The 115343-nt window shown below is 72.5% G+C and carries 100 protein-coding genes (1 of these 100 running past the window's edge); 34 read left to right on the top strand and 66 right to left on the bottom strand.

The window, feature by feature from the left end:
• Both gltB and ACWCWD_RS05670 read right to left on the bottom strand, forming a co-directional pair.
• Positions 1-1776: the 5' portion of a glutamate synthase large subunit gene (gene gltB / locus ACWCWD_RS05675; protein ID WP_450770524.1), read on the bottom strand. The gene continues 2784 nt to the left of window position 1, outside the view; 1776 of the gene's 4560 nt are visible here — the first part of the coding sequence; the start codon lies at positions 1774-1776; the stop codon falls past the left edge of the window.
• A gap of 516 nt (positions 1777-2292) precedes the next feature.
• Positions 2293-3027 (bottom strand): VIT1/CCC1 transporter family protein, encoded by a 735-nt coding sequence (locus tag ACWCWD_RS05670; protein ID WP_450770523.1) that lies wholly within the window; start codon positions 3025-3027, stop codon positions 2293-2295.
• A 452-nt stretch (positions 3028-3479) separates the two neighbouring features.
• Here ACWCWD_RS05670 and ACWCWD_RS05665 point away from each other — a divergent pair, with 452 nt between their 5' ends.
• The 7 genes from ACWCWD_RS05665 to ACWCWD_RS05635 all read left to right on the top strand — a co-directional run bounded on the left by ACWCWD_RS05665 (position 3480) and on the right by ACWCWD_RS05635 (position 11428).
• Entirely contained in the window at positions 3480-4601 is a 1122-nt protein-coding gene (locus ACWCWD_RS05665; protein WP_450770521.1) for an ADP-ribosylglycohydrolase family protein, read from the top strand.
• Entirely contained in the window at positions 4598-5842 is a 1245-nt protein-coding gene (locus ACWCWD_RS05660) for an ADP-ribosylglycohydrolase family protein (protein WP_450770520.1), read from the top strand. Before ACWCWD_RS05665 ends, ACWCWD_RS05660 begins: the two co-directional genes overlap by 4 nt.
• On the top strand, positions 5787-6971 hold the full coding sequence (locus ACWCWD_RS05655) for an ADP-ribosylglycohydrolase family protein (RefSeq protein ID WP_450770518.1): 1185 nt from the start codon (positions 5787-5789) through the stop codon (positions 6969-6971). Before ACWCWD_RS05660 ends, ACWCWD_RS05655 begins: the two co-directional genes overlap by 56 nt.
• Positions 6968-8425: an ADP-ribosylglycohydrolase family protein gene (locus ACWCWD_RS05650; RefSeq protein WP_450770517.1), complete on the top strand. Its 1458-nt coding sequence runs from the start codon at positions 6968-6970 to the stop codon at positions 8423-8425. The genes ACWCWD_RS05655 and ACWCWD_RS05650 overlap by 4 nt, the downstream gene beginning before the upstream one ends.
• Complete coding sequence (rbsK, locus tag ACWCWD_RS05645; protein WP_450770515.1) at positions 8422-9306, top strand: ribokinase; 885 nt, start codon at positions 8422-8424, stop codon at positions 9304-9306. Before ACWCWD_RS05650 ends, rbsK begins: the two co-directional genes overlap by 4 nt.
• Positions 9303-10514 (top strand): CaiB/BaiF CoA transferase family protein, encoded by a 1212-nt coding sequence (locus tag ACWCWD_RS05640; protein WP_450770514.1) that lies wholly within the window; start codon positions 9303-9305, stop codon positions 10512-10514. The genes rbsK and ACWCWD_RS05640 overlap by 4 nt, the downstream gene beginning before the upstream one ends.
• Positions 10515-10597: 83 nt before the next feature.
• Positions 10598-11428 (top strand): HpcH/HpaI aldolase/citrate lyase family protein, encoded by an 831-nt coding sequence (locus ACWCWD_RS05635; RefSeq protein ID WP_450770998.1) that lies wholly within the window; start codon positions 10598-10600, stop codon positions 11426-11428.
• Between the two features lie 98 nt (positions 11429-11526).
• On the opposite strand, the gene lgt is transcribed toward ACWCWD_RS05635, so the two are convergent.
• From lgt to hisI, 11 genes are all read right to left on the bottom strand, one after another.
• Entirely contained in the window at positions 11527-12579 is a 1053-nt protein-coding gene (gene lgt / locus ACWCWD_RS05630) for a prolipoprotein diacylglyceryl transferase (protein ID WP_450770513.1), read from the bottom strand.
• Between the two features lie 100 nt (positions 12580-12679).
• Positions 12680-13498: a DsbA family protein gene (locus ACWCWD_RS05625; protein ID WP_450770512.1), complete on the bottom strand. Its 819-nt coding sequence runs from the start codon at positions 13496-13498 to the stop codon at positions 12680-12682.
• Positions 13499-13573: 75 nt separating this feature from the next.
• Positions 13574-14413 carry a tryptophan synthase subunit alpha gene (gene trpA / locus ACWCWD_RS05620; protein WP_450770510.1) on the bottom strand — a complete coding sequence of 280 codons (840 nt, stop codon included), beginning with the start codon at positions 14411-14413 and terminating at the stop codon, positions 13574-13576.
• Positions 14410-15696 (bottom strand): tryptophan synthase subunit beta, encoded by a 1287-nt coding sequence (gene trpB, locus ACWCWD_RS05615; protein ID WP_450770508.1) that lies wholly within the window; start codon positions 15694-15696, stop codon positions 14410-14412. Before trpB ends, trpA begins: the two co-directional genes overlap by 4 nt.
• 171 nt (positions 15697-15867) lie before the next feature.
• The gene (gene trpM / locus ACWCWD_RS05610) at positions 15868-16152 is read right to left on the bottom strand and encodes a tryptophan biosynthesis modulator TrpM (protein WP_450770506.1); all 285 of its coding nucleotides are present in this window, start codon (positions 16150-16152) and stop codon (positions 15868-15870) included.
• Positions 16153-16161: 9 nt separating this feature from the next.
• Positions 16162-16971, bottom strand: coding sequence for an indole-3-glycerol phosphate synthase TrpC (trpC, locus tag ACWCWD_RS05605; RefSeq protein WP_450770504.1), 810 nt, complete (start codon positions 16969-16971; stop codon positions 16162-16164).
• A gap of 117 nt (positions 16972-17088) precedes the next feature.
• The gene (locus ACWCWD_RS05600; protein WP_450770502.1) at positions 17089-17673 is read right to left on the bottom strand and encodes a DUF2752 domain-containing protein; all 585 of its coding nucleotides are present in this window, start codon (positions 17671-17673) and stop codon (positions 17089-17091) included.
• Positions 17674-17808: 135 nt separating this feature from the next.
• On the bottom strand, positions 17809-18060 hold the full coding sequence (locus ACWCWD_RS05595) for an HGxxPAAW family protein (RefSeq protein WP_450770500.1): 252 nt from the start codon (positions 18058-18060) through the stop codon (positions 17809-17811).
• Positions 18061-18214: 154 nt separating this feature from the next.
• A complete protein-coding gene (locus tag ACWCWD_RS05590) occupies positions 18215-18865 on the bottom strand; it encodes a TIGR02234 family membrane protein (protein ID WP_450770499.1) in 651 nt (216 codons plus the stop codon).
• A gap of 61 nt (positions 18866-18926) precedes the next feature.
• Positions 18927-20435: an anthranilate synthase component I gene (locus ACWCWD_RS05585; RefSeq protein ID WP_450770498.1), complete on the bottom strand. Its 1509-nt coding sequence runs from the start codon at positions 20433-20435 to the stop codon at positions 18927-18929.
• Between the two features lie 11 nt (positions 20436-20446).
• Positions 20447-20842 (bottom strand): phosphoribosyl-AMP cyclohydrolase, encoded by a 396-nt coding sequence (gene hisI / locus ACWCWD_RS05580; RefSeq protein ID WP_450770496.1) that lies wholly within the window; start codon positions 20840-20842, stop codon positions 20447-20449.
• Between the two features lie 85 nt (positions 20843-20927).
• Here hisI and ACWCWD_RS05575 point away from each other — a divergent pair, with 85 nt between their 5' ends.
• Positions 20928-21560, top strand: a complete 633-nt coding sequence (locus ACWCWD_RS05575) for a TIGR03085 family metal-binding protein (protein ID WP_450770494.1) — start codon at positions 20928-20930, stop codon at positions 21558-21560.
• 35 nt (positions 21561-21595) lie between these two features.
• On the opposite strand, the gene ACWCWD_RS05570 is transcribed toward ACWCWD_RS05575, so the two are convergent.
• The 3 genes from ACWCWD_RS05570 to ACWCWD_RS05560 form a co-directional block, all read right to left on the bottom strand.
• Positions 21596-23221, bottom strand: coding sequence for a sodium/solute symporter (locus ACWCWD_RS05570; RefSeq protein WP_450770492.1), 1626 nt, complete (start codon positions 23219-23221; stop codon positions 21596-21598).
• 155 nt (positions 23222-23376) lie between these two features.
• The gene (locus ACWCWD_RS05565; RefSeq protein ID WP_450770491.1) at positions 23377-24723 is read right to left on the bottom strand and encodes a PucR family transcriptional regulator; all 1347 of its coding nucleotides are present in this window, start codon (positions 24721-24723) and stop codon (positions 23377-23379) included.
• Between the two features lie 284 nt (positions 24724-25007).
• Complete coding sequence (locus ACWCWD_RS05560) at positions 25008-26036, bottom strand: alpha/beta hydrolase family protein (protein WP_450770490.1); 1029 nt, start codon at positions 26034-26036, stop codon at positions 25008-25010.
• A gap of 59 nt (positions 26037-26095) precedes the next feature.
• Between ACWCWD_RS05560 and ACWCWD_RS05555 the strand changes: the two genes are divergently transcribed.
• Positions 26096-26650, top strand: coding sequence for a helix-turn-helix domain-containing protein (locus ACWCWD_RS05555; protein WP_450770488.1), 555 nt, complete (start codon positions 26096-26098; stop codon positions 26648-26650).
• A gap of 165 nt (positions 26651-26815) precedes the next feature.
• On the opposite strand, the gene ACWCWD_RS05550 is transcribed toward ACWCWD_RS05555, so the two are convergent.
• On the bottom strand, positions 26816-29587 hold the full coding sequence (locus tag ACWCWD_RS05550) for a LuxR C-terminal-related transcriptional regulator (RefSeq protein ID WP_450770486.1): 2772 nt from the start codon (positions 29585-29587) through the stop codon (positions 26816-26818).
• A 160-nt stretch (positions 29588-29747) separates the two neighbouring features.
• On the opposite strand from ACWCWD_RS05550, the gene ACWCWD_RS05545 reads away from it, so the two are divergent.
• Positions 29748-30563, top strand: coding sequence for an alpha/beta fold hydrolase (locus tag ACWCWD_RS05545; protein WP_450770484.1), 816 nt, complete (start codon positions 29748-29750; stop codon positions 30561-30563).
• A gap of 121 nt (positions 30564-30684) precedes the next feature.
• On the opposite strand, the gene ACWCWD_RS05540 is transcribed toward ACWCWD_RS05545, so the two are convergent.
• The 3 genes from ACWCWD_RS05540 to ACWCWD_RS05530 all read right to left on the bottom strand — a co-directional run bounded on the left by ACWCWD_RS05540 (position 30685) and on the right by ACWCWD_RS05530 (position 32688).
• Complete coding sequence (locus ACWCWD_RS05540) at positions 30685-31215, bottom strand: DUF1203 domain-containing protein (RefSeq protein WP_450770483.1); 531 nt, start codon at positions 31213-31215, stop codon at positions 30685-30687.
• Between the two features lie 211 nt (positions 31216-31426).
• Positions 31427-32128 carry an 8-oxoguanine DNA glycosylase OGG fold protein gene (locus ACWCWD_RS05535; RefSeq protein WP_450770481.1) on the bottom strand — a complete coding sequence of 234 codons (702 nt, stop codon included), beginning with the start codon at positions 32126-32128 and terminating at the stop codon, positions 31427-31429.
• Positions 32125-32688 (bottom strand): GIY-YIG nuclease family protein, encoded by a 564-nt coding sequence (locus ACWCWD_RS05530; RefSeq protein WP_450770479.1) that lies wholly within the window; start codon positions 32686-32688, stop codon positions 32125-32127. Before ACWCWD_RS05530 ends, ACWCWD_RS05535 begins: the two co-directional genes overlap by 4 nt.
• Positions 32689-32982: 294 nt before the next feature.
• On the opposite strand from ACWCWD_RS05530, the gene ACWCWD_RS05525 reads away from it, so the two are divergent.
• Entirely contained in the window at positions 32983-33417 is a 435-nt protein-coding gene (locus ACWCWD_RS05525; RefSeq protein WP_386890695.1) for a hypothetical protein, read from the top strand.
• A 190-nt stretch (positions 33418-33607) separates the two neighbouring features.
• On the opposite strand, the gene ACWCWD_RS05520 is transcribed toward ACWCWD_RS05525, so the two are convergent.
• From ACWCWD_RS05520 to ACWCWD_RS05500, 5 genes are all read right to left on the bottom strand, one after another.
• Positions 33608-33877, bottom strand: a complete 270-nt coding sequence (locus ACWCWD_RS05520) for an integrase (protein WP_450770478.1) — start codon at positions 33875-33877, stop codon at positions 33608-33610.
• Positions 33878-34288: 411 nt separating this feature from the next.
• On the bottom strand, positions 34289-35413 hold the full coding sequence (locus ACWCWD_RS05515; RefSeq protein WP_450770477.1) for a Wadjet anti-phage system protein JetD domain-containing protein: 1125 nt from the start codon (positions 35411-35413) through the stop codon (positions 34289-34291).
• Positions 35388-39875, bottom strand: a complete 4488-nt coding sequence (locus ACWCWD_RS05510) for a hypothetical protein (RefSeq protein ID WP_450770475.1) — start codon at positions 39873-39875, stop codon at positions 35388-35390. The genes ACWCWD_RS05515 and ACWCWD_RS05510 overlap by 26 nt, the downstream gene beginning before the upstream one ends.
• 17 nt (positions 39876-39892) lie before the next feature.
• A complete protein-coding gene (locus ACWCWD_RS05505; protein ID WP_450770473.1) occupies positions 39893-40714 on the bottom strand; it encodes a hypothetical protein in 822 nt (273 codons plus the stop codon).
• Positions 40711-42234: a hypothetical protein gene (locus ACWCWD_RS05500; RefSeq protein WP_450770472.1), complete on the bottom strand. Its 1524-nt coding sequence runs from the start codon at positions 42232-42234 to the stop codon at positions 40711-40713. Before ACWCWD_RS05500 ends, ACWCWD_RS05505 begins: the two co-directional genes overlap by 4 nt.
• Before the next feature lie 588 nt (positions 42235-42822).
• Here ACWCWD_RS05500 and ACWCWD_RS05495 point away from each other — a divergent pair.
• Positions 42823-43107: a transposase gene (locus ACWCWD_RS05495; RefSeq protein ID WP_450770470.1), complete on the top strand. Its 285-nt coding sequence runs from the start codon at positions 42823-42825 to the stop codon at positions 43105-43107.
• A gap of 481 nt (positions 43108-43588) precedes the next feature.
• Here ACWCWD_RS05495 and ACWCWD_RS05490 read toward each other — a convergent pair whose 3' ends face one another.
• From ACWCWD_RS05490 to ACWCWD_RS05480, 3 genes are read right to left on the bottom strand one after another with little or no spacing between them, the layout of a single operon-like run.
• Positions 43589-44383 (bottom strand): WbqC family protein, encoded by a 795-nt coding sequence (locus ACWCWD_RS05490; RefSeq protein ID WP_450770468.1) that lies wholly within the window; start codon positions 44381-44383, stop codon positions 43589-43591.
• A complete protein-coding gene (locus ACWCWD_RS05485) occupies positions 44325-44993 on the bottom strand; it encodes a YdcF family protein (protein WP_450770467.1) in 669 nt (222 codons plus the stop codon). Before ACWCWD_RS05485 ends, ACWCWD_RS05490 begins: the two co-directional genes overlap by 59 nt.
• A gap of 14 nt (positions 44994-45007) precedes the next feature.
• The gene (locus ACWCWD_RS05480; RefSeq protein ID WP_450770465.1) at positions 45008-46108 is read right to left on the bottom strand and encodes a helix-turn-helix domain-containing protein; all 1101 of its coding nucleotides are present in this window, start codon (positions 46106-46108) and stop codon (positions 45008-45010) included.
• 152 nt (positions 46109-46260) lie between these two features.
• Between ACWCWD_RS05480 and ACWCWD_RS05475 the strand changes: the two genes are divergently transcribed.
• Together ACWCWD_RS05475 and ACWCWD_RS05470 are read left to right on the top strand one after the other, a co-directional pair.
• Positions 46261-46689: a hypothetical protein gene (locus ACWCWD_RS05475; protein ID WP_450770464.1), complete on the top strand. Its 429-nt coding sequence runs from the start codon at positions 46261-46263 to the stop codon at positions 46687-46689.
• Between the two features lie 8 nt (positions 46690-46697).
• Positions 46698-47099 (top strand): ATP-binding protein, encoded by a 402-nt coding sequence (locus ACWCWD_RS05470; protein ID WP_450770996.1) that lies wholly within the window; start codon positions 46698-46700, stop codon positions 47097-47099.
• Between the two features lie 263 nt (positions 47100-47362).
• On the opposite strand, the gene hisF is transcribed toward ACWCWD_RS05470, so the two are convergent.
• Genes hisF through hisD form a run of 8 tightly spaced genes read right to left on the bottom strand, consistent with a single transcriptional unit; the run spans position 47363 to position 53181 of the window.
• On the bottom strand, positions 47363-48118 hold the full coding sequence (gene hisF, locus ACWCWD_RS05465; protein ID WP_450770462.1) for an imidazole glycerol phosphate synthase subunit HisF: 756 nt from the start codon (positions 48116-48118) through the stop codon (positions 47363-47365).
• Positions 48115-48543 (bottom strand): RidA family protein, encoded by a 429-nt coding sequence (locus tag ACWCWD_RS05460; RefSeq protein ID WP_450770460.1) that lies wholly within the window; start codon positions 48541-48543, stop codon positions 48115-48117. The genes hisF and ACWCWD_RS05460 overlap by 4 nt, the downstream gene beginning before the upstream one ends.
• Positions 48540-49265, bottom strand: coding sequence for a bifunctional 1-(5-phosphoribosyl)-5-((5-phosphoribosylamino)methylideneamino)imidazole-4-carboxamide isomerase/phosphoribosylanthranilate isomerase PriA (gene priA / locus ACWCWD_RS05455; RefSeq protein WP_386890687.1), 726 nt, complete (start codon positions 49263-49265; stop codon positions 48540-48542). Before priA ends, ACWCWD_RS05460 begins: the two co-directional genes overlap by 4 nt.
• Positions 49265-49906 carry an imidazole glycerol phosphate synthase subunit HisH gene (hisH, locus tag ACWCWD_RS05450; protein WP_390962681.1) on the bottom strand — a complete coding sequence of 214 codons (642 nt, stop codon included), beginning with the start codon at positions 49904-49906 and terminating at the stop codon, positions 49265-49267. The genes priA and hisH overlap by 1 nt, the downstream gene beginning before the upstream one ends.
• A gap of 17 nt (positions 49907-49923) precedes the next feature.
• Positions 49924-50091 (bottom strand): hypothetical protein, encoded by a 168-nt coding sequence (locus ACWCWD_RS05445; RefSeq protein WP_327175220.1) that lies wholly within the window; start codon positions 50089-50091, stop codon positions 49924-49926.
• Positions 50088-50690 (bottom strand): imidazoleglycerol-phosphate dehydratase HisB, encoded by a 603-nt coding sequence (gene hisB, locus ACWCWD_RS05440; RefSeq protein ID WP_386890683.1) that lies wholly within the window; start codon positions 50688-50690, stop codon positions 50088-50090. The genes ACWCWD_RS05445 and hisB overlap by 4 nt, the downstream gene beginning before the upstream one ends.
• Before the next feature lie 14 nt (positions 50691-50704).
• On the bottom strand, positions 50705-51853 hold the full coding sequence (locus ACWCWD_RS05435; protein WP_450770458.1) for a histidinol-phosphate transaminase: 1149 nt from the start codon (positions 51851-51853) through the stop codon (positions 50705-50707).
• Entirely contained in the window at positions 51850-53181 is a 1332-nt protein-coding gene (gene hisD, locus ACWCWD_RS05430; protein WP_450770456.1) for a histidinol dehydrogenase, read from the bottom strand. The genes ACWCWD_RS05435 and hisD overlap by 4 nt, the downstream gene beginning before the upstream one ends.
• Before the next feature lie 145 nt (positions 53182-53326).
• Here hisD and ACWCWD_RS05425 point away from each other — a divergent pair, with 145 nt between their 5' ends.
• The 4 genes from ACWCWD_RS05425 (at position 53327) to ybaK (ending at position 57626) form a co-directional block, all read left to right on the top strand.
• Positions 53327-54940 carry an oxidoreductase gene (locus tag ACWCWD_RS05425; RefSeq protein ID WP_450770454.1) on the top strand — a complete coding sequence of 538 codons (1614 nt, stop codon included), beginning with the start codon at positions 53327-53329 and terminating at the stop codon, positions 54938-54940.
• 283 nt (positions 54941-55223) lie between these two features.
• Positions 55224-56345, top strand: coding sequence for a hypothetical protein (locus ACWCWD_RS05420; RefSeq protein WP_450770453.1), 1122 nt, complete (start codon positions 55224-55226; stop codon positions 56343-56345).
• A gap of 5 nt (positions 56346-56350) precedes the next feature.
• Positions 56351-57097 (top strand): LON peptidase substrate-binding domain-containing protein, encoded by a 747-nt coding sequence (locus ACWCWD_RS05415; RefSeq protein WP_450770452.1) that lies wholly within the window; start codon positions 56351-56353, stop codon positions 57095-57097.
• Positions 57098-57125: 28 nt separating this feature from the next.
• Positions 57126-57626 carry a Cys-tRNA(Pro) deacylase gene (ybaK, locus tag ACWCWD_RS05410; RefSeq protein ID WP_450770451.1) on the top strand — a complete coding sequence of 167 codons (501 nt, stop codon included), beginning with the start codon at positions 57126-57128 and terminating at the stop codon, positions 57624-57626.
• A gap of 138 nt (positions 57627-57764) precedes the next feature.
• On the opposite strand, the gene ACWCWD_RS05405 is transcribed toward ybaK, so the two are convergent.
• The 4 genes from ACWCWD_RS05405 to ACWCWD_RS05390 form a co-directional block, all read right to left on the bottom strand.
• Positions 57765-58625, bottom strand: a complete 861-nt coding sequence (locus tag ACWCWD_RS05405; protein WP_450770450.1) for an ABC transporter permease — start codon at positions 58623-58625, stop codon at positions 57765-57767.
• 141 nt (positions 58626-58766) lie between these two features.
• Positions 58767-59633 carry an ABC transporter permease gene (locus tag ACWCWD_RS05400; protein WP_450770994.1) on the bottom strand — a complete coding sequence of 289 codons (867 nt, stop codon included), beginning with the start codon at positions 59631-59633 and terminating at the stop codon, positions 58767-58769.
• Positions 59634-59724: 91 nt separating this feature from the next.
• The gene (locus tag ACWCWD_RS05395; protein ID WP_450770992.1) at positions 59725-60708 is read right to left on the bottom strand and encodes an ABC transporter ATP-binding protein; all 984 of its coding nucleotides are present in this window, start codon (positions 60706-60708) and stop codon (positions 59725-59727) included.
• 150 nt (positions 60709-60858) lie between these two features.
• Positions 60859-62124 (bottom strand): NYN domain-containing protein, encoded by a 1266-nt coding sequence (locus tag ACWCWD_RS05390; protein WP_450770449.1) that lies wholly within the window; start codon positions 62122-62124, stop codon positions 60859-60861.
• Positions 62125-62360: 236 nt separating this feature from the next.
• Here ACWCWD_RS05390 and ACWCWD_RS05385 point away from each other — a divergent pair, with 236 nt between their 5' ends.
• Entirely contained in the window at positions 62361-62540 is a 180-nt protein-coding gene (locus tag ACWCWD_RS05385; protein ID WP_450770447.1) for a hypothetical protein, read from the top strand.
• A gap of 154 nt (positions 62541-62694) precedes the next feature.
• On the opposite strand, the gene dnaE is transcribed toward ACWCWD_RS05385, so the two are convergent.
• Complete coding sequence (gene dnaE / locus ACWCWD_RS05380; protein ID WP_450770445.1) at positions 62695-66240, bottom strand: DNA polymerase III subunit alpha; 3546 nt, start codon at positions 66238-66240, stop codon at positions 62695-62697.
• A 257-nt stretch (positions 66241-66497) separates the two neighbouring features.
• Here dnaE and ACWCWD_RS05375 point away from each other — a divergent pair, with 257 nt between their 5' ends.
• The 4 genes from ACWCWD_RS05375 (at position 66498) to ACWCWD_RS05360 (ending at position 70898) form a co-directional block, all read left to right on the top strand.
• Positions 66498-67823 (top strand): DUF2252 domain-containing protein, encoded by a 1326-nt coding sequence (locus ACWCWD_RS05375; protein ID WP_450770443.1) that lies wholly within the window; start codon positions 66498-66500, stop codon positions 67821-67823.
• A gap of 142 nt (positions 67824-67965) precedes the next feature.
• Positions 67966-68655, top strand: a complete 690-nt coding sequence (locus ACWCWD_RS05370; protein WP_450770441.1) for a hypothetical protein — start codon at positions 67966-67968, stop codon at positions 68653-68655.
• A gap of 65 nt (positions 68656-68720) precedes the next feature.
• Positions 68721-69533 (top strand): thioredoxin domain-containing protein, encoded by an 813-nt coding sequence (locus ACWCWD_RS05365; protein ID WP_450770439.1) that lies wholly within the window; start codon positions 68721-68723, stop codon positions 69531-69533.
• 387 nt (positions 69534-69920) lie between these two features.
• On the top strand, positions 69921-70898 hold the full coding sequence (locus tag ACWCWD_RS05360) for a zinc metalloprotease (RefSeq protein ID WP_450770437.1): 978 nt from the start codon (positions 69921-69923) through the stop codon (positions 70896-70898).
• Between the two features lie 99 nt (positions 70899-70997).
• Here ACWCWD_RS05360 and ACWCWD_RS05355 read toward each other — a convergent pair whose 3' ends face one another.
• On the bottom strand, positions 70998-71576 hold the full coding sequence (locus ACWCWD_RS05355) for a dienelactone hydrolase family protein (protein ID WP_450770990.1): 579 nt from the start codon (positions 71574-71576) through the stop codon (positions 70998-71000).
• A gap of 37 nt (positions 71577-71613) precedes the next feature.
• On the opposite strand from ACWCWD_RS05355, the gene ACWCWD_RS05350 reads away from it, so the two are divergent.
• Positions 71614-72744, top strand: a complete 1131-nt coding sequence (locus ACWCWD_RS05350; protein ID WP_450770436.1) for a mechanosensitive ion channel family protein — start codon at positions 71614-71616, stop codon at positions 72742-72744.
• 63 nt (positions 72745-72807) lie between these two features.
• On the opposite strand, the gene ACWCWD_RS05345 is transcribed toward ACWCWD_RS05350, so the two are convergent.
• The 5 genes from ACWCWD_RS05345 to ACWCWD_RS05325 form a co-directional block, all read right to left on the bottom strand.
• Entirely contained in the window at positions 72808-74394 is a 1587-nt protein-coding gene (locus tag ACWCWD_RS05345) for a Na+/H+ antiporter (protein ID WP_450770435.1), read from the bottom strand.
• Between the two features lie 157 nt (positions 74395-74551).
• Positions 74552-75046, bottom strand: coding sequence for a GNAT family N-acetyltransferase (locus ACWCWD_RS05340; RefSeq protein WP_450770433.1), 495 nt, complete (start codon positions 75044-75046; stop codon positions 74552-74554).
• Complete coding sequence (locus ACWCWD_RS05335; protein WP_266703356.1) at positions 75043-75984, bottom strand: RluA family pseudouridine synthase; 942 nt, start codon at positions 75982-75984, stop codon at positions 75043-75045. The genes ACWCWD_RS05340 and ACWCWD_RS05335 overlap by 4 nt, the downstream gene beginning before the upstream one ends.
• Before the next feature lie 104 nt (positions 75985-76088).
• Positions 76089-76724 carry a signal peptidase II gene (lspA, locus tag ACWCWD_RS05330; RefSeq protein ID WP_450770431.1) on the bottom strand — a complete coding sequence of 212 codons (636 nt, stop codon included), beginning with the start codon at positions 76722-76724 and terminating at the stop codon, positions 76089-76091.
• Between the two features lie 117 nt (positions 76725-76841).
• Positions 76842-77672 carry a TraR/DksA family transcriptional regulator gene (locus tag ACWCWD_RS05325; RefSeq protein ID WP_450770430.1) on the bottom strand — a complete coding sequence of 277 codons (831 nt, stop codon included), beginning with the start codon at positions 77670-77672 and terminating at the stop codon, positions 76842-76844.
• Positions 77673-78244: 572 nt separating this feature from the next.
• Between ACWCWD_RS05325 and ileS the strand changes: the two genes are divergently transcribed.
• Positions 78245-81388 (top strand): isoleucine--tRNA ligase, encoded by a 3144-nt coding sequence (gene ileS, locus ACWCWD_RS05320; RefSeq protein WP_450770428.1) that lies wholly within the window; start codon positions 78245-78247, stop codon positions 81386-81388.
• 312 nt (positions 81389-81700) lie between these two features.
• Here the strand turns inward: ileS and ACWCWD_RS05315 are convergent, their stop codons facing one another.
• The 16 genes from ACWCWD_RS05315 to rsmH all read right to left on the bottom strand — a co-directional run bounded on the left by ACWCWD_RS05315 (position 81701) and on the right by rsmH (position 100011).
• Positions 81701-82852 (bottom strand): DivIVA domain-containing protein, encoded by a 1152-nt coding sequence (locus tag ACWCWD_RS05315; RefSeq protein WP_450770426.1) that lies wholly within the window; start codon positions 82850-82852, stop codon positions 81701-81703.
• Between the two features lie 49 nt (positions 82853-82901).
• A complete protein-coding gene (locus ACWCWD_RS05310; RefSeq protein WP_327175243.1) occupies positions 82902-83198 on the bottom strand; it encodes a YggT family protein in 297 nt (98 codons plus the stop codon).
• Between the two features lie 70 nt (positions 83199-83268).
• Positions 83269-83886 carry a cell division protein SepF gene (locus tag ACWCWD_RS05305; RefSeq protein WP_327175244.1) on the bottom strand — a complete coding sequence of 206 codons (618 nt, stop codon included), beginning with the start codon at positions 83884-83886 and terminating at the stop codon, positions 83269-83271.
• Between the two features lie 126 nt (positions 83887-84012).
• Positions 84013-84735, bottom strand: coding sequence for a YggS family pyridoxal phosphate-dependent enzyme (locus ACWCWD_RS05300; protein ID WP_450770424.1), 723 nt, complete (start codon positions 84733-84735; stop codon positions 84013-84015).
• The gene (gene pgeF / locus ACWCWD_RS05295; protein ID WP_450770988.1) at positions 84732-85562 is read right to left on the bottom strand and encodes a peptidoglycan editing factor PgeF; all 831 of its coding nucleotides are present in this window, start codon (positions 85560-85562) and stop codon (positions 84732-84734) included. The genes ACWCWD_RS05300 and pgeF overlap by 4 nt, the downstream gene beginning before the upstream one ends.
• Before the next feature lie 14 nt (positions 85563-85576).
• Positions 85577-86788 carry a cell division protein FtsZ gene (gene ftsZ / locus ACWCWD_RS05290; protein ID WP_450770422.1) on the bottom strand — a complete coding sequence of 404 codons (1212 nt, stop codon included), beginning with the start codon at positions 86786-86788 and terminating at the stop codon, positions 85577-85579.
• Positions 86789-87063: 275 nt separating this feature from the next.
• Complete coding sequence (locus tag ACWCWD_RS05285) at positions 87064-87858, bottom strand: cell division protein FtsQ/DivIB (protein WP_450770420.1); 795 nt, start codon at positions 87856-87858, stop codon at positions 87064-87066.
• 49 nt (positions 87859-87907) lie between these two features.
• Positions 87908-89002: an undecaprenyldiphospho-muramoylpentapeptide beta-N-acetylglucosaminyltransferase gene (gene murG, locus ACWCWD_RS05280; RefSeq protein ID WP_328722196.1), complete on the bottom strand. Its 1095-nt coding sequence runs from the start codon at positions 89000-89002 to the stop codon at positions 87908-87910.
• Positions 89003-89008: 6 nt separating this feature from the next.
• A complete protein-coding gene (gene ftsW, locus ACWCWD_RS05275) occupies positions 89009-90484 on the bottom strand; it encodes a putative lipid II flippase FtsW (RefSeq protein WP_450770418.1) in 1476 nt (491 codons plus the stop codon).
• A gap of 123 nt (positions 90485-90607) precedes the next feature.
• Positions 90608-92068, bottom strand: coding sequence for a UDP-N-acetylmuramoyl-L-alanine--D-glutamate ligase (gene murD, locus ACWCWD_RS05270; protein ID WP_450770416.1), 1461 nt, complete (start codon positions 92066-92068; stop codon positions 90608-90610).
• Positions 92050-93120 carry a phospho-N-acetylmuramoyl-pentapeptide-transferase gene (gene mraY / locus ACWCWD_RS05265; protein WP_450770415.1) on the bottom strand — a complete coding sequence of 357 codons (1071 nt, stop codon included), beginning with the start codon at positions 93118-93120 and terminating at the stop codon, positions 92050-92052. Before mraY ends, murD begins: the two co-directional genes overlap by 19 nt.
• Positions 93117-94526, bottom strand: a complete 1410-nt coding sequence (locus ACWCWD_RS05260; protein WP_450770413.1) for a UDP-N-acetylmuramoyl-tripeptide--D-alanyl-D-alanine ligase — start codon at positions 94524-94526, stop codon at positions 93117-93119. The genes mraY and ACWCWD_RS05260 overlap by 4 nt, the downstream gene beginning before the upstream one ends.
• A 4-nt stretch (positions 94527-94530) precedes the next feature.
• Positions 94531-96258 carry a UDP-N-acetylmuramoyl-L-alanyl-D-glutamate--2,6-diaminopimelate ligase gene (locus ACWCWD_RS05255; RefSeq protein ID WP_450770412.1) on the bottom strand — a complete coding sequence of 576 codons (1728 nt, stop codon included), beginning with the start codon at positions 96256-96258 and terminating at the stop codon, positions 94531-94533.
• A gap of 130 nt (positions 96259-96388) precedes the next feature.
• A complete protein-coding gene (locus ACWCWD_RS05250) occupies positions 96389-98362 on the bottom strand; it encodes a penicillin-binding transpeptidase domain-containing protein (RefSeq protein ID WP_450770411.1) in 1974 nt (657 codons plus the stop codon).
• A 4-nt stretch (positions 98363-98366) separates the two neighbouring features.
• On the bottom strand, positions 98367-98990 hold the full coding sequence (locus tag ACWCWD_RS05245) for a septum formation initiator (protein ID WP_450770410.1): 624 nt from the start codon (positions 98988-98990) through the stop codon (positions 98367-98369).
• A 55-nt stretch (positions 98991-99045) separates the two neighbouring features.
• The gene (rsmH, locus tag ACWCWD_RS05240; RefSeq protein ID WP_450770409.1) at positions 99046-100011 is read right to left on the bottom strand and encodes a 16S rRNA (cytosine(1402)-N(4))-methyltransferase RsmH; all 966 of its coding nucleotides are present in this window, start codon (positions 100009-100011) and stop codon (positions 99046-99048) included.
• Between the two features lie 581 nt (positions 100012-100592).
• Between rsmH and ACWCWD_RS05235 the strand changes: the two genes are divergently transcribed.
• The 4 genes from ACWCWD_RS05235 (at position 100593) to ACWCWD_RS05220 (ending at position 106379) form a co-directional block, all read left to right on the top strand.
• Positions 100593-101138 (top strand): beta-class carbonic anhydrase, encoded by a 546-nt coding sequence (locus tag ACWCWD_RS05235; protein WP_450770407.1) that lies wholly within the window; start codon positions 100593-100595, stop codon positions 101136-101138.
• Between the two features lie 329 nt (positions 101139-101467).
• Positions 101468-102514, top strand: coding sequence for an AAA family ATPase (locus ACWCWD_RS05230; protein WP_450770405.1), 1047 nt, complete (start codon positions 101468-101470; stop codon positions 102512-102514).
• The gene (locus ACWCWD_RS05225) at positions 102514-103989 is read left to right on the top strand and encodes a DUF58 domain-containing protein (protein ID WP_450770404.1); all 1476 of its coding nucleotides are present in this window, start codon (positions 102514-102516) and stop codon (positions 103987-103989) included. The genes ACWCWD_RS05230 and ACWCWD_RS05225 overlap by 1 nt, the downstream gene beginning before the upstream one ends.
• Entirely contained in the window at positions 103986-106379 is a 2394-nt protein-coding gene (locus ACWCWD_RS05220) for a transglutaminase TgpA family protein (protein ID WP_450770403.1), read from the top strand. The genes ACWCWD_RS05225 and ACWCWD_RS05220 overlap by 4 nt, the downstream gene beginning before the upstream one ends.
• Positions 106380-106601: 222 nt before the next feature.
• Here the strand turns inward: ACWCWD_RS05220 and ACWCWD_RS05215 are convergent, their stop codons facing one another.
• From ACWCWD_RS05215 to ACWCWD_RS05205, 3 genes are all read right to left on the bottom strand, one after another.
• On the bottom strand, positions 106602-106994 hold the full coding sequence (locus ACWCWD_RS05215; RefSeq protein WP_386890618.1) for a DUF3040 domain-containing protein: 393 nt from the start codon (positions 106992-106994) through the stop codon (positions 106602-106604).
• Between the two features lie 305 nt (positions 106995-107299).
• Positions 107300-108058 carry a class I SAM-dependent methyltransferase gene (locus ACWCWD_RS05210; protein WP_450770401.1) on the bottom strand — a complete coding sequence of 253 codons (759 nt, stop codon included), beginning with the start codon at positions 108056-108058 and terminating at the stop codon, positions 107300-107302.
• A gap of 147 nt (positions 108059-108205) precedes the next feature.
• The gene (locus ACWCWD_RS05205; RefSeq protein WP_450770399.1) at positions 108206-108733 is read right to left on the bottom strand and encodes an SAV_6107 family HEPN domain-containing protein; all 528 of its coding nucleotides are present in this window, start codon (positions 108731-108733) and stop codon (positions 108206-108208) included.
• A 202-nt stretch (positions 108734-108935) separates the two neighbouring features.
• Between ACWCWD_RS05205 and ACWCWD_RS05200 the strand changes: the two genes are divergently transcribed.
• The 5 genes from ACWCWD_RS05200 (at position 108936) to ACWCWD_RS05180 (ending at position 115190) form a co-directional block, all read left to right on the top strand.
• A complete protein-coding gene (locus ACWCWD_RS05200) occupies positions 108936-109793 on the top strand; it encodes an ATP-binding cassette domain-containing protein (protein ID WP_450770398.1) in 858 nt (285 codons plus the stop codon).
• Positions 109765-111891 carry a YhgE/Pip family protein gene (locus ACWCWD_RS05195; protein ID WP_450770397.1) on the top strand — a complete coding sequence of 709 codons (2127 nt, stop codon included), beginning with the start codon at positions 109765-109767 and terminating at the stop codon, positions 111889-111891. The genes ACWCWD_RS05200 and ACWCWD_RS05195 overlap by 29 nt, the downstream gene beginning before the upstream one ends.
• A gap of 55 nt (positions 111892-111946) precedes the next feature.
• Positions 111947-112558 carry a TetR/AcrR family transcriptional regulator gene (locus tag ACWCWD_RS05190; RefSeq protein WP_450770395.1) on the top strand — a complete coding sequence of 204 codons (612 nt, stop codon included), beginning with the start codon at positions 111947-111949 and terminating at the stop codon, positions 112556-112558.
• Positions 112559-112953: 395 nt separating this feature from the next.
• Positions 112954-113571: a DUF4126 domain-containing protein gene (locus ACWCWD_RS05185; RefSeq protein WP_450770394.1), complete on the top strand. Its 618-nt coding sequence runs from the start codon at positions 112954-112956 to the stop codon at positions 113569-113571.
• 107 nt (positions 113572-113678) lie between these two features.
• A complete protein-coding gene (locus ACWCWD_RS05180) occupies positions 113679-115190 on the top strand; it encodes a phytoene desaturase family protein (RefSeq protein WP_450770393.1) in 1512 nt (503 codons plus the stop codon).
• The last annotated feature ends 153 nt before the right edge of the window (positions 115191-115343 follow it).

Here is a 115343-nt window from a genome sequence, read left to right as displayed (position 1 = left end):
GCGGTAGAGGCCGGCCAGGGTGGCGGCCTTCATGCCCGGCATGTCGCCGTCGGCGTTGATGTGTATCAGCTTGGCGAGCTCGTCGTTGTCGATCACCGGGAAGGGCAGCGTGACGCTGCGGCACGTCGCGGCGTTCGGCTCCAGGATGTTGCCCTGGGGGCCGAGCGAGGAGCGCAGCGAGGTGACGAGCTCCTCGCGGATGGCGTCCAGCGGCGGGTTGGTGACCTGGGCGAAGAGCTGGGTGAAGTAGTCGAAGAGCAGCCGGGGCCGGGCGGAGAGCGCGGCGATGGGCGAGTCGGTGCCCATGGAGCCGAGCGGTTCGCCGGCGGTGCGGGCCATCGGGGCGAGGATGACGCGGAGCTCTTCCTCGGTGTAGCCGAAGGTCTGCTGGCGGCGGGTGACCGAGGCGTGGGTGTGCACGATGTGCTCGCGCTCGGGGAGGTCGCCGAGTTCGATCTCGCCGGTCTCCAGCCACTCCTCGTAGGGCTGCTCGCCCGCGAGGCCGGCCTTGATCTCGTCGTCCTCGATGATGCGGTGCTCGGCGGTGTCGACGAGGAACATCTTGCCTGGCTGGAGGCGGCCCTTGCGGACGACCTTGGCGGGGTCGATGTCGAGGACGCCGACCTCGGAGGAGAGGACGACGAGGCCCTCGTCGGTGACCCAGTAGCGGCCGGGGCGCAGTCCGTTGCGGTCGAGGACCGCGCCGACCTGGGTGCCGTCGGTGAAGGTGACGCAGGCGGGTCCGTCCCAGGGCTCCATCATCGTGGAGTGGTACTGGTAGAACGCGCGGCGGGCCGGGTCCATGGAGTCGTGGTTCTCCCACGCCTCGGGGACCATCATCAGCACCGAGTGCGGCAGCGAGCGTCCGCCGAGGTGGAGGAGCTCCAGGACCTCGTCGAAGGAGGCCGAGTCGGAGGCGTCCGGGGTGCAGACGGGGAAGATGCGGTCGAGCGCGGCCTCGCCGAAGAGTCCGGAGGCGAGCTGCGACTCGCGGGCCTTCATCCAGTTGCGGTTGCCCTTGACCGTGTTGATCTCGCCGTTGTGCGCGACGAAGCGGTACGGGTGTGCCAGGGGCCAGCTGGGGAAGGTGTTGGTGGAGAAGCGGGAGTGGACGAGTGCGACGGCGGTGGCGAACCGGCGGTCGGACAGGTCGGGGAAGAACGGCTCCAGCTGTCCGGTGGTGAGCATGCCCTTGTAGACGAGGGTGCGGGCGGAGAGCGACGGGAAGTAGACACCGGCCTCCCGCTCGGCACGCTTGCGCAGGACGAAGGCCTTGCGGTCGAGAGCGATGCCGGTGCTGGTGCCGTCGGCGACGAAGATCTGGCGGAACTCGGGCATGGTGGCGCGGGCGCCGTTGCCGAGGAGGGCCGGGGCGACCGGGACCTCGCGCCAGCCGAGGACGGTGAGGCCCTCTTCGCCGGCGATCTTCTCGATCTCCGCGACGGCGTCCGTGGAGCCGTCGGCGGGGAGGAAGGCGATGCCGACGGCGTACGCGCCGGCTTCCGGGAGGTCGAAGCCGGTCTCTTCGCGAAGGAAGGCGTCCGGGACCTGGAGGAGGATTCCGGCGCCGTCGCCCGAGTCGGGCTCGGAGCCGGTGGCGCCGCGGTGTTCGAGGTTGCGCAGTACGGTCAGCGCCTGCTCGACCAGCGCGTGGCTGGCCACACCGGTCAGGGTGGCGACGAACCCGACACCGCAGGCGTCGTGTTCGTTACGGGGGTCGTACATCCCCTGCTGGGCGGGGCGACCGTCCATGGGCGACCAGGCGTGGATGCGCATCGGCTCTCCCGTCGTCGTCGTGGCATATGCATTGCCGAGGGACGACGTTGGCCCTCTGCGAAATTTCGTGCAGGTTACATGATGGGGCGCTTCTCGATAAGCGGAAGGCCCGTTCCAACATGCGGACATTGCATCGCTGAGGATGGGGCCGCAGTCGGAGAGATCAACGCCCGGGGAGCCACAGGGAGCAGGCGCCGTTGCCTGCGGTGTCTGAGGCTCATGCCCGGCAGCCATGCGTTCGAAACCAGGAAGTAACGATTACTTATGTGGAGTCTCGCATAGGCTCTCATTTTACGTTGCGTGGGCCACATCCGCCCAGAGGCGGAAACCGGGACGTACGTCACACGTATTTCCGGGGTATTGCGGGTTGCTTTCCGGGGCGTTGTGTGGATGGGCCGCACGGGTGAACGGTCCGAGGCTCTCCGCTCACCGGTCGGGCGGCGCCCTGTGGCCTCACCGGTCGGACGGCGCCCTGCCGAGGAATCCCGGCCGCCCGAGGGACGACCGCCCGGCGGGTCAGCCGCCGACCGCCACCCCGAAGAGCCCGCCGAGGGCGTAGGTGAGCGCGGCGGCGGCCCCGCCCAGCGCCAGCTGCCGCAGCCCGCTGAACCACCAGCTGCGCGCCGTCACCCGGGCCACCACCGCGCCGCAGCCGAAGAGTCCGAGCAGAGCGAGCAGGACGGCGGGCCAGAGCGCGGTGGCGCCGAGCAGGTACGGCAGCAGCGGCAGCAGGGCGCCCAGCGCGAAGGCCGCGAACGAGGAACCGGCGGCGACGAGCGGCGACGGCAGGTCGCCGGGGTCGATGCCGAGCTCCTCGCGGGCGTGTATCTCCAGGGCCTGCTCCGGGTCCTTCGAGAGCTGGCGGGCGACCTCGGCGGCCAGGTGCGGCTCGACGCCCCGGGAGACGTAGAGCTCTGCCAGCTCCCGCATCTCGTCGTACGGGTGCTTGCGCAACTCGCGCCGCTCCACGTCGAGTTCGGCCTCCACCAGCTCCCGCTGCGAGGCGACCGAGGTGTATTCGCCGGCCGCCATGGAGAAGGCGCCCGCGGCGAGGCCGGCCAGCCCGGTGATGACGATGGTGCGGTGCGAGACGTCACCGCCCGCGACCCCGGTCATCAGCGCGAGGTTCGAGACCAGGCCGTCCATGGCGCCGAACACGGCCGGGCGCAGCCAGCCGCCGTTGACGTCCCGGTGGGTGTGGTTGTCGCGGTGCGCCTCGTGCAGTGCGGCGTCGGTCTCGATGATGGACACAGTGCTCCCCTATCCGCCGGCGGCTCCGCAGCCCCTCCGCCGCCGCCCGACACCATCGAAAGTACGCACGAAAATCGGCGCCCGCCAGCAAGGCAGGCCGTACTTACCACCGCTCTGACCAGGCAAGACAGGCATGGCTCACCTTCCTTGGGGAGCCTTCGCGGGGCCCGGTCGGCGCCTTCGCGGGGTCCGGTCGGCGCCCTTTCGGGCGGGTCCGTCCCCGTTCACCCGTCCGGCTGCTCCGCCGGTGGCGCCCGTCATCCTTTCGGGTAGAGCTTTGGAAGGCGGATCCCCGTCCTTGCCTGGTTTTCCCGTTCCTCCGTCCAGCACCGCGCTTCGTTTCGTCTAGCTTCATCCGCATGGCCCTTTTATTCCGGTTGTCAGCCTTCCCGGCCGTCGGGCGTGGCACAGATCGGACAGAGGGAAATCGTGTACGGACGAAGGGTCGACCGATGGAACCGATCACGGGCAAGGACCGGGCCCGGGGCGCATTGCTCGGGCTGGCCGTCGGGGACGCGCTGGGTGCCCCGGCGGAGAACCTGAGACCGTCGGAGATCCGCGCCCGGTGGGGCCGGATCGAGGGTTTCGTCAGCGACGACCCGGCCGGTACGGACGACACCGAGTACGCGATCTTCTCCGCGCTGCTGCTGGCCCGCCACGGTTCGGCCCTCACCGTCGCCGACGTGGACCGGGCCTGGCACCACTGGATCGCCGATCTGGACGAAGGACCCTTCCGGGGCGCCGGGTTCAGCGAGCGCGGCACGCTGGAGAACCTGCGCCGGGGGCTGGCCGCGCCGATCTCCGCGCAGCACCGGCACGCGTGGAGCGACGGACTCGCGATGCGCGCGGCCCCGTTCGGGGTGTTCGCGGCCGGGCGGCCCGCCGAGGCGGCCCGGCTGGTGGCGATCGACGGGCAGGTCAGCCACGACGGCGAGGGCATCTACGGCGGCCAGGCGGTCGCGGCCGGGGTGGCGGCGGCGATGGTCGGGGCGGGCCCGGCCTCGGTGATCGCGGCGGCGCTTTCGGTGGTGCCGATGGACTCGTGGACCGCGCGCTCCCTGCGCCGGGCGGTGACCGCCGCCCAGCGCGGTTACCCGGACCGGCTCACGGCCGAGCGCGCGGTGCGGTCGGCGGTGGTGATCGGCGGCTACCCCTGGACGGACCTGGCGCCGGAGGCGGTGGGGCTGGCGTTCGGCGCGTTCACGGCCGCGCGGGGCGATTTCCGTACGGCGGTGCTGATGGCGGTCAACATGGGGCGGGACGCGGACACCACGGCGGCGGTGGCGGGCGCGCTGGCCGGGGCCTGGCGGGGGACGGCGGCGATCCCCCCGGAGTGGGCCGCAGCGATCGGCCCGGTGCGCGGCAGCTGTCTGCCCTCGATGCGGGGCTACCACGTGCTGGACGTGGCGGAGTTGCTGACGGCGGGCGACCCCGCGGGCACGCCGGAGGAGGCGCGGCCGGTGGCCGCTCCCCCGGCGGTTCCGGACCCCGGGGCCACCGGCCCGGAGCAGCCGGACCGGGCGGACGAGCCCGCGCCGGTCTCCCTGCTGCACGCGGAAGGGGCGCTCCGATGACCGCCGCCGGTACGGAGGCCGCGCGCCCGGGGATCGAGCACCGGGAGATGACCCGGCGGGCGCGGATCGAGGGCCTGCTGCTGGGGCTCGCCGCCGGGGACGCGGCCGGCTGGCCCGCCGCCCGGCACCGGGCGGCCCGGATGCCCGAGTGGACCCGGCGGCTCACCCGGGAGCTGGACACCTTCGCCGAGCAGAACGCGACGACCACACTGCCGGTGCCGATCGCGCTGAACCAGCCGCCCGAGCCGCTGCGACTGGGCCCGTCGGACGACGCCGAGTGGGCCGCGTTCGCCGCCGGTACGGTGCTGGCGGCGGCGGCCGACGAGGCGCACGGGCTCACTCCCTCCCGCCGGATGCGCGACGCGGTGGACCGCGCCTGGAACGCGCTGGCCGCCAAGGTCGCGGCGGCCAGCGAGCGGGCGCCGGAGGTGGAGGCGGCGGTGCTGCCGCTGCGCGCCCGGATCTCGGTGCGCGCCGGGCTCGGCAACCTCGCCGCCGGGCTGCGGCCCCCCGCCACCGGGCACGACAACCCGCACTACTTCGACGACGCGGCCTGCGTGCGGGCCGCGGTGCTCGCGGTGGTGCACCCGGGCGATCCGGCCGCCGCGGCGGCGCTGGCCGAGTTCGACGCCCGCTACACGCAGGACGGCGACGGGGTGCACGGCGCGCGGGCCATCGCCGCCGCGATCGCCGAGGCGCTCGCCGGGGCGGACGTGACGACGGTGGTCGACGCGGCGCTCGCGCAGCTGCCCGAGGGCACCGAGATCGCCCGCAACGCGGTGCACGCGGTGCGCCTGGCACGGGAGTTCGCGGACGAGCCCGCCGGGGCGTTCTCGCTCGTCCCGGTGCTGGAGCATCAAATCGTCGACCACGTCTACAGCTACGGGATCGCGGCCGCCGAGACGGTGCCGGTGGCGCTGGCGCTGACCACCGCGGCTCGGGGGCAGATCGCGCAGGCGGTCCCGGCCGCCGCGTGCCTGTCCCGGGTCGCGGATTCGGCGCCCGCGCTCGCCGGGGCGCTGACCGGGGCGCTCGGCGGCATCCGGACCGTACCGTCCGGGTGGCGGGAGGCGTGCCGGACGCTCGCCGGATGCGCGCTGCCCCGGCTCGCGGGCATGGATCTGATCGAACTCGCCGGGCTGCTCGCAGCCACGGAACAGGCCGCCCCGGGTGGACAATTCAGCCATGATGCACACAGTGAGTACTCAACACCCCGTATCGGACACGCTTTCCCTCGATGAACGAGTGAGCGGCGCCCTCGTCGGCGCCGCCGTCGGCGACGCCCTCGGGGGCCCCGTCGAAGGCTGGACCTCCGAGCAGATCGCGGAGCGGCACGGCGGGCGGGTGCACGGGATCGTCGGCCCCTGGTACGGCGACGACTGGCGCACCGCCCGCCCGATCGCCCCGTACCACAAGGGCGATGGGCACGTCACCGACGACACCTTGATGACCCACGCGCTGGTGCGGGTCTACGACAAGGTCCGCGACCACCTGGACGCGTACTCCGTCGCCACGCACCTGGTCCCGGACCTGATCTCCACCCCGCGCTGGATTCCGGAGCTGGAGGCGGAGGCGCTGCCGCTGCAGCGGATCTTCCTCGCGGAGAAGTGGCTCGTGGCGCGCGTCCACTACGGGCACGTCGACCCGCGCGAGGCGGGCAGCGGAAACATCGTCAACTGCGGTGCGGCGATGTACATGGCGCCGGTCGGACTGGTCAACGCGGCCCATCCGGAGGCGGCTTACGCGGAGGCGCTGGAGGTGGCGGCGCCGCACCAGTCCAGTTACGGCCGGGAGGCGGCCGGGGTGTTCGCGGCGGCGGTCGCCGCGGCGTGCACGCCGGGCGCCACGCCCGTCTCCGTGGTGGAGGCGTGCCTGGCGCTCGCCAAGGACGGTACCCGCGCGGCGATCGAGGCGGTGTGCGAGGAGGCGGCCCGGCACGGCGATCCCGAGTCGGCGCTGGTGCCGCTGCGGGAGGCGGTCGCCCCCTTCGACACGGTCGGCCCGGACTACCGCTCCCCCTCGCTGGGCGCCCGCAGGCCGTCCCGGCTGCACGCGATCGAGGAACTGCCTGTCGCCTTGGGCATGCTGCTGGCCGGCGGCGGCGACTACCGCCGTACGGTGCTGGGTTCGGTGAACTACGGTCGCGACTGCGATTCGATCGCCACCATGAGCGGGGCGATCGTCGGGGCACTGTACGGCGAGGCGGCGGTGCCCGAGGAGTGGGCGAAGACGGTCGCCGGGGCGAGCCGGCTCGACCTGCACGCCCCGGCGCGCACCCTGACGGCGGTGGCGCGCGAGGTGTTCGCCGCCGACACCGCCCGCCGCCGCGCCCACGAGGCGGCCTTCGCGGTCCTGGCGGGTGAGCGGTGAACGTACGGCTGACCTGGGTCCAGCCCGAGGACCTGATCGGGCACGAACTGCGCCAGGCCGGGCAGGACGGCCGCGACGCGTCGGAGATCGCGGCACGGTGGTACGCGGCCGGGGGCCCGCCCGCCCCGGAGCGGGCCGGGGCCTCCGAGCCGCCCGCACCGCCCCGGCTGCGCGCCCTCGCGGAACGGCTGCTCGACGAACTCGCCGGACTGGAATGCCCGTTGGAGGAGCAGGAGCCGACGGACCTGGCGGAGATCCGGGCGCTCTGCCCGCGGTGGCCCACCCCGCCCGTCACCCGGCCCGTCCCCGACCGGGCCCGGCTGCACGCCGGGTGGCTGGGCCGGGCGGCGGGCTGTCTGCTCGGCAAGCCGGTGGAGAAGCTGCCGCTGGAGGGGATCCGCGCGCTCGCCCGGGCCACCGGCAACTGGCCGCTGTCCGACTGGTTCACCGCCCGGGGGGTGCCTGCCGGGCTGCTCGCCTCGTATCCCTGGAACCGCCGCTCGGGACCCACCTCGCTGGCGGAGAACATCGACGGGATGCCGGAGGACGACGACCTCAACTTCCCGCTGCTGACGGTGCTGTTGCTCCGGCGCCACGGGCGCGGCTTCACCACGGACGACCTCGCCCGGCTCTGGCTGGACGAGCTCCCGGCCGGCCGGGTGTTCACCGCCGAGCGGATCGCGTACCGCAATCTGCTGGACGGGGTGGAGCCGCCCGGCACGGCCCGGTACCGCAACCCGTTCCGGGAGTGGATCGGGGCGCAGATCCGTGCCGACGTGCACGGCTGGACCTGCCCGGGCGATCCGGGGGCGGCGGCGGAGCAGGCGCACCGCGACGCGGTCCTCACCCACACGGCGAACGGCGTGTACGGGGCGATGTTCACGGCGGCCGCGCTGGCGGAGGCGGCCGGCGGGGCGAGCGACGTGCACGGGTGCCTGGCGGCCGGGCTGCGGGTGGTGCCGCCGGGGTCCCGGTACGCGCGCGCGGTGCGGCTCGGCATCGAAACGGCCGAGGCGGCGAAGGCCGCGGGGACGCCTGGGGGCGCGGTGACGTCTGGGGTCGTGGGGCCGTCCGGGGGCGCGGGGACGCCTGGGGGCGCGGGGGCGGCGGGCGGCTTCGACGCCGTCGTCGACCGGCTGCACGAGGTCTACGCCGCCACGCACCACTGGGTGCACGTGCTGCCCAACGCGGCGCTGCTGGCCGCCGCCCTCACCCACGCCGACGGCGACTTCACCCGGTCCATCGGCAACGCGGTGATGGGCGGCTGGGACACCGACTCGAACGGGGCGACCGCCGGGTCGCTCGCCGGACTGCTGGCGGGCGGTCCGGGCGCTCTGCCGGACCGCTGGACCGTCCCGCTGAAGAACCGGCTCGCCACCTCGGTGCCGGGATTCGACGGCATCGGCTTCGACACTCTCGCCGAACAGACCTATCAGGAGGCTCTGCGCCCATGACCCGCATCGCGGTGCTCGGCAGCATCAACATGGATCTCGTCGCCTATGTCGCACGGGCGCCCGCACTCGGCGAGACCGTCGCCGGGAAGGAGTTCCGTACGGTCCCCGGCGGCAAGGGCGCCAACCAGGCGGTCGCCGCCGCGCGGGCGGGCGGGGAGGTCACGATGATCGGCGCGGTCGGCGCCGACGCGTACGGCTCGCAGTTGCGGGGCGGCCTGGAGAGCGCGGGGATCGACACCCGTCTCGTGCGTACGGCCCAGGGCGCGAGCGGCACGGCGCACATCGTGGTCGACGATTCCGGTGCCAACGCGATCGTGGTGGTGCCCGGCGCGAACGGCACGGTCACCACGCTCGGCCCCGACGAGCGGGAGGCGGCGGCCTCGGCCGATCTGCTGCTGCTCCAGCTGGAGCTGCCGCTCTCCGCGGTGACCGAGGGGGCGCGGGCCGCGCACGCCCGGGGCGTACGCACCATCCTCACCCCGGCTCCCGTCCAGCCGCTGCCGGACGAGCTCCTGGACCATGTCGACCTGCTGGTCCCCAACGAGCACGAGGCGGCGCAGCTCTCCGGCTACGAGGACCCGGAGGCCGCCGCGCGGGTCCTGCTCCGCCGGGTGCCGGAGGTCGTCATCACCCTCGGTTCGAAGGGCTGCCTGTACGCGGCCCGGGGCGGTGAGCCGGTGCGCTTCCCCGCCCTCGAAGTGACCACGGTCGACACGACCGGCGCGGGCGACACCTTCGTCGGGACGCTGGCCGTGGCCCTCGGCGAGGGGCGTCCGGTGGCCGAGGCGGTCGCCTGGGCGTCCTCGGCGGCCGCCCTCTGCGTCCAGAAGCCGGGCGCGTCCACGTCCATGCCCTACCGAAGCGAGATCGATGCCTCATGACCGAATCCGGGACCACCCCCACGCACACTCCTCTGTCGGGCCTGCGGGTCCTGGACCTCGCCACCCTCTTCGCCGGTCCGCTCGCGGCGACCATGCTCGGTGACTTCGGCGCCGAGGTGATCAAGGTCGAACATCCGCGCAAACCCGATCCTTCGCGCGGCCACGGTCCCGCGAAGGACGGGGTCGGCCTCTGGTGGAAGCTGCTGGGCCGCAACAAGCGCAACCTGACCCTGGACCTGTCGAGCCCCGGCGGGCGGGAGGTGCTGCTGCGGCTGGCGGCGGAGACCGATGTGATCATCGAGAACTTCCGGCCCGGGACCCTGGAGCGCTGGGGTCTGGGCTGGGAGGAGCTGGAGGCGGTCAACCCCCGGCTGGTGCTGACCCGGGTGACGGCCTTCGGCCAGTTCGGCCCGTACTCGCACCGGCCGGGGTTCGGGACGCTCGCCGAGGCGATGAGCGGTTTCGCGTCGATCACCGGTGAGCCGGAGGGGCCGCCGACGCTGCCGCCGTTCGGCCTCGCCGACTCGATCGCGGCGCTCGCCACCGCGTACGCCGTGATGGCCGCGCTCGCGGGGCGCGACCGCACCGGGCGGGGGCAGGTGGTCGACATGGCGATCATCGAGCCGATCCTGACGGTGCTGGGCCCGCAGCCGCTCTGGTTCGACCAGCTCGGCCATGTCCAGCAGCGCACCGGCAACCGCTCGCGGAACAACGCGCCGCGCAACACCTACCGCACCTCGGACGGCCAGTGGGTCGCGGTCTCCACGTCGGCGCAGTCGATCGCCGAGCGGGTCATGCGGCTGGTCGGGCGTCCGGAGCTGATCGAGGAGCCGTGGTTCGCCTCGGGTGCGACCCGGGCGGAGCACGCGGACGAGCTGGACGGGGCGGTCGGTTCGTGGATCGCCCGGCACACCCGGGACGACGCGCTCGCCGAGTTCGAGAAGGCGGAGGCGGCCATCGCCCCCATCTACGACGTGCGGGACGTGATGGAGGACCCGCAGTACCGGGCGCTGGACAGCGTGACCGAGGTGGACGACCCGGAGCTGGGACCGCTGCGGATGCAGAACGTCCTCTTCCGGCTCTCCGAGACCCCGGGCTCCATCCGGTGGGCGGGCCGCCCGCACGGGGCCGACACCGAGGAGATCCTCACCGAACTCGGCCTCACCGGCGAGCGGATCGCGGCGCTGCGCTCTCAGGGGGCGCTGTGACGGCGGCCGAGGCGCGCCCGCGCCCCGCCGCGTCCCTCGCGCCGGGCGACACCTCCTCCAACGGCGCGTACGACACGTCTCCGGTGCCGCTGACCTGGCTGTACGTTCCCGGGGACCGGCCGGAGGTGGTGCTCAAGGCGCTGGGCGCGGGGGCGGACGTGGTGATCGTTGACCTGGAGGACGCGGTCGCCCCGGGCCGCAAGGAGTACGCCCGGTCGGCGACCGCCGAGCTGCTCACCGATCCGGTGACCTGCGCCGAGGACGCCGTGCCTGTCCATGTGCGGGTGCACGGGGAGGACGACGTGCGGGCGCTCGCGGGGCTGCCGGGGCTCTCCGGCATACGGCTCCCCAAGGTCACGCACGCGGCGTCGGTGCACCATGTGGCGGCGCTCGCCCCGGGTGTTCCGCTCTATCCGCTGCTCGAATCGGCGCTCGCGATCGAGCACGCCTACTCGATCGCGACGGCCCACCACGACGTGCGGGGCATCGCGCTCGGGGAGTCGGACCTCCGCGCCGATCTGGGCGTACGGGACGACGTCGGGCTCGACTGGTCGCGCAGCCGGATCGTGGTGGCGGCGCGGGCGGCCGGGCTGGAGCCGCCGACGCAGTCGGTCTTCCCCGACGTGCGCGACCTGGACGGGCTCTGGGCCTCGTGCGGCCGGGGGCGGGCACTGGGGATGCTGGGGCGGGCGGCGATCCACCCGCGCCAGCTGCCGGTGATCGAGCGGGCCTTCCGGCCGACCGACCAGGAGCTGGAGGCCGCCGAGGAGATCGTGGCGGCGGCCCGTACGGACGCGGGCGCGCTGGCGCTGCCGGACGGCCGGTTCGTGGACGCGGCGGTCGCCGCCGCCGCGCACCGCACCCTGGCCCTCGGGCGGCGTACGGCCGGGGCGGCGGGGGCACCGGTCGGCTGACGTTCCCGCCGCCCGGACACGGACCCGGACACGGGCCCGGACACGAGGAAGGCCGCCGCACCCGGTGGGGGTGCGGCGGCCTCGTGGTGTCCTGGGGCTCAGCTCGTACCGGCGGTACGGGCGGCGCCGTCGGTCTCCGGCTCGTCCGCGGCGTCGGTCACGACGGGCTCGTCCGCCCGGTCGGCCTCCGTCGCGTCGGCCTTCGTCGTATCGGCCTTCACCAGGTCGGCCTTGGTGGTATCGGTCGCGTCGGTCGTGCCGTCGGCCTTCGCGTCCGGCTCCGCGTCGGTGGCGGCTTCGGTTCCGGTGCCCGCGTCCGCGTCGCCGTCCTCGTCCGCCGCCCGGGGTTCCACGATCTCCTCGCGGCCGGGACGCACCTTGGCCGAGATCACCAGGTAGGTGACGGCCAGCAGGAAGACGATGATCGCGGTCCACACGTTCAGCCGCAGGCCGAGCACGTGGTGGGCCTCGTCGACCCGCATGTACTCGATCCAGGCCCGGCCGGTGCAGTACGCGGCGACGTACAGGGCGAAGGCCCGGCCGTGTCCGAGGCGGAAGCGGCGGTCCGCCCAGATGACCAGGAGGGCGACACCGACGCACCAGAGCGACTCGTAGAGGAACGTCGGGTGGTAGGTGCCGGCGACCCGGTTCGGGGCCTCGCTGATCTTCAGGCCCCACGGCAGGTCGGTCTTGCGGCCGTAGAGCTCCTGGTTGAACCAGTTGCCCCAGCGCCCGATGGCCTGGGCGAAGGCGATGCCGGGGGCGAGGGCGTCGGCCCAGGCGGGCAGCGGGATGCCCCGGCGGCGGCAGCCGATCCAGGCACCGACCGCGCCGAGGGAGATGGCGCCCCAGATACCGAGGCCGCCCTCCCACACCTTGAAGGCGTCCACCCAGTTCTGGCCGTCACCGAAATACAGCTCGTAGTCGGTGATGACGTGGTAGAGCCGGCCGCCCACGAGGCCGAAGGGCACCGCCCAGACGGCGATGTCGGCCACGGTGCCGGCTCTGCCGCCCCGGGCGATCCAGCGCTTGTTGCCGAACCAGACGGCGACGAAGACACCGATGATGATGCAGAACGCGTAGCCGCGGAGCGGGATCGGGCCGAGATCGATCACGCCGGTCGACGGGCTGGGAATGAAGGCAAGGTTCATGACGGAACCGACGCTACCCTGCCGGGCCGCGCGGGCGGCACGTCGCCCGGCAACGTCTGGGTAACAGGGCTGGAATCCACCGTCCTCCGCTCCACCGTGATCAGGAGGCCGGGGGTGTCGGAGTGAGGGTGCCGGCCGGCTTGCCCTTGTTCGCCTCTTCCACCCACTTCTTGAGGTTGGCGACCGAGATCTGCTCGTCGCCCTTCTTCGGGAAGATGGACTCGCCGTTCAGCAGGGCGGTCGGGGTGCCCTGGAAGCCGCCTTCGCTGAACGCGGCGTTCGACTTCGCGACCCAGGCGTTGTGCTTGCCGTCCTCCACACAGCTGCGGAAGGTCGGGGTGTCGAGGCCGGGGACCTTCTTGGAGAGGTCGATCAGGGTGCTGTCCTTGCCGAAGGCGTCGTCGGTCTCGGCGGGCTGGTTGCTGTAGAGGACGTCGTGGTACGCCTTGAACTTGCCCGCGTCCTGGGCGCAGGCGGCGGCGTTCGCGGCGCGCACCGAGCCCGTGCCGCCCATGTTGCCGTCGATGATCGTGGCCAGGTGGTACTCCACCCTGAGCTGTCCGCTGTCCGTGAGCTCGCCGATCGTGGCGCGGAACGCGCTCTCGAACTGGGCGCAGACGGGGCAGCGGAAGTCCTCCCAGATGGTGAGCGTGGACGGGGCGTCGCTCGCTCCCACCGGGATGGCGAGGTCGTCCTTGCCGGTGGCTCCGGAGGGGGCGACGACGGGGGCCGCGGTGCTGTCGTCGTCGTCCCCGGCGTTGGCCGCGATCAGGCCGATCACGGCGGCCAGCGCCAGCACACCGACCACCGCGCCCGCGACGATCAGGGTGCGGCGGCGGCGCTCGCGCGCCTTCTCCTGCTCACGCTGCTGGACGAGCCGGTCACGCGCGGCCCTTCTTCCTTCATGGTTCTCGCTCACACCCGCAGCAACGAACCGGGGAGGCACTCGCGTGCCTCCCCGGTCCCACTCCACCCGTACGGGTGACGTCATGCGTCAGCGCTTTCGAACACCCTCGGCGAGTTCGCCCGCGAGCGCCTTCACCGCGGCCGTTCCGGCAGCGGCGTCGGGGGCGTCCAGGATGGCCTTGACGAAGGCCGATCCGACGATGACGCCGTCCGCGAACCCGGCGACCTCGGCGGCCTGCGCCGCGTTGGAGACGCCGAGGCCGACGCAGACCGGGAGCGAGGTGGTGGCGCGGGTGCGGGCCACCAGGTTCTGGGCCTGGTCGCCGACGGACGCGCGGGTGCCGGTGACGCCCATGAGGGAGGCGGCGTAGACGAAGCCGGAGCCGGCCGCCGTGATGGTGGCGAGGCGCTCGTCGCGGCTGCTGGGGGCGACGACGAAGACGGTGGCGAGGCCGTGCTTCTCGGCGTTCTCGCGCCACACCGCCGACTCCTGGACCGGCAGGTCGGGCAGGATGCAGCCGGCGCCGCCCGCCGCGGCCAGCTCGGCGGTGAACCGCTCGATGCCGTAGCGGTCGATGGGATTCCAGTAGGTCATCACGAGGATCGGGGCGCCGGTCGCCTCGTACGCCTCGCGGACCGTGCGCATCACGTCGGCGATGCGTACGCCGCCGCGCAGCGCGATGTCGTCGGCGGTCTGGATGACCGGGCCGTCGAGGACCGGGTCGCTGTGCGGCAGGCCCACCTCGACGACGTCCGCGCCGCCCGCGACGGCGGCCTTGACGGCCTCGATGCCGCCGTCCACGGTCGGGAAGCCGGCCGGGAGGTAGGCGATGAGGGCCGCGCGGTTCTCGGCCTTCGCGGCGGCGAGGGTGGTGTTCAGCAGTTCGATGGTGCCGGTGTGGCCGGTGGTGCCGGTGGTGCCGCTCACTTGACGTCCCCCTCGATCTCCGCGCCGGTGCCGGCCGCGTCCGCCTCGACGGCCGCGTCCGTGTCGTACAGCCCGAAGTAGCGGGCCGCCGTGTCCATGTCCTTGTCGCCGCGCCCGGAGAGGTTGATGACGATCAGCCCCTCCTCACCCAGCTGCTTGCCGATCTCCAGGGCACCGGCGAGCGCGTGGGCGCTCTCGATGGCCGGGATGATGCCCTCGGTGCGCGAGAGCAGCCGCAGGGCCGACATCGCGGCGGCGTCGGTCACCGCGATGTACTCGCCGCGGCCGACGTCCTTGAGGTACGAGTGCTCCGGGCCGATGCCCGGGTAGTCCAGGCCGGCCGAGATGGAGTACGGCTCGGTGATCTGGCCCTCGTCGTCCTGGAGGACGTAGCTGCGCGAGCCGTGCAGGATGCCGGGTTCGCCGGCGGTCAGGGTCGCCGCGTGCTCGCCGGTCTCGACGCCGTGCCCGGCGGGCTCGCAGCCGATGAGGCGGACGGAGTCGTCCTGGAGGAAGGCGTGGAAGAGGCCGATGGCGTTGGAGCCGCCGCCGACGCAGGCGATGGCGGCGTCCGGCAGCCGGCCGGCGCGCTCCAGGATCTGGCGGCGGGCCTCCACCCCGATGACCCGGTGGAAGTCGCGGACCATGGCCGGGAAGGGGTGCGGTCCCGCGACCGTACCGAAGAGGTAGTGGGTGTGGTCCACGTTGGCGACCCAGTCGCGGAACGCCTCGTTGATGGCGTCCTTGAGGGTGCGGGAGCCGGACTTCACGGCGATGACCTCGGCACCGAGCATCCGCATGCGGGCGACGTTGAGCGCCTGGCGCTCGGTGTCGATCTCGCCCATGTAGATGGTGCACTCCAGGCCGAACAGCGCGCAGGCGGTCGCGGTGGCGACGCCGTGCTGACCGGCTCCGGTCTCGGCGATGACCCGGGTCTTGCCCATGCGCTTGGTGAGGAGCGCCTGGCCCAGCACGTTGTTGATCTTGTGCGAGCCGGTGTGGTTGAGGTCCTCGCGCTTCAGGAAGACGCGGGCGCCGCCCGCGTGCTCGGCGAAGCGGGAGACCTCGGTCAGGGCGCTGGGGCGGCCGGTGTAGTTGACCATGAGCTCGTTGAGCTCGGCGGCGAAGGCGGGGTCGGCCTTGGCCTTGTCGTACTCGACGGCGACCTCGTCCACGGCGGCGACGAGCGCCTCCGGGATGAACTTGCCGCCGTAGGCGCCGAAGTAGCCTTCGGCGCTGGGGATCAGACCCTCGGGGTCCGGAACGAAGAAGTCAGAGGACATCCGACATGCTCCTGGAGATGGCAACGGGTGGGTTCACCGGATGCGCCGGGGCGGAGCGGAAGACCGCCGCGACCGGATTCGGTCGGGGCGGGTACGGCGCGATGCGTCGACGCGGCACGGACCCTTACGGGTGGGTGCGCGGGACGCGGCCGGCCGGGCTCGCTGCGGCGCTCAGCCGGTGCGCCATCGCATGCCGTTGACCTGTCCCGGCTCGTCGCCGATGACGTAGCGGACCCGGCGGCCGTGCACCCGGCGGGCGGGCGCGCGGCAGCCCCGGTGCCAGAACGGCGGGGCGCAGCGGCGGGGCTGCGGGTGGTCGAGCGGGAGGAGCGGGGGCCGGCCGCCGCCGTGCGCCGGGAGCGCGCGCGGCTCACGCACCGGCGCCCCGGCGGGGCGGGTGCCCTGCGGGGACGGCGGTGCGGAGCGCGGGGGCCCCGGCGGCACGGAGACGGTCACGGCGGGGGTTCAGCCCCGTCCGTGCCGGAGCGCGGGGTGGGTGCCGGCGGCGACCAGGTCGGCGACGGCGGCGCGCGGGTCGCGGCCGGTGACGAGCGACTCGCCGACGAGCACGGCGTCCGCGCCGGCGTTGGCGTACGCGATCAGGTCGTGCGGGCCCCGGACGCCGGATTCGGCGACCTTGACGATGTGGTCGGGGATCTCGGGGGCGACCCGCTCGAAGGTGGAGCGGTCGACCTTGAGGTCCTTGAGGTTGCGGGCGTTGACGCCGACGATGCGGGCGCCGGCGGCGACCGCGCGCTCGGCCTCCTCCTCGTCGTGGGCCTCGACGAGCGGGGTGAGGCCGATGGACTCGGCCCGCTCGATCAGGGAGACGAGGGCCTCCTGGTCGAGGGCGGCGACGATCAGCAGGGCGAGGTCGGCGCCGTAGGCGCGGGCCTCCCACAGCTGGTAGGAGGTGACGATGAAGTCCTTGCGCAGGATGGGGATGTCGACCTTGGCGCGGACGGCTTCCAGGTCCGCGAGCGAGCCGCCGAAGCGGCGCTGCTCGGTGAGGACGGAGATGACGGAAGCGCCGCCGGCCTCGTAGTCCGCGGCGAGCGCGGCCGGGTCGGCGATGGCCGCCAGGGCTCCCTTGGAGGGGCTGGAGCGCTTGACCTCGCAGATGACGTTGACGCCCTCGCCGCGCAGTGCGGCGACTCCGTCCTTGGCCCGGGGGGCGCGTGCCGCGCGGTCCTTGAGCTCGTCGAGGCTGACGCGCGCCTGCCGCTCCGCAAGGTCCGCACGGACGCCGTCAATGATCTCGTCGAGCACACTCACGCGAGCGGCCCCCTTCCGGAACGAACGAATGATGGAGCAGGATCAACCCTCTCGATGGTATCCGCAGGAGGGCGGCGGGCTCGCATCCGGCCGGTCGGCGTCCCAGCAGGTGGTCGTTCAGGGGGCCAGCGCGGCGCCGAACGGGAGGTTCCGTACGACGCTGAAGACCACCACGACCGCGCCGATCCCCCACCACCAGCGGGGCGGGACGCTCGTCCGCAGGGGCTGCCGGCGGGCGGTGCGCACGATCCAGAGCGACCAGAAGGCGGCGAAGAGCACGTAGCCGGTGACGGCGAGGGCGTTGTCGCCGAGGGCGGTCGCGAAGTCGCCGGTGGCGAAGGCGTGGGCGCTGCGCAGTCCGCCGCAGCCGGGGCAGAGCAGGCCGGTCAGCCGGAAGAGCGGGCAGACCGGGTAGTGGCCGGGTTCGTTGGGGTCGACGCCGGCGACGTACCCGAAGGCGCCGGCGACGGCGGCCAGGGTGGCGGCCGGCGCCGCGAACCGCCGCAGGCCGTGCGCCGGGCGGCGCCGGGCGTACGGGGGCGGGGGCGCGTACGGGCCCGGCCCGACGGGACCGTGCCCGGCGGGGGCCCCGGCGTCCGGGGAAGGGAGCGCGTACGGGTCCGGCCCGGCCGGAACGTGCCCGGCGGGGGCCCCGCTGCCCGGGGGCGGCGGGGTCGCGGCGGGGAGGGAAGAGGCGTCCACCCGCACGATTGTGCCCCCGGTACGCGAAGAGGCGCAGCCCGGGACGGGCTGCGCCTCTTCGCGTGTCGCGTGGCCGCTCCTGTCGGGGCGGGACCGCTGCCCGTACGGGCGGGGTCCCTGCTCCGGGGGGCGGCGTCAGTGGCTGAGCTGGGCCTCGCCGGCGCGGGCGCGGGCGGCGGCGTACTCCGGGCTCTCCTTCGGCATGCCGAGTCCGGCCATCTTCATCGCCAGGCCCACGACGGCGCCCAGGAGGGTCACGCCGATGCCGGCCCAGAATCCGGCCGGGTTGGCCGCGACCATGAAGACGCCTGCGACGCAGAAGCCGATGAACGAGATGATGACACCGGTCCAGGCGGCCGGGGTGTGTCCGTGGCTGCTGCCCGCCATGAGTTGCTCCTCGTTGGTGTTGCGCGGTGTGTACCGGGGCTTGCGGTGATGAGGCCCGCCCCCATTGTCCCGTACGCGGAGGCGGGACGTGAGCTGGGGGTGCCGGTGTTCCCCGTCGTGTCCGGGGCTTCCGGGCGGCGGACCGGGCGGTGCGCTAGCCGGTCGGGTCCTCGCCCCGGTCCAGCGCCTTCCACAGCTCCTCGGGCCGGTCGGGGTCCCGGGGGGTCGCGGGGGCCTTGCGGGGGCTGGGGGTGCCGTCGCGTTCGTACCGGCCGGACATGGTGGGCCAGCGGCTCCCGAAGCGCAGCGCGAGCACCCCGGCGACCAGGATGAACAGGCCGCCCAGGGCGGTGACGAAGGGCCACGCGGTGTGGCTGAGGGCGTCGATGGTGGAGGCGGCGTCGCCGGTGGTCGCGGCGGCCTTCTCGTCCAGGGCGGCGCTGTCCGAGGCTCCGATCCAGGAGCTGAGGCCCGCGCCGAGGCCGCTGACGGCCAGCAGCCCGGCGACGACGTAGCGCCCGGTGCCCCGGACGGCGAAGACCGCGACGAGCGCGGCGAGCCCGACGATCGCCAGCGCGGCGGGGACGCCGGTGACGTCCTGGCCGTCGGCGGTCAGCGGGAGGCTGCCGCCGGCGATGGCCGCCTCGCCCCGGGCCCAGGTCTGCCCGGAGGCGAGCAGGACGACGGCGGCCCCGACCGCGCCGAGGAGCAGCCCGAGGGCCAGGCTCCGGCGGCTGCCGGGGGCGTCGGACGCGGTGGTACGGGCACGGGGCTGGGGTACGGGGACGGCGCTCACGCCTTCCACTATCCCCTACCGCCCCGGAGGCCGTCGGGTGCCCCCTGGTCGGCCCCCGCTCCGCCGGGGGTCACCCGAGGGGCGCTCCGTGGTCGCGGAGCCGGTTGGCGGTGTGGACGGCGCGGAGCACGGCGGCCGCCTTGTTGCGGCACTCGTTGTCCTCGGCCACCGGGTCGGAGTCGGCGACCACACCGGCTCCGGCCTGGACGTAGGCGGTGCCGTCGCGGAGCAGGGCGGTGCGGATGGCGATGGCGGTGTCGGAGTCGCCGGCGAAGTCGAGGTAGCCGACGCAGCCTCCGTACAGCCCCCTGCGGTTGGGTTCGAGCTCCTCGATGATCTGCATGGCGCGCGGCTTGGGCGCTCCCGAGAGGGTGCCGGCGGGGAAGCAGGCGGTGAGGACGTCGAAGGCGGTGCGGTCCTCGGCGACACGGCCGGTGACGGTCGAGACGATGTGCATCACGTGGGAGTACTTCTCGACGGACATGAAGTCGACCACTTCCACGCTGCCGGGTTCGCAGACGCGTCCGAGGTCGTTGCGGCCGAGGTCGACGAGCATGAGGTGCTCGGCGCGCTCCTTGGGGTCGGCGAGGAGCTCCTCGGCGAGGGCCTGGTCCTCCTGCGGGGTGGCGCCCCGGTGCCGGGTGCCGGCGATGGGGTGGACCATCGCGCGGCCGTCCTCGACCTTGACGAGGGCCTCGGGGCTGGAGCCGACGACGTCGAAGCCGTCGAACCGGAAGAGGTACATGTACGGGGACGGGTTGGTGGCCCGCAGCACCCGGTAGACGTCGAGCGCGCTCGCGGTGCAGGGCGTCTCGAACCGCTGGGAGGGCACGACCTGGAAGGCCTCGCCGGCCCGGATGCGCTCCTTGATGTCCTCGACGGCCCTCTGGTAGGCCGGGCCGCCCCAGAGGGCGGTGTACGGCGGCAGCTCGGAGGGGGGCAGCACGGCGGGGGCGTTCTCGACGGGGCGGCGCAGGTCGCGTTCCATGGCGTCGAGCCGGGCGACGGCGTCGTCGTACGCCTCCTCGACGCCGCTCTCCAGGTCGTTGTGGTTGATCGCGTTGGCGATCAGCAGGACGGTGCCGTCCCAGTGGTCGAGGACGGCGAGGTCGGAGGTGAGCATCATGGTGAGCTCGGGGAGGCCGAGGTCGTCGCCGCCGTGGTCGCCGATGCGTTCCAGGCGGCGCACGATGTCGTAGCCGAGGTAGCCGACCATGCCGCCGGTGAAGGGCGGCAGGCCCTCGGTGCCCGCGAGGTCGCGGGGGGTGTGCAGCGCTTCGGTGGTGGCGCGGAGCGCCTGGAGCGGGTCGCCGTCCAGGGGGACGCCGACGGGCGGGGTGCCGATCCAGTGGGCCTGGCCGTCGCGGGCGGTGAGCGTGGCGTGGCTGCGGACGCCGATGAAGGAGTACCGCGACCAGGTGCGGCCGTTCTCCGCGGATTCCAGCAGGAAGGTGCCGGGGCGCTCGGCGGCGAGTTTCCGGTAGAGGCCGACCGGGGTGTCGCCGTCCGCGAGGAGCCGTCGGACGACGGGGATGACGCGGCGGTCCACGGCCAGCTTGCGGAAGGTGTCGAGATCCATGTCGGCCGGCCTCACGGGGTGTCGGTGTCAAGCAGGACGTCGCGGTCGAAGCAGGTGCGCGCACCGGTGTGGCAGGCGGCGCCCGTCTGGTCGACCTTGACGAGGACGGTGTCGGCGTCGCAGTCGAGGGCGACGGAGACGACGCGCTGGGTGTGGCCGGAGGTGTCGCCCTTGACCCAGTACTCCTGGCGGCTGCGGGACCAGTAGGTGCAGCGGCCGGTGGTCAGGGTGCGGTGCAGGGCCTCGTCGTCCATCCAGCCGAGCATGAGCACCTCACCGGTGTCGTACTGCTGGGCGATGGCGGGAACGAGCCCGTCCGCGCCGCGCTTGAGGCGCGCGGCCACGGCGGGATCGAGGTTTCCTGCGGGCGGGGTACCGGGCGTACCGGGCGGGGGCGTGCTGCTCATGCGCCCCATTGTGCCGCGCGTACCGGTGCCGGACGGCGCCCGGTCCACTGGGCGGACCCCGTGCCGCGGTCGTAGGCTGGCTTGCATGTCGACCCATGCGAAGCGTGAACGTCTTCTGCTCGCCGACCTGTTGGAGGCGGCGGGCCCCGGGGCACCGACCCTGTGCGAGGGCTGGCTGACCCGCGACCTGGCCGCGCACGTGGTGGTGCGCGAGCGCCGGGCGGACGCGGCGGCCGGGATCGTGGTGGGGCCGCTGAAGAGCCGTATGGAGCGGGTGCGGCAGGAGTACGCGGAGAAGCCGTACGAGGAGCTGATCCAGCTCATCCGCACGGGTCCGCCGCGTTTCTCCCCGTTCGCCCTGAAGCAGGTGGACGAGGCGGCCAACACGGTGGAGTTCTACGTGCACGCCGAGGACGTCCGCCGGGCGCAGCCCGACTGGTCGCGGCGGGAGCTGGACCCGGTCTTCGCGGACCTGCTGTGGTCGCGGATGGAGCGGACCGCCCGGATGCTGGGGCACCGCTCCCCGGTGGGACTGGTGCTGCGCCGCCCGGACGGGCGGACCGCGGTGGCGCGGAAGGGCACCCCGGTGGTGACGGTGACCGGGGAGCCGGGCGAGCTGCTGCTCTTCGCGTTCGGGCGGCAGTCGGCGACGACGGTGGGACTGGAAGGCGACGAGGAGGCGGTGGAGCGGCTCCAGTTGTCGCAGCTGGGGATGTGAGGGCCGGGCGGGCCTTCGCACGTGGCGGGCCCGTCTCAGGTCCGGGGCGCGCCGCCACGGCCGTACACCGCGGTGGCCGGCGCCCCGTGGCGTGCCGCCCGTCCGGTGGTGTTCCCGCGGCGGGTCCGGGCGGGGCGCCGGGAGCCGAGGCGGGCGAGCAGGAAGCCTGCCGGGACGGTGACGAGCCCCGGGGTCTGCAGCGGGAACCAGTGGAAGTCGCGGTCCGGGAAGAGGGCGATCGGGGTTCCCGAGACGGCCGGTGAGAACGCCATCAGGAGCACGATCAGCGGCAGGGTCCCGTAGACGGTCCAGCGCACCCCGCGCGCGGTGAAGCCGGGGCGGAAGAGGGCGTTCAGCAGGACCGGCGGCAGCACGGACGCGGCGGCGGCAAAGGAGAGCGAGAGCAGGACCTGCGGGTTGCCCTCCTGGGTGTACGCGGAGACGAGGACGGCGAGCGCGCCGATCACGACGACGGCCCAGCGGGCCCGGCGGATCTCCCGGGCGGACGCCCGGCCCTCCCCGTGGGTACCCGCGTGCGCGGCGAAGTCCCGGGCGACGCTGGAGGCGGCGGCGAGGGTGATGCCGGCCACCGCGGCGAGGGTGGTCGCGAAGGCGGCGCAGGCGACCAGGGCGAACAGCAGGCTCTGGCGGGGACCGGCCGCGCCGGGGTCGAGCGCGCCGGTCACCATCAGCAGGGCGGTGTTGCCGCCCGGGTCCCCGGCGCGCAGCGCGTCCGCGCCGAGCAGGGCCGAGGCGCCGAGTCCCACGACGACGATCCCGGCACAGAGCACGGCGACCGGGGCGACGGCCCAGACCCGCACCCGGCGGGCGGTGCGCGCGTCGCGCAGCGGGTGCAGCCGCATCGTGAGGTGCGGCATGCAGGCGGCCCCCAGGAGCAGGGTGATCTGGAACCCGATCAGGTCCAGCACCCCGGTGCCGGTGCGGCCGAACTGGCCGCCGGGCGAGGCGTATTCCGGTCCGGCGCCGCTGCCCTCGCGCGCGGCGTCGAAGAGGGCGAGGGGCGACCAGCCGTACCGGGCGAGGACGAGTCCGGCGAGCAGGGTGACGGCCGCGACCACCACGCCGACCTTGAGGATCTGGACGTACCCGGTGCCGCGCATCCCACCGAGGGCGGAGTAGCCGACCATCAGGGCCCCGCCGGCGACGGTGCATCCGGTCACCGCGCCCTCGGGGAGTCCGAACATGGCCGCCATCACCTTGCCCGCGGTGGTGAGCTGCACGAGCAGGAGCGGGGCGAGCACGGCCAGGGTGGCGATGCCCGTCGCCCTGCGGGCCGAGGGATCCCGCAGCCGTTTCGCGAGGAAGTCACCGAGGGTGAACACCCCTGCGGCGCGCAGCCGTTCGGAGAGGACGCGCAGGACGAGCACCAATGAGGCGACGGTCGCGAGGGCGAAGGTGATCCCGTCGAACCCGGCGAGTGCCACGGAGCCGGTGGTGGAGAGCAGGGTGGCGGCGGAGATGTAGTCCCCGGCGACCGCGAGTCCCCCGCCGGCGGGCCCGAGGGCGGCGCCACCGCCGGCGTAGAAGTGTTCCGGGTCGTCCTGGTCGGCGGCGGCGAGGCCGCAGAGCAGCAGGGAGAGTGCGACGAACCCGAGGAAGATCACCACTGCGAGGGACCGCGCATCGGCAAAGGTGGACATGGTGGTACGCCACCAGAGGGCCCGGACTCCGTACAGGACACGGGCGTCCGGGGATGCGCCGGTACAGGGGGCGGGCCCGCACCTTGTGCGCGGTCACACCCGCCCCGCCGCACCTCGCCCCTCCAGTGGACTCGTCGGCCCCACTTGCCGCACTGTCAGCCGTCCAGCAGCCGCCGGGCCGCCAGCGCCAGGCAGACCTCCACGGCGTCCGTCGGGCGGGTCAGGCAGCGCCCGGAGAGCTGCTCGAACCGTCGCAGCCGGTTCAGCACGGTGTTGCGGTGGCAGTAGAGCCGCGCCGCGGCCCGCTGGGCCGAGCCGTCGGCGTCGAGCCAGGCGGTGAGGGTCTCGATGAGGACGTCCCGGTCGGCGGGGTCGATGCCGTCGAGGGGGCCGAGCACCCGGTCGGCGAGCGCCGTGCCGAGTGCGGGCGAGGAGACGACCAGCGCGGCGGGCAGGTGTTCGTCGAGCAGGACGAGCCCGCCGGAGGCGGGGCAGGCCCGCAGGGCGGTCTCGGCGAGCCTGCGGGCCTCGCCGAGCGCGGCGAGGCCCTCGACCGCGGAGCTGACCCCGACGCCCGTACCGGCCGGGACGGCCATGTCGGCTGCGAGACGGGCCAGTTCGCCTCCCGCACCTGATCCGGCGCTTCCCCTCGGCGCTTCTCCCGCATCCCCTCCGGCGGCTCCCCTCTGCGGCACGTCCGCGGATTCCAGTGCCACGACGGCCAGTTCGGCGTCCGGGCCGGTGTGCCAGAGCGCCAGGACCCCGTCCGGGAGGACCACGGGCGGGGAGGTCGCGGCATGCGGGGCGCGGCGGGCCGTGCGTACGGCGAGGACCGCGTACCGGCCGTCCTCCGGCAGTCCGAGCATGGCCGAGGCGTCGGGCAGGTCGGCGATGCGGGCGGTGCCGTCCAGCAGTGCGGCGGTCATGAGCCGTTGCCGGTTCTCGCGGCGCCAGCCGATCCGCCGCTCCGCCTGCCGGTAGGCGTCGGTGAGGACTCCGCAGTGTTCGTCCACGAAGTTCCACACGTCGGCGGCGACATGGACGAGGAGCCGGACGTCCTCGGGGTCGCGGCGGGCCGTCTCGTCCACGAGGCCCTGCCACACCATCGCGCCGCCGAGGCGGAACGCGTGCAGGACGGCGTCGAGCGGTACGTCCTGCTCGGCCCTGATCTCGCCGATCCAGCGGGTGGTGCGGTGGGCGGCGTCGCGGAACTCGCGGGGCTGGATCAGCGAGCCGACGTTGTGGCGCAGCGAGTGGTGGACCTCCTGCCAGATGTCGGCGCGCGAGGACTCGATCGCCGTACGGTAGCCGGGCTCCTGCTCGTACAACGCCTCGACCAGCCGTTCCGTCAGTTCGGGCAGCTCTTCGAGGAGTACCCGGGCCGAGCGGTGCAGCACCTCGACCGATTCCCGGTCGGCGAGGGAGCGGAAGCGTTTGGGCAGCGGCGCCGCGGGGGGCGCCGTGTGCAGCGCCCTGATCCGGGGACGTACGACCTGTGGCATGGGGGCCTCCACCGGGAATCGGCCGGGCCCGGGGGCGCCGGCCCGGGCACCCGGCCCGGCAGGGGCGCGAGCGCAACCGAACGATCCTGACGCCCGCAGAATGGCATACCGGCCAGTCGGTACCTAGAGGTGTGCGTCGTTCTTATCATCACGGTCCGGCAACCTGTCGGACACATCCGGAAACCGGGACGAGCGGGACACGGAGGCGGACCAGAGCGTCCGGACGGGAACGGGTGGCGCGAATCGGCCGGCCCACGGCTTCCCGCCGGCACGTCGGCGCCGCCTCAGGCGTTGTGGGCGGGCGGCCGTTCGCCGGGGTCGCGGGTTCCACCGAGCCACCCGGCGATGTCGGCGACGACGGCGGGGTCGACGTGTTGCGGTGTCGCGTAGTCGGCCGGGCTGGACGGGCCCTCGCCGGGGAAGAACAGGTGATCGTCGGCTTCGTAGACACGGACGGCGATCTCCGGGCGACCGGCCAGGCCCTCCCGCCAGCGGACCAGGTCGTCGGCGACGGTCACCTGGTAGTCGCGTCCCCCTTGGAGGACGAGCATCGGCTTGCCGAGTCCGGCCGCGATCGCGACCGGGTCGTAGTCGCGCAGTTCGAGCCAGTACCGCGCGGACAGACCGAACGGCAGATCCGCCGCGGGGGTCGAGGGAGTGAGCTCCGCGCTGTCGACCAGCGCGGCCTGCCGCCGGAAGGTCTCGACGACCTCAGGGGGTACCTGGCCGGGCAGCACGGTGGCGAGGTGGCCGACGACACGGACGGCGGCGTGGTGCATCGGCTGCGTGTCGCCCGCCATGATCACCAGGCCCGCCACCGCCGGCGCGGCGGCGGCGACCGCGGGGGCGACCTTGCCACCCATGCTGTGGCCGAGGACGAAGACCCGCTCGGGGTCAACCGACCGGTGGCCACGGAGCAGGCCGACCGCGTCGACGGCGTACGGCACGTACTCCTGCGTCATCGTCAGCTCCGATACCGCGGGGGCATCGCGGTGGGCATGGGTCGCCTTGTCGAAGCGCAGCACCGTCACGCCGCAGGAGGCGAGCCCCCAGGCGAGGTCCTTGAGCGGCTTGTTCGGCCCGCTGGTCCCGTCGCGGTCGAACGGCCCGCCCCCGGCGAGCAGCACCACTCCGGGCCCGGGAGCGCACCCCCGGGGAACGCTCACCGTTCCCCGCACCGCGAGCGGACCGGTGCCGACCGTGACCTCGTGCTCGTCGAAGCGGCCGGTCCCGACGCGGGGCGGCGGCGCCCAGACGGGTTCCGGGCCCGTCCCGGCCCCGGTCTCGACCTCGGTCGCCACGCCGTCAGGCATCCCCATCACAACCTTTCTCATGTGGCGCGAACGGTAGCACGAGGTGAGATCATTACGGGATGGATGCTTTCGAACTCCTGGCCCACCCAGTGCGGTTGCGCGTGGTTCACGCGATGCGCGGCTGCAGAGAACTGACCACCGCGGAGCTGTGCGACCGTATTCGGGACGTCTCGAAGGCCACGGTCTACCGGCACGTGGAGCTGCTCACGTCCGGCGGGGTCCTGGAAGTCGCCCGGGAACGGCGCGTGCGCGGCGCGGTCGAGCGCCGCTACCGATTGCGCCGCGACCGCGCGGGGATCGACGCGGACACAGCGGGCTCACTCTCGCCCAACGACCATCGCAGGGCGTTCGCCGCCGCACTGGCGGTCCTGACCGCCGAATTCGCCGCCTATCTCGACCACGACACGGCCGACCCGGTCGCCGACCTGGTCGGCTACCGGCAACACGCGGTCTGGCTCGCCCCCGGGGAGCTGGAGGGGATGATCGCCGGAATGCGGGAAGCGATCGCGCCCCACCTGGCCAACGGACCCGCACCCGACCGTACTCGGTACCTGATCAGCCCGATCCTCTTCCCCGTCGAAGCGCCGCCGGCCGAGACCGCCGCCGGGGAGTAGGACCGGGGCGCCGTCCGGTGGCCGGGCCCACCCCCGCGACTCCCGCACCCTGGCCCCGCAGCCGGTCCGGCCGGCCCGGCGACCGCTTCCGCTCGGGCACCTTCCGCTCGGGCGTCTTCCGCTCGGGCGTCTTCCGCTCAGGCGTCTTCCGGCCTGTGCACCGGTTCAACTCCCCATCACCCGGGCCAGTTCGGTGCGGGAGCGGACGCCCAGGGCGGCGAAGATGTTGCGCAGATGGTGGTCGACCGTGCGCGGGCTGACCGAGAGCCGCCGGGCGATCTCCCGGTTGGTGGCCCCCTCCGCGACGCAGTGGGCAACGCGCTGCTGCTGGGGGGTGAGCGCGTCCGCCGGCCCCGTCTCGGCGGCCGGGGCGTCCACCGCCTCGCCGGCGGCGCGCAGTTCGCCGGTGGCCCGGTCGACCCAGGCGCGGGCGGAGCAGCGTTCGAAGCCGACGAGCGCGTCGCGCAGCGGGCCGCGTGCCTCCCGGGTGCGGCGCCGTCTGCGCAGCCACTGGCCGTAGAGGAGTTGGGTGCGGGCGCGCTCGAAGTCGCCGCCGGCCCGGTCGTGATGGGCGAGCGCCTCGGCGTACCGCGCCTCGGCCTCGTCGGCGGGGGCCAGCAGAGCGCGGCAGCGGGCGAGTTGGGCGAGGGCGTGCGGATCGACCGTGCGGCCGGTCCAGATGGCGAACTCGCGTACGGCGTCGGCGAGTTCGTCGGCCCATTCGGCTCCGCGGCCGGCCAGTACGGCGGCTTCGACGTAACACGGCAGGGCGAGCATCCGGATGCCGAAGTGGCCGTGGCGCGGCCCGGGGCGTACCAGCGGGGCGAGCCGGGCGGCCGCTTCACCGGTGCGGCCGGCCGCCAGGTCGGCGCGGGCGACCGCCCAGGTGGCGAGGGTGGCGGCCTGGGCGAGTCCGTGCGGTCCGGCCCCCGCCAGCGCGGTGTCCGCGTGGGCCGCGCACGCTTCGGCGGGTCCCTCCACCGACGCGGTGAGCGCGAGCACCGCGTGCAGGTGGGTGGTGGCGTTGGACTGCCCGGTGCGGCGGGCCGCGTGCAGACCCTCCAGCGCGTGCGCCCGCGCCCTGGCGTGCCGGCCGGCCCGGAGTTCGGCGTAGGCGAGCTGTTCGAGGGCGTGCGCGAGGAGGACCTCGGGGCCCCTGCTCCGTACGGCGGCGAGGGCGCGGGCGCCGGCCCGGCAGGCGCTCTCCGCCTCGCCGACGACCAGCGCGCAGGCGCCCGCCCGGAGCAGCGCCTGGGGTTCCTCGTCGGCCTCGGCGGCGCGCAGGCACTGGGCCAGCAGCTCGTGGCCCTCGGCCATCCGCCCCGCGAACACCGCCCGTATGCCCGCGAGATAGGGCACGACGGCCGGGTCGTGCGGGCGGTCGGGGACCCGGTTCAGGGCGTCGAGGTAGGCGATGGCGTCGCCGCTCGCCCAGGCGGCCTCGGCGGCGGCGAGCAGGGCGGCGAGGGCGCGCGCCGGGTCGTGGGGCGCGAGGCCGGCCGCGGCGGCGAGCAGCGCCTCGCGGGCGTCGGTGGCCGGTCCGTCGCACAGGGCGAGCATCCCGTACGTGTAAGGGGCGGGCCCGCTCCCGGGTACGGGCCGGGGCCCGCCGCCGGGGTCCTGGGCGACGCGGGCGAGGAGGGCGCGGGCGCGGCCGGTGTCCCCGGCGAGGCGGGCGTGCTCGGCGGCCTCGGCGAACCGGTGGGCGCGGTGCGCCTCGTCCGTGGAGAGCAGCGCGGCGCGGGTGAGGGCGGCCGCGCGTTCGGCGTGCGGCCGGGGCGCGGTGGCGGCCCGTTCCAGCGCGCTCGCGAGGACGGCGTCCGGTGCCGGGGCCGCGCAGGCGCGCTGCACCAGGGCGGGGAGCGGGTGCGCGGAGACCTGCCCGAGGAGCGCGGCGAGGAGTTCGTGGGCGGCCCGCCGATGCGCGGGCGGGGCGTGCCGCAGCACCGCGCGGCCCAGCAGGGGGTGGCTGAAGTGGACGCGGCTGCCGGTGCGTTCGAGGACTCCGGGGATGCCGCCGGGCCCGAAGAGCGCGCGGTCGAGCAGGGCGGCGCCGAGCCCGGCCCGGTTGCCGGCCCGCAGCAGAAGTCCGGCGTCCGCCCCGGTGCCCTCCGGCTCGTGTTCCTGGGCGGCGGCGGCGAGCAGCAGCAGCATCCGGGTCTCGGCGGTGAGCCCGTCCAGCTGGGCGGCATGGGCGTCGAGCACGCTCTCACCGCCGGGCAGCGGAAACGGCAGCACCGTGCGGCCGGCCAGCTGGTCCGCGGTGAGGTGCCCGACGAGCCCGGCGAGCAGCCGCGGGTTGCCCGCCGCCTCCCGCAGCAGCTCGCCGCGGACCACCGGGTCGATGTCGGGCGTCCGGCCGGTGAACCGCTCCAGCAGGCAGGCCTGCGCCTCGTCGTCGAGCGGGCCGAGGCGCAGCGCGGGCAGCCCGGCGAAGCTGGTCTCGTCGGCCGAGGCGATCAGTACGGCGGCCCGGCTGCCCGCCCCGAGCCGGCGGGCGGCGAAGCCGAGGGCCTCCCGGGACCGGGGGTCCCAGGCGTGCGCGTCGTCCACACAGACCAGCACCGGCCGCTCCGCGCCGGTCTCCCGCAGCAGGGCGAGCAGCGCGTCGGGGGTGATGCCGGAGCGCAGCACCCGCTCGGGCGGTACGGACAGCGGGCCGGGGGCCGAGCAGAGCAGGGCGTGCAGCCCGCTGTGCGGGAGACCGCGCTCGGCGGGAACGGCCGTCGCCCGCAGCACGGGTCCCCCGCTCCGGGTGCGGTGCGCCTCGGCCGCCGCGTCCAGCAGGGCGCTGCGGCCGAGGCCGGGCGGCGCGGTCACCACGAGCGCGCCGCCGTCTCCCTGCGCGAGGCGCCCCAAGAGGGTTTCCACGATGGCGAGTTCACCGCTGCGGCCGTACAGCCGGAGCGGACTGTGCACGGTCGTCGAGTGAGTCACACCGGCACGTTACTTCCGCGTAAACAGGGCCGGAAGACGCGCGTCCGCTCCTTCGGCCCGAACGGCCGGGTGCGGTGCGCCGTCCCAGGGGAACGGCCTCCCGGTTGTGCGCGCGCACACCTTCCGGTGCGCCGGCCGGCCCCCGACGTACTTTCGTGCCATGACGACCCCACTGGACACCGGACACCCCACCGAGCTGCACACCGAGGACGGGCTGACCCTGCGGTACTGGTCCTGGTCCCGCGACCCCGACCCGGCACTGCCCCCCGTGGTGCTGCTGCACGGGTTCGCGGCGGACGCCCGGCTGAACTGGGAGGGCCCGGGGGTGGTGGAGTCCCTCCTCGCGGCCGGCCGCAGGGTGTTCGCCCTGGACGCCCGGGGCCACGGCGTCTCCGACCGGCCGCACGACGAGGTCTTCTACGGCGAGGAGTTGATGGCGGCCGACGTCCGACGCCTTGCCGACCGGCTGTCCGTGGACGCGTACCACCTCGCCGGGTACTCCATGGGCTCGGTCGTCGCGCTGCTGACGGCGGCCGCCGATCCCCGGGTCACCCGGCTGGTGGCCGGAGGCGTCGGCGCGGGTGTGGTGGAGGTCGGCGGCCTGGACACCCGGGCGATGCCGCCCGAGCTGGTGTCGGCCGCGCTGACCGCCGACGACCTGACGGCCGTCCCCGAACAGGCGCGTGGCTTCCGCGCGTTGGCCGATGCCACCGGCTCCGACCGGTACGCGCTGGCCGCCCAGATACGCGCGGCGTTCAGGGGGCCGGTGCCGCTGGACCGGATCGCCGTGCCCACCCTCGTACTCGCCGGGGAGGCGGACCCGCTGGCCGTGCGCCCCGAGGTGCTGGCGGGCGCGATCCGGGGCGCCCGGGTCACCGTCCTCCCGGGCGACCACCTCTCGGTGGTGCGCGAGCCCGGATTCGCCACCGCGATCACGGAGTTCCTGGCGGCGGGTCCCGACGGCCGGATGCGGTGACGCCCTCAGCGGGCCGCCGGCCTGCGTGGAGCACGGCGGCGGGGAGTCCAACCCCGCCCTCACACAACGGCGTTGGACTCCCTCGCCGGGTGCGCGCAGCCCATCCCCCACAGTCGGTCATTCAGGTGGTACGGCTGCTCTCCTCGGCCGAGGGCCGTCGCACCTCGTAGTGGAAGCACCCGTATTCCAGTGCCCTGACGTGTACGAGCACCACGTCCGGATCCTCGAACGCTTCGTCGAAGGCCGCGTCGAAACCGGCCGTGGAGTCGGCCGGAATCTCCAGAAGGCGGCCACCTGCGATAAACCCCCGGGCGTCATAGCGACGCACGGTACGCAGGGCGCCCGGCCGGGCGAAGGGGTAGCCCTCGCCGGGGGTGAACCCGCCGCAGTCGTCGGCGTGGATGAAAACGGGACCCTGTTCGTCGTACGCGCCCGGATCCGCCCCCTTCGTGGCGGCCCAGCGACGCAACGGGGCGTACGAAACGAGGGCGATCCGCTCGCCGGGCGTGATGGGGCGCAGGCAGCAGCGCAGCGGAGATCCCACGTCGTCACCGGTCGAGACGTACGGGGCGCAGGGACGGCCCGCGTCGTCGACAACCCGCAGTTCCTTCAGGACGGCTGCGTCGACGGGGAGCACGGTGTAGGTGGACATGTGCCCATGCTGGACCGGCGCGTGGCCGGTTGCTGGCGGGAAAGCGACGTCACGTCGGTACGCGCCCGCACGGATGGCCGGCCCCGCACGGATCGCCAGCCCCGCACGTCCGCCCGCCGAACGCGGTCCGCCTTTCGCAACACGCTTCAGGGCTGCCCCGTGATCTGTGGCGGATCAGTATCCACCGGGGATCACGGAACAGTCCTCAGGTTCAGGCCTTGCCGGACGCGAGGCGTCGGCCGTGGTCGAACAGCTTGCGCTCCACCACGTCCGGCGCGGTCCCCCACCGCTCGGCCCATCCGTGCGCCAGGTCGAGATACCTCGCGTAGGTGGCCGAGTTCCACCGGTCGCCGACCACCCACGTCTCGTCCGGCCGAAGGTCGCCGAGGGCCCGCACGACGTTGCGGTCGATGATCAGGGGCCAACGCCCGCCCGCAGGACGGTCCGCGGTGGCGAAGTACAGAAACTTGCTGAAGAACGCCGGACCCAGGTGCTTCACCCGGCCGCGCGGATCATTCAGCACCCGGTACGCGGCGACGGGGGCCCCGCGTACGACCTCGGCCCGGGCGAGGGCGATCCGCTCGTCCAGCCGGGGCCGATCGTTCTCACGGAAGATCCTCGTGCGGCGGGAGACACCCCAGGCGTTGATGCCGGTCCCCCACACCAGGGCGGAGAGCAACAGGTCCCGCCCGCCCTCCGGCGTGGTGGCGTGCGCGGCTGCCGCGAACACCGTCCGGCGGTCCACGGTCGGCCATCGGCCCGTCCGGGTCAGGCCGGCCAGGCGGTCGGGCCACCGTTCGCCGACCGGCAGCCCGGCGATCCAACGGTCGGGGTTTAACGGAACGGCCTGCCCCAGTACGTACGACTCCCGGTCCGGGAGCGGGGAGCCGAACAGCTCGTCGGCCGTGGTCATCCGGTTTCCCCTTCTTCCGCGTACCGGGGGCCCGCGCTCCCCCGGTACCGCGCCCGCGCTTCCTCGACCGCTTCCCGGACGCTCCCGCGCACGGCGCCCCGGACGTTGAGCGGCGGCATCCACCGGACGATCAACTCGTCCTCCACCTCACCCGGACCGGGGTGCACCGCCCAGGTGAGCGAGAGGTGTCCGTTCATCCACTCCGTGAGCCGCCGCTCGTCCTCCGGCACCAGGACCACCCGGTCGGTCCAGGTGGTGCGGTAGCCCTCGGTGGCCATCAGCAGCCCCACCAGGGTCCGCCGCAGGGTCGAACTCCCGGAACGCCGCAGATGGTTGGAGCTGATACGGCTCCGCAGTCGGGTGGCCTTGCCGAGGTAGAGCAGCCGACGCCCGGGGTCCTCGGAGTTCGCGGGCCCCGGGAACGCGGGCAGCACGTTTGGCGGCGCCCACCAGGCGTACAGGCCTGCGGAGTTCGGCGCGGCCTCCGCTGCCCCGGGCAGCGACCGCGGCGCGGTGGAAAGCGATTCGATGGCCCGCCGCACGTCTTCCCGCTCCGTCATGGCCGCAGGATAGGGGACGGCGCACGGTGCGGGCCCTGGATTCCCCGGACCGCACCCGAGGGCTCCCCGGGAACCCGGAGGGAGCGTGTGGCAGAGTGGCCCGGCTGTCGCAGGGGGAACCACGCCCGCGAACGCCCGGACGGACGGGCGGGGGATGCGGAGGACCGGCGACGGCGCGGGGGCCGTGGACAACTCCCGGCCGCTCGGGCCTTGGACATCCCCCGGCAGCTCAAACCGTGGGCATCTCCCGGCCCTCTGCCCCACTTTCCGCACCACCCCTTCCAGGAGTACGTCATGAACGCCAAGCGCCACCGCCTGCTGCTCGCCGCCGTCACCCCGCTGCTCGCGCCCGGGGAGCGGGTCGAGGTGGCGACCATCGTGAACCTGAGGACGGTCTCGGTCCGCAGGACGGCGGCCTTCGCGGTGGCCTCGGCGGTCCTCAGCGCGGGCGCGATGACCGTGATCCCCGTACCGGTGCCCATGTACCTGGTCATGACCGACCGTCACTTCTTCGTCTTCCGGGCCAACCCGAACATCGCCCGGACCGGGGAGCACCTGATGACGTTCGCGCGGGCCGGTCTCGTCCGCACCGAGGTCAAGGAGCGCGTACTCAACTCGTCCTTCGTCGTCTCCTCGCCCGACAGCGAGCAGGGGATGCGGATCGTCTTCCCGCTGGTCGGCCGGAAGGACCGGAACGCGATAGCCGCGGCCGTGCCGGTGGCGGGCTGACCTGGGCGCCCGGCCTCCGCACGGGCGCGGCACCGGAGCAGGCGCCGCGCCCGCGCACGCTTGGAAAGCGTGTTGGGGGCAACCCCTCACGAGTTCGAATCTCGTATCCTCCGCACCCGCCCACCTGGGCAACGACGAGGGCCCCGACCAGGATCTCTTGGGTTCCAGTGGTCGTTGCCCAGGTGCAGTTTCAGTTTCGGTTGTCGTGATCAGGAGCCTGCGGATCCTCGGGCGTCGGCCAGAGTAGGCCGCCGATCTTGTCGGCAGTGTCGGTCAGGACCCGGTTGGTGAGGTGCTGGTAGCGGCGGTGCATCCGTGCGGACTTGCCGGGCTCCCAGCCCATGACCGCGTCGACGATCGCGTCCGGGACGCCGAGGATCAGCAGGACGGTCGCTGCCGCGTGGCGGGCGTCCTGAGTCGGCTGGCGCCCAGGCCCGCGGCCTCCAGGAGGTCCTTCCACTCGTGGTGGTCGGTGTTCGGGTTCACCGGTTCGCCGGTCGGCGAGGTGAAGACGTAGTACTTCTCCGTCCAGAGGCCCCCGGCCCGGCGGCGCTGGTGTTCCTGGTGGGAACAGGCAACGCCGAGGCGCCTGTCTCGCTGCCGTCCGCGATGGAGACGCGGAGATCGGCCCGTAGCACGGTGCCGTCTTGGCCGTCTTCCCTGTGGCAGGTCAGTGCCGGTCCAAGGCGTGGCTTCCTCAGCGACGCCTTCGCAGGTGTCTGGGACCCAGGCGCTGACGTGCACGACGGGCTGCCGGTCGGGGCCTGGCTCAGGTTCGTCCTGTACTGCTGCGTGGACAGGTGCTGGTGCCGCTCCCGTTCCCCCTGGGTCCTGTCTGTCCAGTCGTCCGCCCCGGATCAGGTCGTCCATGTCAGCGCACGTCGTCGTGCCAGTCGCAGTTCTGGCGCAGGTAGCGGTAGGTCACCCATTCCTGTGCCAGGCGCTGTCCGTCCAGCAGCAGTTGGCGCCCGCTCTCCTGGCATGGCGCCGGGAGCCACTGGGCCAGCTCGCCGGCGGTTGTGGCGCTGATGGACGCTTCCTTGGCCGTGGCCGGGCGGGGGCGTCCCAGCAACTGGAGCGCGCGATAGAGGTGCTCGGCTGGCTGGACCGGGGGAAGCCCGAGCTCCGCTGCGGTGTCGCAGGCCCGCAAGGGGATTCGCAGGCCGCTGGTGTCCAGATCGCCGAAGTACCGGATCTGCGTGATGCGGTGCTTGGCCTTGATCGCGCGGATCGACGCCCGGAAGGTACCGCCGAGGCCCCAGGCCACATACCCCAGGCGGTGATCACCAGGGAGGCTTTCCACCAGGGACCACCAAGTGGTCGCGTTCTCCACCACGAACAGCACATCACCGGTCCCGACGCGGCAGTAGCGTCCGTCCTCGTCCTCCAGCGGGAACGTCTCGGTGATCAACGGTGGGGGTGGCCTGAAGGCGTGCAGCAGTTGGTCGAGCCGGCCCTGGTCCGAGAAAAGCGGCCCGGACTTGAGGTCGTCGAGCGTCTTCTCCGGCATGAGGAAGTCCTCCGCGCTGCCGAATGTCCCGAAGATCTCCAGTGCGCGCTCCCGCAACGGGATCCGGAACAGGTCCGGTCCGCTCTTGAGCCACCGGTCGATCACCGCGTAGGCGGGCCGTTGCTTCACGGTCGCTGTGGCCCACTCCTCGGCAAGCCAGGTCAGGGCGGGATGCCATCTGGGCATGGGCGGCACGACCGGTGGCTGCGCCTGCGGCAGGAGCCGGACCTTGACAGGCAGGGAGACCTTGTCCGGCGTTCGTCGCTGGACCTGCCGGATCAGGCCGGCGCTGTCCAGCGCGTTCAACAGGCTAGCCAGGACCGCGGGTTCGAACGCCCCGGCCACGTTGCGGTGCGGCACCCGGCGGAAAACCTCCCACACGGCGTCGAGGGGGATGAAGGCATCCTTGTAGGGGCTGCGGCCGTGCGCCGCGGCCCACTCCCGAAGTCCTGCGATCAGTTCACTCTCGCGGCGTGGCAGTGCCATCGTTCCCCTCGGGGCCCTGGTGCGGCGGTTCCTCACGGCGGAAGATTCTGGCACTGTCGATCTGCCCGGTGCCGTCCTCAGGCGCGAGCGCATCCAGGTGCCGACGGATCGTGTCGTCGACGACCAGGTACTTGCGGGCCGCCCGCAGGTCGGCGTCGTTGCGCAGCCGGACGATCAGCGGGAACTTCCCCAGCGCCTTCTCGTCGTACAGGCCGGTGGTGTACACGAGCTGCACACCCAGCGCCTGCGCGACCTCGCGCTGCAGGTCCAGCAGGTAGTCGGCGTTTGCCCGGCCGATCGGATTGTCCAAGAACAGCACCCCTGCGTGGCGCGAGCGCTCGCGGCCCTGCTGGTTGGCCCGAAGCGCCGCCATCGTGCAGTACAGCAGGATCGCCGCCGTCAGCTGCTGCCCCCCGGAGAAAACGTCCTTGACCTTCGACACCCGCACCCGTTCCGCGCGAAGGACCGTGTCCGGCTTGAGTACCTGGACTTTGAACCCGCCGGGCACAGCGGTGTGCACGGCGCGCAGCAGCAGCGACAGGCCATCGCGTGCCACCTTGCGGCCGTCAGTGGTGCGGCCTGCCGCGGCCTCTTCGGCAAGCTCGCCCAGGCGTGGCAGGAGCAGTTCGTCGGGCTGCGGTTGGAAGAAAAAGTGGATGAACTCCTGCCCCGCCCAGTCGCCGAGGGTTCGTGGCAGCCGGGACAGCCGCTGGGCCAACCGCAGCAAGGACAGGGCCTTGTCGCTCTCGCCCTTGAGATGGTCGACGATGGTCTGCCGGTGCAGGTCCACCTCGTGGATCTCGTCGGCCAGGTTCCTTTTCCGCGGCTGGAGCGCGGCAAGCCAGTCCGCCGCGTGCTCGGCTGTCTTCTCGGGCGACAGGTTGGTGATCTGCTGGCGCACCGGGATACTCAGTCCCGCGTATCGTTCGGCGGCGGCGTGCTGCTTGATCTTCTCCGTCGCGCTGCGCAGGACCTTCTCGGTTCGGCTCAGTTCCTTCTTCCCTTCCTCGGCCGCACCGCGCAGACGTCCATAGTCACTCCAGCCGGTCTTACCGTCGCCGGCATAGGGGGCGGCGTCCGGTTCCGCTGCCGTATCCGCCAACGCCTGTGCGAGATTTGCGAAGGCCCCCGCCGCGTCCTTGGCCTGCGCCGCCTCCTGTGCCACGGCGCTCTGCAGTTCGCCGATCCCGGTCTGTGCTGCCTGCGCCGCGGTGTGCTCCGTCTCCGCTGCCGCCACCGACTGAAGGCAGCCCTCGATCGTGTCCGGCAGGTCAGCGGCCGGCATGGTGGCGGTGCCGTCAGCGGTCAGCTCATGGAGCTCCCTGTGCCGCTCGCTCAGGGCGTTTTCGTGCTTGCCCTGCTCCAGAACGGCCTGTGTGACCGCGGCTTCAGCTGCCTCCAGCGTTCGGTCCGCCCGCTCCTGCGCCTCGGCGCGGCTGCGCTCGTCCAGCGATTCGGGCGTTTGCAGCAGACGGCGCGCTGTGGCCCGGTCCGTCTCGTCCAGCGCCGAGTATTCTGCCGCCGCCTCCGCAGCCCTCGCCTCGGCCTGGGCGAGCCGTTCGCGCAGCTTGCCCGGGACATCCGCGTTGTTGAAGTTGGCCTCGGCTTTCTCGTAGGCGTCCCGCAGCACCGGCACCGGGTCGCTCGGCGGTTCGGCGTCCAGTCGCATGTCGTTGGCTCCGGGCAGCGCAGCCCACTCCCGGCCGGCCGCGGCAGCGGATCGGCGCTGCTCATCGCCGGCAGCGCGGTGGCTCTCGGCGAGACGGCGATGCTCATCCGCGGTGGCTTCGGCCTCGTCAGCCTGCTTCTGCCATGCGCCCTGCTGTGTTTCGGCGGCCGCGGCCTGCTGGAGCCACGACGGTATCTGCGTCAGCCGCTCACTGAGCTCGGTCAGCCGCCGGCTCACCTTCTGCCAGTGGTCGAGATCCCCCTGGGCATCGTGCAGTTCGTCGCGGATACCGTCCCGGCGCGCCACCAGCGCGTTCATGATCAGCTGTTGTTGGGCGGTGTCCTTCTCCACCTCCTCCAAGACCGTTCCCGCGGTCGTCAACGCCTCCTGCAGGCCGGCCAGGGCGCCCTCGGGGTAGTCCTGGCGCCACTGGCTGATCCGTTGCCGCAGTTGGCCGTCGTTCCGATGAGCAAAGTGCAACTGCTTCAGGCGTTCCTCCGAGCGGGCCCAGCGCTCCTCGATGACCTTCTGTTCGGTCTGCGCGGCCTTCTCCTGGTAGAGCGCGACGTTGAACGGCAGCGTGAACCAGGGCTCTCGGGTCGGGGCGTCCGCCGATTCCAGCAGTCCCGCGACCGCGCCCACGGTGACGTAGTAGGCCGTCGGTGCCGCCCGCTCGAGGATCTCCCGGGCGCGCTCCAGGTCGTCTGGCGAGTTCAGCAGCACGCCGCTGACCAGATGTGGGGCGCGCGCGAGCATCTCCTCGCGCTGCTGGAGGGGAAACTCCGTGAGGTACTCCCAGCCCGGCCAGGCGTCGATGCGGGGCTCGGACTGCTCCAAGAGCCGGCAGGCATCCCGCACGACCTCGGGTGGGGGCAGCATGCGGCCGTCGGCCAGGGCCAGCCGGGCGAACTCGTCACGGGCCAGCTCGATCTGCACGGCGACCCGCTCACGTTCCGCTTCTGCGATCGTCGTCTCCAGGCGGTCCAGCAGAGCGTGCGCGTCCAGGTCCAGGCGCACCTCGGTGCCCAGCAGATCAGTGAGCCTTGGTGTGGCCTCGATCGCCCGGGCGCGGGAGCGGGCCGTGTCCAGGGCCCGCTGCGCCTGCGTGCGGCGGCCGCATGCGGCCTCCTCCTCGCGGATCGCCGCGGACAAGGTCTCCTGGACAGCGATCTGACGTTTGTCGAGGCCCTCCCGCTCCAACTCCAGTGCCTTGATCTGCTCTGACGCCAGGTCGACGGCGCGTCGTGCATCCGCCGCGGCGGCGGGAACAAGATCAGTGGCGGGTGCCAGCCCTGCTGCGACAGCCTCCTCGGCGTCGGTCCGTGCCGCAGCGACCTGTTCCAGCAGGCCGCTGGCTTTCGCCTCGGCCTGGCCTGCCTTCTTCAGCGCGGCCTCCCGCTCGCCTCGTGCTTGTTTCTCGGCCGCCGCCTCCACGCCTGCTTGTTCGAGTTCCTTCTCCTGTGCACTCGCCGCCGCTTGCCGGAGCGCCAGCAACCCCTGGGCGAAGGCCCCAGCGGCCCGTTCACGGGCTGCGAGCGCAGGCGCGACCGCCAGCTCACCCTTCTTGACCAGCAACGCCAGCGACCGGAGCGCGTCCGACCGGGTCAGATGCCGCTCCACGGCAGCGGTTGCTCTCCAGCCGTCCGCCACGGTCTTGGCCTCCCGCCGGCGGCGGGAGGCCTCCTCTGCGTCAGCCTTGGCCCGCTCGACCTGTAACTGAGCGAGTCTCTCCCGCCGGCCCGCGACCGTCGCCGCCCAGCGACGCGTCAGCCTTGATGCACGCTTGAACTCACCTGCCAGGCCCTCCAACTGCCTCTCAAGCAGCGACACGCGGTCCTGGTCATCGCGGACGCGGGCCTTGACCTGCCCGTGGAAGGCCGCCAGCTCCGTACCGGCCCGCTGAACCTGCTTCTGGGCCTCGTGCACCGCGTCTGCCGCGTCGATCAGCGGCTCGAGCAGCACCATGGCTTGTTCCACGAACGCCAGCTCAAGCGCCAAGTCCTTGCGCCCGGCGAGCTTGTGGGCGTACTTGGAGACCAGGGCAGCCAGATCGTTCAGGCCCTGGTGGTCGAACACGGCCTCGAGGAGGAAGTCGACGAAGCCCCCGTCGGATTCGAGGGCGAACGCGTGGACAGCCTCTCCCTCGTCCCTGTTCATCGCCCGCTGGTAGCGAAGCAGCTCGGGGTCCAGCCCGAGCTGGCCCAGCAGCTCGGTCCAGTCGCCCTGGGACTTGGGCCAGTTCACCGCCAGCCGCTGGTCCTGCGCATACAGCTCGTTCACACGGTCGCGGTACGTCGGCAAGGCCACGTACTGGCCCTCCTCGACGACGGGAAGCGTGTCCAGGCCGAGGGTCTCGGTGGGGAAGAACGCGTACCACCGCTCGATGAGGTTCTCGGCAACCGTCGAGACGACTTGGTCCTTCCAGTACAGCGCTTTGGCGGTGACCAGCAGCTTTCCCGTGATGGCGTGCATCCACTCCAACGCGATGTGGGACACGTCCTTGGCCAGGACGTAGTCCTCCAGCAGCCGCGGATCCGGTGCGTCCTTCACGCGCTGCCGGCCCGGCAAGAGGACCGAGAAGGCCAGTTTCAGCAGGACCGACTTGCCGCCCCCGTTCTCCAGGAACACCACGCTCGCCGGCGACGGACGCAGCCCCTGGGCCCCGGCCCCGAACAGGTCTCCCTGAACGGCGGCGACCGGCTGCCCGGCGCCGGAGAAGTCCAAGATCACGTCCTGGAAGCGGGCGCCGGCCGGCCCGGCCGAGCACACGCGAATGCGGGACAGTTCGTACATGGTGGTCTGCTTCCCGCTCAGTAGAGGGTGTCGTCGTCGCCGGTCACCCGAAGGGACGCGGTGGTGTCTGTGGGCGGCACGGCGCCCAGGAGCAGCAGTTCCTGGTAAGTGTCGACCGCCGCGAGCTCACGGACCTGCAGCTGATAGCGGCCCGTCGTGCGGTAAACCTTCACCATCAGCTCCGCGTTCTCGCCCTCGTTGAGCAATCCCTGGTCGACCAGGTACCGCAGGGCCTTGCCGACGATCGCCTCTGAGGTCGTCGGCGCCACCTGCCCGCTGCTCGTCTCACCGGCCTCCGACCGGCGCGCATAGACCCGCCACGCGCGCTCCAACTCCGGTGTCTCAACCGGCGCGTCGCCGCTCTCCGGCCCGGCGGCCAACCGTTCGGCCAGCTCCTGGCACGTGTGGCGCACCTGCTTGTCGACCGTGGCGGCCGTCACCGCCCCCACATAGCTGTCATCGGCCAGGTCCTGGGGACGCGGGAAGCACAGCGCGGCGATCGCCAGGTGTGCGATCCCGTGCAGGACCCGCTCCGCTTCACGCTGGTGGCCCTGCCGCGCCTGCCGCGCGTAGCCCTCCAGCCGGGTCTCGAACACCGACCCGGGTACCGGGACGATCACCGAGCCCGCCCGCATCGTGACGCCCAGGACGTTCAGCCCCAGCCCGGTCGCGCTGCGCCTCACCAGGTCCTCGAACGCGGGCTCCTCGTCGAAGCGCCGCACCAACGCGGCGTAATCCCGGTCGCGGTGCGGGAGCACCCGCGGCCGGAACGCGTACCCGATCAGCCGTGCCGCCGCCTCGGCGTCATCCCCTGCGTACCCGCCCACTGCGGTGGTCACTTCCCGGGTCCCCCATCCGTCATCTGGTTCGTTCCGCCCACGGTGTCCGGGAGCACCTGCGCTGTGGTCAGCCACAGGTCGTCCCCGTGAAAGCCGGCGCTGTCCAAGACGGTGTCCGCCCGGACGGCCAACCGCACGTGCTCGTCCCCGCGACGCTGGGCGGCGCCGGCGTCGGGGTTGTAGGCGTACACGGCAAGCAACGCGACGAGCGCGGGCAGGTCCGCGTCGAGCTGTGCCGCCTCCTGGAGCAGGCTTGACAGCGAGCGCACGCTCCCGGGTAGGCGCAGCAGTTGCTCGGCCATCTCCCACTGCTCGCTGGTGAACCGAGCGGCGTCCTCCAGCGGCTCCACATGCGGATTCTCCACCGGCCCTGCGAACCGGGCCGGCTGCGGCGCCGGACGCAGCAACGCGGGCACGAGCGTGGCCAGGCGCGGAATGTCCTGCGTCCCGGGCCCGGTTGCCCGGGCGAAGAAGCAGTCCACCGGTACGACCGCGTCCGCGACGGTGAGGCCCAGTGCGGGACGCAGCAGTTGCCCGAATAGATCGAACGTCGACCGCTGCGGCTTCAAGGAGAACTGCTGGCGGTCCTGCTCCGCGCGGAACACCTCCCGCGCCTCCAGCAGGCGCTGCTGCAGGCGGATGTGTCGGCGGATGCAGTCCTCGACGATGACGACGAGCTCGGCGGCTTGCCGCTTACGGACCAGGTTCTGGGCCTCGTCCCGGGCCTCGGCCATGTTCTTGGCGATCGCCCGCTCCGCCCGCACCCGCTCCTGGACGTGCGCCAATGCCTCGGTCAGCAGGTCTGGGACCTTCTCCAGCCAGTCGACCGACGCGATGTTGCGCCGGGTGGCCTCCAACTGGACGTGGATCAACTCCCCGTACTGGATGGTCCGGATCCTTGCCTGCTCCGCCACCTGCTTCGCGTCCGCGAGCCGCCCCCGCCTGATCAGGTTGGCGAGTTTGACCTCCGCGGCCTCCTGGGCGGACTCCACGTCCGTGTCCAAAGCGCCGACCAAGACGTTCAACGCCTCATGTGAGGCATGCAGGTACAGCACGCCGGCGCTGTCGCGGCGCTCCACGATCAGTTTGAAGGGGAACGTCAGCACCCGGTAGACGCCGTCCGCGTCCACCGCGCCGTAGGGGCGGTGGAACGCCTTCTCGACGTCGCCGTGATTGATCAGGCTGTCCAGGACCCACCGTGCCACCCGGGCGTGCTCTTCCTGCGTGCGGTTGGGCGCCTGGCGGGCGACGAACCGCTGAACCCGGTCAAGGACGTGACGGCGGCTGGCTCCGGTGTCGAAGTCCATCGCGATGGCGACCTGGTCGATGGTGTGCAGGCCTATCTCCGCCATCTGGTAGACCTTGGCGTCGGCCCATTCCACCTTGCCTTTGTTCGCGTCCAGGTCGTGCAGGGGCGCCGTGCACGCCAGCGCCTTCGCCCGGCGGATCAAGCCCTCGTCGTGCAGCAGCCCCTCGTCCACCCCGCCCGCATCGGCGTGCGCCGGATCCTCGAACCCCACGTGCGTCCCCCTTGTCCCACACCTTGGCCGGGGCTCGCGCGCACGTACGTCGGCGCTCGCGAGCCGGCACCCCGCCGCTGCCCAAAGAGCATGCCCGCGCCGACCCGCCGCCGGTCGGCATATGCCCAAATTCGCCTCTGTCTGCGCTGCCTGCCGCTACATTGCGCGGCCGGCGCCGGTCTGAGAAGCCGTTGCCGTACCGATTTTGGTGGACGTGGGTTCGACTGGAGCAGCTCGGCCGGGTGGTCTTACCGCTTGGCGAGCATGAAGACAGGGCCTCTGGTGCAGCTCGGGGTTGTCGAGACCTTGAGCGCGCCTGGAGACCCTGTTGTCGCAGTTGTACGTCCTCGCGCCGGTCGGCTTCCGCTGTCCGGGAGTGTGATTGTCTCGCCCACCGGTTCTGGAATGCCGGAGACCGGCCGCACAGACGTCCGAGGTATCCCTCGGACATGACCGATGCGGAGTGAGCTGTCGTGCGCGAGGCGATGCCCGCGCCCGCCTGGCTGGAGGGGAGGGGCGGGCAGCCGGAGGGCTACTGCCACCGGCAGCGGGTCGACGCGGTGCGCTACCTGGTCGCGGTCGGCATCGATGCCGACCGCGAGCTGGGACTTCGACGGCGGGAAGAAGGTCAACGGCCGCAAGCGACACATCGTCGTGGACACCCTCGGACTGCTGCTGACGGTGCTGGGCACCGTGGCCTGCATCACCGACCGCGACGCCGGAACGACGATGCTGGAGCGGCTGCGTCAGCGGCACTGGCGTATCACGCTGGTGTGGGCCGACAGTGTCTACCCCGACCGGTCGGCGGTGCCCGGCAATCTCTGGCGCATGCTGTTCAGCAAGGCAATCAACGACATCGGCGTTCCACTGTAGCTCGACCGGATCGGCTGGTCAGCGGTCGCCCGGAGCTGATGCGTCCCGTGCCACGGGTCGCACAGGCCGTTGGGGGCGGGGTCCGGAGGAGCTCCCGCCGGGTAACCGCGCGGCTGGAAGCCACGCGCACAGGCGGGAGGGCGATCCACCGTGCCCCGATGCAGGGGACGCGGCACTGCCGGATCGGCCGAAAGCGATGGCGGGAGGGGTTCACCGGGTGAGGGAGGGTTGCAGTTTGGGTTGCATTCAGCTCTGTTCGCGGGGGTTCAGCTCGGCCAGCTGGCACGGTTCCACTGCAGTTCAGGACGGTGGCGAACCTTCCCGGACCCCCGGACGAACAGTTGGAAAGCGTGTTGGGGGCAACCCCTCACCAATTCGAATCTCGCATCCTTTCCCGTCGCTCTCTCACGGGGCAATACGTCGGAAGGTGGGCTGCCGAGAGGTACGGGTGCGAGGGTATGCCCGTGCGAACAGGCAGCGGTCACACAGCGGGCACCACCAGACCGAAGTCCAACGCGAGCCGCCGCATGCGGTCAGCGACCTCTTGCGGGCCGAGTGCCGCCAACGCCCACAGCGAACTGAGACTTCGCCCGGACGACCAGACGTCGGTCATCGGCAACTGGAACGGCAGGACGCTGATGCCCTCGACAGCGAACGGTGCCGAGTCGAGGTACGTCATGCCGCCGGTTCCGCAGAGATAGGCGCGGGCACCGGTGATGGCGGAGAGATCGGCGAGCCGCTGGGAACGGCCCGGCCGGGAGGGCAGATCGCTGCTGGTGAGGATCTTGCCCTGCCAGCCGAGCAGGCCGAGCAGAGCACGGGTGGAAGTTTCGGCGACTGTGGCGGTCCTGCCAGTGCCGAAGGCATCCAGTACTGGGTCCCTGACCTGCGCAAGGGCCGACCAGTGCGGGCTCGCTCCGTAGTGCTGCCGCAGCATCCCCGCCGTCTTTCGACGGGCCTGGCCGGGGTCGCCGATCAACGCGTCCCGGATGAGAGTTTGCCGCCCCTGGGGCAGGCGAGTGGGAATGGTGAGCCACTGCCGACGATCCGGTTCGTCGAGGTCACCGAGGCGGGCTCGGTGCTGGTAGTCGCGGCGGGTGAACTGCACGTCGTCCAGGACGATCCAGTAATCCGCCGCGAACAGCTTGGCCAGTGTGGTCAGTCGGGGGAACAGGTTGGGCTGGTGGATGGCGCACAGCCCGCCCGGTTCTGGCAGGTCAGGAAGTGATGAGGCGGCTGGTGAAGCCGTCGTGGATGAGGGATTCGTACGCTCCATGCACGTCCTCCGGGACCTTCTGCTCGATGGCGAATCCGAGCTTCGGATACTCGATGACCCGCTGGAGGTCGCCGACGAGCATGTCCAGGACGAGCTTCTCGTCGCCGATGGACTTGACGTAGTCGTCGAGCTCCAGCGGCTCCGACGCGCAGAGGATCTCGACGTCGGGCCACAGCTTGCGGGCAGTCGCGAACGACCGCCGTTCCATGTAGGGCTTGGAAACCAGCAGCACCGTGGCCGGGGTGATGCCGGCGGCCGCGAGGACTTCACGGGAAAGGGTGATGTTCTGCCCGGTGTTGCCGGCCTTCGGTTCCAGCAGGATCGCTTCGGCGGGGACGCCCAGACCGAGGGCGTGCTCACGGAAGTGGACGGCTTCGCCGCGCGGGAAGACCTTGGCGGTGGTGGGGCTGTTGCCGCCGGTGAAGACCAAGGAGGGGAACAGCCCGGCGCGGTACAGCTCGGCGGAGTGGGTGGCGACGCCGAGGTCGTGACTGCCCAGGCCGATCGCCACGTCGACGGGGCGCAGCTGGTGGTGCATCTGGTGGTAGTCCCAGATCAGGGCGGCCCGGCGCCGCTGGTCCTCGGTGATGGCCTGCTGGTTGTCGCTCACGCGTCTCTCCCTGGTCACCGTCGCCGGGGGCCGGTCGGCCCCTCGCTCATGGCCTTGATGCCCTCGATACTGCGCAGTTGGTGGACGAGTCCGTACTGCGCGGCCGTGTGGGTGGCCTGATCGAGGACGAGGAGTCCATCATCTCGGGTCGCTGCGTCGGAGAGCAGGATGTGGCCATGGGCGGTGTCCAGCCGTACACGTTGCATCGGTGAGTCGGTGGCGCCGCTGCTGCGGGCGATGTCGATGAAGTGCAGAGCTTGGGTGAGGTCGCCGGCGCCACGGCGGGCGAGGGCGAGTTTCTGGTGGGCCACCGACCAGTCGTCGGGTTCGGTGAGGTCCTCGAAGTCGCGGGTCGCGGCCTGCATGACGCGGGTCGCGTAGTCGTGCCGACCGCTCTTGCTCAGCGCGGTACCCACCCACAGGCGGGCCCTGGCGCGGTCACGGCGGGAGAGCCGGTCGTCGACGGCGAGGGTTTCGTATTGGCGGGCAGCGATCTCCAGCTTGCCGGACATTTCGGTGACCACCGCGAGAGAGAGGTCGAGCTGGGCGACACGACGTGGGATGTCGAGCTGGATGAAGACCGCGCGGGCTCCGGCGTAGGAGTGGTGGGCGGAGAGTGGGCCGAGCACTGAGCCTTGATCGCGTTTGAGGTCACCGAGCAGCGCGGTCGAGCGAGCGAAGAGGTACAGGCCCTTTGCGTCCAGTTCCCGGGCGTCGAACCGCACCAACCAGCGGTTGAGCAGGCTGTCGGCGAAGGCGAAGTCCTGGCGGGCGAGCGCGACCACGACGCGGTCCAGGTCGTCGGCCCACGATTCGTACTCCCAGGCTCGGGGGCCGGAGGAGGTGACCCGTCGGCCGGCGCCTTGCACGGTGCCGGCCATCTCGGACAGGAGCGTCTCGAAGCGCAGGTGGGCGTGGGCGTCGGCGCGTCCGAGGGCGGTGTCGAGGATCGCCTGGGTGTCGGGTCTGGGCTCGGTTTCGGCGCGCTTGCTCTCCCACTTCGAGACCGTCGCGACGGCCACGCCGAGGTGCTCGGCAAAGGCCCGCACGCTCAAACGCAGCGCGAGACGCAGAGCCCTGGCCTCCAGGCCGGTCCACTGGTGCACGGTTGCCACGCCTCACTCCCTTCCACCGTCATCGAAGCAGATGGCTGGGGATGGCGGGACGGAAGTGGAACGGAAGTAGAACGGCGAGTGATTGGCCGGGAGTTCGGGGTCCTCCATGCTCAGGATCGTCACCCCGTGTCGACTCTTTGGACGGTCTCCGCATGGAACCCCTCACGGAACATCGCCTGGTCAGCGGACCTGTCGTCTACGGCTTCCTGCGACTGGTGCGGGTCTCCGAAGCCCGACAGGAGGCATTGGTCGCCTCGCTCGCCGAGTACTGCCGCAGCCACGAACTGGAGCTTTCCGGCGTCTTCAGCGAACGCGAGGCGAGTGCCGGCCCAGGCTCGGCGGCCTTCACCGGCCTGCTGGACGTGTTGGCTCTGCCGGACGTCTACGGCGTACTCGCCCCGGCCGCATCACACCTTGGCCCGAGAGCGATAGCTGCTGAACGCGGTCGGTGGATCAAGGCGGCCGGCTCCCGGCTGCTGCTGGTCCGCCGACCCCACCCTGCATGCAAGCCGACCGCCCCCACCCCTGTGGCCTGCCGCCACAGCCCCGGAACCACAAGACTCCTGGAGACCAAGACATGAGGACAGCCATGATCGAGACGGCACAGCGCTTCTTCGGGGCCCGCCCCGAATCCGTCGGACAGGCAAGGAAATTCGCTGACGAGACCCTGACCGAATGGGGCCTGCCGGAGCGGATCGACGACATTCGCCTCTGCGTATCCGAGCTGGCGACCAACGCGCTGGTCCACGGCACTGTCTCCGACCACGGATTCCTGGTCCGCCTCGACATCGAGGACGACGTCGTGCGCCTGGAGGTGCACGACAGCCGCCGTCGACGCCCCCGGCCCCGCCAGGCCGCCAGTACCGATCTGTCCGGACGTGGTCTCGCGCTCGTGGCCGAGCTCGCCGACGAGTGGGGAGTACACGACCGCTCACCGCTCGGAAAGATCGTTTGGTCCTGTTTCAAGGCCGCAGGCGGGACGACCACGTGAGCACCATCCACACGTCGGCCTGCCCTGATCTTCGGCTACTGGTTTCGCTCTCCGCATGGAGCTGGCCGGGCGCTGGACCGGACGGCCCGAGCCCGGACGTTCCGCCCAGGTCAGAGCGGTAGGCCCTTCGCTGAACACCAGGACGATCAGGCGAGGGGCGGGTGCGGGACGTCCGTCCCCCACCCGCCCCCCCCCGAGGCCGCCCCGGACCTCCCGGCGGTGTGAGCCACCAGGGAGCACAGGGAAAGCCTTGTGACGGTGTCTCAGCGGACCGGGTGTCCGGCCTCCCGCAGGGCGTCCTTGACCTCGGAGATCCGCAGGTCGCCGAAGTGGAAGACGGACGCGGCGAGGACCGCGTCGGCCCCGGCGTCCACGGCGGGCGCGAAGTCGGCGAGCCGGCCCGCGCCGCCGGAGGCGATGACGGGGACGGAGACGTGGGCGCGTACCGCCCTGATCATCTCGGTGTCGTAGCCGTCCTTGGTGCCGTCGGCGTCCATCGAGTTGAGCAGGATCTCGCCCGCGCCCAGCTCGGCGGCCCGGTGCGCCCACTCGACGGCGTCGATGCCGGTGCCCCGGCGGCCGCCGTGCGTGGTGACCTCGAAGGTGCCCTCCGGGGTGCGGCGGGCGTCGACGGAGAGCACGAGGACCTGGCTGCCGAAGCGTTCGGCGATCTCGCGGATCAGCTCCGGACGGGCGATGGCGGCGGTGTTGACGCCGACCTTGTCCGCACCGGCCCGCAGCAGCTTGTCGACGTCCTCGGGGGCGCGGACGCCGCCGCCGACGGTGAGCGGGATGAAGACCTGCTCGGCGGTGCGGCGGACCACGTCGTAGGTGGTCTCGCGGTCACCGCTGGAGGCGGTGATGTCGAGGAAGGTCAGCTCGTCGGCGCCCTCGGCGTCGTACAGCTTGGCCATCTCGACGGGGTCGCCCGCGTCGCGCAGGTTCTGGAAGTTGACGCCCTTGACGACCCGGCCCTTGTCGACGTCGAGGCAGGGGATCACGCGTACGGCGAGGCTCATCGGTCGCCTCCGCGGAAGGCCTCGACCTCGACCTCGACGACGAGGCTGGGGTCGACGAAACCGGAGACGATGACCATCGTGGCGACCGGCCGCACGTCGTCGAAGAGCTCCTTGTGGGCGCGGCCCACGTCGTCGACGTCCCGGGCGTGCGTGATGTACATGCGGGTGCGGACGACGTCCTCGCGGCCGAGGCCGGCCTTCTCCAGGGCCGCGAAGGCGACCTCGAAGGAGGCGACGGCCTGCTCGTACGGCGAACCGGCCGAGATCTCGCCGTTGACGACGGAGGTGCAGCCGGCCACCAGGACGAGGCCGCCGGGGAGTTCGACGGCGCGGGCGTAGCCGAACTTCTCCTCCCAGGGCGCCCCGGACTGGATCCGGCGCACGCCCGAGGCCGCCCCGGAAGCCGTGGGTACGGAGTCCGTCATGCGGCGACCGCCTTGAGCGCCTCTTCCAGGGTGAACGCCTTGGCGTAGAGCGCCTTGCCGACGATCGCGCCCTCGACGCCTTCCGGCACCAGCAGCGAGATCGCGCGCAGGTCGTCCAGCGAGGAGACGCCGCCGGAGGCGACGACCGGGCGGTCGGTGGCGGCGCAGACGTCGCGGAGCAGGCCGAGGTTGGGGCCCTGCAGGGTGCCGTCCTTGGCGATGTCGGTGACGACGTAGCGGGCGCAGCCCTCGGAGTCGAGGCGGGCGAGCGTCTCGTAGAGGTCGCCGCCGTCGCGGGTCCAGCCGCGGCCGCGCAGGGTGGTGCCGCGGACGTCGAGGCCGACCGCGATCTTGTCGCCGTACTGGGCGATGACCTTGGCGACCCACTCGGGGGTCTCCAGGGCGGCGGTGCCGAGGTTGACGCGGCGGCAGCCGGTGGCGAGTGCGGCCTCCAGCGAGGCGTCGTCGCGGATGCCGCCGGAGAGCTCGACCTTGATGTCCATGGCTCCGGCGACCTCGGCGATCAGAGCGCGGTTGTCGCCGGTACCGAAGGCGGCGTCGAGGTCGACGAGGTGGAGCCACTCGGCGCCGGCGGACTGCCAGGCGAGGGCCGCCTCCAGCGGGGAGCCGTAGGAGGTCTCGGAACCGGACTCGCCGTGCACGAGGCGGACGGCCTGTCCGTCGCGGACGTCGACGGCGGGAAGGAGTTCAAGCTTCGGCATTACAGCGTCTCGATCCAGTTGGTCAGCAGCTCGGCACCGGCGTCGCCGGACTTCTCGGGGTGGAACTGGGTGGCCCACAGCGCGCCGTTCTCCACGGCGGCCACGAACCGCTCTCCGTGCGTGGCCCAGGTGACGCGCGGGGCACGGATCTTGGCGTTGGTGACTTCGAGGCTCCAGTCGTGCGCCGCGTAGGAGTGCACGAAGTAGTACCGGGCCTCGGGGTCGAGTCCGGCGAAGAGCCGGCTGTCCTCGGGTGCCTCGACGGTGTTCCATCCCATGTGCGGGACGACGTCCGCCTTGAGCGGGCCGACGGTGCCGGGCCACTCGTCCAGGCCCTCGGTCTCGACGCCGTGCTCGATGCCCCGCTCGAAGAGGACCTGCATCCCGACGCAGATGCCCATCACCGGGCGGCCGCCGGAGAGGCGGCGGCCGATGATCCAGTCGCCGCGGGCGGCCTTGAGTCCGCCCATGCAGGCGGAGAAGGCGCCGACGCCGGGGACGAGGAGCCCCTCGGCGTTCATCGCCTTGTCGTAGTCACGCGTTATCTCGACGTCCGCGCCGACCCGGGCGAGCGCCCGCTCGGCGGAACGGACGTTGCCGAAGCCGTAGTCGAAGACGACGACCTTCTTCTTGTCGCTCATCGTGTGCTCCCGGCCCCTCAGTCCCACAGTCCCTGGATCCGCAGCACGCCCGCCACCAGGCACAGTGCGGATGCGATGCAGAGCAGCACGATGACGCCCTTGGGCATGCCCTGCTTGGCGAAGGAGTAGACGCCGCCGGCCAGGAAGAGGCCGACGACGATCAGGATGGTGTTGAGGCCGGTCACAGGGCGCCCTTCGTGGAAGGCAGGATTCCGGCCGCGCGCGGGTCGCGCTCGCTGGCGTAGCGCAGGGCCCGGGCGAGGGCCTTGAACTGGCACTCCACGATGTGGTGGGCGTTGCGGCCGTACGGGACGTGGACGTGCAGGGCGATCTGGGCCTGCGCGACGAAGGACTCCAGGATGTGCCGGGTCATCGTGGTGTCGTACTCGCCGATCATCGGCGCCATCTTCTCCGGCTCGGTGTGCACCAGGTACGGGCGGCCGGAGAGGTCGACGGTGACCTGGGCGAGCGACTCGTCCAGCGGGACGGTGCAGTTGCCGAAGCGGTAGATGCCGACCTTGTCGCCGAGCGCCTGCTTGAAGGCGGCGCCGAGCGCGAGGGCGGTGTCCTCGATGGTGTGGTGGGAGTCGATGTGCAGGTCGCCCTCGGTCTTGACCGTGAGGTCGAAGAGGCCGTGGCGGCCGAGCTGGTCGAGCATGTGGTCGTAGAAGCCGACGCCGGTGGAGACGTCGACCTTCCCGCTGCCGTCGAGGTTGATCTCGACGAGTACGGAGGTTTCCTTGGTGGTGCGCTCCACGCGGCCCACGCGGCTCTCGCCCGTCATGCGGCTCTCGCCCGTCATGCGTCGTGCTCCTTCTTGATTTCGCGAACCGCATCGAGGAACGCGTCGTTCTCTGCCGGGGTCCCCGCGGTGACCCGCAGCCATCCCGGTACGCCGTTGTCCCGGACCAGGACGCCCCGGTCGAGGATCGCCCGCCACACGGCACGGGCGTCCTCGAAGCGGCCGAACTGGACGAAGTTGGCGTCCGACTCGGTGACCTCGTACTCCATGGCGCGGAGCTCGGCGACGATCCGGTCCCGCTCACTCTTGAGCCGCTCGACGTACCCGAGGAGCGTATCGGTGTGCTCCAGGGCGGCCAGCGCGGTGGCCTGGGTGACGGAGGACAGGTGGTACGGCAGGCGTACCAGCTGGACGGCGTCGACCACGGCGGCGTCGGCGGCGAGGTAGCCGAGGCGCAGCCCGGCGGCGCCGAACGCCTTCGACATGGTGCGGGAGAGCACCATGTTCGGCCGGCCCTCGATCAGCGGGAGCAGCGAGGGGCGGTGGCTGAACTCGCCGTACGCCTCGTCGACGACGACGAGGGACGGCCGGGCCGCCTGTGCGGCGTCGTACAGCGCGAGGACGGTGTCGGCGTCGACGGCGGTGCCGGTGGGGTTGTTCGGGGAGGTGATGAAGACGACGTTCGGGCGGTGTTCGGCGATGGCCTTCTTCGCCGCCTCCACGTCGATGGTGAAGTCCTCGTTGCGCGGGCCGGAGATCCAGCCGGTGCCGGTGCCGCGCGCGATGAGGGCGTGCATCGAGTACGAGGGCTCGAAGCCGATGGCGGTGCGGCCCGGGCCGCCGAACGCCTGCATCAGCTGCTGGATGACCTCGTTGGAGCCGTTGGCCGCCCAGACCTGCGCGGTGGTGACCTCGTGGCCGGCGGTGCGGCTGAGGTATCCGGCGAGTCCGGTACGGAGCTCGACGGCGTCCCGGTCGGGGTAGCGGTTGAGCTCGCGGGCGGCCTCGCGGACGCGTTCGGCGATCCGGTCGACGAGGGCGTCGGGCAGCGGGTAGGGGTTCTCGTTGGTGTTCAGCCGGACGGGTACGTCGAGCTGGGGGGCACCGTACGGGGACTGGCCGCGCAGCTCCTCCCGGATCGGGAGGTCGTCGATGCGGACGGGACCGGTGGGGCCGGTGGTGTCGTTGGTGCTGTCGTTCGTCACGCCTGCGGAACCTTCCAGCCGAACCGTGCCTTGAGTGCCGCGCCGTGGGCGGGGAGGTCCTCCGCCTCGGCGAGGGTCACCACGTGGTGGGTGACCTCGGCCAGTGCGTCGCGGGTGTAGTCGACGATGTGGATGCCGCGCAGGAAGGACTGCACGGAGAGACCCGAGGAGTGGCAGGCGCAACCACCGGTGGGCAGTACGTGGTTGGAGCCGGCGCAGTAGTCGCCCAGGGAGACCGGCGACCAGGGGCCGACGAAGATCGCGCCGGCGTTGCGGACGCGGTCGGCGACGGCGGCGGCGTCGGCGGTCTGGATCTCCAGGTGCTCGGCGCCGTACGCGTCGACCACCTTCAGCCCGTCCGCCAGGTCGCGGACGAGCACGATCGCGGACTGCCGGCCGGCGAGCGCGGGCGCGATGCGGTCGGTGACGTGCTTGGAGGCGGCGACCTGGGGGGCGAGTTCGGCCTCGGTGGCGGCGGCGAGTTCCTCGGAGTCGGTGACGAGGACGGCGGCGGCCATCGGGTCGTGCTCGGCCTGGCTGATCAGGTCGGCGGCGATGTGCACCGGGTCGGCGGTCGAGTCGGCGAGGATCGCGATCTCGGTGGGCCCGGCCTCGGCGTCGATGCCGATGCGGCCCTTGAGGAGGCGCTTGGCGGCGGCGACGTAGATGTTGCCCGGGCCCGTGACGAGGTTCACGGGGCGGCAGCCGTCCTCGCCCTCGGTGCCGTACGCGAAGAGGGCGATGGCCTGGGCGCCGCCGGCGGCGTACACCTCGTCCACGCCGAGCAGGGCGCAGGCGGCCAGGATGGTGGGGTGCGGCAGGCCGCCGAACTCCTTCTGCGGCGGGGAGGACACGGCGATGCCCTCGACGCCGGCCTCCTGGGCCGGGACGACGTTCATGACGACGGAGGACGGGTAGACCGAGCGTCCGCCGGGGACGTAGAGGCCGACGCGCTCGACGGGCACCCACTTCTCGGTGACCGTGCCGCCGGGCACGACCTGGGTGGTGTGGGTGGTGCGGCGCTGCTCGCGGTGGACGAGGCGGGCGCGGCGGATCGACTCCTCCAGGGCGGCGCGGACGGCGGGATCGAGCTCCGTCAGCGCGTCCGCGAGGGCGGCCGCGGGCACTCGGAGCGATTCCGGCCGGACGCCGTCGAATTTCTCTCCCCATTCGATCACCGCTGCCGAGCCACGATGGCGTACGTCCTCGCAGATGGGCCGCACCGTCTCCAGGGCGGCTTCCACGTCGAACTCGGCACGGGGCAGCAGGTCGCGCAAGGGGGCGCCCTCGGGGAGGACGTCGCCGCGCAGATCGATTCGAGAGATCACACCCCCAATTCTCTCAGACCGCCCGAGCCGTCCGGTCGGCCGTATCAGTGGCTGATACATATCTCCGTCACCCTGTGTGCCGTTTTCCGTTCATACGGTCACACAGGGGGAAGAACGGCTGTAGCCGTGCACAGGGAGGTCGGGAGTGACGGAGCCGCACGAGAGCGACATCCCGGAAGGACTCAGCGCCGCGGAGCTGGGCATGTGGCAGTCCTTTCGGAACGGGAGCACCTTCGATCTGCGCACCCACGACCCCGAACGCGACGATCCGTTCGGCCCGCACATGTGGGGGCCGGGGCGGAGCGTCGGCGCCCGGGTCGTGGCGCGGCTGCTGCTGAGCGGCCCGCCGGCCCGGCCGGGACGGGTGGCGGCGCTGAAGCTCAGGGGCGTACGCATCACCGGCAAGCTCGACCTGGCCGGCGGCCGGGTCTCGCCGTACGTCGAGCTGACCGGCTGCCGGTTCGAGCAGGAGGTGATGTTCCCCGAGTGCCATTTCACGACGCTGCGGATGGTCGGGTGCGCGATGCCCCGGCTGGAGGCGGCCCGGCTGCGCACCGAGGGCGACCTCCATCTGCCGCGCTGCCGGGTCGACCGGGGCGTGCGGCTGACGGATGCCCAGATCGGCACGGACCTGCTGATCAACCAGATCAGCGTCGGCTGCGACCGGCGGGGCCGGGCGATCGCCGCCGACGGGCTGACCGTGGCGCAGGACCTCCAGGCGGAGATGATCGAGACGTACGGCGAAGTCAGCCTGCGCGGGGCGACGGTGGGCGGTTCGCTGAGCCTGCGCGGCAGCCGGCTGCGGGCGGCGGAGGGGCGCAAGGCCCTGAACGCGCCGCAGTTGAGGGTGGAGCGGACGCTCTATCTGACCGAGGCGTGGGTGAGCACCGAGACGGGGAACCAGGGCACCACTCCTCCGTACGGCATCGTGCACGGGCCGACCTCGGACCTGACGCCCGCCCGGGGTTCGCGCGCACGGATCTTCGAGTGCCGGGGCGGGGTCCGGCTGGACGACGGGCGGTTCGGGGACGTGCTCGACCTGCACCTGGCGCGGTTCGTGCTGGAGCCGCAGGAGGAGCTGTCGATGCGCCGGATCGTCGTGCCCGAGCTGCGGTTCAGCCTGGAGCGCCCCGAGGAGGGCCGGGTCGTGCTGAACGGCGCCCGGGTGGTCACCCTGATCGACCTGTCGAGCAGCTGGCCGGGCCCCGGCGGGCTGGCGATGGGCGGGTTCGTCTACGAGAACCTCGTCCCGTACGGCCACTTCCCGCTCTCCCGGCGGCTGGAGTGGGTCCTCGCCGCCACCCCGGAGTACGTCCCCGAGCCGTACGAGCGGCTGGCGACCGTACTGCGCAACTGCGGCGAGGACGCGGACGCCCGGGAGGTGCTGCTCGCCAAGCAGCGCCGCCGCCGGGAGACGCTGCCGCTCGCCGGGAAGCTGTGGGGGTTCCTCCAGGACTGGACGGTGGCGTACGGCTACCGGCCGGGGCGGGCGGCGGTGTGGATGGCCGTGCTGTGGGCGGCGAGCACCCTGGTCTTCTCCCGGCACGAGCCCGCGGCGATCAAGCGGGACGAGCACCCGGAGTGGAATCCGGCGCTGTACGCGCTCGATCTGCTGATCCCGGTGATCGGTCTCGGCCAGGACGGCTACTGGCGGATGACGGGCGGCTGGCAGTGGGTGTCCGCCGGGCTGGTGCTGGTGGGGTGGGTTCTGGCCACCACGGTGGCCGCCGGGGCCTCCCGGCTGCTGACCCGGGGGTGAGGGCGGGCGCGGTCCAGCCCCCGGTGCGGTCCCGCCCCCCGGACGGCCCCGCTCCCGGTGCGGGGAGCCGGATCGGGGCGGGTCGGGGCGGGCCGGACCGGAGCGGGATCCGAGGGCGAAACATGTTCGAACAGATCCCGCACAGGAGGTCGAATTTCAGCCATTCAGGGCCATCACCTTTACCCACTCTTGGCCTTTCCGGGGGCAACCCCTACGGATCCACCCGACTCGGCACCAAAGCTTCACAGCAGACCCCTGGCGCAGCCCCCACCAGCGCTTTTCAATGGTCCGCACCATGCCCTCGCTTCGCGCTCTGCTCCGTACCGCGCGCAGGGTCCGGCACAGCTCCCGGCTGTCGGCCGGACTTCCCCCGGCCGACGCGGTCATGCTCGACGCCCCCGACAGCCGCCTCTCCCCCGCGCTGGTGGCCGCCGCCGAAGGCGCGTACGGGCCCGCCGCGAAGCTCCTCGCCACCACCCGCGACACCGCCGAGTGGGAGCTGCGCGACCGCTACCTCGGCCGGCTGGTCACCTTCGCCCGCAGCCGGGACGGCTGGCTGGACGACTGGCTCGCCGCCGCCCCCGGCGACCCCGACGCGCTACTCGTCCGGGCCGGGCTCGCCGTGCGCCGGGCGTGGGAGTCCCCCGCGGCGGCGGAGCGGCTGCACGAGGTCGCCCCGCTGATCACCGCGGCGGCCGAGGCCGACCCGCGCGACCCGGTCCCCTGGCACCTCGCCCTGGACCACGCGCGGGGCACCCGCGCCACGCACACCGTGTTCGAGTCGGTGTGGACCGAGGCGGTCCGCCGCTCCCCGCACCACTACGGCTGTCACCTGGCCGCGCTGCGCTATCTCTCCGCCGCCCGGCACGGGTCGCACCACGCGTGCTTCGACTTCGCGGAGCGGGCCGCCGAGGACGCCGCCCCGACCTCCCTGGTGCAGGGGCTGCCGGTGCGCGCCGCCGCCGCGCTGCTGCTCGACCCGGACTCCGCCGGGCGGACCGCCCCGGTGCCGGAGCGCCGGATCGACGCCGCCGCCGATCTGGCGATCGGCCTCTCCGCCGCGTACGGCCCCGGGGACCCGTGGCCCGCCGAGATCCGCAACCTCCTGGCGTACGTCCTGGTGGCCCGGGGCCGCTGGCGCGAGGCGCTGGAGCAGTTCCGGCTGATCGGGCCGTACGCCCACTCGTTCCCGTGGTCCCAGCCGTTCCCGTGGTCCCAGCCGTTCCCGTCCTTCCTCCGCGCCCCGTCCTCCCCCCGCTCCCCGTCCCTTCCGTGGTCGTCGGTGGCCGAGGACGCGCTGGCCCGCTTCCTGGACGCCAGGGACGCGGCACGGCTCCAGGTGGCCTCGGCGACCCCGCTGTGGAACCGGGCCGCCCACGGCAGGGCCCTCGGCCATTACGCTTGAGCGTTGTGACCACAGCGCACCTGCCCCTCTTCCCGCTCAACGCGGTTCTGTTCCCCGGCCTCGTGCTGCCGTTGAACGTCTTCGAGGAGCGATATCGCGCCATCATGCGCGAGCTGCTGAAGACCGACGACGACGAACCCCGCCGTTTCGTGGTGGTGGCGGTACGGGACGGCCGGGAGACGGCCGTGACCGGTACCGGGATGCCGGAGGGCACGGCGGTCCAGACCGAACGCGCCCCCGCGGACGGCTTCGGCACCGACCCGATCCAGTCCTTCCACCGCGTCGGCTGCGTGGCCGACGCCGCCAAGATCCGCGAGCGCGCCGACGGCACCTTCGAGGTGCTGGCCACCGGCACCACCCGGGTCCGGCTGCTCTCGGTGGACGCGAGCGGCCCGTACCTGACGGCCGAGGTGGAGTACCTCGCCGAGGACGAGGAGGCCGGCGAGGCCCGGACCCTCGCCGAGGGCGTGATGCGCGCCTTCCGCACGTACCAGAAGCGGCTGGCCGGGGCGAACGAGCGGTCGCTGACCACCGGCGGCGACCTGCCGGACGAACCGTCCGTCGTCTCCTACCTGGTGGCCGCCGCCACCGTGCTGGACGTGGCCACGAAGCAGCGGCTGCTCCAGGCCCCGGACACGGCGACCCGGCTCCGTGAGGAACTCACCCTGCTCCGCAAGGAGACGGCGGTCATCCGCCATCTGCCGTCACTCCCGGCCGTGGACCTCACCCGCGCCCCCACGCACCTGAACTGACCCGATCTCCCCGGAGGACCTCGCGCCCGTGGCGAAGAAGAAGACGAAGCAGCAGCAGGGCGGTACCCCGGCCACGGTCGCGCTGACCGCGGCCGGAGCCGACTTCACGGTCCACGCCTACGAGCACGACCCGGCGGCGCCCAGTTACGGCGAGGAGGCGGCCGAGGCCCTGGGCGTCTCCCCCGACCGGGTCTTCAAGACCCTGGTGGCCGACGTGGACGGCGAGCTGACGGTGGCGGTGGTCCCGGTCGCGGGCTCGCTCGACCTGAAGGCGCTCGCCTCGGCGGTCGGCGGCAAGCGCGCCGCCATGGCCGACCCGGCGGCGGCGGAGCGCACCACGGGGTACGTACGCGGCGGCATCTCGCCGCTGGGCCAGCGCAAGCGGCTGCGTACGGTCGTCGACGCCTCGGCCGGTTCGCACCCGACCATCTGCGTCTCGGCCGGGCGCCGGGGCCTGGAGGTCGAACTGGCGGCGGCGGACCTGGCGCGGCTCACCGGCGCGGTGTTCGCGCCGATCGGGCGCGCGTAGCAGGGCGCCGGACGCGCGTGGCAGGTGCCGGACGCGCGGGCCGGAGCTCCCGGGCGCCCGAAGGCCGGGAGCCCGGAGCCCCGGCCCGCGGGAGCCCTGAGCCCCCGCGGCCCGTCACCGGTGCCGCACCACGGAGCCTCAGGCAGGCGGCTGCGGTCCGGCGGGCCCCTTCGGGTCGCTCTGCGCCCGAGCCCGCGTACCGGCGTCCGGGCCGGCCCCCTCCGGCGCCGGGCCGTCGGGCGCACCCTGGACCGGCTGTCCCTGGACCGGCTGCCCGTGGACCGGCTGTCCCTGGACCGGCTGCCCGTGGACCGGCTGTCCCTGGACCGGCTGCCCGGCCGCGCCGTACGGCTCCCCGGGGGCGCTCGTCGCCCACCCGGGGTGCTGCCACTGGAGGTCGGGGTCGGGGTCCCGGGGGGTGAAGGCCGCCGTGAGAATCAGGTGCGCGACCATCGCGACCACCGGCCAGGCGAGCAGCGCGCCCTTCGCGTTCAGCTCCAGCGGCGCGTCGAAGGTCACCCCCTTGCCGGCCTCCTTGGCGTGGGCGACCACGTCCGAGGTCGGGCCGAAGGAGGTACCCAGCCACCAGGCGAGCAGCGATCCGAGCAGCCCGCCGAGCGCCAGGCCGACCACCGTCGGGATGCCGCCGGTACGCCGGAGCAGGTAGACCACGACGGCCGAGACGACACCGAATCCGGCGGCGAGCAGGGCGAACGTGCCGTCCGCTCCGATGGCCTCCTCGCCCTCGCTGTCCTTGAGGTAGACGGCGGTGTCGTCGGAGATCAGCGGGATGCGCGGGGAGAGCCAGAGCCAGAGCAGGCCGAGCGCGACGCCCGCGACGGCCACCAGCACGGTGACGACCGCGGCCCGGCCGACCTCGGCCCGCTTCTCGGCGCGGTCGGGCGGCGACTGACCGGGGGCGAGGTGCGAACCCGCCGGAGGAGACGGCCAGGGATCGTAGGGCGTCGGCGGGTCGGGCGGCGTCAAGGGTGCGGTCACCGTGCCATCGTGCCAGGCGGCCCCGGGCAGCGCCGCACCGGACCTGATCACCGGAGCCCGGACCCGATCACCGGACACGGGCTCGTACACCGCCGCACCGCCGCACGCGGCGGAACGGGCGCGACCCGCGCCCCCGGTCCGTCAGCGCACGGCCGCCCGGCGGTACGCCCAGGTCGCCACGGCCAGCGAGAGCACGCCCACCGCAGCGCAGACCCCGAGGTCCAGTGCGACGACGGCCCAGTCCGGGTGGGCGTCGAAGGAACGGGCCAGCGCCTCCACCCCGTACGTGGACGGCAGCAGGTCGCGCGCCCAGCGCACCACCTCCGGCAGCCGCTCGGCGGGCAGCACGCCCAGCAGCAGCGCGGCGGACATGCCGAGCTGGCCCAGCAGGGTGGCCAGCTCCTGGCGCGGCGCCAGCAGCCCGAGCGCGGCGCCCAGCCCGGAGAGCGCGGCCCCGGCCAGCGGGACCACGGCGACCAGCACCCAGAGGTGCGCCATCGGCAGCTGGAAGAGCGCGCTCCCCGCGACCGCGGTGAAGACGGCGCCCGGCACGGTGAAGGAGGCGTACGCGCCCGCCGCGCCCAGCACCACGGCCGCGGGCGGCACCGGCAGGGTGGCGTAGTGGTCGAGGCCGCCGTTGGCCCTCAGCTGGCCGAAGTACTGGGCGAGCAGGTTCAGCGCGACGAAGGCGACCACCAGCACGCTGGAGCCCGCGACCACGGCCCGTGCCTCGGTGCCGCCGTCGACGACCCCGCGCATCATGATCATGATGCCGACGGACTGGAAGGTCGCCACGAAGAGCAGCGGGATACGGGCCACCCGGGCCCGGGAGAGCTGGGCCCGGTACACGGCGGCCAGCGCGGGCAGCAGCCGGGCGCGCGGCGCCAGCGGGGCCGGTTCCCCGGCCCAGGGCGCGGAGGCCGCCCCGGTGGACGCGGTGGACGCGGCCGGGCCGCCGGCCGGCCGGCCGAGCGGGGACACCGCCTCGGCGGGAACGATGCTCGTCACCTGGCGCTGCTCCCGTTCACTGCCGCTGTTCTTCCGCACACGTCCCGTCCGTCCACAGGCCCCCGGCGGGCCGGGGCCTTCGCCGCCGGCCTCATCCCTTCACCAGTCCCTTGCGCGCGTCCGCCGCGTCCCCGCCGAGCGCGAGGTAGACGTCCTCCAGGCTGGGGGTCGCCAGGGTGAAGTCGTCCAGGGCCGCGAAGGCCGCCCCGCCGGTCACCGCGGCGACGGCGGCCCGCGCCTCGTCCGGCTTCAGGCGCAGCACCCAGCGGCGCCCGGATTCCTGGGCCGAGGCGCGCAGGGCGGCGACCTCGGGGACGTCCAGCGGGGCGCGCTCGCGCCACATCAGCTCGACCCTGACCTCGCCGGCCACCTGCGCCTTGAGGCCCTGCGGGGTGTCGCAGGCGATGACCTTGCCGCGTTCGACGACGGCGACCCGGTCGAGGACCGTCTCGGCCTCGATGACGTTGTGGGTGACCAGCAGCACGGTCGCGCCGTGTTCGGCCCGGCGCCGGTCCACGGCGGCCCAGACGGAGCGGCGGGCGACGGGGTCCATGCCGGTGGTCGGCTCGTCCAGGATCAGCACCGGGCGCTGTCCGACGAGGGCGGCGGCGAAGCAGGCGAGCCTGCGCTGACCGCCGGAGAGCTTCTTCAGGGGCCGCCCGGCCAGTTCGGTGAGGCCGAGCTCCTCCAGTACGGCGTCGCGCTCGGCGCGGGCCTCGCGGACCGGGAGGCCGCGCAGCCGCCCGGTGGTCTCGGCGGCGAGGGAGACGGTGAGCTCGTCGAGGGCGGTGGACTCCTGGCCGAGGTAGCCGATGAGCCGGGAGGCGCGTTCGGGGTGGCGCACGAGGTCGTGGCCGAGTACCTCGACGCTGCCGGAGTCGGGGCGCATCAGCCCGGTGAGCTGGCGTACCAGGGTGGACTTGCCGGCGCCGTTGGGGCCGAGCAGCCCGAAGATCTCGCCGCCGCGCACCTCCAGGGTGATGCCGTCGGTGGCCCGTACCTCGGGCGCGGCGGGCATGCCGCGGCGGCCCCGGACGGCCGGGTAGGTCTTCACCAGATCACGCACCGCGCACACGGTCCCGGTGGCCCTCTGCGCCTGTGCTGTGCCCGTACTCACGAGGTACGAGAGTACGGGGTCGGATGGTCCGGATTGCGCCGGGGGCCCGGTCCCGGGCGACGCGCGGAGCACGGCGGGGCTCCGGGGTGCCCCGGGAGTCCCGCCGGGTCATTCCGGGACGGGGACGTGGTCCGCGGCGGCCGTGATGTCGATCTCGCGCCAGAAGCCGGCCCGGATGGCGTAGCGGTCGTGCTCGTCGATCTGGTCGTCCTTGTGCGCGAGGAGTCCGAAGCGTGCCGCGTACCGCAGGAGCTCGCCGTCGATCCGGTGCGGGATGCGCGGGTACATGGTGGAGAGCTTCTGGAGGTGGACGGTCTCCGGGAGCCGTTCCATCCAGCGGCGGGCGAAGACCTGGCCGACCTCGAAGGGGTCGCCGCCCACGGTGGTGATGTCCTCCTCGCGGTCGGCCCAGCGCTGTTCGGCGGTGGTGACCTGGGCGAGGGTGGGCAGCGAGGCGGTCTCCGGGGGTTCGCCGAGGGAGCCGCGGTCGGCCCACCCCCGGTCCGAGGACCAGCGCAGGGTGGCGCTCGGCACCGGGGCGGGCTGGGCCTGGGCCGGAGCGGCGGGGCCGCCTGCGGACGCGCGGAGGGCGGCCAGGTCCTTGGGTGTGGGGACGCCCTTGTGGCCGTGGGCGGGCGAGGGCTCGGGCGCGCCGGTCTCCGGGCGGGGCGCCGGGGGCGTACCGGCGCGGGCCGCCGCCTGGGCCTCGGAGGCGCGCTCGGCGGAGGCCGCGAGGGCCGCCTCGGGCAGGGGTGCGGAGAGGATCGCGGCGATCTCGGGGCGCGGGGCGGGCTGCGGGGCGCAGATCCCGCCGGTCTCCTTGGCGCGGACGGCCTTGGTGATCCAGGCGCGGTCGAGGACGCGGCGTTCGTCGGCCTCGGCCACCAGGTCCTCGGACTGGTTGTAGTCGCCGTCCGCGGCCTGGACGGCCCAGAGGTGGACGGCGACGCCGTGTTCCTTGGCGGACATCAGTCCGGGCAGCAGGTCGCCGTCGCCGGTCACCAGGACCACGTCGGAGCAGGCGCGGTTGCGGGCGAGTTCGGTCAGTTCGGCGTGCATGGCCGCGTCGACGCCCTTCTGCGCCCAGCGTCCGTCGCTCCGGGTGAGGGCGCCGAGCCGTACGGTGACCCTCGACATGACGCGCAGCCGGCGGTGTTCGGGCTGCGGTACGCGGTCGGGGGCGCCGTCGAACCAGTAGATGCGCAGCAGGGGTTGCTCGGTGTCGGCCTCGGCGCGTTCGCGCAGGCCCTGGATCAGGGCCGCGTGGTCGACGGTGATGCGCGAACGGGCGGGTTCGCCCGCCAGCAGACTCGCGGCTGCGCCCAGCAGGTAGCCGGCGTCCACCAGGACGACGCAACGGTCCACGCGTTCCACCCTCTTCCGGAATTCGGCGAACGGCCGTTCAGGGTTTCCGTCGAGTCTGCCCGACCGCGCGGAAGTAGACGGCCGGAACTCGATCTTCGGCGTGGCGGATGCGGTGGGAGTTGCCCGAAGGGGGCCCACAGTGGTGTCCACTACGGAAGGTAATGATCCAACATGCGTGCTCTGTGGGGCTATGTGAGTCTGACATCGGTCCTGGCAACCAGGATTCCCCACAGGAGGCATTCACCATGGCCAAGAACAAGAACCGTAAGCAGGGCAGCCCCCAGGACCGCGCGTCCGCGGCGGAGCGCGGCGCCGAGCAGGCGAAGTCGACGTCCCTGGAGGACCGGAGCACGTCGCAGTCGCAGGCCCAGGGCAGCCCTTCGGACGTGGCCCGCAAGCACCAGCGGCGTTTCGGCCACAACTGACGGCCGTGACACCGCAGTAAGGGGCGCTCCCGCCGTCGTCGGCGGGAGCGCCCCTTCGCTTGTCGTACGCGACGCACCGGCAGGATGCCGTACGCCTGCACACCGGCCGGGTGCCGTACGCGAGGTCGCGCCGGACGAGGTCCCGCCGGACCCGTCAGCCGGCCAGGCAGGACGGGCCGAGCAGCACCTTGAGGTCACCGAAGAGCGCCGGGTCGGGCTTCACCCGGTGGCGGTCGAGCCGCAGGACGGTGGTCTTGCGCGGGCCCTGGAGCTTGATGCGGACCTCGGTGTCGCCCCGGTGGCTGGAAAGCACTTCACCGAGGCGGCTGACCATCGGGGGCGTGATCTTCACGGTGGGGATGGTGAGGACGACCGGCGCGTTGGTCCCCGCGTTGGAGATGTCGGGGACCTGCATCTCCATGGCGACGAGCCGGGGCACGTCCTCGCGCTTGTCGAGCCGTCCCTTGACGAAGACGACGGTGTCCTCCACCAGCTGGGTGGAGACCAGTTGGTAGGTGGCCGGGAAGAACATGCACTCGATGGCGCCCGCGAGGTCCTCGACGGTGGCGATGGCCCAGGCGTTGCCCTGCTTGGTCATCTTCCGCTGTAGGCCGGAGATGATGCCGCCGACGGTGACGACCGCACCGTCGCTGTGCTCCCCGCCGGTCAGTTGGGAGATCGCGGCGTCCGCCTTGTCGGAGAGCACGTGCTCGAGGCCGAAGAGCGGGTGGTCGGAGACGTACAGGCCGAGCATCTCGCGCTCCTGGGCGAGCAGGTAGGACTTCTCCCACTCGATGTCGGAGAACTCGACGTCCATGCCGAAGCCCGGCTCGGAGGCGCCGTCGTCCGAATCGCCCATGCCGCCGAAGAGGTCGAACTGCCCCTCGGCCTCCTTGCGCTTGACGGCCACCACGTTGTCGATCATCGGCTCGTGGTGGGCGACGAGTCCCTTGCGGGTGTGGCCCATCTCGTCGAAGGCGCCGGCCTTGATGAGCGATTCCACGGTGCGCTTGTTGCAGACGACCGCTTCGACCTTGTCGAGGAAGTCGGGGAAGGTGCTGTACTTCCCCTTCGACTTGCGGCACCGGATGATCGAGTCCACGACGTTCGTACCGACGTTGCGCACGGCGGTGAGGCCGAAGAGGATCACGTCGTCACCCTGGGCGGCGAAGTTGGCCTCGGACTCGTTGACGTTCGGCGGGAGCACCTTGATGCCCATGCGCCGGCACTCGTTGAGGTAGATCGCCGACTTGTCCTTGTCGTCCTTGACCGAGGTCAGCAGGGCGGCCATGTACTCGGCGGGGTAGTTCGCCTTGAGGTAGGCGGTCCAGTAGGTGACGAGGCCGTACGCGGAGGAGTGCGCCTTGTTGAACGCGTATCCGGCGAACGGCACCAGGACGTCCCAGAGCGCCTTGATCGCGGCGTCGGAGAACCCGTTCTTCTTGGCGCCGGCCTCGAAGAGGACGAAGTTCTTCGCCAGCTCGTCGGCCTTCTTCTTGCCCATCACGCGGCGCAGGATGTCGGCCTCGCCGAGCGAGTAACCGGCCACGATCTGGGCCGCCTTCTGCACCTGCTCCTGGTAGACGATCAGGCCGTAGGTGAGGCCGAGGACCTCCTTGAGGGGCTCCTCCAGCTCCGGGTGGATCGGGGTGATCTCCTGGCGGGCGTTCTTGCGCTCGGCGTAGTTCGTGTGCGAGTTCATGCCCATCGGGCCCGGCCGGTAGAGGGCCGAGACGGCGGAGATGTCCTCGAAGTTGTCGGGCTGCATCTGGCGCAGCAGCGAACGCATCGGCCCGCCGTCGAACTGGAAGACGCCGAGCGTGTCGCCCCGGCAGAGGAGTTCGTACGTCTTGGGGTCGTTCAGCGGCAGGGAGAGCATCTCCAGCTCGATGCCCTTGTTCGCCTTCACCATCTTGACGGCGTCGTCCATGATGGTGAGGTTGCGCAGGCCGAGGAAGTCCATCTTGAGCAGGCCCAGCGACTCGCACTGGGGGTAGTCCCACTGGGTGATGGTGACGCCGTCGGTGTGCCGGACCCAGACCGGGGCGTGGTCCACGATCGGCTCGCTGGACATGATCACGCCGGCGGCGTGCACGCCCATCTGCCGGACCAGCCCTTCGACGCCCTTGGCGGTGTCGATGACCTTCTTGACGTCCGGCTCGTTCTCGTACATCCCCCGGATCTCGCCGGCCTCGCCGTAGCGCGGGTGCTTGGGGTCGGTGATGCCGTTGAGGTCGATGCCCTTGCCGAGGACGTCGGCGGGCATGGCCTTGGTGAGGCGGTCGCCCATGGCGTACGGGTAGCCGAGGACACGGGCGGAGTCCTTGATGGCGTTCTTCGCCTTGATCTTGCCGTACGTGCCGATCATGGCGACCTTGTCGGCGCCGTACTTCTCGGTGACGTACCGGATCACCTCGACGCGCCGGCGTTCGTCGAAGTCGATGTCGACGTCGGGCATGGAGACGCGCTCGGGATTGAGGAACCGCTCGAAGATCAGTCCGTGCTCGATCGGGTCGAGGTCGGTGATGCCCATCGCGTACGAGACGATCGAGCCGGCCGCGGAGCCTCGGCCGGGGCCGACCGCGATGCCGTTGTTCTTGGCCCACATGATGAAGTCGGCGACGACGAGGAAGTACCCCGGGAACCCCATCTGGATGATGATGTCCATCTCGTACTCGACCTGCTTCTGCCGGTCGTCCGGGATGCCGTTCGGGAAGCGGCGGTTCATGCCGACCCGGACCTCCTCCCGGAACCAGGTGACCTCCGTGTAGCCGTCCGGGATGTCGAACTTCGGCATCAGGTCGCGCTTTTCGAACATGCCGGTGGTGTCGATCTGCTGCGCGACCAGCAGAGTGTTGGCGCACCCCTCCTGCCAGGCGTCGGAGGAGTCGACGGCGTACATCTCGTCGGTGGTCTTGAGGTAGTAGCCGGTGCCGTCGAAGCGGAAGCGGTCGGGGTCGGAGAGGTTCTTGCCGGTCTGGATGCAGAGCAGGGCGTCGTGGGCGGTCGCCTCGTGCGCGTAGGTGTAGTGCGAGTCGTTGGTGACCAGCGGCGGGATGTTCAGCTTCTTGCCGATTTCGAGCAGCCCGTCGCGGACCCGGCGCTCGATCTCGATGCCGTGGTCCATCAGCTCCAGGAAGTACTTGCCCTCGCCGAAGATGTCCTTGTAGTCGGAGGCGGCCTGGACGGCCTCGTCGAACTGGCCGAGCCGCAGCCGGGTCTGCACCTCGCCGGAGGGGCACCCGGTGGAGGCGATCAGGCCCTCGGACCACTGGGCGATGGTCTCCTTGTCCATGCGGGGCCACTTCTGCAGCCAGCCCTCGGCGTACGCGTCCGAGGAGAGCTTGAAGAGGTTGTGCAGCCCAGTGCTGTTCGCCGCCCAGATCGTCTTGTGGGTGTAACCACCGGAACCGGAGACGTCGTCGCGCTTCTGGTGCGGCTGCCCCCACTGGATCTTCCGTTTGTGCTTGCGCGACTCCGGCGCGACGTACGCCTCGATGCCGATGATCGGCGTCACACCGGCCTTCTTCGCCGTGTGGAAGAAGTCGTACGCCCCGTGGAGGTTGCCGTGGTCCGTCATGGCGATGTGCGACATCCCCATGGTGTTGGCCGCCTCGAACATGTCCTTGAGCCGCGCGGCACCGTCGAGCAGGGAGTACTGGGTGTGGACGTGCAGGTGCGTGAAGGGCGGCTTGGTCACGGCGCTGTGCCTCCGGGGGATGACAGATGTGGCACGCCGCACACGGCCCGGAATGACGGGCGGGCGACGGACAACCGACGGCTGGGGGGTGTCGAGGGGACAGCGTGGAAGTCTACGTCTCCGCGCTGACGAACGTCGGGCACTTGGGAGTACGGTCGCGCGTTGGAGGGGCGGAGACGCCTGTCCCATTTGTCATGAACGCCAAGTTCGACGGCGCTCGGCCCAGGTCGACGCCCTGTACCAGGAGGCACCCAGCGATGTCGGAACAGCTGAGCGGCGCGGAAGACCGCGGGGAGCGCATTCTCGCCGTCTTCGAGACGGCCTTCGGTGAGCTGCTGGCGGCCGACCCGGCCGCCTTCCAGGTCAAGTTCCGGAAGATGGCGGGCTCGGCCTTCGCCTTCTACCGGGGCACCGCCTGCCTGTTCTACGACGACCTGGCCCGGGAGCGGCACGGCGGCCCGTTCCTGGACGAGCGCACCGGCCGCGTCTGGATCCACGGGGACCTCCACGCGGAGAACTTCGGCACCTACATGGACGCCAACGGCCGCCTGGTGTTCAACGTCAACGACTTCGACGAGGCGTACGTCGGCCCCTTCACCTGGGACCTCAAGCGCTTCGCCGCCTCCGTCGCCCTGATCGGGTACGCCAAGGCGCTCAGCGACGACCAGATCACCGAGCTGGTCCGGGTCTACGCCGCCGCGTACCGCGAGCGCATCCACGCGCTGGCGACCGGCGCGAAGAACGACGAGGTGCCGCCCTTCACCCTGGACACCGCCGACGGTCCGCTGCTCGGCGCGCTCCGCACGGCCCGGTCGCTCACCCGCTTCTCGCTGCTGGACTCGATGACGGAGATCCGCGACTTCGAGCGCCGGTTCGCCGCGGGCGGCGGCGCCATCGACCTGGACGCGGCGACCCGCTACAAGGTCCTCGCGGCGTTCGACGGCTATCTGGAGACCCTGCCCGAGTCGAGCCTGACCCGCCCGGACTCGTACCGGGTGAAGGACGTGGTGGGCCGCCGGGGCATCGGCATCGGCTCGGCCGGGCTGCCCTCGTACAACATCCTGCTGGAGGGGAACAGCGACGCCCTGGAGAACGACGTCGTGATCTACCTCAAGCAGGCGCAGACCCCGGCCGTCTCCCGGCACATCACGGACTCCGCGGTGCGCGACTACTTCCAGCACGAGGGCCACCGCACGGTGATCTCCCAGCGGGCGCTCCAGGCCCACGCCGACCCGTGGCTGGGCTGGACCGAGCTGGACGGCGCCGGGCAGCTGGTCGCCGAGGTCTCTCCGTACGCCGTGGACCTCGACTGGTCCGACATCGACGAGCCCGACGAGATCGCGGCGGTCGTCGCCGACCTCGGCCGGGCGACGGCCACCATGCACGCGGCGGCCGACGACGAGAGCGGCCACTCGCTGGTGCCGTTCTCCACCGAGCGGGCCATCGACGCCGCCATCGCGGCCGACGAGGACGGCTTCGGCGACCTGCTCGTCGACTTCGCCCACAGTTACGGCGCACGGGCCCGCCGGGACCACCGGATCTTCGTGGACCTCTTCCGCAACGGCCGCATCCCGGGCCTCTGACCGGGCCTCTGTCGGGGACCCTGCCCGGCCTCTGACCGGCCTCTGTCCGGCTCCCGCGACCGGGACTCCGACCCGGTCGCGGGAGCCGTAGTCCCGGACCTTTAGGGGTCGCTTACAGGGACGCGTGCGAGACTCTCCGGCGATGGACATGTCGAGGACGCACCTACGGACCGCGCGCGCGGCGCTCTTCACCGCGCTCGTCGTCACGCTGTCCTCCGCGTCCCACGTCCTGCTCTCCCGGGAAGCCCTGCCGGTGACCGCGCTGACGCTGATGGCGGGCCTGGTGTTCGCCGCCGCCTACGCGCTGGCCGGGCGGGAGCGCGGCTTCGGGGCGATAGCGGGGCTGCTGGTCCCGCTGGAGCTCGCCGCGGACACCGTCTTCACCACCGGGCAGCAGCTCTGCTACGGCGCGGCGGGCGGCCCGGTGGCCGGCCCACTGCGCTCCCTCGGGTTCGACGTCCTCTGCGGCGGCCACGGGGTGGGTGCGCCGCTGGCGCGGGTGGCCGGAGTCGGCCGCCCCGCCGCCGCGTCCGTCCTGGAGCTGCCGCTGTCCCCGGGGCCGACGGTCCCCTGGCTGCTGCTGGCCGCGCACGTGACGGTCGGGCTGCTCGCCGCGGCCTGGCTGCGGCGCGGCGAGTCCGCGCTCGCCGCCCTGCTGCGGGCTGCGGCCGCCTTCGCGTTCCGCCCGCTGCTGGTCGCGGCGGCGGTGGCCGGAGCCTTCCGGCGGCCGGTGCGCGAGGCCGTGCGCCCGGTGGGCCGGCGCCCGCCCCTCGCCGCCCGCCCGCTCTTCACGCACTCCGTGGGCCGGAGGGGTCCGCCGCTGCCGGCCTGATCCCGGTACGGCATTCCTCCCCCCATTTCCTCACGTCTCGTACGTGCATTCCACGGAGAACGATCATGAGCAACCGCAACAACCAGGCGAACAAGGCAGCGGCCCGCGAGCGGCTGCGCGCGGAGCGCGAGCGCCAGGCGAAGAAGGACAAGGCCCGCAAGCAGATCTTCGTCGGCGCCTCGATCGTCGTGGTGCTGGCGATAGCCGGCGGTGTCGCCTACGGCGTCAACGAGCTGAACAAGCCGGACGCCTGGGAGGCGGCGGGCGACGCGAAGGTGACCGCCCCGAAGAACACCACCGGCACCAACGGCACGACCGTCGTGATCGGTGAGTCCTCCGCGAAGAAGACGCTGGAGATGTACGAGGACTCCCGCTGCCCGATCTGCGCCCAGTTCGAGCAGACCGTCGGCTCGACGGTCACCAAGGACGTCGCGGACGGCAAGTACAAGATCAAGTACATCGGCGCCACCTTCATCGACAACAGCGACAACGGCGAGGGCTCCAAGAACGCCCTCAGCGCCCTGGGGGCGGCCCTCAACGTCAGCCCCGACGCGTTCCTCCAGTACAAGACGGCGCTGTACTCGGCGAAGTACCACCCCGACGAGACCGAGGACAAGTTCGCCAAGGACAGCTACCTCATCGAGGTAGCCAACTCCGTGGACGCGCTCAAGGACAACAAGGCGTTCCAGAAGGACGTCAACGACGGCACCTACGACGCGTGGGCCGTGAAGATGTCCAAGACCTTCGACTCCAGCGGGGTCACCGGCACGCCGACCCTGAAGATGAACGGCAAGAACGTGACCGCCGAGGGCAGCGACAGCGCGCCCATGACGGTCGCCGACTACACCACGGCGATCGACGCGGCGCTCAAGGGCTGACGCACCGGTACGGACGGACGGGACGGGCGGACACCTCCGGGTGCCCGCCCGTTCCGCTGCCCGCCGCGAGGACGCCCCGGCCCCGGCCCCACTCCTCCCGGCCCCGGCACGGTCCGGCGGGTTTTGGCCACGGCCGGCGCGGTGGTCATGTGTCCCGGAGGTCACGACCGGGGCGCCCCTTTGCGGACACACCGCCCGCGGCGTCGACGGCCGGGTTACACGGACGCTTCGAGGACGTACGCGGGCGGGACCCCGCCTGCCCGGGAAACCCACCCGCCCCACGGCGAACAGGCCGGAAGAACACTCCCCCAGACATGACATGCACACGTAATCTCCCGGCGGAGCGGGCGGGGAAATCCCTCGCCCGCGCGTCCTCGAGGAGTCCCTGTGCGCGCTCTCTTCCCGACCTCCCCCCACGTGCGTCGCCGCCTGCTCGCCACCGCCGCCCTGGCCGGAACCCTGGCCCTGACCCCGGTGTCCGCCTCCCCGGTCAACGCCTCCGCCGCCACGGGGGCCACCGCCTGCGCCGACGACACGGCGTCCGCCCTCGCCCGCCAGGCCCGCCCCGGGGCGGGCGCCACGGCGCACGAGCCCAACGCCGTCAGCACCGCCGCGGCACAGACGATGGACGCCGACCTGCGCACCAGACTCGCCCAGCGCCGCTCGGCCGGGGTCACCGCACTGGCGGCCGGCGCCTCGATACCGGTGTACTTCCACGTCATCCACTCGGGCACCACCGGGAAACTGTCGGCGAGCGCCGTCAGCGCCCAGATGAGCGTGCTCAACAGCGCGTACGCCGGAGCCGGTACGGGCAACACCGCCACCGGCTTCAGCTTCACCCTGGCGGGCACGGACTACACCGACAACGCCACCTGGTACAACGTGAGCTCCGGTTCCAGCGCCGAGAAGGCGATGAAGAGCGCCCTGCGCAAGGGCGGGGCCAACGCCCTCAACATCTACACCGCCAACCTCGGCGGCGGCCTCCTCGGCTGGGCAACCTTCCCGAGCTCCTACACGTCCAGCCCGAGCATGGACGGAGTGGTGATCCTCGACACCTCGCTGCCGGGCGGCGCCGCGACCCATTACGACGAGGGCGACACCGCGACCCACGAGGTCGGCCACTGGATGGGGCTCTACCACACCTTCCAGGGCGGCTGCAACGGAAACGGCGACTACGTCGCCGACACCCCGGCCGAGAAGACCGAGGCGTACGAGTGCCCCACCGGGCGTGACACCTGCACCAACAAGACCGGGGTCGACCCGATCCACAACTTCATGGACTACACGTACGACTCCTGCATGTACCAGTTCACCCCCGGCCAGGTGCAGCGCATGAGCGACAGCTGGACCGCCTACCGCGGCTGAGCCACCCCTCCGCCCGCCCCCGCGCCCCCGGGCCGCGTCAGTGGCCCGGGGACGCGTCCGAGGTACGGGAGCGTGCCCGTGGCCCGGGGGCGCGGCGCGTCAGAGGGTCGCCAGGAAGCCCAGCGCGACCTTCCACGCCAGCTCGGCGGCCTTCTCGTCGTAGTCGGGCAGCGCGTCGTCGGTGAAGAGGTGCCCGGCGCCGGGGTAGCGGTAGATCTCCACGTCCGCCCCGGCCCGCCGCATCTCCAGGTACCAGCTGTTCAGCCAGTCGTGCGTCTCCGAGGGGTCCGGATCGGCGACGTGCAGCTGGACCGGGAGTTCGTCCGTGCTGGCGTTCTCGGCGAGGTCCGAGGTGCCGTGGAAGAGCAGCAGCCCGCGGGCCTTCTCGTCGCCGAGGGCGAGGGTCTGCGCGACGGCCGCGCCCAGCGAGAAGCCCGCGTAGACCAGGCCCTGCTCCGAGTAGGGCGCGGCGGCCAGGACCGCCCGCTTGAGCAGCTCGTCCTTGCCCAGCTCCTCCCGGTACGCCTGCGCCTCCGCCTGCGTTTCAAAGGTGTGCCCCTCGAACAGATCGGGCACGCGCACCTCATGGCCGGCTGCTCGGAGCCGGTCGGCAGCGGCGTGCACCGCGGGCCGGAGCCCGTAGGTCGAGTGGAAAAGCATGATGTTCATGCCGCCCATGGTGCCAGCTGCCACCCCGACCCCGGAGGACACGAGGATGGAGAACGTGCTGCGCCCGCTGCTGATCGTCGGCGGTTCGGTGGCGATCACCCTGCTGGCCGGATACCTGGTGGACTTCGCTCTGCGGCGGGCCGACGTCCGGCACCCGGACACGCCGCTGTGGGGCCTGCTGCGGCGCTGCCGGCCGCCCCTCCAGGTGGTGATCTGCGCGGCCCTGCTGCGCGGCACCTTCGCCCATCTGCGCCTGGAGCTGGTGCGGGACCACCGGGACGCGATCGGCCAGGTGCTGAGTCTGGTCCTGATCGGCGCCTCGGCCTGGCTGGTGGTCCGGGTGGCGGCGACCGTCGTGGAGTCCAGTTACGCCCGGTACGCGACCTCCACCCGCGATCCGGCCCGGGTCCGCCGCGTGCGCACCCAGGTGACGCTGATCCAGCGGGTGGTCATCGCCGTGGTGACCACGGTCGCGGTCGCCGCGATGCTGCTCACCTTCCCGGCGATGCAGGCCGTCGGCACCTCGATGCTGGCCTCGGCCGGTGTGCTCGGCATCGTCGCCGGTGTCGCCGCCCAGTCCACCCTCGGCAACGTCTTCGCCGGGTTCCAGATCGCCTTCGGCGACATGGTGCGCCTCGGCGACACCGTGGTGGTGGACGGGGAGTGGGGCACGGTGGAGGAGATCACCCTGACCTTCCTCGCCGTACGCACCTGGGACGAGCGCCGGATCACCATGCCGGTGTCGTACTTCACCAGCCGCCCGTTCGAGAACTGGTCGCGCGGCGGGGTCCAGATGACCGGCACGGTCTACTTCCACCTGGACCACGCGGCGCCGATGGCCGCGATGCGGGACAAGGTGCGCGACATCCTCGGCGAGTGCGGCGCCTGGGACGGCCGGACCTGGTCCCTGGCGGTGACGGACACCACCCCCACCACGATCCAGGTACGGGCCGTGGTCACCGCGAAGGACGCTGACGACATCTGGACGGTCCGGTGCGCGGTGCGCGAGCAGCTGATCGCCTGGCTCCGGGACCACCATCCGTACGCCCTGCCCCGCGTCGCCACGGCCCCCGCCACGCTCGTGGCGGCCGACCAGTGGCCGGAGCTGACCTCCCGTACGGCCACGTCCGTCCGCCGCAACGGCAAGGATCCGGCCCCGCACACCGGCCGCGGCTGACGCGCCCACGCCCGGCCCGCCCACGCCCCGCCCAACCACGCCCGGGCCACCCGTGGGGCGCGCTCAGCGCAGGCTGCGTACGTCCAGGAACCGCAGCACCCGGTCGACCACCTCCGGGTCCGAGCCCGTCTCGCTGCGGGCCGAGAGGACCTCGTGGCGGGCGGCCGACAGCAGCTCCCGCTGGATGCGGCTGACCTCCTTGAACCGCTTCGCCCGCTGGGCGTACGCGTCGCGCCGCTCGTCGTCCACCATGTCGGGGCTGATGCGCGCCCCGATGTCGTAGGCGGCGCGCTGGAGCCGCTCCAGCACGTCCTCGGGGAACTCCTCCACCTGCTGGATCTCCTTCAGGCGCGCCCTGGCCGCCTTCGCGGCACGGATCGCGAGGCGCTTCTCCAGCTCCCGTTCGGCGTCGGTGTCGGCGCGGACGCCGAGCCGGCGCACCAGCCAGGGCAGGGTGAGCCCCTGGAAGACGAGGGTCGCCATGATGACCGCGAAGGCGATGAAGACGATCTCGTCGCGGCCCGGGAACGGCTCGCCGTCGTCGGTCTTCAGCGGGACGGCGAGGGCCAGCGCCACGGACGCCACCCCGCGCATCCCGGCCCACCACATGACGACCGTCTCGCGCCAGCTGGTCGGGATCTCCTCGCTCACGTCGCGCCGGGTGTGCAGCTTCTTGGCGAGCCAGGTCGCGGGCAGCAGCCAGAGCAGGCGTACGCCGATGACCACGGCGACGATCGCGAGCCCCCAGCCCACCATCCGCCACTCCCGCCCGTCGGCGGTGCCGAAGACGTTGTGGAGTTCCAGCCCGATGAGCCCGAAGGCGATCCCGGTGACCAGGGTGTCGACGATGTTCCAGAAGGTGCGCCCGGTGAGCCGGCCCAGCACGTCGTCCGCGTCGGCGGTGTGCTCGGCGAGGAAGAGCGCGGTGGTGAGCACCGCGAGGACCCCGGAGCCCATCAGCTCCTCGGACAGGACGTAGGCGACGAACGGGACGAGCAGGGTGAGGCCGACCTGGAGCGTGGCGTCCCCGAGGAGCCCCATCAGCTTGATGGTGAGCCAGCCGAGCGCGAACCCGACCGCCACGGCGACCGCTGCCGACAGGAGCAGCAGCCCGAAGGCCTCCGGGAGCGAGAAGGTGCCGGACACCGCCGCCGCGATGGCCACGTGGTAGAGCACGATCGCGGTCACGTCGTTGAAGAGGCCCTCGCCCTCCAGGATGGAGATCAGCCGCCGGGGCAGCCCGAGCGAACCGGCGACGGCCGTGGCGGCCACCGGGTCGGGCGGCGCGACGAGCGCGCCGAGCGCCACGGCGGCGGCGAGGGGCAGCCCGGGCACGACGGTGTCGGCGACGGCCGCGACCGCCGCCGTCGTCACGAAGACCAGGGCGACCGCGAGCAGGAAGATCGGCCGTTTGTTGGCCGCGAACTGCCGCCAGGAGGTGCGCTGCACGGAGGCGTAGAGCAGCGGCGGCAGCAGCGCGGGGAGGATGATCTCCGGCGGGATGTCGACGTTGGGCACGAAGGGGAGGAAGGCCATCCCCACCCCGATGAGCGTCATCAGCACCGGGGCCGGCAGCCCCAGCCGCTCCCCCACCGGCACCGTGATCACGGCTCCCAGCAGGAGCAGCAGGAGCAGTGCCATCTGGTCCACGTGGAACGCCTTCCGCAGGATGCAGCGTTCCCGCCCGGCACGCGGCCGGGCGGGATCTCCACCCTGTCACGCCGGGTCCGCGAGGTGCGGTGACACCCCCTGCGCGACGTGCGAACGGAAGCTGACGTGCGAACGGAAGCTGACGTGCGAACGGAAGCTACTGCTCCGCGAGGGTGCGGCGCATGGCGCGGTGCGGTATCCCCGCGTCCTGGAACTCGGGGCCGTACACCTGGTAGCCGAGGCGCTCGTAGAAGCCGAGGGCGTGGGTCTGGGCGTGCAGGTCGACGGCGGCCAGTCCGAGCGCCCGCGCCTCGTCCTCTATCGCGCGGACCAGTGCGGCCCCGACGCCGAGGCCGCGGGCCGACCCGGCGACGGCGAGCCGGCCGAGCGAGCCGACGGTGAGGTCGCCGCCGGTCTTCCCGGCCGCCGCCTCGCCGTGCAGCAGCCGGCCGGTGCCGAGCGCCGTGCCGTCCTCGGTGACCGCGATGACGTGCACCGTGGTGGCCTCGGGCCGGTCGTACGCGTCGTACTCCAGGTCCTCGGGCACTCCCTGCTCGCCGACGAAGACCTCCTTGCGGACCTGGAAGCAGGCCGCGCGGTCAGCCTCGTCGCGCGTCCGCCGGGTGGTGTACGGGGTGGTGCCGGTGCTCATTCGCTCTCCGCGGCGATCGTGTCGAGGGCCTTCTGCAGGTCGGCCGGGTAGGAGCTGGCGAACTCGACCCAGCTGCCGTCCGAGGGGTGTTCGAAGCCGAGCCGGACGGCGTGCAGCCACTGCCGGGTCAGGCCGAGGCGCTTGGCCATGGTGGGGTCCGCGCCGTAGGTGAGGTCGCCGACGCAGGGGTGGCGGTGGGCGGACATGTGCACGCGGATCTGGTGCGTGCGGCCCGTCTCCAGCTTGATGTCGAGCAGGCTCGCGGCACGGTACGCCTCGATGAGGTCGTAGTGCGTCACGGAGGGCTTGCCCTCCTGGATCACGGCCCACTTGTAGTCGTGGTTCGGGTGGCGGCCGATGGGGGCGTCGATGGTGCCGCTCATCGGGTCCGGGTGGCCCTGCACCAGCGCGTGGTACTTCTTCTCCACGACGCGGTCGCGGAACTGCGCCTTCAGCAGGGTGTACGCGCGCTCCGACTTGGCGACCACCATCAGCCCGGAGGTGCCCACGTCGAGCCGGTGCACGATGCCCTGGCGCTCGGCGGCCCCCGAGGTGGAGATGCGGTAGCCGGCCGCGGCGAGGCCGCCGATGACGGTGGTGCCGGTCCAGCCGGGGCTGGGGTGGGCGGCGACGCCGACCGGCTTCACGATGACGACGATGTCGTCGTCGTCGTGCACGATCTCCATGCCCTCGACGGGCTCGGCGACGATCTGGACCGGGGGAGCCGCCTGCGGCATCTCGACCTCCATCCAGGCACCGCCCTGGACCCGGTCGGACTTCCCGGCCACCGAACCGTCCACCTGCACCTTTCCGGCGGCGGCCAGCTCGGCGGCCTTGGTGCGGGAGAACCCGAACATCCGGGAGATGGCGGCGTCGACGCGCTCGCCCTCCAGGCCGTCGGGCACGGGCAGGGTTCGGATCTCGGGGTGCGTACTCACCTGGTCGAGTATGCCTTGCGGCCACCGGTGCTGTGACCGGCGATCTTCCCCGGCCGTCGCCCGGCCCCGGTGGACGGCGGCCGGACGAAAGGCGGAGTCCGGCCTCAGTCCTTGTGGACGGTGCCGTCCGGGTCCAGTCCCCGGAAGGAGAGGATCACGATGAGGATGCCTCCGCAGACGATCGCGGAGTCGGCCAGGTTGAAGACCGCGAAGTGCGCCGGTGAGATGAAGTCCACCACCGCGCCCTTGAAGACGCCCGGCGCGCGGAAGAGGCGGTCGGTGAGGTTGCCGAGCGCCCCTCCGAGCAGCAGGCCGAGGGCGATCGCCCAGGGCAGGCTGCGGAGCTTGCGGGCGAGCCGGATGATGACGACGATCACAGCCGCGGCGATGACGGTGAAGACCACCGTGAACGCCTCGCCCATGGAGAAGGCGGCGCCGGGGTTGCGGACCGCCTCCAGCTTCAGCCAGTCACCGATGATCTCGACGGGGTCGTGGTGCTCCAGCTTCGCGACCACGAGCGTCTTGCTGATCAGGTCGAGGAGGTACGCCACGACGGCCACGGTGAAGAGCGCGACGAGCCGCCGCCTGCCCTTGCCCGTGACGGCGGTGGCGCCGCCCTCCGGCGCCCCGGTCTCCTCGGAAGCCGCGATGCCGTCGGCGGGCGTGAGGGGCCCGGTCTCCCCGGCCCCTCCGGCGTCGGGGATGTCCGGCGTTTCGATGGTGCGCTCCGCCTCTGCCACGTGAATCCTCAACCTGGTCGTGTCCGGTACCGCACGCCCGGCCGCCCGGCGGGGGCGACCAGACACGGCCTTGGTGCCGATTGAGGACGAGGGTACGACACGGAGCGCCCCGGGGGGTCAGCCGCGTCTCTCCTGCTTCTGCTTGTCCTCCACGCAGAGAGTGGCGCGGGGGAACGCCTGCATGCGGGCCTTGCCGATGGGTTTGCCGCAGACTTCGCAGAGGCCGTAGGTCCCGGCGTCCATGCGGGCCAGGGCGCGCTCGGTCTGCTCCAGCGTCTCCTGGGCGTGGGCGGCGAGCGAGAGCTCGTGCTCGCGGGTGATGTTCTTCGTACCGGTGTCGGCCTCGTCGTCTCCGGCCCCGTCGCCGGAGTCGCGCATCAGTCCGGCGAGGGCCGCGCCGGAGGCTTCCAGCTCGGTACGGAGCCGGGTGGCCTCACCGGTGAGTTCGGCGCGCGCCTCGGCGACCTCCTCCGGTGTCCAGGGGTCCTCCCCCGGCCGGACGGCCAGCTCCCCGGGTGCGGTCGCCACGCGTGCCGGGGGCACCGCGGTCGCGCTCGGTCCGCCGGACGCCGCCCGGGCCGCGGTCTTCTTGGCTGCCACCGTCTGCTCTCCTGTCTGCCGGGCGGCGTCGGCCGCCTCCGTGGCCGCTGGTACGGCCTTCTTCGCCGTGCTCGTGCGGGCCGCGCTCTTCTTCGCGGGGGTCTTCCCGGATGCGGTCTTCTTCGCGGCGGCCTTCTTGGCGGCGGCCTTCTTCGCCGGCTTCTTCCCCGCCGTCGCCTTTCCGGTCGCCGTCTTCGCCGCCGCCGCCTTCTTCACGGCCGCCTTCGCCTCCGTCGCGCCGTGACCGCCCCCCGCTTCCGCGCCGCTCCCCTCGCCCGTCCGGTCGTCCGCCGCGTCCTCGGAATCCGCTGACGCGGTCGTCCGTCCGACGGTCTTCTTCGCCACCATGGGCGCGGCCCCTTCACCTAGGGTGATCCTGCTCGCGGATCGTGCTGGGACGATAAATCGACCCATGACCCGCGGCAACGGGGCACGCCGCCCTGCCACCCCTCCCCGTACCCGCCGACGGCCCGCCTGCATCCGTTGTGCCCAGCTCCCCGCCGGGTATTCCGCCGCGCGGCCGAGCCACGCGCGCCGGGGGTGCCCGACGCGCCATTCGGGTCAGCGCGGGGGCACACGGGCCCCGCACGGTCCGAGCGGTGGACCCCGGCGCAAAACCGGTCGGACTCCTCGCCCCAGGCCCCGTACACTGGGCGCAGCGAGAGGCATGGATGGGACGAGTAGCGTCGTACGCAGCCCAGAGCGACCCGGGGTCGGTGGAAGCCCGGGGGCGAGCGCGTCGTGAAGATCACCCCGGAGCCGCCGGAAGAACGCCGCAGGCAGGCAAGTAGACCCGGCATCGCACCCCAATGAGGGGGCCACGGGCATGCGCCCGGGCCAAGGAGGGTGGTACCGCGGGAGCCCAGCGCTCTCGTCCCTCCGACGGAAGTGGGAAGACGTCCGCCGGAGGAAACCCGAACATGACATCGCCGCAGTACCGCCCGGTCCCCGCTCAGGTGGACCTGCCCGCGCTGGAGCACTCCGTGCTCGACTTCTGGCGCGACGGCAAGGTCTTCGCCAAGAGCCTCGAACAGTCCGAGGGCCGCCCCGAGTGGGTCTTCTACGAGGGTCCGCCGACCGCCAACGGCATGCCCGGCGCCCACCACATCGAAGCCCGCGTCTTCAAGGACGTCTTTCCGCGCTTCCGCACGATGCAGGGCTACCACGTCGGCCGGAAGGCCGGCTGGGACTGCCACGGCCTGCCGGTCGAGCTCGCGGTCGAGAAGGAGCTGGGCTTCAACGGCAAGAAGGACATCGAGGCGTACGGCATCGCCGAGTTCAACGCCAAGTGCCGCGAGTCCGTGACCCGCCACACCGATGCCTTCTCCGACCTGACGACCCGCATGGGGTACTGGGTCGACATGGACGACGCGTACCGGACCATGGACCCGGAGTACGTCGACTCCGTCTGGTGGTCGCTGAAGAAGATCTTCGACAAGGACCTGCTGGTCCAGTCGCACCGCGTCGCCCCGTGGTGCCCGCGCTGCGGCACCGGTCTCTCCGACCACGAGCTGGCACAGGGGTACGAGACGGTCGTCGACCCGTCGGTCTTCGTCCGCTTCCCGCTGACCTCCGGCCCGCTGGCCGGCCAGGCGTCGCTGCTGGTCTGGACGACCACCCCGTGGACGCTGGTCTCCAACACCGCCGTCGCCGCCCACCCCGAGGTCGAGTACGTCGTGGCGACGAACGGCGAGGAGCGTCTCGTCGTGGCGCGCCCGCTGGTCGAGAAGGCTCTGGGCGAGGGCTGGGAGCTCACCGGTCAGTCCTTCACCGGCCGGGAGATGGAGCGCTGGACCTACGAGCGCCCCTTCGACCTGGTCGAGTTCCCCGCCGAGGCGCACTTCGTCGTCAACGCCGAGTACGTCACCACCGAGGACGGTACGGGTCTGGTCCACCAGTCCCCCGCGTTCGGCGCCGACGACCTCCTGGTCTGCAAGGCGTACGGTCTGCCGGTGGTCAACCCGGTGCGTCCGGACGGCACGTTCGAGGAGGGCCTGCCGCTGGTCGGCGGGGTCTTCTTCAAGAAGGCCGACGAGACCCTCACCGAGGACCTGGCCGCCCGCGGCAAGCTCTTCCGCCACGTCCCGTACGAGCACAGCTACCCGCACTGCTGGCGCTGCCACACGGCGCTGCTCTACTACGCGCAGCCGTCCTGGTACATCCGCACCACCGCCGTCAAGGACCGTCTCCTCGCCGAGAACGAGAAGACCAACTGGTTCCCGGACTCGGTGAAGAACGGCCGCTTCGGCGACTGGCTGCACAACAACGTCGACTGGGCGCTCTCCCGCAACCGCTACTGGGGCACCCCGCTGCCGATCTGGCGCTGCGAGGACGGCCACCTGACCTGCGTGGGCTCGCGCGCCGAGCTGTCCGAGCTCACCGGCAGCGACCAGTCGGGCCTCGACCCGCACCGGCCGTTCGTCGACGCGATCACGTTCACCTGCACCCACGAGAACTGCCAGTTGGAGGCGTACCGCGTCCCCGAGGTCATCGACGCCTGGTACGACTCGGGTTCGATGCCGTTCGCGCAGTGGGGCTACCCGTACAAGAACAAGGAAGTCTTCGAGAGCCGCTACCCGGCGCAGTTCATCTCGGAGGCCATCGACCAGACGCGTGGCTGGTTCTACACGCTGATGGCGGTCGGCACCCTCGTCTTCGACCAGTCCTCCTACGAGAACGTCGTCTGCCTCGGCCACATCCTCGCCGAGGACGGCCGGAAGATGTCCAAGCACCTGGGCAACACCCTCGACCCGATCCCGCTGATGGACCAGCACGGCGCCGACGCGGTGCGCTGGTTCATGGCCGCGGGCGGCTCGCCGTGGGCGGCCCGGCGCGTCGGCCACGGCACCATCCAGGAGGTCGTCCGCAAGACGCTCCTGACGTACTGGAACACGGTCGCCTTCCAGGCGCTGTACGCCCGTACGTCCGGGTGGGCGCCCTCGGCGGCCGACCCGGCGCCGGCGGACCGCACGGTCCTGGACCGCTGGCTGCTGAGTGAGCTCAACGCCCTGGTGGGCCAGGTGACCACCGCGCTGGACGGCTTCGACACCCAGCGGGCGGGCAAGCTGCTCTCCTCCTTCGTCGACGACCTGTCCAACTGGTACGTCCGCCGCTCGCGCCGCCGCTTCTGGCAGGGCGACAAGGCGGCGCTGCGCACGCTGCACGAGGTCGTCGAGACGGTGACCCGGCTGATGGCCCCGCTGACCCCGTTCATCACCGAGCGGGTCTGGCAGGACCTGGTGGTCCCGGTGACGCCGGACGCCCCCGAGTCGGTGCACCTCTCCTCGTGGCCGGTGGCCGACGCCTCGATGGTCGATCCCGGGCTCTCCACCCAGATGGCGCTGGTGCGCCGGCTGGTGGAGCTCGGCCGGGCCACCCGCGCCGAGTCGGGCGTGAAGACCCGTCAGCCGCTCTCCCGCGCGCTGGTCGCGGCGGCCGGCTTCGAGACGCTCTCCGCCGAACTGCACGCGCAGATCACCGAGGAGCTGAACGTCTCCTCGCTGGCCTCCCTCTCCGAGGTGGGCGGCTCGCTGGTCGACACCACGGCGAAGGCCAACTTCCGTGCGCTGGGCAAGCGTTTCGGCAAGGGCGTGCAGGCGGTCGCCAAGGCCGTCGCGAACGCCGACGCCGCCGCGCTGTCGCAGGCGCTGCGCGAGGGCACCGCGTCGGTCGAGGTGGACGGCGAGACGGTCTCGCTGACGCCGGACGAGGTCATCATCACGGAGACCCCGCGCGAGGGCTGGTCGGTGGCGTCCGACTCCGGCGCCACGGTCGCCCTGGACCTGGAGATCACCCCGGAGCTGCGCCGCGCGGGCCTCGCCCGTGACGCGATCCGGCTGATCCAGGAGGCCCGCAAGAACAGCGGCCTGGACGTGGCGGACCGGATCGCGGTGCGCTGGACCTCCGACGAGGCCGCCACGGTGGAGGCGCTCACCGAGCACGCCTCGCTGATCGCGGACGAGGTGCTCGCCCTGGACTACGCCCGGGGCGACGCCGACGACTCGTACGGCTCCGCGTTCGAGGACGAGGGCCTGGGTCTGAGCTTCCGCCTCCGCAAGCACTGACCGGCACGACCCCTCCGAAGGCCCGGCGGATCTCCCCGCCGGGCCTTCGGCGTTCCCCGGGTGGCCCCCGGACCTTCGGCGTTCCCCGAGTGGCCCGGAAACGCCGACAACTCCTGTCCCACTACAGGGTGATTCGCGCGTATTCGAGTTGATTCACGCAACTCCGGGCGCATAACAGCCGGTTCCGGAACACCGGCCGGAAGCCGAAGCCTCCCTGCCGCCGGTACGCGAAAAAGGGCCGGGCCCCGGGGAGATCCCCGGGGCCCGGCCCTCAGCCTGCCGACGGCTACGCGCTCAGAGAGCGCGAGCCGGTCAGTTGTCGTCCTCGTCGATGAGGAAGCCGCGCATCGGCGACGGAGCCTGCTGCATCGGCTGCGGCGCCTGCGGCCGTACCGGTGCCATCGGCTGCGTCATCGCGGGCGACATCTGCTGCTGCCCACCGAACGACGGTCCGGGGCCCATGGACGGGTTGCCGCCCATCGACGGTCCGCCGTGGTTGCCGGAGCCCATGCCGTGGCCCATCGCACCGGCACCGGCCGGAGCCAGCGAGGGCGACGGCGGCAGCGAAGCGGCGGCGGGGGTACGCGGCGGGGCCAGCGAGTCGTCGGCCTGGGTCTCCAGCTGACGCAGCTGGCTCTCCAGGTACGACTTCAGGCGGGTGCGGTACTCACGCTCGAAGCCGCGCAGGTCCTCGACCTTGCGCTCCAGCGTCGCGCGGGCCGACTCCAGCGAGCCCATCGCCACGCGGTGCTTCTCCTGCGCGTCCCGCTCCAGCGCGTCGGCCTTCGCCCGCGCGTCGCGCTCCAGACCCTCGGCGCGGCTGCGCGCCTCGCCGACGATCTTGTTGGCCTCGGAACGGGCCTCCGCGATCGCCTGGTCGGCGGTCTGCTGGGCCAGCGACAGGACACGGGCGGCGCTGTCGCCGCCGGGTCCCTGACCGGGCTGCTGCATCTGCTGCATCGGCTGCTGCATCTGCTGCATGGGCTGCATCTGCTGGTGCATCTGCTGCGGTGCGTGACCCATGGGGCCACCCATCGTGCCGCCCATGGGGCCGCCCATCGGGCCGCCCTGCATCGGGCCGGGGCCGTGCTGGCCCTGCGGGCCGGGGCCCTGCTGACCCTGCTGGGGGCCATGGCCACTGGGACCGGCGGGCAGCTGCGGCGGACCCATCTGCGGGGGCTGCTGCTGGACCGGCGGACCCGATATGGCGGCGGGCACGGGAGCCCCGGGCCTCTCCTGCTGCTGCTCCGGGGGCTTGCGCATGGCCTGCTGCTGCTGATTCTGCGCGGCGGCACGCGTCGCGGCGGCCAGCTTGGCGCGCAGGTCCTCGTTCTCGCGGAGCAGTCGCGTCAGCTCGGATTCGACCTCGTCGAGGAAGGCATCGACCTCGTCCTCGTCATAGCCTTCTCGGAGGCGGACGGTCGTGAACTGCTTGTTCCGCACGTCCTCGGGGGTCAGCGGCATCTCTTCTTCACCTCTACGTAGTCGTCGGCAGTCGGCAAGACCGTATCGTTCACACGCTGCTCGCAATGTTGCCCAGGAGGGTGAGCAGGATGTAGACGATGATCATCAGAACGAAGAAGGACAGGTCGAGTGCCACGCCCCCGAGACGCAGCGGCGGAATCAACCGCCGCAGGAGCTTGAGCGGTGGATCGGTGACAGTGTAGGTGGCCTCAAGAACGACCACCATCGGCTTGCCCGGCTGCCATGAACGCGCGAACTGGAAGACGTAGTCCATGACCAGCCGGAAGATCAGCACGATGAGGAAACACATCAGCGCGATGTAGACCACATCGAGTGCGACGCCCATGACCGCGCTTCCCTCTCCCCTGGCTCTCGTAGCTCCGGCCTCCCGGCCGGGTTGTTCCCGTGTCGCGTTCTCAGCTCTGGTTGAAGAACCCGCCCTCTGCAATGCGGGCCTTGTCCTCCGCCGTGACATCGACGTTAGCAGGCGACAACAGGAACACCTTCTGCGTCACGCGCTCAATGCTGCCATGAAGTCCGAAGACGAGTCCCGCGGCAAAGTCGACAAGTCGCTTTGCATCCGTGTCGTCCATCTCCGTGAGGTTCATGATCACCGGAGTGCCCTCACGGAAGTGTTCCCCGATGGTACGGGCCTCGTTGTAGGTCCGGGGGTGCAGCGTGGTGATGCGGTACGGCTCCCGCTCGGAGACGACCTTGGGCATGATCACGGGTGCGTTCTTCTCCAGGTTGGGGCGCTCAGGTGTGATGGATGCCACGGGTGCGATCCGGGCGGGTCGCACGCTGTCCGCGGGGAGCTGAACTGGCTCGCGCGGCGCGGGGGGTTGCACCACTCGTACCGGTTCGTCCCGTTCGCGCTCCCGCTCCACCTGATGCGCGGGCTGGTGCCTGCGCCGGTCCCGCTCGGGCTCCGGCTCGGGTTCGAATTCATCGTCGGGGTCGAACCCCGGACCGTCGTACCCATCGTCCTCCACGAGGCCGAGGTAGACCGCCATCTTGCGCATCGCGCCGGCCATGCTCCGAGTCCTCCGCTCTGTGGTGGATCGGCAATCGTCGCCAAGTGCCAGCGATCCACGGTGGTCTGCCCCGTAATGAGCGGGAATGACCATATTTTCTGCTGTGGTCCGACCTGCTTCGCGACGTTACCCGAGCCGGGGTCGGACTCCGAGTACCGCAGTACCGACGCGCACATGTGTCGCTCCGGCCGCCACGGCGTCCTCAAGATCCGAACTCATCCCCGCGGAAACCATGTTCGCAGCCGGATGGTCCGCGCGCAGCCGGGATGAGATTTCCATCAGCCGCTCGAAAGCGGCTCGTTGCCGTCCCGCGTACGGACCGGCGAGCGGCGCGACCGTCATCAGGCCGTCGAGCCGGAGCCCGGGTGCCGCCGCCACCGCGTCGGCCAGCGCTTCCACACCCTCCGGCGCGACTCCGCCCCGGTCGCCGCGCTCGCCGTTCCCGGCGTCGAGGGCGACCTGGATCAGACAGCCGAGTTCGGTCTCCCGCTCTCCGGCCACAGCCGTGGAGAGTGCGGAAACGAGCTTGATGCGGTCGATCGACTGCACCACATCGGCATAACGCGTCACTGAACGAACCTTGTTGGTCTGAAGTTGACCGACAAAGTGCCAAGTGAGCGACAGATCCGAGCAGTCCGCGGCCTTGGGGGCGGCGTCCTGGTCGCGGTTCTCGGCCACCTGACGCACACCGAGTCCGTGCAGGATCCGCACGTCGCTCGCGGGGTAGGTCTTGGTGACCACGATGAGGGTGACCTCGTCCCGCGACCGGCCGGCCGCGGCACAGGCGGAGGCGATACGTTCCTCCACCCGTGCCAGGTTCTCGGCGAGTTCCGTGCTGCGGTCCGTCATGCCGTGTCCTCGTCGTCCTGATCGCCCGCGTCGCCCGCGCCGCCCCCATCGGGCCCGTCCAGCCAGACGTATCCGGCGAGCCTTCCGGTGGTGCGGTCACGCCGGTACGAGAAGTGGTCGTCCGACTCCCGCGTGCAGAACGGCGAACGCCGTACGTCACGCACGCCGAGGGCGTCGAGCTGGGAGTGGACTCCGGCGGTGACGTCGACCGCCGGGGTGCCCCACCGGGTCTCGGCCCGGGCGGCGGGGACGACCGCGGCGACCTCGTCCCGCATCGCGGCGGGGACTTCGTAGCATCCGCCGCAGACCGCCGGCCCGGTACGGGCGACGATCCGGGAGGCTTCGGCGCCGAGGGCGAGCATCGCCTCCACGGCGGCGGGGACGACTCCGGCGACGAGCCCGGGGCGACCGGCGTGTGCCGCCGCGACGACCCCGGCGACCGGGTCGGCCATCAGGACCGGGACGCAGTCGGCGGTGAGCACCGCGAGCGGCAGCGCCCGACGGGCGGTCACCAGCGCGTCCACCGCGGGGATCTCGCGGTCGGGGCCCCACGGCCCGTCGACCACGGCGACCCCACGGCCGTGCACCTGGTTCATCCAGACGACCCGCTCCGGGTCGAGCCCGAGGGAGCCGGCCGCGCGCGCCCTGTTCGCGACCACGGCGGCGGGGTCGTCTCCGACCGCGCCGCCGAGGTTCAGGGACGCGTACGGGGCGGCGCTCACTCCGCCCCACCGGTCGGTGAAGGCGAAGTGAGCGCCGGCGCCGCCGGACGTGTCCGCTGCGGGTCCTGCTGTCCTCGCGGTCCCCGCGAGGTGCGCGGGGACCACGTCGTGCCGGTCTATCACTTCAGGAAGTCCGGTACGTCCAGCTCTTCGGCCTGGGTGTCCTGGTAGGGACGGGCCGTCGGAACGTGCGGCGGGGAGACCGGCGGCAGCGAGATGTCGTTCGCGACCGGAACGGTCTCGACCGGGGCCGGGGCTTCCTCGCGCGGCGGGACGGAACCGAGTCCGGCCGAGTGGCGGACCGGCTCGGGCCGGGCCGGCGGGGCGGGCTCCTCGCGCTTGGCCGAAGCGGCACCGATCACGTTCTCGCGGCGGGCCGGCGGCTGGCCGCCGTCGAAGCCCGCGGCGATCACGGTGACCCGCACCTCGTCGCCCAGCGCGTCGTCGATGACCGCGCCGAAGATGATGTTCGCCTCCGGGTGCGCCGCCTCGCTCACCAGCTGGGCGGCCTCGTTGATCTCGAAGAGACCGAGGTCGCTGCCGCCGGAGATGGAGAGCAGCACGCCACGGGCGCCGTCGATGGACGCCTCCAGGAGGGGCGAGGAGATCGCCATCTCGGCGGCCGCCACCGCGCGGTCGTCGCCGCGGGCCGAACCGATACCCATGAGCGCCGAACCCGCCTCGGACATGACCGACTTGACGTCGGCGAAGTCGAGGTTGATGAGGCCGGGGGTGGTGATGAGGTCGGTGATGCCCTGGACACCCGAGAGCAGTACCTGGTCGGCCGACTTGAACGCGTCGAGCACGCTCACCTGGCGGTCCGAGATGGACAGCAGCCGGTCGTTCGGGATGACGATGAGGGTGTCGACCTCTTCGCGGAGTTCGGCGATGCCGTCCTCCGCCTGGTTCGCGCGCCGACGGCCCTCGAAGGTGAACGGGCGGGTGACCACACCGATCGTCAGGGCACCCAGCGAGCGGGCGATGTTGGCGACGACGGGTGCGCCGCCGGTGCCGGTGCCGCCGCCCTCTCCTGCGGTGACGAAGACCATGTCGGCCCCCTTGAGGACCTCCTCGATCTCTTCACGGTGGTCCTCTGCCGCCTTGCGACCGACTGCCGGGTTGGCCCCGGCGCCGAGTCCCCGGGTGAGTTCACGGCCGACGTCGAGCTTGACGTCGGCGTCGCTCATCAACAGGGCTTGCGCGTCCGTGTTGATCGCGATGAACTCGACGCCCTTGAGACCGACCTCGATCATTCGGTTGATGGCATTGACACCACCGCCGCCGACACCGATGACCTTGATGACTGCGAGGTAGTTCTGCGGTGCTGCCACGTCGAAGGCCTCTCGCCTCGATTTACGTGTCGTCGCTCTGCGGTGGCCCGCCGCGACGACGGATGTCGATGGGGACGGTCCGAACGCCGACCCAAACCCTAACGCTGAAGTTTAGGGTTACCAGTGTGTCTGCTTCTTGGACTCTTCCGAACAGGACACTAAGTCGACAAGTGGCGCACGTTCAACGAACACGCCGAACCTCCCGTTTTTCTTTTCACCCTATGTGATCACCCGTAGCGATGACCAACCAGGGTGCTGGTCAGGCCAAATACCCGTCAACTGTCGGAAGACGCAGGAGCGGTGGGCGCACTCACGTCGAAGTGTCCCGCTTTGGGTGACGCTTTCATCAGGGCGGTGAGGACTTTCGCCTTCACCGCTCCCTGTTCACCACTGCCCCAGACCACTTCCCGTCCCCCCGTCAGCTCCAGCGAGATCGCATCGTACGAGGTCACCCGCACGACCTCGGTGTCCCGGGCGACGGCGGCGGGGAGGTCGCCGGCGACCCCGACCGCCTCCCGCAACAGACGGTCACCGCCGAAACGGCGCAGACTGGCGGAACGATCGGGTTTCAATTCCAGCAGGGGAACCCCCTCGGGTGCTTTGTCCACGATTGCGAACCGCGTGCCCCCGGAGTCCACTTCGGTGAACTTTGCGCCCTTTTTCACCAGGAGGACCGGCTTTCGCTCGGTCACCTCGATATCGATTCCGTGCGGCCAGGAACGCGTGACGTCCACGGTGTCGATACGGGGGAGCTTCTGCCGCAACCGGCGCTCCAGGGAATCGGTGTCCACGCCGATCAACGGCGAGCCGACCGGAGCCGCGGCCGCCGCTTCCACCTCCGCCGGGGAGAGCACCTCGGTCCCGCCGACCCCGACCTGCTCCAGCCGGAGCCAGGAGGAGCCCCAGAGCGCCCACGCCAGGCCCCCGGCGAGCAGAGCGGCCCCGGCCGCGCCGAGGAACAGGTTCCTGCGGCGGGCGGACCCGTCTCTTCCGGGTCCGGCGTGCGGCGCGCGCGCCGGTGTGTCCGCCTGCTGCCCTGAACCGCGCTGGGCGGTCGTCGGTCCGGCCACGCTCGCTCCTTCGCCGGGCCCGGGGCACACGCCCCGGGCCCGCCCCGCCTCACGCCTGGCGGCGTGCGGCAATCGCCTCGTACACCATGCCGACGAGCAGGTCGTCGGCGTCGCGGCGGCCGAACTCGGCGGCGGCGCGCGACATTTCGTACAGTCGGTGCGGATCGGACAGCACCGGAAGGACGTTGGCCTGTACCCACTCGGGGGTGAGGGCCGCGTCGTCGACCAGCAGACCGCCGCCGGCGTTGACCACCGGCTGGGCGTTGAGCCGCTGTTCGCCGTTGCCGATCGGCAGCGGGACGTACGCGGCGGGCAGCCCGACGGCGGAGAGTTCGGCCACGGTCATCGCGCCCGCGCGGCAGAGCATCATGTCGGCCGCCGCGTACGCGAGGTCCATCCGGTCCACGTACGGTACCGGGATGTAGGGCGGCATACCGGGCATGTTGTCGATGCGCGGCAATTCGTTCTTCGGACCGACCACGTGCAGGATCTGGATGCCCGAGCGCTGGAGCAGCGGCGCGACCCGCTGGACCACCTCGTTGAGGTGGCGGGCGCCCTGCGAGCCGCCGGAGACCAGCAGGGTGGGCAGGTTGGGGTCGAGCCGGAAGGCGGCGCGCGCCTCCGGGCGGACCCGGGCCCGGTCCAGGGTGGCGATGGTGCGGCGCAGCGGGATGCCGATGTAGCGGGCGCCGCGCAGCTTGCTGTCGGGGGTGGAGACGGCGACGCCGTGCGCGTACCGGGAGCCGATCTTGTTGGCCAGGCCGGGGCGGGCGTTGGCCTCGTGGACGACGATCGGCACTCCGGCGCGCTTGGCGGCGAGGTAGCCGGGCAGCGCGACGTAACCGCCGAAGCCGACCACGCAGTCGGCCTTGGTGCGTTCCAGGATCTGCTCGGCGGCCTTGATGGTGCCGCGCAGCCGGCCCGGGACGGTGATCAGCTCCGGTGTGGGCTTACGGGGCAGCGGTACGGCCGGGATGAGCGCCAGGTCGTACCCCCGCTCGGGTACGAGCCTGGTCTCCAGGCCGCGTTCCGTGCCGAGGGCGGTGATGCCCACGGTCGGGTCCTGCCTGCGCAGGGCGTCTGCGAGGGCAAGCGCGGGCTCGATGTGGCCGGCGGTCCCCCCGCCGGCGAGTACGACATGCACCGAAATTCACCGCTCTCCGGACGGACGCTTCTTGACGCGCCGTCTCATCGTCTTCCATCTCACCCCGGGCCTCCGCATGGCCAGGGCCGCTTGCGCACCGGGCTGCTCACGCGCGAAGGCGATCATCAGCCCGACCGCGAACATGGTCGGCAGCAGGGCCGACCCCCCGTAGGAGAACAGCGGGAGCGGGACGCCGGCGATCGGCAGCAGGCCGAGCACCGCACCGATGTTGATCACAGCCTGCGCGGTGATCCAGGTCGTCACACCTCCCGCGGCGTACCTCACGAAGGGGTCCTCCGTGCGTCCGGCCACGCGGATACCCGCATAGCCTAGAGCCGCGAAGAGGGCGAGCACCGACAGAGTCCCCGCCAGCCCCAGTTCCTCGCCGGTGATGGCGAAGATGAAGTCGGTGTGGGGTTCGGGCAGTTGTCCCCATTTTTCCACGCTCGCACCGAGTCCCGATCCGAACCAGCCACCGGACGCGAGGGCGTAGATTCCGTGCGCGGCCTGCCAGCAGCCGCCCGCGGCGTCCGGTTCGCTGACACCGACGCAGGCGAGCCGGGACATGCGGTTCGGGTTGGTCTTGATCAGCAGGACGGCGATGGCCCCGGCGAAGCCGAGCACTCCGACGAAGAGCCGGGTGGGCGCCCCGGCGAGCCAGAGCAGGCCGAAGAGGATCGCGGTGAGGATGATCGCGGTGCCCATGTCGCCGCCGAGCATGATCAGTCCCAGCAGCATGAAGGCGACCGGGACCAGCGGCACCAGCATGTGCTTCCACTGGGTGAGCAGCCGCTTGTCCTGCTTGCGGGCGAGCAGGTCGGCTCCCCACAGCACGAGGGCCAGCTTCCCGAACTCGCTGGGCTGGAGCTGGAACGGGCCGCCGATGTAGAGCCAGTTCTGGTTGCCGTTGACCGACATCCCTATGCCGGGGACCTGGACCAGCGCCATCAGGAAGACCGTGCCGAGCAGCATCGGGTAGGCGAGCCCGCGGTGGAGCTTGACCGGCATGCGGGCGGCCAGCACCATCAGTCCGGCTCCGATGACGGCGGCCAGGAACTGCTTGCGGAAGAAGTAGGTGCTCGGCTTGGCGAGTTCCAGCGCCTTGATCATGGAGGCGCTGTAGACCATCACGAGGCCCAGCACGATGATCAGCAGGCTGGAGCCGAGGATGACGTAGTACGCCGTCAGGGGGCGGTCCCAGGCCCTCAGCGCCTGCTCGTAGGCGCGGCGCACCCCGCCGCCGCGTGGGCTGCGGGGGGAGGGGGCGGAGCGGGCCGGCGGCCGGGCGGGCCGGGGGCCGCGTCCGGAGCCCTCGGCGAGCCGTCCGCGCAGGGCCAGGCCGGGGTGGGTCGGCACACCGTCTCCGGGAGTGCCGTACGGGGCGGCCGGGGCGAACGGCCGGGTACGGAAGGCGCCGGTCCTCGTCGCGTGGGCCCGCGCGCGGACCCGTCCTCGGGCGTCGGGCCCCTCATCGGCCGGCATAGTCGCTGTCCCCTCCGCTGATCGTGCCCGGGGCGGCGACGGCCCGGCGGCCCGGACCGGGCCGTACCCGTCCCCCCGGATCACATTCTCTCCGGGGACGGTACGGCCCGGGGGCCGGGCCTGTCAGGCGCTGTCGTCGGCGCGTGCGCGGACCGCGTCCGCGAACGCCTCGCCCCGCTCGTTGTAGTTGACGAACATGTCCATCGAGGCGCAGGCCGGGGCCAGCAGCACGGTGTCGCCCGGGCGGGCGAGACGTGCGGCCTCGGCGACCGCCTCGGACATGGCCCCAGTGTCGGTCCGGTCCAGGTCGACCACGGGTACCTCGGGGGCGTGTCGCGTCAGGGCTTCGCGGATGAGGGCCCGGTCGCGGCCGATGAGGACCACGCCCCGCAGGCGCTTCGCGGCGCCGCTCACCAGTTCGTCGAAGGTCGCTCCCTTGGCGAGGCCGCCGGCGATCCAGACGATCGGCTCGTAGGCGGCGAGGGAGGCTTCGGTGGCGTGGGTGTTGGTGGCCTTGGAGTCGTCCACGTAGGCGACGCCGTCGATGTCCGCCACGTGCTCGATGCGGTGCGGGTCGGGGCGGAAGGCGCGCAGTCCGTCGCGGACCGCGGCGGGCTTCACGCCGAAGGCGCGGGCCAGCGCGGCGGCGGCGAGGGCGTTGGCGATGTTGTGCGGGGCGGGCGGGTCGACGTCCGCGACCTCGGCCAGCTCCTGGGCCTGCTTCTGCCGGTTGGTGACGAAGGCCCGGTCCACCAGGATGCCGTCGACGACACCGAGCTGGGAGGGGCCGGGAGTTCCGAGGGTGAAGCCGATCGCCCGGCAGCCCTCCTCCACGTCGGCCTCGCGGACCAGTTCCTCGGTGGCGGGGTCGGCGACGTTGTACACACAGGCCACGGTGTTGCCCTCGTAGACGCGGCCCTTGTCGGCGGCGTACGCCTCCATCGAGCCGTGCCAGTCGAGGTGGTCCGGGGCGAGGTTGAGCACCGACGCGGAGTGGGCGCGTACCGAGGGCGCCCAGTGCAGCTGGTAGCTGGAGAGCTCGACGGCGAGCACGTCGTACGTCTCCTCGCCCAGTACGGCGTCCAGCAGGGAGACGCCGATGTTGCCGACGGCCGCGGTGCGCAGCCCGGCGGCCTCCAGGATGGAGGCGAGCATCCGTACGGTCGTGGTCTTGCCGTTGGTGCCGGTCACCGCGAGCCAGGGGGCGGGTTCGCCGCCCTTGATCCCCCGCAGCCGCCAGGCGAGTTCGACGTCGCCCCAGACGGGGACGCCGGCCGCCGCGGCCGCGAGGAAGAGCGGCTTGTCGGGCTTCCAGCCCGGGGCGGTGACGATCAGTTCGGTGGACTCGGGAAGCGTGTCGCCGTCGCCGAGGCGCACGGTGATCCCCTCCGCCTCCAGGCCGGCGGCCTGGGTGCGGGAGCGCTCGTCGTCGCCGTCGTTGACTACGGTCACCAGCGCGCCGAGTCCGTGCAGGACCCGGGCGGCGGGAATCCCGCTGATCCCGAGTCCGGCGACCGTGACGTGCTTCCCCCGCCAGTCCGCCCGGTCCGCCGAGTCGGTTGTGCTCACTTCTTGGCTGCCCATCCCGCGTAGAAGAGTCCGAGGCCGACGATCACGCACATGCCCTGGATGATCCAGAACCGGACCACCACGAGGACTTCCGACCACCCCTTGAGTTCGAAGTGGTGCTGGAGCGGCGCCATCCGGAAGACCCGCTTGCCGGTCATCTTGAAGGAGCCGACCTGGATGACCACGGACATCGTGATCATCACGAAGAGGCCGCCGAGGACGGCCATCAGGAACTCGGTGCGCGAGCAGATGGCGAGACCCGCGAGAGCGCCGCCGAGCGCGAGCGAACCGGTGTCACCCATGAAGATCTTGGCCGGCGAGGTGTTCCACCAGAGGAAGCCGAAGCAGGAACCCATCAGCGCCGAGGCGACGACCGCCAGGTCGAGTGGGTCGCGCACTTCGAAACAGGCGCTGGGGTTGGTGAGTTCCATCGCGTTGGCGCACGACTCCTGGAACTGCCAGAGGCCGATGAAGGTGTACGCGCCGAAGACCATCACCGACGCGCCGGTGGCCAGGCCGTCCAGACCGTCCGTCAGGTTCACGCCGTTGGACATGGCGAGAATCATGAACAGGGCCCAGACGACGAACAGCACCGGCCCGATCGACCACCCGAAGTCCTCGACGAACGAGAGCCGGGTGGACGCCGGGGTGTTGCCGTGGATGTCGGCGAACTGGAGCGAGAGCACCGCGAACGCGATGCCGACGATCAGCTGGCCGGCCATCTTCGCCTTGGCCCGCAGGCCGAGCGAACGCTGCTTGACGATCTTGATGTAGTCGTCCAGGAAGCCGACGAGCCCCATCCCCGCCATCAGGAAGAGCACGAGGACACCGGAGAACCGCATGTCCTCGCCCGTGATGACCTTCGCCAGGACGTACGCGATGATCGTCGCCAGGATGAAGGCGATGCCGCCCATGGTGGGCGTGCCCTTCTTGCTGCCGTGCGTGCGCGGGCCGTCGTCCCGGATGAACTGGCCGTAGCCCTTGCGGGCCAGCAGCTTGATGAGCAGCGGGGTACCGACCAGGGTCAGGAAGAGCCCGATGGCCCCCGCGAAGAGGATCTGCCTCATCGGCCGGTGACCTCGCCCTCGGTCGAGTTCTCCAGCAGTGCCTGGGCAACCATCTCCAGGCCGACCGACCGGGACGCCTTCACCAGCACGACGTCTCCCGGGCGCAGTTCACTGCGCAACAGGTCGACGGCCGCCTGTGCGTCGGACACGTGCACCGACTCCTCACCCCACGAACCCTCGTTGTAAGCGCCCAGTTGCAGCCAGGAGGCTTCTCTTCCTCCGACCGCGACGAGCTTGCTGACGTTGAGCCGGACGGCAAGCCGTCCGACCGCGTCGTGCTCGGAGAGCGACTCGTCACCGAGCTCGGCCATCTGACCGAGCACCGCCCAGGTCCGCCGGCCCCTGCCCATGGCGGCCAGCGCACGGAGTGCGGCTCTCATGGATTCGGGGTTCGCGTTGTAGGCGTCGTTGACGACCGTCACACCGTCCGGACGCTCGGTGACCTCCATGCGCCAGCGGGAGAGGGTGCCCGCCTCGGAGAGCGCCTCGGCGATCTCGTGTACGGGCATGCCCAACTCATGGGCGACGGCGGCTGCGGCGAGCGCGTTCGACACGTGGTGCTCACCGTACAGGCGCATGGTCACCTCGCTGCACCCGGTGGGTGTGTGGAGGCTGAAAGCGGGGTGTCCGTCCGCTGTGAGACGGACGTTCTCTCCGCGTACGTCCGATTCGGGCGCCTCTCCGAAGAGAAGGACCCGTGCTTTTGTACGCGAGGACATGGCGCGCACGAGCGGATCGTCGGCGTTGAGGACGGCCACGCCGTCCTCGGGGAGCGACTCGACCATCTCGCCCTTGGCCTGGGCGATCTGCTCCCGGCCGCCGAACTCGCCGATGTGGGCGGTCCCGACGTTGAGGACGAGCCCGATCCGGGGCGGGACGAGTCCGGTGAGGTAGCGGATGTCGCCGATGTAGCGGGCGCCCATCTCCAGCACGAGGTGCTGGGTCTCCTCGGTGGCGCGGAGCGCCGTGACCGGCAGGCCGATCTCGTTGTTGAGGTTGCCCGCCGGGTAGACGGTCGGCCCCATCCGCTCCATGAGCTGGGCGATGAGGTCCTTGGTGGAGGTCTTGCCCGCGGAGCCGGTGAGGGCGACGACGGGCAGCCCGAGGCGGTCGACGACGACGTACCGGGCGAGGGCGCCGAGCGCCGCCACCACGTCGTCGACGACGATCGCGGGCACCCCGACGGGGCGGGTGGCCAGCACCGCGACGGCTCCGGCCGCCACGGCGCCGGTGGCGTAGTCGTGGCCGTCGACCTGTTCACCGACGAAGGCGGCGAACAGGCCGCCTCGCTCCACCTTCCGGGAGTCGATGACGACCGGGCCGTCGACGACGACCGAGGTGTCCGGTATGTCGTGCGGCTGCCCGCCGACGATTTCGGCGATCTCGGCGAGGGAAAGGGCGATCACTTGGTCATCCCTGACTGTTGTTCTCGTGGTGGGCTTCGTGCTGCTGGGTGGGTGCGGGGTCGGGGCGCTCCAGGGACCGTGCGATGGCCGCGCGGAGGACCTGGCGGTCGTCGAAGGGGCGTACCACCCCGTGGACGTCCTGGCCCTGCTCGTGGCCCTTGCCGGCGACGAGGACGGTGTCCCCGGGCCGCGCGCGGGCGACGGCCGCGGCGACGGCCGCGGCCCGGTCCGCGTCGACCAGGACGTCGCCGCGTTCGTGGACGGGCACCTCGGCGGCGCCCGCGAGCATCGCGGAGAGGATCCGCAGCGGGTCCTCGGAGCGGGGGTTGTCGGAGGTCAGTACGGCGGTGTCGGCGAGGCGGGCCGCGGCGGCGCCCATCGGGGCCCGCTTGGTGGTGTCGCGGTCGCCGCCGCAGCCGAGCACGATGTGCACCCGGCCCTGGGTGACCTTGCGCAGGGAGCGGAGCACCGATTCGACGGCGTCCGTCTTGTGCGCGTAGTCGACGACGGCGAGGTACGGCTGGCCCGCGTCGACGCGCTCCAGCCGGCCGGGGACGCCGGGGACGGCCGCGACGCCGTCGGCGGCGGTCTGCGGGTCGATCCCGGCGACGGCCAGGGTGACGATCGCGGCGAGGGTGTTGGCCACGTTGAACGGGCCGGGCAGCGGGGCACGGGCGGCGATGCGCTCGCCGTCGGGGCCGACCACGGTGAAGGTGCTGTCCTGCGGCCCGACTTCGACGTCCTCGGCACGCCAGTCGGCGTCGGGGTGGCCCTCGGCGGAGAAGGTGGTGACGGGGACACCGGCCTCGGTGACCAGCCTGCGGCCGTAGGCGTCGTCGTAGTTGACGACCCCTCGCCTGCTGCGCTCCGGGGTGAAGAGCTGCGCCTTGGCCTGGAAGTAGTCCTCCATGCCGGAGTGGAACTCCATGTGCTCCGGGCTGAGGTTGTTGAAGACGGCGACGTCGAAGACGCAGCCGTCGACCCGGCCCAGCACCAGCGCGTGGCTGGAGACCTCCATGGCGACCGACTCGACACCGCGTTCGCGCATGACCGCGAAGAGGGCCTGGAGGTCGGTGGCCTCGGGGGTGGTGCGCTCGGACTTGATGCGTTCGTCGCCGATGCGGGTCTCGACCGTGCCGATGAGCCCGGTGGCGTGGCCGGCGCCGCGCAGCCCGCCTTCGACGAGGTAGGCGGTGGTGGTCTTGCCGGAGGTCCCGGTGATGCCGATCTGGAGCAGGTCGGTGCCGGGGCGGCCGTAGATCTCGGCGGCGAGGTCGCCCATGACGGCGCGCGGGTCCTCGGCGACCAGCACCGGGAGGCCGGTGGCGGCGGCGCGTTCGGCGCCCGCGGGGTCGGTGAGGACCGCGGCGGCGCCCAGTCCGGCCGCCTGGGCCGCGAAGTCGGCGCCGTGCAGCCTGGCGCCCGGCAGAGCCGCGTACACGTCTCCCGGGCGGACCGCCCGGGAGTCGTGGGTGATGCCGGTGACCTCCACCGCCGCGGGCAGTTCGAGGCCGAGGCGGGCGGCCTGCTCGCCGAGGGGAGTCGGCCTGAGCCGTTCCGGTCGGGGCGCTCCCGGGTAGTTCACGGGCGCGTCCTTCGGGGTGATTCGGTACTGATCAGCGTGGGGCACGGCGGTGAGCGTACCGGGCTGACCCGGCCTCTCGCGAAGTGAGGGGCCAGGGTTTCGGAACTTCTCGTTCCGGTTCCCCGGATCGGGGGTGATGGTTGTCACTGGTACTCCCCTGGGAACGTACGAGGTCACGGCCGGGTCCGGCGCGCGGTGCGGCCCGTCCCTCGGTGCGCGCGGCCGGAACGTCTCCGTCCGCCCGGCGCGCACCTCGGTCGTGCCGTTCCCCCTCCGGTCAGGCGTCCGGCCCGAAGAAGACCGGCAGTCCGGGCGACTTGGTGCCGCTCGGCGGGGTCTGGAGGGTCTTCAGCGCGAACTCCATGACCTTCTTGTAGATCGGCCCGCAGATCTGGCCGCCGAAGTAGTTGCCCCTGGTGGGGTTCTGGATCGCGCAGTAGACGGTGATCTGCGGATCGTCGGCCGGTGCGAAGCCGGCGAAGGAGGCGGTGTAGCCGTCGTACACGCCGCGGACCGGGTCCACCCGGTTGGCGGTACCGGTCTTGCCCGCCACCCGGTAGCCGGGGATGCGCGCCTTGGTGCCGGTGCCCTCCTCGTCGCCGACGACGGACTCCAGCATGGTGGCGACCTCCTTGGCGGTCTTCTCGCTGACCACCCGGGTCTCCTCGGGCTTCTCGGCGTCCGTGTAGCGGCCGTCGGGGCCCTTGGTGCCGCGTACGAGCGTGGGGGCGATCCGTACCCCGCCGTTGGCGATGGTCGAGTAGACCGAGGCCGCCTGGACGGCGTTGAGCGAGAGTCCCTGGCCGAACGGAATCGTGTACTGCTGGGAGGTCGACCAGTCCTGGGGCTTGGCGAGGATGCCCGCCGACTCACCGGGGTAGCCGAGGCCGGTGGGGCTGCCGATGCCGAACTTGCGGAGGTAGGAGTAGAGGACCTTGTTCGCCTCGGGCTGGGTCTTCCCGAGCTGACCGGTCGCCAGGATGGTGCCGATGTTGCTGGACTTGGCGAGGACGCCGTTGAGCGTGAGGTGCCAGGTCTTGTGGTCGATGTCGTCCTTGAAGAGCCGGTCCCCGCGGTGCAGCCGGTTGGGCACGGTGACGTGCGTGAGGGGGGTGGCGGCGCCCTCCTCCAGCACGGCGGCCATGGACATGACCTTGGCGGTGGAGCCGGGCTCGTACACGTCCTGGAGCGCCGCGTTGCCCAGCGAGCCCGCTCCGACGGTGGAGAGGTCGTTCGGGTCGAAGCCCGGGGCGTTGGCCAGGGCCAGCAGCTCACCGGTCCGGGTGTTCTGCACGACGACGTACCCGCCGTCCGCCTTGGACGCCTCGACCTGCTCGCTGATGGCCCGCTGGGCGGCCCACTGGATGTCCCGGTCGATGGTGAGCTCGACGTCCGTGCCCTCGACGGCCGGGATCTCCTTGGCGCCGGCGGTCGGCACCCGGCGGCCGCCCGACTGGGCGTACCGGATCTTCCCGTCCTGGCCGGAGAGCTCCTCGTTCAGCTGGGACTCCAGGCCGCCGCCGCCCTTGCCGTCGGCGTTGACGAAGCCCAGTATCCCGGCGGCGAGATCGCCGTTCGGATAGACGCGCTTGGTCGTCGGCTCCTGGAAGACGCCCGCCAGCACGCCGGGCGCCTCCCCGCCGTCCTCGGCCGCCTTGTCCGCGAGGACCGACTTCAGGTCCTTGATCTGCTTCCAGACCTGCGGGGTCTGCCGCCGGGCGAGCACGGTGTAGCGGCTCCCGGGCTTCGAGAGCTGCGCGGTGAGGGTGGCCGCGTCCTTGCCGAGGATGGGGGCGAGGAGGGCCGCCGCCTGCTCGGGGGCGTCCGGGACCTTGCTCTCGGCCCGGGTGAACATCTTGGGGTCCGCGGTGATGTCGTACGCGTCGACGCTGGTGGCCAGGGCGATCCCGTTGCGGTCGGTGATCTCGCCGCGTTCGGCGGCGACGGTGTACTCGAGGTACCGGTTCTCCTTGGCCTTCGCCGAGTACGCGTGCGCGTCGACGGCCTGGACCTGGAGGAGCCGGGCCGCGAACACCAGCATGACGAGCGTCAGCCCGAGGCTGACCAGGCGCAGCCGGGGGCGCGGGTTGCCCAGGCGCAGGGAGCGCGGCGCGGGACGGCCCGGCCGGCCGGGCGAGGGGCGTCGTGCTTCGGGGCGGGCGGCGGGCCGGGGGCGTCCCGTACCGCCTGCGGCCCCCCGGGGGCGTGCGGGGCCGGGCACACGGCGGCGCGGCGGTTCCTTGGACGGCACTGCGTCACCTGCCGGGACTCGTCGGGGTCGTGGTCGCCGCGGTGGGCTCCGCCGGGTTCGCGGAAGCGTCCTGCGAGGAGGACGCGGCGGACGGTGCGGGGGTGGTCACGTCGGTGGGCCGGGCGCTGTCCGCGGGGCTCGCGGGCTCCTCGGACCCGGTCGCCCCGGCCGCCTGGGGGTTCCCGGCCGCCTGGGGATCTTCGTCGGGCGCGGGGCCGTCCGTCGCGGCCGGGGTGGGCGCGGGCTCCGGGTCGGGGTCCGCGGTGACCTCGGCGGGGACGCCCCGGACCGTGCCGTCCGGGTTCAGGAAGGCGGGGCTGCCGCCGGGGACCATGCCCAGTTCCCTGGCCCGCCGCTCCAGCGCGTCGGGCTGCGAGTAACCGTCCACGTCCCGCTGGAGCGCCTGCTCCTCGTCGGTGAGGTCGGTCGTCTGTCTGCGCAGTTCGCTGAGGCGGAACGAGCCCTCGTTGAGCGCGGAGTTCAGCAGCAGGAGGCTGATCAGCCCGCCGCCGAGGAGGACCACGACCAACAGCATGAAGGGGGTACGGGCCGCGTTGCTCGGCCCCGACGGCATCAGCCGGGCGAGGCGGGCGGCGCGTCCCTTCAGCGGCGCGGCCTGCCGGTTCACCGCGCCGTCTCCCGAACCCCGGTGCGGTCGCCGGGCGTACGCCCCCGTGGCGCGGTCACCGCTCGTCCTCGCGGATGCGTTCGGCGCCGCGCAGCCGGGCCGGGGCGGCCCGGCGGTTCTCGGCGACCTCTTCCTCGGTGGGCAGTTCCGCGCCCCGGGTGAGGAGCTTGAGGCGGGGCTGGTAGCGCTCGGGGACGACGGGCAGTCCGGGCGGCGCGGTGTTCGCCGCGCCGGCCGCGAACACCTGCTTGACCAGCCGGTCCTCCAGCGAGTGGTAGGAGAGCACGGCGATCCGGCCGCCGACCGCGAGGGAGGCGACCGCGGCGGGGATGGCGCTCTCCAGGACGGTGAGCTCGCCGTTCACCTCGATGCGCAGCGCCTGGAAGGTGCGCTTGGCCGGGTTGCCGCCGGTGCGCTTGGCGGCCTGCGGCAGGGAGTCACGGATCAGTTCGACCAGGCGGGCACTGTTGGTGAACGGTTCCTTCTCGCGCTCGCGCACGATGGCCGAGACGATCCGCTTGGCCTGCTTCTCCTCGCCGTACGCGCGCAGGATGCGGACCAGTTCGCCCGGCGGGTAGGTGTTGAGCACCTCCGCCGCGCCGATGCCGGTCGTCTGGTCCATGCGCATGTCGAGCGGCGCGTCCTGGGCGTAGGCGAATCCCCGGTCGGCCTCGTCCAGCTGCATGGAGGAGACGCCGAGGTCGAAGAGGACGCCCTGGACCTTGGGGATGCCGAGCCGGTCCAGCACCTCGGGCAGTTCGTCGTAGACCGCGTGCACCAGGGTGGCGCGGTCGCCGTACGGGGCGAGGCGCTCGCCGGAGAGCCGGAGCGCCTCCTTGTCCCGGTCGAGGGCGACCAGCCGCACCTCGGGGAAGGCGGTGAGCAGGGCCTCGCTGTGTCCGCCGAGGCCGAGGGTGCAGTCGACGACCACCGGTGGGGTGCCGCCCGCCCGCTCCAGAGCCGGGGCCAACAGGTCCAGGCATCGCTGGAGCATCACCGGGACGTGTCGGGTCTGGCTCAATGCGCCCTCTCAGGCTCAGGTCCGTGAGGCGGCACGTGCGGCCTGGTCCCCGCCCGCTCAGAAGGGGAGGCCTGCCGGCGCCGGGGAAGGGGCGCCGGCCTGCCATGAGCGGGAGAGGGCCGGGCCGCACGTTCGCCGCACATCACGGGGACATCGGAAATGCGGAGAATGACGGAGGTGGAGAAATGTATGGAGTTGTACGGACTTCCGCGGCGCATTGCCAAAACTGCCGCGCGTACCGCTGAAAACCGCCGGGACCACCGAGGACCACGGGTGCCACCGGAACCGCAGAAGTCGCGGAAGGCTCCGGAACATGCAGCGGAAACAAGTGGAGCGGCGGAACGGAACCGGCCTCGCGGCCGGGTCGGTAACTTCGCGTCACTTTAGTCCACCCTGCCATTCGATCGATTCCGGATCAACGAACCGCTCAGCGCGTCGCCCCGCTCCGGTGGCCCCCGGTCCTCACCCGGACGGGTGAGCCCGGGCGAGTCCTGTGGGTTAGCTCACAACAAGCCTCGTTGACGTTCTTTGTCCTTTTCCCCGAGCCGCTCCGAGCAGGCCGGGCGGCTAACGTCGTAGCCATGTCGACTTCTGCTCAGTCTCCTTCCGCCACCCCCGCCACCCCGGGCGACTCCGTCACGGACCGCCTGGTGGCGGCGAACGCCACGTACGCGAGCGCGTTCACGGACCCGGGCATGGACGCCCGCCCGGTCCAGAAGGTGGCCGTGGTCGCCTGCATGGACGCCCGCATCGACCTGCACGCCGCGCTGGGCCTGGAGCTCGGCGACTGCCACACCATCCGCAACGCGGGCGGCGTGGTCACCGACGACGTGATCCGGTCGCTCACCATCAGCCAGCGGGCGCTGGGCACCCGCAGCGTCATACTCATCCACCACACCACCTGCGGTCTCGAATCGCTGACCGAGGGCTTCCGCCACGAGCTGGAGCTGGAGGTCGGTCAGCGGCCGGTGTGGGCGGTGGAGTCCTTCTCCGACGTCGACCAGGACGTGCGCCAGTCGATCCAGCGGGTCCGCACCTCGCCGTTCCTCCTGCACACGGACGACGTCCGGGGCTTCGTCTTCGACGTCAAGACCGGTCTGCTGCGCGAGATCTCCCCGGCCTCCTGAACCCCCTCGCTCCCCGGCGACCCCGCGCACTACGCCGCGGGGTCGCCATTTCTGTCACGGGGCCACCTCCGGCCCCCCTTTCACCAGCCCCTTGATCGACCCTCCACACGGGCCGCCCCGCCCTTTTTTCGCCTCGAACCGGCATCCGAATATCGACAACACCCGACATATCGGCCCGGGTTGGCCGGAGGCGAGTGACACGAAGCGGTAACGGCAACAAGAATGCGGTGGGTGACGCACTCCGGGGCTTCCGGAGGGGCGTCCGCAATCGGGGTGGGCCAGGCCGTTCGGCGGTGCGGGCCCGTGCGTGAAGGGCCGAGGAGGACCGGGTGACCACCTATGACGAGCGAACGAACCTCACTGATCTGACCGCCACGACGGAGCGGGTGCGCGGGTCGGTGGAGCGCGTGATCGAGGGCAAGCCCGAGGTCGTGCGGATCGCGCTGACCGTGCTGCTCGCCGAGGGCCACCTGCTGATCGAGGACGTGCCCGGAGTCGGCAAGACCATGCTGGCCAAGGCGCTGGCCCGGTCCATCGACTGCTCGGTGCGCCGCATCCAGTTCACCCCGGACCTGCTGCCCTCGGACATCACCGGGGTGTCCGTCTTCGACCAGCAGCGCAAGGACTTCGAGTTCAAGCCGGGCGCCATCTTCGCCCAGATCGTGATCGGCGACGAGATCAACCGCGCGTCGCCCAAGACGCAGTCCGCCCTCCTCGAATCGATGGAGGAGCGGCAGGTCACGACCGACGGGCAGACCTACGCGCTGCCCGACCCCTTCATGGTCGTCGCGACCCAGAACCCGGTCGAGATGGAGGGCACCTACCCGCTGCCGGAGGCCCAGCGCGACCGGTTCATGGCCCGGGTGTCGATGGGCTATCCCAGCCTCGACGCCGAGCTGCGGATGCTCGACGTGCACGGCGGGGTCCCGCCGCTGGACGACCTCCAGCCGGTGGCCCACGCCCACGACATCGTGAAGCTGATCGACGCGGTCCGCTCGGTGCACGTGGCCGAGTCCGTGCGGCGGTACACCGTCGAGCTGGTCCAGGCCACCCGCAGCCACCCCGACCTGCGGCTCGGCGCCTCGCCCCGGGCCAGCCTCCACCTGCTGCGCGCGGCGAAGGCCGCGGCGGCGCTCGGCGGACGGGACTACGCCCTGCCGGACGACGTCCAGGCGCTCGCGGTGCCGGTGCTCGCCCACCGTCTGCTGCCCACCGCGCAGGCCCAGCTGAACCGCCGCACGGCGGAGCAGGTGGTGGCGGAGATCCTGCAGCGCACGCCCGTACCCACCTCGCCGGACGACCGGACCGCCGACCGGCGCGTACCCCCGTACCCGCAGGGCGGTCCGGCGTACGCGCCCGGCACGCGGCGGCCGTGATGGCGGACGCGCACCGGGGGCCGGGCCCCCGAGGCGGCGCGGCCGGCGACGAGGCCGACGGTGGCAGAGGCACCCTGCGGGCGGCCCTGGGCGGGCTGACCACCCGGGGGCGCTCCTTCCTGGCCGCCGGCATCGCCGCCGCGGTCTGCGCCTACGTACTGGGCCAGGCCGACCTGCTCCGGGTCGGCCTGCTGCTCGCCGTGCTGCCGCTCGTCTGCGTCGCCGCGCTCCATCGCACCCGCTACCGGGTCGTCGGCACGCGGCGGCTGTCGCCCTCGCGGGTGCCCGCGGGTTCGGAGGCGCGGGTGCACCTGCGGGTGGACAACGCCTCCCGCCTTCCCTCCGGGCTGCTGATGCTGCAGGACCGCGTTCCGTACGTGCTCGGGCCGAGGCCCCGCTTCGTGCTGGACCGGGTGGAGCCGGGCGGGCGGCGGGAGGTCTCCTACCGGGTCCGCTCGGACCTGCGCGGCCGGTACCCGCTGGGGCCGCTGCAGATGCGGCTCGCCGACCCGTTCGGGATGTGCGAGCTGACCCGCTCCTTCAGCGCCCACGACACCCTGGTGGTGATCCCCCGCACCCAGGCGCTCCCCCCGCTCCGGCTCACCGGGGCGGCCTCCGGCTACGGCGACGGGCGCCAGCGCTCGCTCGCCCAGGCGGGCGAGGACGACGTACTGCCGCGGGGTTACCGGCACGGCGACGACCTGCGCCGGGTCCACTGGCGTTCCACCGCCCGCTACGGCGAGCTGATGGTGCGCCGGGAGGAGCAGCCCCAGCGGGCACGGGCCTCGGTGCTGCTGGACACCCGGCGGTCCGCCTTCCGGGGCTCCGGGCCGGAGTCGGCGTTCGAGTGGGCGGTGGCCGCGGCGGCCTCCGCGCTGGCGCACCTGGTGGAGCGGGGCTTCGCGGTGCGGCTGCTGACGGACGAGGGCGGTGCGATGCCCGGTGACGGCGGCGACGGCTTCTCCGGTTCGTCCAGGACGTCCGGCTCTTCCGGTGCCTTCGGTTCCTTTGGTTCCTCCGGTGTCTCAGGTGCCTTCGGTTCCTCCGGTTCCGAGCACGCGTCCGCCGAGGCGGCCGGACTGATGCTGGACACGCTCGCGGTCGTCGAGCACTCCGACGCGGGCGGCCTGGACGGTGCGCACGAGGTGCTGCGCGGCGGCCACGAGGGCCTGCTGCTCGCGTTCCTGGGCGATCTGGACGAGGAACAGGTGGCGGTCGCGGCGGCCATGCGGCGGCGCAGCGGCGCGGCCGTCGCGTTCGTACTGGACGGCGAGACGTGGGCGCCGGGCGCGGGTCCGACGCCGGCGACCCCGTTCGCGGAGCGGCTGCGGCGGCTGCGCGAAGCGGGCTGGACCGCGGTTCCGGTGCCGCCCGGGGCGGACCTCGCCCAGGTGTGGCAGCGGGCCGGGCAGCCCGGTGACACCCAGCCCGCCGGTGGCGGCGCTGCGACAGGTTTCTCCGGAGGATGGTCATGAGCGGTCCCGTCCGGCTCGCCCTGTGCGCCTACGCGGCGACGCTGCTGGCGGCGGGGGCGCTGCTGCCCCTGGTGGACCCCTGGACATGGATCTTCGAGGCCGCGCTGCTGCTCGCCGTGCAGAGTACGGCGGGGGCGCTGGCACGGCGGTTCGTGCCGGCGCGCGCGGTGGCCGTCGGGATACAGGTGCTGGTCGCGCTGGTGCTCCTGACGGCGGCGTTCGCCGGTGACAGGGCGCTGTTCGGGGTGCTGCCCGGCCCGGGGGCCGTCCAGTGGCTGGGCGACCTGCTGACGGCGGGCACGGACGACGTCGGCCGGTACGCGCCCCCCGCACCCATGACGGACGGCATCAAGCTGCTGCTGGTCGGCGGGGTCCTGCTGATCGGGCTGCTGGTCGACGTGCTGGCGGTGACGCTGCGCGCCGCCGCACCGGCCGGGCTCCCGCTGCTCGCGCTCTACTCGGTGGCGGGCGGGCTCTCCGACGGCGGTGCGAGCCGGCTGTGGTTCGTGCTGGCGGCCTCGGGCTATCTGCTGCTCCTGCTGGCCGAGGGCCGGGACCGTACCGCCCAGTGGGGGCGGCTCTTCGCCGGCCCGGCGCGCGGCGGGCCGCCGTCCGGGGCCCGGGTGAAGTCCCCGGTGCGCACCGGGCGCCGGATCGGTGTGCTGGCGCTGGGCGTCGCGCTGGTGGTTCCGGCCGCGCTGCCGGCGCTCGGCGGAGGTCTGCTGGACGGCCTGGGCACCGGCAACGGGCGGGGTGGCGGCGGGGGCACGATCTCGGCGGTGAACCCGCTGGTCTCCCTCCAGGACAACCTCAACCAGTCGGAGAACAGGGAGGTGCTGAGCTACCGCTCCGAGGACGGCGCCGCGCAGGGCTCCTATCTGCGCATCCTCTCCCTCGACCGGTTCACCGGGAGCGAGTGGCTGCCGTCCAAACGGGCGCTGCGGGACGTACCGGACCGGCTCCCGCAGCCGACGGGCCTCGGGCAGGACGTCCTCGCCACCGAGGTCACCACCCGGATCACCGCGTCCGACGACTACCGGCAGGACTATCTGCCGATGCCGTATCCGGCGACCAGCGTCAGCGTCGACGGCCGCTGGCGGTACGAGCCCGTGGGGCGCACCCTCATCGGCGACGGCGGCCAGACGACGCGCGGAGCGCGGTACCGGGTCAGCAGCCTGGTGGTGGAGCCGACGGCGGCGCAGCTCGCATCGGCCGGGCTGCCGCCGGAGGACCTGACCCTGGAGTACACCGAGGTGCCGGCGTCCCTGCCGGACGTGGTGGCGGAGACCGCCGCGCAGGTCACGCGGGGCTCGGCCAACCACTACGAGCAGGCCGTGGCGCTGCAGGACTGGTTCGCGCAGAACGGCGGCTTCACGTACGACACCTCGGTGAACTCGGGCACCGGGACGGCGGCGATCGCACGGTTCCTCAAGGACAAGCGCGGCTTCTGCGTGCACTTCTCGTTCGCCATGGCGGCGATGGCCCGGACGCTGGGCATCCCGGCCCGGGTCGCGGTGGGCTTCACGCCGGGGACGACGCAGGCGGACGGGTCGGTCTCGGTCGGGCTGCGGGACGCGCACGCCTGGCCGGAGCTGTACTTCGAGGGTGTGGGGTGGACGCGCTTCGAGCCGACCCCCACGCGGGGCTCGGTGCCCTCCTACACGGTGCCCCAGGCGCCCACCGGGTCCACCGACACGTCGGCCGCTCCGACCGCTTCGGTCTCGGCGCAGCCCTCGGCCGCCCCGTCCGCCTCGGAGAGCTGCTCGGCGCTGATGCGCAAGGAGGGTGCCTGCGGGCCCTCGGCGGCTCCGGTCGCCGCGGACACGGCCGGGCCGGGGTTCCCGCTCGGCACGGTGGCCCTGGTGGCGCTCGGCGTGGTGCTGGTCGTGCTGGTCCCGCTGTCGCCGCTGCTGTGGCGGACCCGGCAGCGGCGTCGCCGGCTGTACGGGTCGGGCGGGCGGACGCCCGCGGACGCGGCGGCGAGAACGCTGGCGGTCTGGCGGGAGATCACGGATACGGCCTGGGACCACGGGATCGTCCCGGACGAGGCGCTGACCCCGCGCCGGGCCGCCGACCGCGTCGTGCGGCTGGGCGGTCTTGAGGGTGAGGCGGCGGCGGCCCTGCACCGGGTGGCGGGCGCCGTGGAGCAGGTCCTGTACGCGCCCCGGGCGCAGCAGCCGGCCCGGCTCTTCGAGGACGCGGCGCTGGTACGGGCCGGGCTGGCCGGCCGCGCGGGCCGGCTCGCCCGGCTCCGGGCGGCGCTCGCTCCCCGCTCGGCCGTCCGGGTGGTGTGGGCGGTGTCGGAACGCCGGACGGCGCTGGCGGGACGGTTCGGCGAGCGGGTGGCGGCGGCCGGCCGCTCCCTCCGCCCGTCCCGTTCCCGGGGCTGATCCCGGGAAGCCCGGGCGGGCCGTGCACCCTCGGGGGCACGGCCCGCCCCCCTCTGTGCGGAACGGGCTCGGGGGACGGGCTCACGGACCGGAACGGCCCCGGGCGCACATGACGGAGGGGCGGAACGCGTCGTGCGCGTTCCGCCCCTCCGTCGTACGTTCTTACGTCGTACCGGCCCTACGTCGTACCGGCCCCGCCCGGCCCACCGGACGGGGGAAGACTCACTGGCCCTGTTCGTCGCGGCGGCGCTGCCACCGTTGCTCGATGCGGTTCATCACGGACCGGCGCTGCCTGGGCCCACGCCCGGCGGCCGGGGCGCCGCGCTGCGGCTGTTCTCCGGGCTTGGGCGCCCTGCGCCAGCCGGTGACCGCGAGAACGGCGCAACCGAGCATGACGAGGAACCCGACCACACTGATCCAGATCTGCTGGGCGACCATTCCGGCCATGAGGAGCGCGATACCCACCAGAAACCCAGCGACCGCCTGGTAGACCCGTCGCCGGGTGTACGTACGCAGCCCGCTTCCCTCAAGCGCTGTCGCGAACTTGGGATCTTCGGCGTACAGCGCTCGCTCCATCTGCTCGAGCATGCGCTGCTCGTGCTCCGAGAGCGGCACGGAGTCCTCCTCGTCGTCGGCCGCGGGGGCGACCGGTAAGCGGCCCTTCCAGGATAGGCAGGGATTCGCCCCCGGGAAACCCGCGCCCACCAGCCAGCAGCCAGTCCGTACCGCCATGTCGGTTCGGCCCTTGAGGCGTTGATTCCCCGACGGCCGATCCGTCATGCCGGATCCTGTCACCCGATCATACGGGGCCCGGGCCCGGATCGGGGGCCCGGAGCGGGAGGGGATGCACCGGGTGCGCCCGCCTTCGCGGTGCCGGTCGGCCGCTCCCCCGTCACCCGGTGTTCCACGGCGGGCCGCCGTCAGGCCCGGCGCTCGCCCAGGACGTGCAGCTGGGTGGCGACCGAGTGGAAGGCCGGCAGCTCGGCGGCGGCCGCCTCCAGCTTCAGCAGGGCCTCCATCGCACCCGGCTCGGTGTCCACCAGTACGCCGGGGACCAGGTCGGCGAAGACCCGCACACCGTGCACCGAGGCGACGTCGAGCCCCGCGTCGCGGATCAGGCCGGAGAGCTGGTCGGCGGTGAACCTGCGGGGCACCGGGTCGGCGTCCCCCCAGCGGCCCGCCGGGTCGGTGAGCGCCCGGCGGGCCTCCACGAAGTGACCGGCGAGGGCGCGGGCCAGCACGGCGCCGCCCGAACCCGCGGTGAGCAGGCTGAGCGCGCCGGACGCGCGGAGCGCCCCGACCGCGTTCCGTACGCCTTCGGCCGGGTCGTCCACGTACTCCAGGACGCCGTGGCAGAGCACCGCGTCGAAGGTGCCGCGCTCCACCACGTCGAACAGCCCGAGGATGTCGCCCTGGACCCCGCGGACCCGGTCGGCGACGCCCGCCTCGTCGGCCCGGCGCATCAGCGCGAAGAGGGCGTCGGGGCTGGGGTCGACGACGGTGACGCGGTGGCCCAGCCGGGCGGCGGGCACGGCGAAGTTGCCGGTGCCGCCTCCGGTGTCCAGAACTTCCAGGGTGTCGCTGCCGGTCGCCTTCACCTGGCGGTCGAGGGCGCCTTTGAGGACCTCCCAGACCACGGCGGTACGGAGAGAGGCGCGGGGGCGCGGCTGGTCCGACACGGCAGATGACTCCTCGGCGCGATGCCGCTGCGGGCGGCGGAGCGTGAACGGTGCAGGTGGTGCGGGTGCGCTCCTACCCTATTGCCTCCCGCTTCCCACCTCCCCCTCCCGCTCCGCCGCCCCGCGCACCGTCCGCCGGGAGCGCCGTCACCCCGCGCCGGGGCGGCCCCTCCTCGGCTGCGGGAGGGCGGGGTGGAGGCTGAGCAGCCGCTCCACCAGCCGCAGGAACATCGCCACGTCGCGCAGCAGGTCGTCGGCGTCGCGCCGGCTCGCCGCGCCGGGGAGCCCCGCCTCGGCACGGGCCCGGCGCCCTGCCCCGGAGGCGAAGAGGGCGCTCCATTCGGTGAGCTCCGGCGCTATCTCCGGGAGCACCTCCCACGCGCTGCGGATGCGCTCGCGCCGGCGCTTGTCCGCCTCGGGGCGGCCGCGGGCGGCGAGTACGGCCGCGGCGGCGCGCAGGGCGGCGAGATGCGCGGTGGCGTACCGCTCGTTGGGGACGTCGAGGACGGCGGCCTCGGTCAGGCCGGCGTGGGCCTTGGCGAGGAGGTCGAGGGCGGCAGGCGGGGCCCCGGTGCGGCGCGACACGGGGTGGACGTCGTCGGGCGGACCGGTGGGTGAGGGGGCAGGGCTGCCTGCGCGGCGCCCCGGGGCGGCAGCTGCGGACGAGCTGGCCATGACGATCCTCCTGTCGTCTGTGACGGCTCGGTGGCCGTATGTGTCCATGGTGGCGGGTACCACTGACAATGCGGTTCAAGCCCCCGTTGACCTGGTCTTTTGCTTCCGGCGTGCGTTCCGGCTACGTTTTTGCACTGACCAGTCAGTTCAAAAAACGGTGCCGGGCCGTGCGGAACGCCGGGCAGTGCGAAGAGGGGGAGCGATGGCAGACGAAGAGCCGGCGGGCACGCCGCGTGGCGCCGCCGTGGAGGTGCGGGGCCTCGGACTGCGGGGTCCGCGCGGGTGGGCGTTCCGGGGTGTGGAGTTCGACGCCGCGCCCGGCACCCTCACCGCCCTGGCCGGCCCCTCGGGCTCGGGCCGGACCTCGCTGCTGCTGGCGCTCACCGGCCGGATGCGGACGACGGAGGGCCGGGCGAGCACCGGGGGTTACCCGCTCCCGGGCAGGCTCTCGGCGGTCCGCCGGATCACCGCCCTCGGACCGGTCCCCGGCGTCAGCGAGCTCGAAGGGGCCCTGACCGTCGCCGAACATCTGCGGGAGCGCGCCCTGCTCCGGAGCCGGTACACCGGCCCCGTCCGGGCGCTGTTCCGTCCGCGCCGGGAGCGTGCGGCATCGGGCGAGCGGGTCGCGGAGGTGGTGGAGGCCGCCGGACTCGACCTCACCGCCCTGCCGAAGGCCGGGCGGACACAGGCCCGGGACCTGGGACGGCTGGACGCCCTGCGGCTCTCCGTGGCCCTCGCCCTGCTGGACGAGCCCCGGCTGCTCGCGGTCGACGACACCGACCTCGGGCTCGACGCGGCGGGCCGGGAGGCGGCGTGGGAGCTGCTGCGCACCGTCGCCGCCCGGGGCACGACCGTGCTCGCGGTGTGCGCCGAGGCCCCCGAGGGCGTACCGGCCGTACGCACCGGGCCGACGACGGGCACGGCAGCCGGGGGCCCCACCACCGGCCCGGGCGCCGGCACCACCACCGACGAGGGCACCACCGCCGAGGGCACCACCGACGAGGGCACCACCGACGAGAAGGAGGCCGGCGATGCGCGCGACGGGTCTGGCCGGGCTTGAGCTGAAGCGCTTCGGCAGGGGGAAGCTGCCGCGCGCCGCGCTCGCCGCCCTCCTGCTGCTGCCCCTGCTGTACGGAGCCCTCTACCTCTGGTCCTTCTGGGACCCGTACGGGCATCTGGACCGGATTCCCGTCGCCCTGGTCGACGAGGACGAGGGAGCGACGGTCCCGGACGCAGGCGGCAAGGCGGACCCGCGCGGCGAGGCGGCCGGGGACCGGCTCGCCGTCGGCGACGAGCTCACCGCGAAGCTGCTGGACTCCAAGACCTTCGAGTGGCACCGGGTGGACGCCGCCGAGGCCCGGCGGGGCGTCGAGAACGGTACGTACTATCTCTCGCTCACCCTGCCCGCCGACCTCAGCCGGCGGATCGCGTCGAGTGGCGGCGACTCCCCCGGGACGGGTGCGCTCCAGGTGCGCACCAACGACGCCAACAACTACATCGTCGGCCAGATCTCCAGGACGGTGTTCTCCGAGATCCGCGCCGCGGCCTCGGCCGAGGCCTCCCGCGGCTTCCTCGACCGGATCTTCATCGGCTTCTCGGACATCCACGACGCGACGGCGAAGGCCGCCGCCGGAGCGGACGACCTGCACAGCGGCATCACGACGGCCGAGCAGGGGTCGAAGGACCTCGCCGAGGGGCTCAAGGAGAGCAAGTCCGGCAGCGAACGGCTCTCCGACGGCATCACCGCGCTCGACCGGGGCTCCGCCGATCTGCGGACCGGCTCGCGGCAGGTCGCGGACGGCACCCAGCTCCTCGCCGACCAGGTCGGCCGGATCGCGGACGGCATCCGGCCGTTCCTCGATGACGACGGCAAGTCCATCGGCGACACCGCCCGGCTGGTCGCCGACGCCTCGCGGACCGTGCGGGAGAACCTCGGTGAGCTGGTGAAGGCCGCGCCCGTCGCGGCCGCCGCCGCGCACACCGCCTCCGACGACCTCGCCGCCGTCCACGCGCAGCGGTGCGAGGACACGCCGCTGCCGGATCCGGCCGTCTGCGACCCGCTGGCGAAGGCGGTGACGGCGGCGGCCGGCGTCGCCGCCGTCGCCGACGACGTCAGCGCCCTGGTGAAGGACGAGGACGGCGATCTCGCCGTGCTGCGCGACCGGCTGACGGTCCTGCAGCAGCGGGCGGAGGACCTCGCGGAGCACGCGCCGACGCTCGACGACGACCTGGAGTCGGCCGTGGCGAAGGTCGACGCCCTGAACGCGGGCGCGCAGCAGGTCGCCGAGGGCGCCGGAACCCTGCACTCCGGGCTGTCCACGGCGAAGTCCGGGGCCTTGGCGCTGGACACCGGTGTCGGCGAGCTGAAGACGGGCGCCCTGGGCCTGGACAGCGGGCTGCACCGCCTGAGCGACGGGTCCACCACGCTGGCGGACGGGCTGAACGACGGCGTCGGCGAGATCCCGGACTACGACGAGGAGGACCGCGACGCGCGGACCGCGGTCATGGCCGACCCGGTCCGCCTCGCCTCCTCGTCGCTGCACTCGGCCCCGAACTACGGCACCGGCTTCGCCCCGTACTTCATCCCGCTCTCCCTCTGGGTCGGCGCGATGGTGGCGTACATGCTGATGCAGCCGCTGAACCGGCGGGCCCTCGCGGCCGGTGCCTCCGCCCGCCGGACCGCGTTCGCCGGCTGGCTGCCGGTGGCCGCGACCGGGCTGGTGCAGGTCGCCGCGCTGATGTCCGTACTCCACTGGGGGCTGGGCCTGGAGATGGCGCACCCGGTGGCCACGGTCGGCTTCCTCGCCCTGGTGACCTGCTGCTTCGCGGCGATCGTGCAGTGGCTGAACGCCCGGTTCGGAGCGGCGGGACGGATCCTGGTGCTGGCGCTGCTGATGCTCCAGCTGACCTCGGCCGGCGGTACCTACCCCGTCCGGACCAGCCCCGGCTTCTTCCAGGCGGTCCACCCGTGGCTGCCGATGAGCTGGGTCGTCGAAGCGCTGCGCCGGCTGATCACCGGCGGCGGGTCCGGGCCCGTCTGGCAGGGCTGCGCTGTCCTGGCGGCCTTCACGGCGGGAGCCCTCGCGCTGACCGCCGTCGCCGCCCGGCGCAGGCAGGTGTGGACCCTGGAGCGGCTGCACCCGGAGCTGAGTCTGTGAGCGGGCTCGGGGCGAACGGGCTCGGAGCACCGGCGGACCTGTGAGAATCGACCCCATGGAAAGCAGTGGCACCACGCGCCGCCAGGCGACCCGGCAGAAGCTCTACGAGGCGGCCGTGACCCTCATCGCCGAGAAGGGTTTCTCGGCGACCACGGTGGACGAGATCGCCGAGCGGGCCGGCGTGGCCAAGGGCACGGTGTACTACAACTTCAAGAGCAAGACCGAGCTCTTCGAGGAGCTGCTGCGGCACGGCGTCGGCCTGCTGACGGCGGCGCTGCGGTCGGCGGCCGAGGAGACCGCCGCGAGCGGCGGGACCCGGGTGGCCGCGCTGGACGCGATGATCCGGGCCGGGCTGGCCTTCATCGACCGCTACCCGGCCTTCACCCAGCTGTACGTGGCCGAGCTCTGGCGCACCAACCGGGCCTGGCAGTCGACCCTCCTGGTGGTGCGCCAGGAGGCGGTCGCCGTGGTGGAGGACGAGCTGCGGGCGGGGGTGGAGAACGGCGAGCTGAGCTCGGAGATCGACATCCCGCTGACCGCCGCCGCGCTGGTCGGGATGGTGCTGGTGGCGGCTCTGGACTGGCAGGCGTTCCAGCCCGAGCGGTCGCTCGACGAGGTCCACTCGGCGCTGTCGCTGCTGCTGCACGGCCGGGTCAGCGGTCGCTGACGGACCGGCACCAGCACGGCGACCGGTGTGGAAAGACCGCCGGTCCGGTGGAGCCGCCGCCACGGAAAAAGACGCCGGTCCGGTGGAGTTCGATCCCCCTCGAACTCCGCCGGACCGGCGTCCCGCGTACTGCCGGAGGAGCCGTCCCCCGTGGCCCCGATCCCCCGTGGCCCCTGGCTCCTCCGTCGTGCGCCCCCGTTGCGTCGGAGGCACGGACCGTCCGCCGCCCCGTGCCGGCGGTCCGGGCACCGTGCCCCTTCCGTGCCCCCACTCTTCCGTCCGGGCGGGTGGCGGCCCATCCGCGCAGCTACTCATCCGCGGCACTGGGTACGCGTACTCAGGTCTGGGTGCGGGAGCCCATCCACCGACGCCGCGGGCTGACTACGATCGCCTCCGTGTCCGTACTCCCCTTGGTCTTCACCAGTGGCTGGGCGAGCGGGATCAACGCCTACGCGGTGGTCCTGCTCCTCGGCGTCTTCGGCGCGACCGGCCTCTCCGACGAGGTCCCCGCGTCCCTCCAGCGCACCGACGTGCTCGTGGTGGCCGCGCTGCTCTTCCTCCTGGAGGCGGTGGCGGACAAGATCCCGTACCTGGACACCGCCTGGGACACGGTGCACACGGTGGTCAGGCCGGCCTCCGGGGCGGTCGTCGCCGCGCTGCTCGCGGGCGACTCGGGTTCGCTGCCCGAGCTGGCGGCGGGGGCGCTCGGCGGTTCGACGGCGCTGGTGAGCCACCTCGTCAAAGCCGGTACGCGGATGGCGGTCAACTCCTCCCCCGAGCCGTTCTCCAACGTCGTCGTCAGCACGGCGGAGGACCTGGGCGTGGCCGGGATCATCACCTTCGCGATATTCCATCCGGTGGCGGCGGCCTCGGTCGCGGCGGTGCTGCTGGTGCTCGGCCTGCTGGCGCTCTACCTGCTCGCCTCCCGCATCCGCCGCTTCCGCCTCCGCCGGGCGCAGCGGCGCCAGGAGCGGGCGGTGGCCGGGGCCGGACGGCACTGGCCGTACGGCTGAGGGTCCCGAGGCCCGGGGGCCGTCCGGCCGACGGCCCGGGAGTGACGGCCTTCCGGCCCGCAGGGGGCGGGATCCCGCCCCCGGAAGGGGTCGATAAAGTCACCGGCATGGCACGAATTGCGGTGATCGGCGCCGGGACGGGCGCCATGGCGGCGGCTGCCCGGCTCGCGGTGGCAGGCCACCGGGTGACGGTGTACGAGCGGTCGGAGACGTACGGCGGCTCCCTGGGACGGCACGAGCGGGACGGCTTCGTCTTCGACACAGGTCCGGCGCTGCTCCATCTGCCGGCCGTGCAGCGCGACCTCTTCGTCAAGACCGGCAAGGAGTCCCTGGAGCAGCGCGTGACGCTGACCCAGGTCGATCCGGCGAGCCATCACGTCTTCGCGGACGGCACCCGGGTCTCGCTGCCCAACGCCTCCCGGGCCGGGGTGGTCGCCGCCCTGGAGGGGGCGCTCGGCGGGGGCGCGGGGGCCCGGTGGGGAGAGTTCCTCGACCGGGCCCGGGACGCCTGGGACCGCTCGCGCCGGCCGCTGCTGGAGGAGCCGCTGCGGCCGGACTGGCAGGTGCTCGGCCGTGACCCGTACCCGGCCGTGCGGACCCGCCGGCTGCTGCGCGGCGCGCGGCAGGCCTCCACCCTGGCCGAGGTCGGCGCGTGGGAGCTGGCCGATCCCCGGCTGGCCGCGCTGCTGGACGGATACGCCCTGGCGTACGGTCTCGACCCGCGCGAGGCCCCGGCGGGCGCCGCGCTGCTGCCGTACATGGAGGAGACCTTCGGCACCTGGTACGTGGCGGGCGGGATGCGGGCGCTGGCCGACGCGCTGTACGAGCGGTGCCTGGCGCGGCGGGTGGAGTTCGTGTTCGGCGCGGAGGTGGTCCGCGTCGTGGAGAAGGACGGCCGGGCGGCCGGGGTGGAGCTGGCGGACGGTACGCCGGCCGAGGCCGACCACGTGGTGCTGGGCGTACGGCCCCGGCCCGGTCTGGTGCCGGGGGCGTCGGCCGAGGGGGACGTACCGGTGCGGCCGCACCCCGGGGCGGGTCCGCTGCCGGGCCGCTTCGTGGTGATGCTCTCGCTGCGCGGCGGCCGGGACACCGGGGCCCCGCACCGGACGGTGGTACACGCCCCGGACGGTGCGGCGGAGCAGGCGGCGCTCTTCGGGGGGCGGCTCGCCGAGGTGCCCACGGTCACCGTGCTGCGGCCGGACGACCCGGCGACCCGGCCGGACGAGGACCACGAGGCGGTGACGCTGGTGGCCACGGTCGCCCCGCACGGCCCGGTGGACTGGACGGACCCGGTCCTGCGCGAGCGGTACACCGCGACGGTGGTCGCCGCCGCGGGGAAGGCGGTCCCGGGCCTGCGCGAGCGGGTCCTCGACACCGAGGTGCGCACCCCCGCCGAGACGGAGGCGCAGACGGGCGCGCCCGGCGGTTCGGTGCCGCCGCCCGCGCTGGCCGGGGCGGCGGGTGCCCTGCTGCACGCGGCCAACCGCACCCGGCTGCCGGGGCTCTACCTGGCGGGCGGCTGGTCGCACCCGGGCGGCGGCCTGGCGCACGCGGGGATGTCGGGCGCCCTGGTCGCCGGGCTGATCGTGGAGGGCGACGGTTTCCAGGGCTCGCGGTGAGCCGTCAGACCACCTGAGCCCTGACACGACGACAGCGGCGCGCCCCCTCCCGGGAGGGGGCCAGGGAAAGGAAACGAGCACTCATGGCCAACACCGAAACCGCGCTCAAGGAAGCGATGACGTCCATCGAGGGATCCCTCGGTGTCGCTCTCG

This window comes from Streptomyces sp. NPDC001493, assembly GCF_053597235.1.
Note: the sequence above shows the minus strand (reverse complement) of the source record. Positions and strands in the feature narration are given on the sequence as shown.

What these genes read in the sequence shown, in the direction of transcription:
- ACWCWD_RS05665 (WP_450770521.1), top strand. Translation starts at nt 3,480, where the DNA reads ATGGAACCGATCACGGGCAAGGACCGGGCCCGGGGCGCATTGCTCGGG.
- ACWCWD_RS05660 (WP_450770520.1), top strand. Translation starts at nt 4,598, where the DNA reads ATGACCGCCGCCGGTACGGAGGCCGCGCGCCCGGGGATCGAGCACCGG.
- ACWCWD_RS05655 (WP_450770518.1), top strand. Translation starts at nt 5,787, where the DNA reads ATGATGCACACAGTGAGTACTCAACACCCCGTATCGGACACGCTTTCC.
- rbsK (WP_450770515.1), top strand. Translation starts at nt 8,422, where the DNA reads ATGACCCGCATCGCGGTGCTCGGCAGCATCAACATGGATCTCGTCGCC.
- ACWCWD_RS05640 (WP_450770514.1), top strand. Translation starts at nt 9,303, where the DNA reads ATGACCGAATCCGGGACCACCCCCACGCACACTCCTCTGTCGGGCCTG.
- lgt (WP_450770513.1), bottom strand. Translation starts at nt 12,579, where the DNA reads ATGAACCTTGCCTTCATTCCCAGCCCGTCGACCGGCGTGATCGATCTC.
- trpB (WP_450770508.1), bottom strand. Translation starts at nt 15,696, where the DNA reads ATGTCCTCTGACTTCTTCGTTCCGGACCCCGAGGGTCTGATCCCCAGC.
- ACWCWD_RS05595 (WP_450770500.1), bottom strand. Translation starts at nt 18,060, where the DNA reads ATGGCGGGCAGCAGCCACGGACACACCCCGGCCGCCTGGACCGGTGTC.
- ACWCWD_RS05585 (WP_450770498.1), bottom strand. Translation starts at nt 20,435, where the DNA reads ATGGATCTCGACACCTTCCGCAAGCTGGCCGTGGACCGCCGCGTCATC.
- hisI (WP_450770496.1), bottom strand. Translation starts at nt 20,842, where the DNA reads ATGAGCAGCACGCCCCCGCCCGGTACGCCCGGTACCCCGCCCGCAGGA.
- ACWCWD_RS05575 (WP_450770494.1), top strand. Translation starts at nt 20,928, where the DNA reads ATGTCGACCCATGCGAAGCGTGAACGTCTTCTGCTCGCCGACCTGTTG.
- ACWCWD_RS05570 (WP_450770492.1), bottom strand. Translation starts at nt 23,221, where the DNA reads ATGTCCACCTTTGCCGATGCGCGGTCCCTCGCAGTGGTGATCTTCCTC.
- ACWCWD_RS05565 (WP_450770491.1), bottom strand. Translation starts at nt 24,723, where the DNA reads ATGCCACAGGTCGTACGTCCCCGGATCAGGGCGCTGCACACGGCGCCC.
- ACWCWD_RS05560 (WP_450770490.1), bottom strand. Translation starts at nt 26,036, where the DNA reads ATGCCTGACGGCGTGGCGACCGAGGTCGAGACCGGGGCCGGGACGGGC.
- ACWCWD_RS05555 (WP_450770488.1), top strand. Translation starts at nt 26,096, where the DNA reads ATGGATGCTTTCGAACTCCTGGCCCACCCAGTGCGGTTGCGCGTGGTT.
- ACWCWD_RS05545 (WP_450770484.1), top strand. Translation starts at nt 29,748, where the DNA reads ATGACGACCCCACTGGACACCGGACACCCCACCGAGCTGCACACCGAG.
- ACWCWD_RS05540 (WP_450770483.1), bottom strand. Translation starts at nt 31,215, where the DNA reads ATGTCCACCTACACCGTGCTCCCCGTCGACGCAGCCGTCCTGAAGGAA.
- ACWCWD_RS05535 (WP_450770481.1), bottom strand. Translation starts at nt 32,128, where the DNA reads ATGACCACGGCCGACGAGCTGTTCGGCTCCCCGCTCCCGGACCGGGAG.
- ACWCWD_RS05530 (WP_450770479.1), bottom strand. Translation starts at nt 32,688, where the DNA reads ATGACGGAGCGGGAAGACGTGCGGCGGGCCATCGAATCGCTTTCCACC.
- ACWCWD_RS05525 (WP_386890695.1), top strand. Translation starts at nt 32,983, where the DNA reads ATGAACGCCAAGCGCCACCGCCTGCTGCTCGCCGCCGTCACCCCGCTG.
- ACWCWD_RS05515 (WP_450770477.1), bottom strand. Translation starts at nt 35,413, where the DNA reads ATGGCACTGCCACGCCGCGAGAGTGAACTGATCGCAGGACTTCGGGAG.
- ACWCWD_RS05510 (WP_450770475.1), bottom strand. Translation starts at nt 39,875, where the DNA reads ATGTACGAACTGTCCCGCATTCGCGTGTGCTCGGCCGGGCCGGCCGGC.
- ACWCWD_RS05495 (WP_450770470.1), top strand. Translation starts at nt 42,823, where the DNA reads ATGCCGACCGCGAGCTGGGACTTCGACGGCGGGAAGAAGGTCAACGGC.
- ACWCWD_RS05490 (WP_450770468.1), bottom strand. Translation starts at nt 44,383, where the DNA reads ATGGAGCGTACGAATCCCTCATCCACGACGGCTTCACCAGCCGCCTCA.
- ACWCWD_RS05475 (WP_450770464.1), top strand. Translation starts at nt 46,261, where the DNA reads ATGGAACCCCTCACGGAACATCGCCTGGTCAGCGGACCTGTCGTCTAC.
- ACWCWD_RS05470 (WP_450770996.1), top strand. Translation starts at nt 46,698, where the DNA reads ATGATCGAGACGGCACAGCGCTTCTTCGGGGCCCGCCCCGAATCCGTC.
- hisF (WP_450770462.1), bottom strand. Translation starts at nt 48,118, where the DNA reads ATGAGCCTCGCCGTACGCGTGATCCCCTGCCTCGACGTCGACAAGGGC.
- ACWCWD_RS05460 (WP_450770460.1), bottom strand. Translation starts at nt 48,543, where the DNA reads ATGACGGACTCCGTACCCACGGCTTCCGGGGCGGCCTCGGGCGTGCGC.
- priA (WP_386890687.1), bottom strand. Translation starts at nt 49,265, where the DNA reads ATGCCGAAGCTTGAACTCCTTCCCGCCGTCGACGTCCGCGACGGACAG.
- hisH (WP_390962681.1), bottom strand. Translation starts at nt 49,906, where the DNA reads ATGAGCGACAAGAAGAAGGTCGTCGTCTTCGACTACGGCTTCGGCAAC.
- hisB (WP_386890683.1), bottom strand. Translation starts at nt 50,690, where the DNA reads ATGACGGGCGAGAGCCGCGTGGGCCGCGTGGAGCGCACCACCAAGGAA.
- ACWCWD_RS05420 (WP_450770453.1), top strand. Translation starts at nt 55,224, where the DNA reads ATGGTCCGCACCATGCCCTCGCTTCGCGCTCTGCTCCGTACCGCGCGC.
- ACWCWD_RS05385 (WP_450770447.1), top strand. Translation starts at nt 62,361, where the DNA reads ATGGCCAAGAACAAGAACCGTAAGCAGGGCAGCCCCCAGGACCGCGCG.
- ACWCWD_RS05375 (WP_450770443.1), top strand. Translation starts at nt 66,498, where the DNA reads ATGTCGGAACAGCTGAGCGGCGCGGAAGACCGCGGGGAGCGCATTCTC.
- ACWCWD_RS05370 (WP_450770441.1), top strand. Translation starts at nt 67,966, where the DNA reads ATGGACATGTCGAGGACGCACCTACGGACCGCGCGCGCGGCGCTCTTC.
- ACWCWD_RS05365 (WP_450770439.1), top strand. Translation starts at nt 68,721, where the DNA reads ATGAGCAACCGCAACAACCAGGCGAACAAGGCAGCGGCCCGCGAGCGG.
- ACWCWD_RS05355 (WP_450770990.1), bottom strand. Translation starts at nt 71,576, where the DNA reads ATGGGCGGCATGAACATCATGCTTTTCCACTCGACCTACGGGCTCCGG.
- ACWCWD_RS05350 (WP_450770436.1), top strand. Translation starts at nt 71,614, where the DNA reads ATGGAGAACGTGCTGCGCCCGCTGCTGATCGTCGGCGGTTCGGTGGCG.
- ACWCWD_RS05340 (WP_450770433.1), bottom strand. Translation starts at nt 75,046, where the DNA reads ATGAGCACCGGCACCACCCCGTACACCACCCGGCGGACGCGCGACGAG.
- ACWCWD_RS05325 (WP_450770430.1), bottom strand. Translation starts at nt 77,672, where the DNA reads ATGGTGGCGAAGAAGACCGTCGGACGGACGACCGCGTCAGCGGATTCC.
- ileS (WP_450770428.1), top strand. Translation starts at nt 78,245, where the DNA reads ATGACATCGCCGCAGTACCGCCCGGTCCCCGCTCAGGTGGACCTGCCC.
- ACWCWD_RS05315 (WP_450770426.1), bottom strand. Translation starts at nt 82,852, where the DNA reads ATGCCGCTGACCCCCGAGGACGTGCGGAACAAGCAGTTCACGACCGTC.
- ACWCWD_RS05310 (WP_327175243.1), bottom strand. Translation starts at nt 83,198, where the DNA reads ATGGGCGTCGCACTCGATGTGGTCTACATCGCGCTGATGTGTTTCCTC.
- ACWCWD_RS05305 (WP_327175244.1), bottom strand. Translation starts at nt 83,886, where the DNA reads ATGGCCGGCGCGATGCGCAAGATGGCGGTCTACCTCGGCCTCGTGGAG.
- ACWCWD_RS05300 (WP_450770424.1), bottom strand. Translation starts at nt 84,735, where the DNA reads ATGACGGACCGCAGCACGGAACTCGCCGAGAACCTGGCACGGGTGGAG.
- ftsW (WP_450770418.1), bottom strand. Translation starts at nt 90,484, where the DNA reads ATGCCGGCCGATGAGGGGCCCGACGCCCGAGGACGGGTCCGCGCGCGG.
- murD (WP_450770416.1), bottom strand. Translation starts at nt 92,068, where the DNA reads ATGGGCAGCCAAGAAGTGAGCACAACCGACTCGGCGGACCGGGCGGAC.
- mraY (WP_450770415.1), bottom strand. Translation starts at nt 93,120, where the DNA reads ATGAGGCAGATCCTCTTCGCGGGGGCCATCGGGCTCTTCCTGACCCTG.
- ACWCWD_RS05235 (WP_450770407.1), top strand. Translation starts at nt 100,593, where the DNA reads ATGTCGACTTCTGCTCAGTCTCCTTCCGCCACCCCCGCCACCCCGGGC.
- ACWCWD_RS05225 (WP_450770404.1), top strand. Translation starts at nt 102,514, where the DNA reads ATGGCGGACGCGCACCGGGGGCCGGGCCCCCGAGGCGGCGCGGCCGGC.
- ACWCWD_RS05220 (WP_450770403.1), top strand. Translation starts at nt 103,986, where the DNA reads ATGAGCGGTCCCGTCCGGCTCGCCCTGTGCGCCTACGCGGCGACGCTG.
- ACWCWD_RS05205 (WP_450770399.1), bottom strand. Translation starts at nt 108,733, where the DNA reads ATGGCCAGCTCGTCCGCAGCTGCCGCCCCGGGGCGCCGCGCAGGCAGC.
- ACWCWD_RS05200 (WP_450770398.1), top strand. Translation starts at nt 108,936, where the DNA reads ATGGCAGACGAAGAGCCGGCGGGCACGCCGCGTGGCGCCGCCGTGGAG.
- ACWCWD_RS05195 (WP_450770397.1), top strand. Translation starts at nt 109,765, where the DNA reads ATGCGCGCGACGGGTCTGGCCGGGCTTGAGCTGAAGCGCTTCGGCAGG.
- ACWCWD_RS05190 (WP_450770395.1), top strand. Translation starts at nt 111,947, where the DNA reads ATGGAAAGCAGTGGCACCACGCGCCGCCAGGCGACCCGGCAGAAGCTC.
- ACWCWD_RS05180 (WP_450770393.1), top strand. Translation starts at nt 113,679, where the DNA reads ATGGCACGAATTGCGGTGATCGGCGCCGGGACGGGCGCCATGGCGGCG.